This is a genomic window from Mesorhizobium helmanticense (assembly GCF_003034915.1).
In the GTDB taxonomy this organism is placed as follows: Bacteria; Pseudomonadota; Alphaproteobacteria; order Rhizobiales; family Rhizobiaceae; genus Mesorhizobium; species Mesorhizobium helmanticense.
Window position 1 is genome coordinate 1 of sequence record NZ_PZJX01000003.1, and the last position, 112571, is coordinate 112571.

117 protein-coding genes and 1 tRNA gene (1 of these 118 running past the window's edge) are annotated in these 112571 nt (G+C 61.9%); 65 read left to right on the plus strand and 53 right to left on the minus strand.

Translation table 11 applies throughout. The annotated features are described in order from the left end of the window. Positions 1 to 16: 16 nt before the first annotated feature. Entirely contained in the window at positions 17 to 1438 is a 1422-nt protein-coding gene (locus C9427_RS00660; protein WP_107647320.1) for an MFS transporter, read from the minus strand. 474 nt (positions 1439 to 1912) lie between these two features. Between C9427_RS00660 and C9427_RS33990 the strand changes: the two genes are divergently transcribed. Further along, positions 1913 to 2068, plus strand: coding sequence for a hypothetical protein (locus tag C9427_RS33990; RefSeq protein WP_167434201.1), 156 nt, complete (start codon positions 1913 to 1915; stop codon positions 2066 to 2068). 156 nt (positions 2069 to 2224) lie between these two features. On the opposite strand, the gene C9427_RS35195 is transcribed toward C9427_RS33990, so the two are convergent. Both C9427_RS35195 and C9427_RS00665 read right to left on the minus strand, forming a co-directional pair. Then, a complete protein-coding gene (locus tag C9427_RS35195; protein WP_280954146.1) occupies positions 2225 to 2356 on the minus strand; it encodes a hypothetical protein in 132 nt (43 codons plus the stop codon). A gap of 773 nt (positions 2357 to 3129) precedes the next feature. Continuing rightward, positions 3130 to 3396, minus strand: a complete 267-nt coding sequence (locus C9427_RS00665; protein ID WP_146172478.1) for a hypothetical protein — start codon at positions 3394 to 3396, stop codon at positions 3130 to 3132. On the opposite strand from C9427_RS00665, the gene guaB reads away from it, so the two are divergent. The 3 genes from guaB to C9427_RS00680 are packed head-to-tail and all read left to right on the plus strand — an operon-like array spanning position 3383 to position 5904. Further along, on the plus strand, positions 3383 to 4885 hold the full coding sequence (gene guaB, locus C9427_RS00670; RefSeq protein ID WP_097574171.1) for an IMP dehydrogenase: 1503 nt from the start codon (positions 3383 to 3385) through the stop codon (positions 4883 to 4885). The genes C9427_RS00665 and guaB overlap by 14 nt on opposite strands. 31 nt (positions 4886 to 4916) lie before the next feature. After that, a complete protein-coding gene (locus C9427_RS00675; RefSeq protein WP_167434202.1) occupies positions 4917 to 5456 on the plus strand; it encodes a hypothetical protein in 540 nt (179 codons plus the stop codon). Positions 5457 to 5484: 28 nt separating this feature from the next. After that, positions 5485 to 5904, plus strand: coding sequence for an MAPEG family protein (locus C9427_RS00680; protein ID WP_107647323.1), 420 nt, complete (start codon positions 5485 to 5487; stop codon positions 5902 to 5904). Between the two features lie 6 nt (positions 5905 to 5910). Here the strand turns inward: C9427_RS00680 and rnd are convergent, their stop codons facing one another. Continuing rightward, positions 5911 to 7062, minus strand: a complete 1152-nt coding sequence (rnd, locus tag C9427_RS00685) for a ribonuclease D (protein WP_107647324.1) — start codon at positions 7060 to 7062, stop codon at positions 5911 to 5913. A 73-nt stretch (positions 7063 to 7135) separates the two neighbouring features. Further along, positions 7136 to 8383, minus strand: a complete 1248-nt coding sequence (locus C9427_RS00690) for an MFS transporter (RefSeq protein WP_107647325.1) — start codon at positions 8381 to 8383, stop codon at positions 7136 to 7138. A 212-nt stretch (positions 8384 to 8595) separates the two neighbouring features. On the opposite strand from C9427_RS00690, the gene C9427_RS00695 reads away from it, so the two are divergent. From C9427_RS00695 to aspS, 4 genes are all read left to right on the plus strand, one after another. Then, a complete protein-coding gene (locus C9427_RS00695) occupies positions 8596 to 9864 on the plus strand; it encodes an ABC transporter substrate-binding protein (protein ID WP_107647547.1) in 1269 nt (422 codons plus the stop codon). Between the two features lie 88 nt (positions 9865 to 9952). Then, entirely contained in the window at positions 9953 to 10825 is an 873-nt protein-coding gene (locus C9427_RS00700) for a carbohydrate ABC transporter permease (RefSeq protein ID WP_245436953.1), read from the plus strand. A 16-nt stretch (positions 10826 to 10841) separates the two neighbouring features. Beyond that, positions 10842 to 11669, plus strand: a complete 828-nt coding sequence (locus C9427_RS00705; protein WP_208636326.1) for a carbohydrate ABC transporter permease — start codon at positions 10842 to 10844, stop codon at positions 11667 to 11669. Positions 11670 to 11895: 226 nt separating this feature from the next. Beyond that, positions 11896 to 13692, plus strand: a complete 1797-nt coding sequence (gene aspS / locus C9427_RS00710) for an aspartate--tRNA ligase (protein ID WP_107647328.1) — start codon at positions 11896 to 11898, stop codon at positions 13690 to 13692. Between the two features lie 82 nt (positions 13693 to 13774). Here aspS and C9427_RS00715 read toward each other — a convergent pair whose 3' ends face one another. Further along, positions 13775 to 14965: a hypothetical protein gene (locus C9427_RS00715; protein WP_107647329.1), complete on the minus strand. Its 1191-nt coding sequence runs from the start codon at positions 14963 to 14965 to the stop codon at positions 13775 to 13777. 293 nt (positions 14966 to 15258) lie between these two features. Here C9427_RS00715 and parC point away from each other — a divergent pair, with 293 nt between their 5' ends. Further along, positions 15259 to 17511 carry a DNA topoisomerase IV subunit A gene (parC, locus tag C9427_RS00720; RefSeq protein ID WP_107647330.1) on the plus strand — a complete coding sequence of 751 codons (2253 nt, stop codon included), beginning with the start codon at positions 15259 to 15261 and terminating at the stop codon, positions 17509 to 17511. Between the two features lie 236 nt (positions 17512 to 17747). Next, positions 17748 to 18959 carry an AI-2E family transporter gene (locus tag C9427_RS00725; RefSeq protein WP_107647331.1) on the plus strand — a complete coding sequence of 404 codons (1212 nt, stop codon included), beginning with the start codon at positions 17748 to 17750 and terminating at the stop codon, positions 18957 to 18959. Here C9427_RS00725 and C9427_RS00730 read toward each other — a convergent pair. The 3 genes from C9427_RS00730 to C9427_RS00740 form a co-directional block, all read right to left on the minus strand. After that, a complete protein-coding gene (locus C9427_RS00730) occupies positions 18947 to 19861 on the minus strand; it encodes a DMT family transporter (protein WP_107647548.1) in 915 nt (304 codons plus the stop codon). The two genes, C9427_RS00725 and C9427_RS00730, sit on opposite strands and share 13 nt — an antisense overlap. 233 nt (positions 19862 to 20094) lie before the next feature. Then, positions 20095 to 20859 (minus strand): arginyltransferase, encoded by a 765-nt coding sequence (locus C9427_RS00735; RefSeq protein ID WP_107647332.1) that lies wholly within the window; start codon positions 20857 to 20859, stop codon positions 20095 to 20097. 139 nt (positions 20860 to 20998) lie between these two features. Next, positions 20999 to 21469: an RDD family protein gene (locus C9427_RS00740; protein ID WP_107647333.1), complete on the minus strand. Its 471-nt coding sequence runs from the start codon at positions 21467 to 21469 to the stop codon at positions 20999 to 21001. A gap of 203 nt (positions 21470 to 21672) precedes the next feature. Between C9427_RS00740 and sthA the strand changes: the two genes are divergently transcribed. Beyond that, entirely contained in the window at positions 21673 to 23061 is a 1389-nt protein-coding gene (gene sthA, locus C9427_RS00745) for a Si-specific NAD(P)(+) transhydrogenase (protein ID WP_107647334.1), read from the plus strand. A gap of 13 nt (positions 23062 to 23074) precedes the next feature. Here the strand turns inward: sthA and C9427_RS00750 are convergent, their stop codons facing one another. Beyond that, positions 23075 to 23746 carry an alpha/beta hydrolase gene (locus tag C9427_RS00750; RefSeq protein ID WP_107647335.1) on the minus strand — a complete coding sequence of 224 codons (672 nt, stop codon included), beginning with the start codon at positions 23744 to 23746 and terminating at the stop codon, positions 23075 to 23077. A gap of 203 nt (positions 23747 to 23949) precedes the next feature. On the opposite strand from C9427_RS00750, the gene C9427_RS00755 reads away from it, so the two are divergent. Continuing rightward, positions 23950 to 25173, plus strand: coding sequence for an OpgC family protein (locus C9427_RS00755; RefSeq protein WP_107647336.1), 1224 nt, complete (start codon positions 23950 to 23952; stop codon positions 25171 to 25173). Positions 25174 to 25187: 14 nt separating this feature from the next. Here the strand turns inward: C9427_RS00755 and C9427_RS00760 are convergent, their stop codons facing one another. Beyond that, positions 25188 to 26270: a LacI family DNA-binding transcriptional regulator gene (locus C9427_RS00760; protein WP_107647337.1), complete on the minus strand. Its 1083-nt coding sequence runs from the start codon at positions 26268 to 26270 to the stop codon at positions 25188 to 25190. A gap of 110 nt (positions 26271 to 26380) precedes the next feature. Between C9427_RS00760 and C9427_RS00765 the strand changes: the two genes are divergently transcribed. Both C9427_RS00765 and C9427_RS33995 read left to right on the plus strand, forming a co-directional pair. Further along, positions 26381 to 26554, plus strand: a complete 174-nt coding sequence (locus C9427_RS00765) for a hypothetical protein (protein WP_167434200.1) — start codon at positions 26381 to 26383, stop codon at positions 26552 to 26554. 72 nt (positions 26555 to 26626) lie between these two features. Next, positions 26627 to 26776 (plus strand): hypothetical protein, encoded by a 150-nt coding sequence (locus C9427_RS33995; protein ID WP_167434203.1) that lies wholly within the window; start codon positions 26627 to 26629, stop codon positions 26774 to 26776. A 25-nt stretch (positions 26777 to 26801) separates the two neighbouring features. Here C9427_RS33995 and C9427_RS00770 read toward each other — a convergent pair whose 3' ends face one another. The 3 genes from C9427_RS00770 to C9427_RS00780 all read right to left on the minus strand — a co-directional run bounded on the left by C9427_RS00770 (position 26802) and on the right by C9427_RS00780 (position 28936). Next, positions 26802 to 27176: a DUF423 domain-containing protein gene (locus C9427_RS00770; protein WP_107647338.1), complete on the minus strand. Its 375-nt coding sequence runs from the start codon at positions 27174 to 27176 to the stop codon at positions 26802 to 26804. 66 nt (positions 27177 to 27242) lie between these two features. Continuing rightward, positions 27243 to 27620, minus strand: a complete 378-nt coding sequence (locus C9427_RS00775) for a YkvA family protein (RefSeq protein WP_107647339.1) — start codon at positions 27618 to 27620, stop codon at positions 27243 to 27245. 62 nt (positions 27621 to 27682) lie between these two features. Beyond that, entirely contained in the window at positions 27683 to 28936 is a 1254-nt protein-coding gene (locus tag C9427_RS00780) for a multidrug efflux MFS transporter (RefSeq protein WP_107647550.1), read from the minus strand. A 128-nt stretch (positions 28937 to 29064) separates the two neighbouring features. Here C9427_RS00780 and C9427_RS00785 point away from each other — a divergent pair, with 128 nt between their 5' ends. Together C9427_RS00785 and C9427_RS00790 are read left to right on the plus strand one after the other, a co-directional pair. Beyond that, entirely contained in the window at positions 29065 to 29730 is a 666-nt protein-coding gene (locus tag C9427_RS00785; RefSeq protein ID WP_107647340.1) for a GntR family transcriptional regulator, read from the plus strand. A 103-nt stretch (positions 29731 to 29833) separates the two neighbouring features. After that, positions 29834 to 30094, plus strand: coding sequence for a DUF982 domain-containing protein (locus C9427_RS00790; protein ID WP_107647341.1), 261 nt, complete (start codon positions 29834 to 29836; stop codon positions 30092 to 30094). Positions 30095 to 30145: 51 nt separating this feature from the next. Here the strand turns inward: C9427_RS00790 and C9427_RS00795 are convergent, their stop codons facing one another. Continuing rightward, complete coding sequence (locus C9427_RS00795) at positions 30146 to 30304, minus strand: hypothetical protein (protein WP_107647551.1); 159 nt, start codon at positions 30302 to 30304, stop codon at positions 30146 to 30148. Between the two features lie 433 nt (positions 30305 to 30737). Between C9427_RS00795 and C9427_RS00805 the strand changes: the two genes are divergently transcribed. The 3 genes from C9427_RS00805 (at position 30738) to C9427_RS00815 (ending at position 33160) form a co-directional block, all read left to right on the plus strand. After that, entirely contained in the window at positions 30738 to 31571 is an 834-nt protein-coding gene (locus C9427_RS00805) for a polysaccharide pyruvyl transferase family protein (RefSeq protein ID WP_107647342.1), read from the plus strand. Positions 31572 to 31608: 37 nt separating this feature from the next. Further along, positions 31609 to 32262, plus strand: a complete 654-nt coding sequence (locus C9427_RS00810) for a methyltransferase domain-containing protein (RefSeq protein WP_146172479.1) — start codon at positions 31609 to 31611, stop codon at positions 32260 to 32262. 238 nt (positions 32263 to 32500) lie between these two features. Further along, on the plus strand, positions 32501 to 33160 hold the full coding sequence (locus tag C9427_RS00815; RefSeq protein WP_167434204.1) for a TylF/MycF/NovP-related O-methyltransferase: 660 nt from the start codon (positions 32501 to 32503) through the stop codon (positions 33158 to 33160). A gap of 178 nt (positions 33161 to 33338) precedes the next feature. Here C9427_RS00815 and C9427_RS00820 read toward each other — a convergent pair whose 3' ends face one another. After that, complete coding sequence (locus C9427_RS00820; protein ID WP_107647345.1) at positions 33339 to 34331, minus strand: glycosyltransferase family 8 protein; 993 nt, start codon at positions 34329 to 34331, stop codon at positions 33339 to 33341. A 203-nt stretch (positions 34332 to 34534) separates the two neighbouring features. Here C9427_RS00820 and C9427_RS00825 point away from each other — a divergent pair, with 203 nt between their 5' ends. Next, the gene (locus C9427_RS00825; RefSeq protein WP_107647346.1) at positions 34535 to 35506 is read left to right on the plus strand and encodes a glycosyl transferase family 90; all 972 of its coding nucleotides are present in this window, start codon (positions 34535 to 34537) and stop codon (positions 35504 to 35506) included. Positions 35507 to 35549: 43 nt separating this feature from the next. Here the strand turns inward: C9427_RS00825 and C9427_RS00830 are convergent, their stop codons facing one another. Then, a complete protein-coding gene (locus C9427_RS00830; RefSeq protein WP_107647347.1) occupies positions 35550 to 36587 on the minus strand; it encodes an aldo/keto reductase in 1038 nt (345 codons plus the stop codon). 278 nt (positions 36588 to 36865) lie between these two features. On the opposite strand from C9427_RS00830, the gene ppk2 reads away from it, so the two are divergent. Next, positions 36866 to 37786 carry a polyphosphate kinase 2 gene (gene ppk2, locus C9427_RS00835; protein ID WP_107647348.1) on the plus strand — a complete coding sequence of 307 codons (921 nt, stop codon included), beginning with the start codon at positions 36866 to 36868 and terminating at the stop codon, positions 37784 to 37786. 109 nt (positions 37787 to 37895) lie between these two features. Here the strand turns inward: ppk2 and C9427_RS00840 are convergent, their stop codons facing one another. The 3 genes from C9427_RS00840 to C9427_RS00850 all read right to left on the minus strand — a co-directional run bounded on the left by C9427_RS00840 (position 37896) and on the right by C9427_RS00850 (position 40720). Then, positions 37896 to 38540: a dihydrofolate reductase family protein gene (locus C9427_RS00840; RefSeq protein WP_107647349.1), complete on the minus strand. Its 645-nt coding sequence runs from the start codon at positions 38538 to 38540 to the stop codon at positions 37896 to 37898. Between the two features lie 207 nt (positions 38541 to 38747). Continuing rightward, positions 38748 to 39779 carry a porphobilinogen synthase gene (gene hemB, locus C9427_RS00845; RefSeq protein WP_107647350.1) on the minus strand — a complete coding sequence of 344 codons (1032 nt, stop codon included), beginning with the start codon at positions 39777 to 39779 and terminating at the stop codon, positions 38748 to 38750. A 122-nt stretch (positions 39780 to 39901) separates the two neighbouring features. After that, a complete protein-coding gene (locus C9427_RS00850; protein WP_107647351.1) occupies positions 39902 to 40720 on the minus strand; it encodes a DUF2066 domain-containing protein in 819 nt (272 codons plus the stop codon). Positions 40721 to 41030: 310 nt separating this feature from the next. Between C9427_RS00850 and C9427_RS00855 the strand changes: the two genes are divergently transcribed. The 18 genes from C9427_RS00855 (at position 41031) to C9427_RS00945 (ending at position 57971) form a co-directional block, all read left to right on the plus strand. Continuing rightward, positions 41031 to 42074, plus strand: coding sequence for a 3-hydroxyisobutyryl-CoA hydrolase (locus tag C9427_RS00855; protein ID WP_107647352.1), 1044 nt, complete (start codon positions 41031 to 41033; stop codon positions 42072 to 42074). After that, positions 42071 to 42493 (plus strand): DUF6163 family protein, encoded by a 423-nt coding sequence (locus C9427_RS00860; protein ID WP_107647353.1) that lies wholly within the window; start codon positions 42071 to 42073, stop codon positions 42491 to 42493. Before C9427_RS00855 ends, C9427_RS00860 begins: the two co-directional genes overlap by 4 nt. 287 nt (positions 42494 to 42780) lie before the next feature. Continuing rightward, entirely contained in the window at positions 42781 to 43296 is a 516-nt protein-coding gene (gene ldtR, locus C9427_RS00865) for a transcriptional regulator LdtR (protein WP_008875359.1), read from the plus strand. Between the two features lie 354 nt (positions 43297 to 43650). Beyond that, the gene (locus C9427_RS00870) at positions 43651 to 44904 is read left to right on the plus strand and encodes a L,D-transpeptidase family protein (protein ID WP_107647354.1); all 1254 of its coding nucleotides are present in this window, start codon (positions 43651 to 43653) and stop codon (positions 44902 to 44904) included. 141 nt (positions 44905 to 45045) lie between these two features. After that, positions 45046 to 46686: a Na+/H+ antiporter gene (locus C9427_RS00875; RefSeq protein WP_107647355.1), complete on the plus strand. Its 1641-nt coding sequence runs from the start codon at positions 45046 to 45048 to the stop codon at positions 46684 to 46686. 172 nt (positions 46687 to 46858) lie between these two features. Beyond that, positions 46859 to 48172: a serine hydroxymethyltransferase gene (gene glyA, locus C9427_RS00880; protein WP_107647356.1), complete on the plus strand. Its 1314-nt coding sequence runs from the start codon at positions 46859 to 46861 to the stop codon at positions 48170 to 48172. Positions 48173 to 48245: 73 nt separating this feature from the next. Further along, on the plus strand, positions 48246 to 48833 hold the full coding sequence (locus C9427_RS00885; RefSeq protein WP_107647357.1) for an invasion associated locus B family protein: 588 nt from the start codon (positions 48246 to 48248) through the stop codon (positions 48831 to 48833). Between the two features lie 255 nt (positions 48834 to 49088). Next, entirely contained in the window at positions 49089 to 49568 is a 480-nt protein-coding gene (gene nrdR / locus C9427_RS00890) for a transcriptional regulator NrdR (RefSeq protein ID WP_008875365.1), read from the plus strand. 2 nt (positions 49569 to 49570) lie between these two features. Next, complete coding sequence (gene ribD / locus C9427_RS00895) at positions 49571 to 50701, plus strand: bifunctional diaminohydroxyphosphoribosylaminopyrimidine deaminase/5-amino-6-(5-phosphoribosylamino)uracil reductase RibD (protein WP_107647358.1); 1131 nt, start codon at positions 49571 to 49573, stop codon at positions 50699 to 50701. A gap of 13 nt (positions 50702 to 50714) precedes the next feature. Beyond that, on the plus strand, positions 50715 to 51332 hold the full coding sequence (locus tag C9427_RS00900) for a riboflavin synthase (protein ID WP_107647359.1): 618 nt from the start codon (positions 50715 to 50717) through the stop codon (positions 51330 to 51332). After that, positions 51332 to 51490 carry a hypothetical protein gene (locus C9427_RS00905; RefSeq protein ID WP_208636328.1) on the plus strand — a complete coding sequence of 53 codons (159 nt, stop codon included), beginning with the start codon at positions 51332 to 51334 and terminating at the stop codon, positions 51488 to 51490. The genes C9427_RS00900 and C9427_RS00905 overlap by 1 nt, the downstream gene beginning before the upstream one ends. Positions 51491 to 51569: 79 nt before the next feature. After that, on the plus strand, positions 51570 to 52064 hold the full coding sequence (ribH, locus tag C9427_RS00910; RefSeq protein WP_107647360.1) for a 6,7-dimethyl-8-ribityllumazine synthase: 495 nt from the start codon (positions 51570 to 51572) through the stop codon (positions 52062 to 52064). Further along, a complete protein-coding gene (gene nusB, locus C9427_RS00915; protein ID WP_107647361.1) occupies positions 52061 to 52561 on the plus strand; it encodes a transcription antitermination factor NusB in 501 nt (166 codons plus the stop codon). Before ribH ends, nusB begins: the two co-directional genes overlap by 4 nt. Then, the gene (locus C9427_RS00920) at positions 52558 to 53778 is read left to right on the plus strand and encodes an MFS transporter (protein ID WP_107647362.1); all 1221 of its coding nucleotides are present in this window, start codon (positions 52558 to 52560) and stop codon (positions 53776 to 53778) included. The genes nusB and C9427_RS00920 overlap by 4 nt, the downstream gene beginning before the upstream one ends. Before the next feature lie 157 nt (positions 53779 to 53935). Further along, a complete protein-coding gene (osmF, locus tag C9427_RS00925; protein ID WP_107647363.1) occupies positions 53936 to 54847 on the plus strand; it encodes a glycine betaine ABC transporter substrate-binding protein OsmF in 912 nt (303 codons plus the stop codon). Positions 54848 to 55108: 261 nt separating this feature from the next. After that, positions 55109 to 56275, plus strand: coding sequence for an ABC transporter permease (locus C9427_RS00935; RefSeq protein WP_107647364.1), 1167 nt, complete (start codon positions 55109 to 55111; stop codon positions 56273 to 56275). Next, entirely contained in the window at positions 56272 to 57210 is a 939-nt protein-coding gene (locus C9427_RS00940; protein ID WP_107647365.1) for an ABC transporter ATP-binding protein, read from the plus strand. Before C9427_RS00935 ends, C9427_RS00940 begins: the two co-directional genes overlap by 4 nt. Then, the gene (locus C9427_RS00945; RefSeq protein ID WP_107647366.1) at positions 57207 to 57971 is read left to right on the plus strand and encodes an ABC transporter permease; all 765 of its coding nucleotides are present in this window, start codon (positions 57207 to 57209) and stop codon (positions 57969 to 57971) included. The genes C9427_RS00940 and C9427_RS00945 overlap by 4 nt, the downstream gene beginning before the upstream one ends. A 10-nt stretch (positions 57972 to 57981) precedes the next feature. Here the strand turns inward: C9427_RS00945 and C9427_RS00950 are convergent, their stop codons facing one another. After that, positions 57982 to 58314 carry a hypothetical protein gene (locus tag C9427_RS00950; RefSeq protein ID WP_245436940.1) on the minus strand — a complete coding sequence of 111 codons (333 nt, stop codon included), beginning with the start codon at positions 58312 to 58314 and terminating at the stop codon, positions 57982 to 57984. Between C9427_RS00950 and C9427_RS00955 the strand changes: the two genes are divergently transcribed. Further along, positions 58286 to 58786: a DUF2165 family protein gene (locus C9427_RS00955; protein WP_107647368.1), complete on the plus strand. Its 501-nt coding sequence runs from the start codon at positions 58286 to 58288 to the stop codon at positions 58784 to 58786. The genes C9427_RS00950 and C9427_RS00955 overlap by 29 nt on opposite strands. A 233-nt stretch (positions 58787 to 59019) precedes the next feature. Continuing rightward, a complete protein-coding gene (locus C9427_RS00960; protein ID WP_107647369.1) occupies positions 59020 to 61161 on the plus strand; it encodes a sodium-translocating pyrophosphatase in 2142 nt (713 codons plus the stop codon). A gap of 91 nt (positions 61162 to 61252) precedes the next feature. Here C9427_RS00960 and C9427_RS00965 read toward each other — a convergent pair whose 3' ends face one another. Further along, positions 61253 to 61774 carry an outer membrane protein assembly factor BamE gene (locus tag C9427_RS00965; RefSeq protein WP_107647552.1) on the minus strand — a complete coding sequence of 174 codons (522 nt, stop codon included), beginning with the start codon at positions 61772 to 61774 and terminating at the stop codon, positions 61253 to 61255. Positions 61775 to 61889: 115 nt separating this feature from the next. Here C9427_RS00965 and C9427_RS00970 point away from each other — a divergent pair, with 115 nt between their 5' ends. The 5 genes from C9427_RS00970 to C9427_RS00990 all read left to right on the plus strand — a co-directional run bounded on the left by C9427_RS00970 (position 61890) and on the right by C9427_RS00990 (position 65602). Beyond that, positions 61890 to 62432, plus strand: coding sequence for a ubiquinol-cytochrome C chaperone family protein (locus tag C9427_RS00970; protein ID WP_107647370.1), 543 nt, complete (start codon positions 61890 to 61892; stop codon positions 62430 to 62432). An 11-nt stretch (positions 62433 to 62443) separates the two neighbouring features. Continuing rightward, entirely contained in the window at positions 62444 to 62992 is a 549-nt protein-coding gene (locus C9427_RS00975; protein ID WP_107647371.1) for a YceD family protein, read from the plus strand. 130 nt (positions 62993 to 63122) lie between these two features. Next, positions 63123 to 64193 carry a phosphate acyltransferase PlsX gene (gene plsX / locus C9427_RS00980; protein WP_107647372.1) on the plus strand — a complete coding sequence of 357 codons (1071 nt, stop codon included), beginning with the start codon at positions 63123 to 63125 and terminating at the stop codon, positions 64191 to 64193. Positions 64194 to 64202: 9 nt separating this feature from the next. Then, positions 64203 to 65174 (plus strand): beta-ketoacyl-ACP synthase III, encoded by a 972-nt coding sequence (locus C9427_RS00985; protein WP_107647373.1) that lies wholly within the window; start codon positions 64203 to 64205, stop codon positions 65172 to 65174. 104 nt (positions 65175 to 65278) lie between these two features. Next, positions 65279 to 65602 (plus strand): integration host factor subunit alpha, encoded by a 324-nt coding sequence (locus C9427_RS00990; protein ID WP_097574114.1) that lies wholly within the window; start codon positions 65279 to 65281, stop codon positions 65600 to 65602. 11 nt (positions 65603 to 65613) lie between these two features. Here the strand turns inward: C9427_RS00990 and C9427_RS35200 are convergent, their stop codons facing one another. Next, entirely contained in the window at positions 65614 to 65742 is a 129-nt protein-coding gene (locus C9427_RS35200) for a hypothetical protein (protein WP_280954147.1), read from the minus strand. Here C9427_RS35200 and C9427_RS00995 point away from each other — a divergent pair. Next, positions 65741 to 66283: a MerR family transcriptional regulator gene (locus C9427_RS00995; RefSeq protein WP_107647374.1), complete on the plus strand. Its 543-nt coding sequence runs from the start codon at positions 65741 to 65743 to the stop codon at positions 66281 to 66283. The genes C9427_RS35200 and C9427_RS00995 overlap by 2 nt on opposite strands. A gap of 80 nt (positions 66284 to 66363) precedes the next feature. Then, positions 66364 to 66666, plus strand: a complete 303-nt coding sequence (locus C9427_RS01000) for a hypothetical protein (protein ID WP_107647375.1) — start codon at positions 66364 to 66366, stop codon at positions 66664 to 66666. A 76-nt stretch (positions 66667 to 66742) separates the two neighbouring features. On the opposite strand, the gene C9427_RS01005 is transcribed toward C9427_RS01000, so the two are convergent. The 3 genes from C9427_RS01005 to C9427_RS01015 form a co-directional block, all read right to left on the minus strand. Next, positions 66743 to 67018, minus strand: a complete 276-nt coding sequence (locus C9427_RS01005) for a hypothetical protein (protein WP_107647376.1) — start codon at positions 67016 to 67018, stop codon at positions 66743 to 66745. A 309-nt stretch (positions 67019 to 67327) separates the two neighbouring features. Further along, entirely contained in the window at positions 67328 to 67519 is a 192-nt protein-coding gene (locus tag C9427_RS33695; protein ID WP_146172480.1) for a hypothetical protein, read from the minus strand. 171 nt (positions 67520 to 67690) lie between these two features. Continuing rightward, the gene (locus tag C9427_RS01015) at positions 67691 to 68305 is read right to left on the minus strand and encodes a hypothetical protein (protein ID WP_167434205.1); all 615 of its coding nucleotides are present in this window, start codon (positions 68303 to 68305) and stop codon (positions 67691 to 67693) included. Between the two features lie 307 nt (positions 68306 to 68612). Between C9427_RS01015 and C9427_RS01020 the strand changes: the two genes are divergently transcribed. Beyond that, positions 68613 to 68894: a helix-turn-helix domain-containing protein gene (locus tag C9427_RS01020; RefSeq protein WP_107647378.1), complete on the plus strand. Its 282-nt coding sequence runs from the start codon at positions 68613 to 68615 to the stop codon at positions 68892 to 68894. Between the two features lie 125 nt (positions 68895 to 69019). Here the strand turns inward: C9427_RS01020 and C9427_RS01025 are convergent, their stop codons facing one another. From C9427_RS01025 to C9427_RS01075, 12 genes are all read right to left on the minus strand, one after another. Continuing rightward, positions 69020 to 70786 carry a tetratricopeptide repeat protein gene (locus C9427_RS01025; protein ID WP_107647379.1) on the minus strand — a complete coding sequence of 589 codons (1767 nt, stop codon included), beginning with the start codon at positions 70784 to 70786 and terminating at the stop codon, positions 69020 to 69022. Between the two features lie 265 nt (positions 70787 to 71051). Next, entirely contained in the window at positions 71052 to 71894 is an 843-nt protein-coding gene (locus C9427_RS01030) for a hypothetical protein (protein ID WP_146172481.1), read from the minus strand. Between the two features lie 62 nt (positions 71895 to 71956). Next, entirely contained in the window at positions 71957 to 72139 is a 183-nt protein-coding gene (locus tag C9427_RS33700; RefSeq protein WP_133117297.1) for a hypothetical protein, read from the minus strand. A gap of 23 nt (positions 72140 to 72162) precedes the next feature. After that, a complete protein-coding gene (locus C9427_RS01035; protein ID WP_208636322.1) occupies positions 72163 to 73431 on the minus strand; it encodes a gluzincin family metallopeptidase in 1269 nt (422 codons plus the stop codon). Between the two features lie 169 nt (positions 73432 to 73600). Beyond that, on the minus strand, positions 73601 to 74935 hold the full coding sequence (locus C9427_RS01040) for a TfuA-like protein (protein ID WP_107647381.1): 1335 nt from the start codon (positions 74933 to 74935) through the stop codon (positions 73601 to 73603). Beyond that, a complete protein-coding gene (locus tag C9427_RS01045) occupies positions 74932 to 76155 on the minus strand; it encodes a YcaO-like family protein (protein WP_208636323.1) in 1224 nt (407 codons plus the stop codon). The genes C9427_RS01040 and C9427_RS01045 overlap by 4 nt, the downstream gene beginning before the upstream one ends. Before the next feature lie 265 nt (positions 76156 to 76420). Next, positions 76421 to 76497 (minus strand) — tRNA-Pro (locus C9427_RS01050). A 108-nt stretch (positions 76498 to 76605) separates the two neighbouring features. After that, complete coding sequence (locus tag C9427_RS01055; protein ID WP_107647383.1) at positions 76606 to 77286, minus strand: type 1 glutamine amidotransferase; 681 nt, start codon at positions 77284 to 77286, stop codon at positions 76606 to 76608. Positions 77287 to 77690: 404 nt separating this feature from the next. Then, entirely contained in the window at positions 77691 to 79016 is a 1326-nt protein-coding gene (locus C9427_RS01060; RefSeq protein WP_245436954.1) for an O-antigen ligase family protein, read from the minus strand. Then, positions 79012 to 80547, minus strand: a complete 1536-nt coding sequence (locus tag C9427_RS01065) for an undecaprenyl-phosphate glucose phosphotransferase (protein WP_107647384.1) — start codon at positions 80545 to 80547, stop codon at positions 79012 to 79014. The genes C9427_RS01060 and C9427_RS01065 overlap by 5 nt, the downstream gene beginning before the upstream one ends. A 103-nt stretch (positions 80548 to 80650) precedes the next feature. Beyond that, positions 80651 to 81781, minus strand: coding sequence for a glycosyltransferase family 4 protein (locus C9427_RS01070; protein WP_107647385.1), 1131 nt, complete (start codon positions 81779 to 81781; stop codon positions 80651 to 80653). A 10-nt stretch (positions 81782 to 81791) separates the two neighbouring features. Beyond that, positions 81792 to 82355 (minus strand): polysaccharide biosynthesis/export family protein, encoded by a 564-nt coding sequence (locus tag C9427_RS01075; RefSeq protein WP_006332663.1) that lies wholly within the window; start codon positions 82353 to 82355, stop codon positions 81792 to 81794. A gap of 300 nt (positions 82356 to 82655) precedes the next feature. Between C9427_RS01075 and C9427_RS01080 the strand changes: the two genes are divergently transcribed. Next, positions 82656 to 84908 (plus strand): GumC family protein, encoded by a 2253-nt coding sequence (locus tag C9427_RS01080; RefSeq protein WP_107647386.1) that lies wholly within the window; start codon positions 82656 to 82658, stop codon positions 84906 to 84908. Positions 84909 to 84977: 69 nt separating this feature from the next. Here C9427_RS01080 and C9427_RS01085 read toward each other — a convergent pair whose 3' ends face one another. Next, complete coding sequence (locus C9427_RS01085) at positions 84978 to 86207, minus strand: GNAT family N-acetyltransferase (protein ID WP_107647387.1); 1230 nt, start codon at positions 86205 to 86207, stop codon at positions 84978 to 84980. 90 nt (positions 86208 to 86297) lie between these two features. On the opposite strand from C9427_RS01085, the gene C9427_RS01090 reads away from it, so the two are divergent. Beyond that, a complete protein-coding gene (locus C9427_RS01090) occupies positions 86298 to 87356 on the plus strand; it encodes a polysaccharide deacetylase family protein (protein ID WP_107647388.1) in 1059 nt (352 codons plus the stop codon). A gap of 4 nt (positions 87357 to 87360) precedes the next feature. Here the strand turns inward: C9427_RS01090 and C9427_RS01095 are convergent, their stop codons facing one another. Then, on the minus strand, positions 87361 to 87576 hold the full coding sequence (locus C9427_RS01095) for a DUF2842 domain-containing protein (protein WP_107647389.1): 216 nt from the start codon (positions 87574 to 87576) through the stop codon (positions 87361 to 87363). Positions 87577 to 87730: 154 nt separating this feature from the next. On the opposite strand from C9427_RS01095, the gene C9427_RS01100 reads away from it, so the two are divergent. Continuing rightward, positions 87731 to 88822 (plus strand): COX15/CtaA family protein, encoded by a 1092-nt coding sequence (locus C9427_RS01100; protein ID WP_107647390.1) that lies wholly within the window; start codon positions 87731 to 87733, stop codon positions 88820 to 88822. Here C9427_RS01100 and C9427_RS01105 read toward each other — a convergent pair. Genes C9427_RS01105 through speB form a run of 3 tightly spaced genes read right to left on the minus strand, consistent with a single transcriptional unit; the run spans position 88812 to position 91646 of the window. Next, on the minus strand, positions 88812 to 89657 hold the full coding sequence (locus C9427_RS01105) for an aminoglycoside phosphotransferase family protein (RefSeq protein WP_107647391.1): 846 nt from the start codon (positions 89655 to 89657) through the stop codon (positions 88812 to 88814). The two genes, C9427_RS01100 and C9427_RS01105, sit on opposite strands and share 11 nt — an antisense overlap. A 24-nt stretch (positions 89658 to 89681) precedes the next feature. Continuing rightward, the gene (gene argC / locus C9427_RS01110) at positions 89682 to 90614 is read right to left on the minus strand and encodes an N-acetyl-gamma-glutamyl-phosphate reductase (protein ID WP_107647392.1); all 933 of its coding nucleotides are present in this window, start codon (positions 90612 to 90614) and stop codon (positions 89682 to 89684) included. Positions 90615 to 90644: 30 nt separating this feature from the next. Then, positions 90645 to 91646, minus strand: a complete 1002-nt coding sequence (speB, locus tag C9427_RS01115; RefSeq protein WP_107647393.1) for an agmatinase — start codon at positions 91644 to 91646, stop codon at positions 90645 to 90647. Positions 91647 to 91999: 353 nt separating this feature from the next. Here speB and C9427_RS01120 point away from each other — a divergent pair, with 353 nt between their 5' ends. Next, positions 92000 to 93058 (plus strand): glycerophosphodiester phosphodiesterase family protein, encoded by a 1059-nt coding sequence (locus C9427_RS01120; RefSeq protein ID WP_107647394.1) that lies wholly within the window; start codon positions 92000 to 92002, stop codon positions 93056 to 93058. Between the two features lie 86 nt (positions 93059 to 93144). Here C9427_RS01120 and C9427_RS01125 read toward each other — a convergent pair whose 3' ends face one another. Continuing rightward, on the minus strand, positions 93145 to 94017 hold the full coding sequence (locus C9427_RS01125; RefSeq protein ID WP_107647395.1) for an aldo/keto reductase family oxidoreductase: 873 nt from the start codon (positions 94015 to 94017) through the stop codon (positions 93145 to 93147). 95 nt (positions 94018 to 94112) lie between these two features. Here C9427_RS01125 and C9427_RS01130 point away from each other — a divergent pair, with 95 nt between their 5' ends. Further along, on the plus strand, positions 94113 to 95021 hold the full coding sequence (locus C9427_RS01130) for a LysR family transcriptional regulator (RefSeq protein ID WP_107647396.1): 909 nt from the start codon (positions 94113 to 94115) through the stop codon (positions 95019 to 95021). 66 nt (positions 95022 to 95087) lie between these two features. Here C9427_RS01130 and rpsI read toward each other — a convergent pair whose 3' ends face one another. The 5 genes from rpsI to C9427_RS01155 form a co-directional block, all read right to left on the minus strand. Next, positions 95088 to 95564, minus strand: a complete 477-nt coding sequence (rpsI, locus tag C9427_RS01135; RefSeq protein WP_107647397.1) for a 30S ribosomal protein S9 — start codon at positions 95562 to 95564, stop codon at positions 95088 to 95090. A gap of 1 nt (position 95565) precedes the next feature. Next, the gene (gene rplM, locus C9427_RS01140) at positions 95566 to 96030 is read right to left on the minus strand and encodes a 50S ribosomal protein L13 (RefSeq protein WP_008875407.1); all 465 of its coding nucleotides are present in this window, start codon (positions 96028 to 96030) and stop codon (positions 95566 to 95568) included. A gap of 273 nt (positions 96031 to 96303) precedes the next feature. Further along, positions 96304 to 96702, minus strand: a complete 399-nt coding sequence (locus tag C9427_RS01145; protein WP_107647398.1) for a type II toxin-antitoxin system HicB family antitoxin — start codon at positions 96700 to 96702, stop codon at positions 96304 to 96306. Positions 96703 to 96721: 19 nt separating this feature from the next. Continuing rightward, positions 96722 to 96916, minus strand: coding sequence for a type II toxin-antitoxin system HicA family toxin (locus C9427_RS01150; RefSeq protein ID WP_107647399.1), 195 nt, complete (start codon positions 96914 to 96916; stop codon positions 96722 to 96724). A gap of 48 nt (positions 96917 to 96964) precedes the next feature. Next, complete coding sequence (locus tag C9427_RS01155) at positions 96965 to 97420, minus strand: PaaI family thioesterase (protein ID WP_107647400.1); 456 nt, start codon at positions 97418 to 97420, stop codon at positions 96965 to 96967. A 169-nt stretch (positions 97421 to 97589) separates the two neighbouring features. On the opposite strand from C9427_RS01155, the gene C9427_RS01160 reads away from it, so the two are divergent. From C9427_RS01160 to C9427_RS01185, 6 genes are all read left to right on the plus strand, one after another. Next, positions 97590 to 98405: an enoyl-CoA hydratase gene (locus tag C9427_RS01160; protein ID WP_107647401.1), complete on the plus strand. Its 816-nt coding sequence runs from the start codon at positions 97590 to 97592 to the stop codon at positions 98403 to 98405. A 20-nt stretch (positions 98406 to 98425) separates the two neighbouring features. Continuing rightward, on the plus strand, positions 98426 to 98848 hold the full coding sequence (locus C9427_RS01165) for a VOC family protein (protein WP_107647402.1): 423 nt from the start codon (positions 98426 to 98428) through the stop codon (positions 98846 to 98848). 10 nt (positions 98849 to 98858) lie between these two features. Further along, positions 98859 to 99635 (plus strand): AAA family ATPase, encoded by a 777-nt coding sequence (locus C9427_RS01170; RefSeq protein ID WP_107647403.1) that lies wholly within the window; start codon positions 98859 to 98861, stop codon positions 99633 to 99635. Further along, on the plus strand, positions 99632 to 100153 hold the full coding sequence (locus tag C9427_RS01175) for a CoA-binding protein (RefSeq protein WP_107647404.1): 522 nt from the start codon (positions 99632 to 99634) through the stop codon (positions 100151 to 100153). The genes C9427_RS01170 and C9427_RS01175 overlap by 4 nt, the downstream gene beginning before the upstream one ends. 143 nt (positions 100154 to 100296) lie before the next feature. Next, complete coding sequence (locus tag C9427_RS01180; RefSeq protein WP_107647405.1) at positions 100297 to 101577, plus strand: O-acetylhomoserine aminocarboxypropyltransferase; 1281 nt, start codon at positions 100297 to 100299, stop codon at positions 101575 to 101577. 6 nt (positions 101578 to 101583) lie between these two features. Then, complete coding sequence (locus tag C9427_RS01185; protein ID WP_107647553.1) at positions 101584 to 101934, plus strand: cupin domain-containing protein; 351 nt, start codon at positions 101584 to 101586, stop codon at positions 101932 to 101934. A 75-nt stretch (positions 101935 to 102009) separates the two neighbouring features. On the opposite strand, the gene C9427_RS01190 is transcribed toward C9427_RS01185, so the two are convergent. From C9427_RS01190 to C9427_RS01205, 4 genes are all read right to left on the minus strand, one after another. Further along, positions 102010 to 102717 (minus strand): transporter substrate-binding domain-containing protein, encoded by a 708-nt coding sequence (locus C9427_RS01190; protein WP_245436941.1) that lies wholly within the window; start codon positions 102715 to 102717, stop codon positions 102010 to 102012. An 18-nt stretch (positions 102718 to 102735) separates the two neighbouring features. Next, a complete protein-coding gene (locus C9427_RS01195) occupies positions 102736 to 103992 on the minus strand; it encodes a cytochrome P450 (protein WP_107647407.1) in 1257 nt (418 codons plus the stop codon). 120 nt (positions 103993 to 104112) lie between these two features. Beyond that, positions 104113 to 105492, minus strand: a complete 1380-nt coding sequence (locus C9427_RS01200; protein ID WP_107647408.1) for a pyridoxal phosphate-dependent decarboxylase family protein — start codon at positions 105490 to 105492, stop codon at positions 104113 to 104115. A gap of 94 nt (positions 105493 to 105586) precedes the next feature. Then, complete coding sequence (locus C9427_RS01205) at positions 105587 to 106177, minus strand: hypothetical protein (protein WP_107647409.1); 591 nt, start codon at positions 106175 to 106177, stop codon at positions 105587 to 105589. Between the two features lie 386 nt (positions 106178 to 106563). Here C9427_RS01205 and C9427_RS01210 point away from each other — a divergent pair, with 386 nt between their 5' ends. The 5 genes from C9427_RS01210 to clpX all read left to right on the plus strand — a co-directional run. Further along, positions 106564 to 107946, plus strand: coding sequence for a TackOD1 domain-containing metal-binding protein (locus C9427_RS01210; protein WP_146172482.1), 1383 nt, complete (start codon positions 106564 to 106566; stop codon positions 107944 to 107946). Continuing rightward, complete coding sequence (locus tag C9427_RS01215) at positions 107943 to 109217, plus strand: glycosyltransferase family 2 protein (protein WP_107647411.1); 1275 nt, start codon at positions 107943 to 107945, stop codon at positions 109215 to 109217. Before C9427_RS01210 ends, C9427_RS01215 begins: the two co-directional genes overlap by 4 nt. A 41-nt stretch (positions 109218 to 109258) precedes the next feature. Further along, positions 109259 to 110242 (plus strand): HlyD family secretion protein, encoded by a 984-nt coding sequence (locus C9427_RS01220; protein ID WP_245436942.1) that lies wholly within the window; start codon positions 109259 to 109261, stop codon positions 110240 to 110242. Positions 110243 to 110442: 200 nt separating this feature from the next. Further along, positions 110443 to 111072: an ATP-dependent Clp endopeptidase proteolytic subunit ClpP gene (clpP, locus tag C9427_RS01225; protein WP_097575355.1), complete on the plus strand. Its 630-nt coding sequence runs from the start codon at positions 110443 to 110445 to the stop codon at positions 111070 to 111072. Between the two features lie 295 nt (positions 111073 to 111367). Continuing rightward, positions 111368 to 112571 carry the 5' portion of an ATP-dependent Clp protease ATP-binding subunit ClpX gene (gene clpX / locus C9427_RS01230; RefSeq protein ID WP_006332719.1) on the plus strand. The gene runs 71 nt beyond the window's last position, so only the first 1204 of its 1275 coding nucleotides appear in the window; its start codon is at positions 111368 to 111370; its stop codon lies off the right edge, out of view.

A 112571-nucleotide genomic window follows, 5' to 3' on the forward strand; every position in this document is an offset into this window, starting at 1 on the left:
GCCGGCGTCGAAAAAATCAACTCCCAGGCGGGCTCACCGGCTCCAGCGTCTTGGGCGTCGTCAGCCTGCCATGACCCGAAACGGCGTTGCCGGCGTCGGGCGCCAGCCGCATGAAAGTCAGCGATGCCGCCGCTGACACCGCCGCCACGATGAAGAAGGCGATGTGGAAGTCGGCCAGCCGCAGCGGTCCGCCATGGATCGACGTCGACACTTCCAGTATGCCGCCGGCCAGCGCCACGCCGAGCGCGATCGACAATTGCTGGAACACCGCCGTGATCGGCGTTGCCTTGCTGGTATCTTCGGCCGACACCTCGGCATAGGAGAGCGCGTTGACGCCGGTGAAGAACATCGAGCGGATGAAGCCGCCGACCAGCAATATGGCAAGCATCAGCGCATAGGGCGTTTCGGGGGTGAAGAGGCCGTAGATGGCGATCGACCCGGCGGCGATCAGCGAACCCCAGATCAGTACACGGCGGAATCCGGCGAGCCGGAAGATCAGCGCGGTGACAAGCTTCATGCCGATGGCGCCGATCGCCGAGACGAAGGTGATCATGCCCGACTGGAATGGCGTCAGCCCGAAGCCGATCTGGAACATCAGCGGGAGCAAGAACGGCACCGCGCCGATGCCGATGCGAAACAGCGAGCCGCCAAGCACGGACGAACGGAACACCTGGTTGCGGAACAACTCCAGCGCCAGCAGCGGGTTTGCGGCGCGCCGGGCATGCAGGAGGTAGAGCGCACCCGACACCAGGCCGACCGCCACGGTGATGAGGCCGGCCATCGGCGGCAAAGCGGGCAGGCTGACCACGGAAAGACCGAAGACGACCCCCGATGCCGCAAGCCCACTCAGCACGAAACCGGTGAAATCGAGCGGCGGGGTCTCCATGGCATCTGTTTCCGGCAGGAAGCGGGTGGCGAGCCAGATGCCCATCAGGCCGATCGGCACGTTGATCAGGAAGATCCAGTGCCAGGTGAAATAGGTGGTGATGAAGCCGCCGACCGGCGGCCCGACGAGTGGGCCGACCAGTGCCGGCACGGTCAGCCAGGACATTGCGGCGACGAGTTCGCTTTTCGGCGTGGCGCGCACCAGCACCAGGCGTCCCACAGGCGTCATCATGGCGCCGCCAATGCCTTGCAGGAAGCGCGACACCACGAAGGCCGGAAGCGAATTGGAGAAGGCGCAGGCGATCGAACCGACGATGAAGACGGCGATTGCGGCGCGAAACACATTCTTGGCGCCGAAGCGGTCGGCCATCCAGCCGCTGATCGGAATGAAGATCGCCAGCGACACCAGATAGGCCGTCAGCGCCAGCTTCAGCGCGATCGGGCTGGTGTGGATATCGACGGCAATCGCCGGCAGCGATGTCGCTATCACGGTCGAATCCATGTTCTCCATGAAAAGAGCGACCGCCAGGATAAGCGGGATGATGCGGTTCAAGGGAACGCCCTGATTTGTCTTCGCGATTCTAGGGGCCAGGCTTGGGGGCGAGCCGGCATGACGGGCGGTTATCACGGCTCGGTTCGGATGTCGCATTAAATTGCTGTTACTTTTGTGCGATCGCTACCCTTGGTGGTGTCATTTCGGCCAAACCCCATAGTTTGGGCCATCGCAGACTGTTCACACCAAACAGATGGCGTCCCACATTTGCGACGGTTTGCGTCTGCCAATCTCCCATAACGTTCGCCCCAAGGTGCGGGCCGATCCACGAAGGCGAGGCATTGGCGAAGGCGATTATCGAGACGGTCGAACGGTTTTCGGGATCAGTTAGTTCTTCAGCTCCAAAAATTCGTGTTTTAGCCGCGACCCTTGGCGCGCCATCGTGATATCTTCTTTTTATGAGGACGCGGGTTTTCATCGTCGCGGCAGCAATATGTCAAAACGTCCTCGGCAGAACGAACGAGGGGAATCAACATGGACACAAAGCTTCGCACTCTCATTCTGTGCGCCATCATCACGACGCTCGCAGCCTGTACGACCTACACGAACCCGACACCCGAGCAGTCGGCTGAGGCAGCAAAGATCGCCTCGGAGAATCAGTCGACGGCCGACGACGGGGGGATGCAATGAAGTACGTTGCGGCCCTTGAATAATTCAACCTCAATCGTCCAGCTAGGTGCGCAGGCCCTTGCAGCGCAACGGTCGTAGGACTCGCCCGAGGCGCGGTTCCCATTCGGGCACCCATTGAGCCCGTCAAGAGCCCTTCAGCGCCTGCGAAGATGTCGATCACTCGCCCGGGTCCAGTGGCTTGTGCCACCACCATTTCAAGAAGCGGGCAATCGCGATCAGACCGGCGACGACGCCGAACACGCTTGCGGTCAGGGTGAGCACCTGGCCAAGATCGAGGGTGATTATCATGGGAGCGTTCCTTTCAAGACAAATCTCGCCATTGAGAAAAGTTCTAAAAGGAACTGCAAAGATAGACGCAGGCATCAGGCGCCATGCCAACAGGGGTACCCCCCTTTGTTCCCGGAGAAGAATGCGGAACAAACGGCATGAACTGGAATGAAGTGGAACCAACGGGAACGAACGGAATGAACGGGCATGAATGCACCGATCACGTTTCCGTGAATGCGGGCGAGGGCGCAATCGGGGACACGTTTATCGCAAACAGATATTGCGGCGCATTTGCTAGGTCTCGCGCGCTGGCAGGGCACGGTTCATAATGTCGGGCCATAAGTTGCGGCGATTGCCGGGCGAGATGCATCGCCGCGCGGGTGTCATGTTGCGCTGATCGACGTCACCAGTCCGCTGGTAGGTCCAAGTGTGCGACGACTATTGCGGCCGCGTTAAAGTACTGAGGATCTACGTCCTCGTTCATCGTTTCGTTCCTATCGTTTGCCACAGGGGGCGTGTGGCGATGCGGCCTCAAATCGGGCCATTTTGATGCCGTTTTGGTGCTGTCAGGGCGTTGTCACGATCTCGTCACGGCGTTTCGTGGTTGGGCCGCTATCAAACATTGGGTGTCATGGGGGTTAAATATAATTCAAATTAAAGGGGGTGTATAAAATACGTCGAGTAGAACGTACCCCATGACGCCGTGACAACGTGACAAAACGCCGTGACAACGTGACAAAACGCCGTGACAACCCCTGTTTTCTACACGGGCAAGACGTGCGGCATGTAGCACCTCAAGACTCATGCTGCATCATTTCCCACTGATCTTGTTCAACCCAATCTACCTTGGTCCCACTGACGAATTGGTGGCGGCTATCAGGCCAAACCCCATAGTTTGGGCCATCTGCAATCATCGGCTTTTCATCGGCCACGGGACGTGTTACGAGCCAGCGCCAATCCTGAAAGGGAAGAAACGAGTCGGCGCTGTCCATTCCGGTCCAGCGCTTTTTTGTATTCCCCCGCACTTTTGTACACCAAGGGCTGGCCATGGCAAAAATCATCGAAACGTCCACGGGCGCACTGGCGCTGACATTTGACGACGTGCTGTTGCAGCCCGGTCATTCCGAGGTCATGCCCGGCGAGACCGACATCCGCACCCGCATTGCCGGCGACATCGACCTCAACGTACCGATCCTGTCGGCCGCCATGGATACGGTCACCGAGGCGCGACTTGCGATCGCCATGGCCCAGGCCGGCGGCATCGGCGTCATCCATCGCAACTTTACGCCGGCCGAACAGGCCGAGCAGGTGCGGCAGGTCAAGAAATTCGAATCCGGCATGGTGGTCAACCCCGTTACCATCGGCCCGGACGCCACGCTCGCCGACGCGCTGGCGCTGATGCGCACCTACTCGATTTCAGGCATCCCCGTGGTCGAGAATGGCGGCGCCGGCGGCCACACGGTCGGCCGGCTGGTCGGCATCCTGACCAACCGCGACGTGCGCTTCGCCTCCGATCCGGCGCAGAAGGTCTACGAATTGATGACCCGCGACAAGCTGATCACGGTCAAGGAGAATGTCGACCAGGACGAGGCCAAGCGCCTGCTCCACCAGCACCGCATCGAAAAGCTGGTTGTCGTCGACAAATCAGGCAATTGCGTCGGCCTGATCACCGTCAAGGACATCGAGAAGTCGCAGCTCAATCCGCACGCCACCAAGGATGCGCAGGGGCGGCTACGCGCCGCGGCCGCCACCAGCGTCGGCGATGACGGCTTCGAGCGCGCCGAGCGCCTCATCGATGCCGGCGTCGACCTTCTGGTGATCGACACCGCGCATGGCCACTCGCAGCGCGTGCTCGACGCGGTGACGCGCGCCAAGAAACTGTCCAATTCCGTCCGCATCCTGGCTGGCAACGTCGCCACATCAGAAGGCACGCTGGCGCTGATCGACGCCGGCGCCGACGCCGTCAAGGTTGGAATCGGGCCGGGCTCCATCTGCACCACCCGTATCGTTGCCGGTGTCGGCATGCCGCAGCTCTCGGCGATCATGTCGGCGGTCGAGACGGCGCATAAATCGGGTGTCTCGGTCATCGCCGATGGCGGCATCAAATATTCCGGCGATCTGGCCAAGGCGCTCGCCGCCGGCGCCAGCGCCGCCATGATCGGTTCGCTGCTGGCCGGCACCGACGAGAGCCCTGGCGAGGTCTATCTGCACCAGGGCCGCTCCTTCAAGGCCTATCGCGGCATGGGCTCGGTTGGCGCCATGGCCCGCGGTTCGGCCGATCGCTACTTCCAGGCCGAGGTGCGCGACACGCTGAAACTGGTTCCCGAGGGCATCGAAGGGCAGGTTCCCTACAAGGGACCCGTGTCCGGCGTGCTGCACCAGCTTGCAGGCGGCCTGAAAGCCGCTATGGGTTATGTCGGCGGCCGCGACCTTGCCGATTTCCGCGACCGCGCCACTTTTGTTCGCATATCCAACGCCGGACTTCGTGAAAGCCACGCCCATGACGTCACGATTACCCGCGAAAGCCCGAATTATCCCGGCGGAATTTGATCGGAATGCCGTCGGGCGGAGCCTGACGGCAATGATCCTGCGGCTGTCACGCCACGCCGCGGCGCTGTGTTTTGCATCCGCGGCGGTTTTCGTCGTCATGACGGTGCTGGAATTCTTCTATTTCCGCAGCCTCAGTGGCGGCCTGCCGTCGCTCGACATGCGCTTTGCCGGTTTCACACCGGACGAGGGCATGGCCTGGCTGACGGCGCTCGGCCGGCGCGGCGGTGAGATCATCCTGGTCTGGCACTATCTCACCTTCGACCTTCTGTTCCCGGCGCTGCTGTCGGTGACCATGGTCAGCCTGATCCTCGCCACCGGACGGCGGCTGAAGAATTTCCGGGCAATGCCGGCGCAGCTGCAGTGCTTGCTTGCGGTTGTCCTGGTGTTGCCATACACGCTTGCCGATTATGCGCAGAACATAGCAGTGGCGCGGCTGTTGTCCGATTTCCTGTCGGCCAATCCGGATTCGCTGTCTTTCGCCTCGGCGCTGACCGTCACCAAATTCGCGCTTTTGGCGATACCCGTGATCGTCATTGCGGCTTTCACGCTGGCGGGCCAGAAACGGCCTTGAGATGGGATAGCAAGGGCGGAGGGGCTTCTTGAACCAGACCGCGATCTTCTGGCCTGTCTTGGCGCAGGTGCTTCTGGTCTACATCGTCTATCTCGTGATAGGCCGCCGCAGATACGGCGCGGTGAGGTCAGGCGAGGCCAAGGCCGGCCAGTTCAAGACCCGTTCCACCGAACCGGCATCCAGCGTCACCGTTGCCAACAACCTCAGCAACCAGTTCGAACTGCCGGTGCTCTTCTACGTCCTGTGCCTGGCGCTGCACCAGACCAATGGCGTCAACTACCTGACGCTGGCCTTGATGTGGATTTTCGTCGCTTCGCGCTACGCCCACGCCTGGGTTCACCTGACCACCAACAATCTGCGCTTCCGCAGCCGTGTTTTCTCCTTCGGCGCGGTGGTTCTCTTGCTGGCATGGATATGGTTCGCGCTCCACCTGCTGGCGGTCGTCTGAACCGGGCTACAGGTCGAACACCGCGATCTTGCGCTTGTCGAACTTGATGCCGATCTCGCCGCGCACCAGCTTGAGCGCCACCTCGCCGAACACGGCCCGCCGCCAGCCTTGCAAGGCCGGCACGTCGGCGGCCTCGCCCTCGGCGGCGATACGGTCGATGTCGTCGCTGGAGGCCAGCACCTTCGAGGCGACGCCCTCCTTTTCGGCGACGATCCGCAAAAGCACTTTCAGCAATTCCGCTGCGGCATTGGAGCCTTCGGGCGGCTGAAAACTCTTCGGCAGCTTCGGCATATCTTCCCTGGGCAAGGCAAGCGCGCTGTTAACCGTGCCAAGCAGCGCCGTTGCCGTCGCCGACCGCTCCCAGCCCTTCGGCGTGGTGCGCAGCTTGCCGAGCGCCGCCGCATCGCGCGGCGCCTGCTGCGCGATCTCGTAGATGGCGTCGTCCTTGAGCACCCGGCCGCGCGGCACGTCGCGTTCGCGCGCTTCCCGCTCTCGCCAGGCCGCTACCGCCTGCACGATCGCAAGCTCCTGCGGCTTGCGCAGCCGCATCTTCAGCCGCTTCCAGGCATCCTCGGGATGCGGGTCATAGGTTTCGCGCGAGGTCAGCACCTCCATTTCCTCGTTCAGCCAATGGGCGCGGTTTTCCCGCTCAAGCTCGGCGCTGAGATGCTGGTAGACCTCGATCAGGTGGGTGACGTCGGCAAGCGCATAGTCGAGCTGCTTGTCGGAAAGCGGGCGGTGACGCCAATCGGTGAAACGCGAGGATTTGTCGAGCCGCGCCCCGGTGACCCGCTGCACAAGCTGGTCGTAGGAGACGCTGTCGCCGAAGCCGCAGACCATCGCCGCCACCTGGGTGTCGAACACGGGATGCGGAACCAGATCGCCGAGATGGACGATGATTTCGATGTCCTGGCGCGCCGCATGGAAGACTTTGACGACCGCCTCATTGGCCATCAGTCTGAAGAACGGCTTCAGGTCGATGTCCGGCGACAAAGGATCGATCAGCGCCGTCACGCCTGGCGCCGCCATCTGGATCAGGCAGAGGATCGGCCAGAAGGTGGTTTCGCGGATGAATTCGGTGTCGACAGTGACGAAGTCCGACTTTTCGAACGCGGCAAGAACGGTTTCGAGTTCTTTTTGGGTGGTGATGACGTGCATCAAATCGCTTTTAACAAGGGGCAAGGTGTCCTTCAATTTCAGCCGCGCGGGCTTTCGTCAAGCCGCAGCACCATCATCGGTGCTTCGTAGGTCCGTCGGAATCATCGTTGCGCTTGGCCAGCCGGGCGAAAATTGTCGATGTCCGCAAAAGTGCGATGAAACGGCTGCGATGGCCCACCGGCACGCCGGATCGCACCTGCATCCGATAGAGAATGACGACAATGAAGACCACGTAGACGACAGCGCAGAACACGAACAGGGCGCTTGGGCCGAAATATTGCATCGCCGTCGACGCGGCGAGCGGGCCGCCAATGGCGCCGAAGGAATAGAACAGCATCAGCGCCGCGTTGATCAGCACGAACTCGCCCTTGTCGGCGCGGTCGTTGGAATGCGCCGCCGACAGCGAGTAGAGCGGCATGGCGAAGCAGCCGAAGATGAAAACGATCAGGAAATTGAGGAACGGGTTGCTCCCCGCCAAGAACCCCAGCGCAAGTGCGGCAAACATTGCGCAGCACGTTGTCACCAACAGCACCGAGCGCCGGTCCCAGCGGTCGGAAAGATAGCCGAGCGGGTACTGGATGATGGCGCCGCCGAAGATGCCGACACTGACAAAGGTGACGACGTCGGCAACCGACATGCCGATCTGCTCGGCATAGACCGGCGACAAAGTGCGGAAGGCGCTGTTGGTGACCCCGACGGCGATGCAGCCGAAGCAGCCGAGCGGCGAAATCCGCCAGACCCGTGCCAGGTCGAGCTTGACGTTTTCGGGAGCGGCGGGATTGGAGCGGTCGCCGAGCGACACCGGCACCAGCGAGAGCGTGATCATGATCGACATGATGGCGAAGATGGCGAAGCCGCCGGCGCCGAAGATCGGGATCAGGAACTGCGCGCCGGTAACCGAACCGATGTCGACCATCCGGTAGATCGCCAGCACGCGTGCGCGATCCTTGTTGGCGACCCCGGAATTGAGCCAGGCTTCCATGATGGTGAACAGGCCGGCAAAGCAGAAGCCGCCGGCAAAGCGCACCGCGCACCACATGACCGGGTCGATGACCAGCACCAGGAGCAGCGTGCCGGCCGACGCAATCGCCGCCAGCGCTGAAAAGGCGCGCACATGGCCGACCGCCTTCATGATGCGGGTGACGGCGAGGCAGCCGAGCAGGAAGCCGGCGAAGTAGAATGTGCCCATCAGCCCGATGGTCGAGGCGGGAAACCCTTCCTGCGCGCCGCGCAGCGCGATCAGCGTGCTCTGCAGGCCATTGCCGCCCAGCAGGATGCCGGCGGCAATGAGGAGCGGGATCAGCGGGCGGATGGAGGACATGAAGGAAGGCAATCACTTTTCGTTGATCCTTTCTGGACCATCGCTCCCACCAATGCCAGCGGCAATTGCCACCGGCATTGGCCGGAAACTTTGGCTGGGAACCCAAGGCGTATCTTTGCAGTTCAAGGGAAGGGGGCGAATGCGCCGAGGAAGGTGCCGGGCTTGTCTGTGTTCTGTCGCTCGGCCTGAAATTCCAAGGGGAGCCCGCCGTCATGACGTTTCGCCACGCACTTCTTGCGCTTGTTGTCGGCGCTGTCCTGGCGGCAAACCCGGCGCGGGCCGTCGACCTCGCCATCGTGTCGGGCGATACCGGCAACGGCCAGAGGATCCTTCGCCAGATACTCGATCAATACGAGAAGAAGACCGGCAACAAGGTCACAGTCGTTCCGGTGCCGCCCTCGGGGACGGACCAGTTCGGCCAATTCAGGCTCTGGCTCGCCGCTGGAAGCAGCGACATCGACGTCTATCAGACGGACATCATCTGGGCCCCGCAGCTTGCAAAGCAGCTCGTTGATCTGACCGGAGCGACCAAGGATGTCGTTGGCGCCCATTTCCCATCGATCATCCAATCGCAGACCGTCGATGGCAAACTCGTCGCCTTGCCGATTTTCACCGACGCTCCGGCGCTCTACTACCGCAAGGACCTTCTCGACAAATATGGCGCCAAGGTCCCCACGACCTGGGCCGAACTCGCCGGCACCGCCAGGCTGATCATGGACAAGGAACGAGAGGCCGGCAACAAGGACATGTGGGGCTTCGTCTTCCAGGGCAACGCTTATGAAGGGCTGACCTGCGATGCGCTCGAATGGATCAAGTCGAATGGCGGCGGCCAGATTGTCGAGCCGGACGGCACCATCTCCATCAACAATCCGCAAGCAGCCGCTGCTCTCGAAATGGCCAGGAGCTGGGTGGGAACCATCTCGCCTCCCGGCGTTCTGGCCTACCAGGAAGAAGAGTCGCGCGGGGTCTGGCAAACCGGCAACGCCGTCTTCATGCGCAACTGGCCCTACGCCTATGCGCTTGGCAATAGCCAAGGCTCCCCCATCAAGGGCAAATTCGAGGTGACGACCCTGCCGCCCGGGTCTGGTGAGGGCGCGCGCCCTGCAGCAACGCTTGGTGGCTGGAACCTCGCGGTTTCCAGATATTCCAAGAACCCGGACGCAGCGATCGAGCTGGTCAAATGGATAGCCTCTCCTCAAATGCAGAAGTACCGCGCCTTGAAGGGGGCATATCTGCCGACCATCCAGGCGCTCTACGAAGATGCCGACATTGCCAGTGCGCAGCCGGTCATTCCGCGCTGGAAGGGCGTCGTTCTCAATGCGGTGCCACGTCCCTCGGCTCAGGCCAAGAGCAGGTATAATGAGGCATCGAGCAAGTTCTGGACCGCGGTCCACAACACCCTGTCCGGCGAGGGCACGGCTGCCGACAACCTTGCCGATTTAGAGTTCTCCTTGACCAGGCTCAAGGGCACAGCCTGGTGACCTCGGGCGCCACATGGTGACCTCACCGCGCCAAAGCTCGTTGCTGACGCGTCAGCGCGCGCGCTCGGCATGGCTGTTCCTTGCCCCGATGCTCATTGTGCTCGCCGCCGTCGCCGGCTGGCCACTTCTGCGTACGATCTATTTCAGCTTCACCGATGCCTCGCTCGCCGACCTCGAAGCCCGTCGCTGGGTTGGCTTCGCCAACTATTTCTCGGTCCTGCAAATGCCGAGCGGGCGGGTCATCCATGAGGGCCTGCTCGCCGACCCGGTCTGGTGGCGCGCCGTCTGGAACACGGTGCGCTTCGCAGTGATTTCGGTGACCTGCGAGACGGTCCTCGGCATGATAGTCGCGCTGGCGCTCAACGCCGAGTTCCGCGGCCGCGGCATCGTGCGCGCCGCGATCCTCATTCCCTGGGCGATCCCGACCATCGTCTCGGCGAAGATGTGGCAGTGGATGCTCAACGACCAGTTCGGCATCATCAACGACGCCCTTCTCAGGCTTGGCTTGATCAGCACGAAGGTCGCCTGGACGGCCAGCGCCGATACGGCGATGGTCGCCATCCTCATCGTCGATATCTGGAAGACGACGCCATTCATGGCGCTGCTCATCCTCGCTGCCTTGCAGATGCTGCCGCAGGAAATCTACGAGGTCGCCAGGCTCGATGGCGTCAGCCCGTGGAAGGTTTTCTGGAAGGTCACCTTGCCGCTCGTCCGGCCGGCGCTGATGGTGGCGGTCATCTTCCGCGGCCTCGACGCCCTGCGCATCTTCGACCTGATCTACGTGCTCACGCCCAACAACGTCCACACCAAGTCGATGTCGGTATTTGCCCGCGAGAACCTGTTCGAATTCGACAAGTTCGCCTACGGCTCCGCCGCCTCGACACTGCTCTTCGTCATCCTCGCGCTGTCGACCATGCTCGTTTTGCGGTTCGGCCGGGTGAGACTGGACAAGGAGTATTGATCATGTGGGACTATTGATCATGTGGATCGTCAAGCGCGCCGCCTTCTACCTGCTCGTCGCCGTCATCGTCCTCGTCGCGGTGTTCCCGTTCTACTACGCCATCATCACCAGCCTGAAATCAGGGACAGCGCTGTTTGAGGTCGACTATTGGCCGAAGATGATCAGCTTCAGCAACTACAGGAGCGTCTTCACCGAAGGGACGTTCCTGTGCAACCTGTTGAACTCGCTGTTCGTCTCCAGCGCCGTCGTCATCATTTCGCTATTCCTCGGCGTCACCGCCGCCTATGCCCTTGCGCGCATCCGCTTTCGGGGCCGCTCAGCCCTGCTTTTCATCATCCTGTCCGTCTCGATGTTCCCGCAAGTGGCGCTGCTTGCCGGCCTTTTCGAACTGATCAGGACGCTTGGCCTCTACAACTCGCTCGTCGCGCTGATCTTCTCCTATATGATCTTCACCCTGCCGTTCACCGTCTGGGTGCTAACCGCCTTCGTTCGCGACCTGCCGGCGGAGCTCGAGGAGGCGGCGATCCTCGACGGCGCGACACCCTGGATCATCATCACACGCGTTTTCCTGCCGCTGATGTGGCCGGCACTGGCGACCACCGGGCTTCTCGCCTTCATCGGCGCATGGAACGAGTTCCTGTTCGCTCTGACGTTCACCTCCAACAACGAGCAGCGAACCGTGCCTGTGGCGATCGCGCTGCTCTCCGGCAGCTCACAGTTCGAGATCCCCTGGGGCAACATCATGGCCGCATCGGTGATCGTCACCGTGCCGCTTGTCGTCCTCGTCCTCATCTTCCAGCGCAAGATCGTCGCCGGCCTCACCGCGGGCGGAGTCAAGGGATGAGGTGGGATACGCCTCATCGGGCGCACCGCATGGCTCGACTTTGGCCGTAGCATGAAGGCCGGCGTTGGAAAGGGCGACCATGGTCTTCCGGTCGAGGCCGAAGTTCAAACTGAGATGCCGCTTAAGCGCCGCCTGCCTTGACAAAGCCGGCCTCTCATGTGCTTTTCGCGCAAATTTCGGGCCGGGCCATCATGCCTCGGCCGCAACCCAGCATCCGGACTTAGCAATGACAATGCATCGTTACCGCAGCCATACCTGTGCCCAGTTGAGGAAGAGCGATGTCGGCTCTTCCGTCCGCCTGTCGGGCTGGGTGCATCGCGTGCGCGACCACGGCGGTCTGCTTTTCATCGACCTGCGCGACCATTATGGCTTGACCCAGATCGTCGCCGATCCGGATTCGCCGGCCTTCAAGGTCGCCGAAACCGTGCGTGGCGAATGGGTGATCCGCGTCGACGGCGAGGTCAAGGCGCGCCTGGCCGACACGGTGAACGCAAACCTGCCGACCGGCGAGATCGAGATTTTCGCCCGTGAGATCGAAGTGCTGTCGGCGGCCAGGGAATTGCCGCTGCCGGTGTTCGGCGAGCCTGATTATCCCGAGGACATCCGCCTCAAATACCGCTTCCTCGACCTGCGTCGTGAGACGCTGCACAAGAATATCGTGGCGCGGACAAAGATCATCGCCGAGATGCGCAAGCGCATGGGCGAGGTCGGCTTCACCGAATTCTCGACGCCGATCCTGACCGCGTCTTCGCCTGAGGGAGCGCGCGACTTCCTCGTGCCGTCGCGCATCCATCCCGGCACTTTCTACGCGTTGCCGCAGGCGCCGCAGCAGTACAAGCAGCTGATCATGGTGTCTGGCTTCGACCGCTATTTCCAGATCGCGCCGTGCTTCCGCGACGAGGATCCGCGCGCCGATCGTCTGCCCGGCGAGTTTTACCAGCTTGACCTCGAAATGAGCTTCGTCGAGCAGGACGACGTGCTGTCGACGATGGAACCGGTCATGCGCGGGGTCTTCGAGACTTTCGCCAACGGCAAGCCGGTGACGCAGGAATTCCAGCGCATTCCTTACGATGTGGCCATGCGCAAATACGGCACCGACAAGCCGGACCTGCGCAATCCGATCGAGATGCAGGCGGTCTCCGATCATTTCCGCGATTCCGGTTTCAAGGTGTTCGCCAACATCCTGGCCAACGACCCGAAGGCTGAAGTCTGGGCCATCCCCGCAAAAACCGGCGGCAGCCGCGCCTTCTGCGACCGCATGAACTCCTGGGCGCAAGGCGAGGGCCAGCCGGGGCTGGGCTACATCTTCTGGCGCAAGGAAGGCGAAAAGCTCGAAGGCGCCGGGCCGCTTGCCAAGAACATCGGCGAGGAGCGCACCGAGGCGATCCGCCTGCAGCTTGGCCTTGCCGATGGCGATGCTGCCTTCTTCGTCGCCGGCGATCCGAAGAAATTCGTCTCCTTCGCTGGGGCGGCACGCACCCGCGCCGGCGAGGAGTTGAACCTTGTCGACCGCGAGCGTTTCGAACTGTGCTGGATCGTCGACTTCCCGTTCTTCGAATGGAACGAGGAGGAGAAGAAGATCGATTTCGCCCACAATCCGTTCTCCATGCCGCAGGGCGGCATCGAGGCGCTCAAAGGCGAGGATCTGCTCGGCATCAAGGCATTCCAGTACGACATGGTCTGCAACGGTTTCGAGATCGCCTCTGGCGGCATCCGCAACCATCTGCCCGAGACCATGGTCAAGGCGTTCGAGACCGTCGGGCTGGATCGCGAAACGGTGGAGGAGCGTTTCGGCGGCCTCTACCGCGCGTTCCAGTATGGCGCGCCGCCGCATGGCGGCATGGCGGCCGGAATCGACCGCGTCGTCATGCTTCTGGTCGGCGCCAAAAACCTGCGCGAAGTGACCATGTTCCCGATGAACCAGCAGGCCTACGACCTCCTGATGAATGCTCCGTCGGAAGCTACCCCGCAGCAGCTTCGCGAGCTGTCGCTGCGTGTCGTGGCGAGCAAGAAAGAGGCTTAAAAACCTCCCGCAACCGATTCTATTGATTCATGAAAAAGCCCGGCAGCGATGCCGGGCTTTTCGTATCCCAATGTTGCTTCGATCAGTCCTCGTTCGCCTTGACCGTCACGCCAAGCGTCTTTGGCAGGTCGAGCGGGTTGGACATGGCGCCCGCCATGATCAGCGCGAACGGCACCGCTGCCGACGGCTCGGCCGCGATCTCGAGGCTCTGCGGGTCGTCGAGATATTTGCTGACCGCGGCCGTCACCTCGGCGGTCAATTCGGGATTGTTGAGCTGCGCCATGCCGAAAGGCACGATCGCCTTGGCCTGGTTGGCGATGTCCTTGCCCGACATGCCTTGTTGCTTGCCGACATAGTCCAGAACCTTGTTGGTCAGCGAATCGTCGTCGAAGCGTACGCTGGCGCTGTTGAAGGAGAGTTGCTGCAGCAGGCCGAGCATGGCCATGCCCTCAGCCGATTTGTCAGCGCCCTCGGGCTGAGCTGCCATCTTTTTCTGCATCTCCTGCAGCGACTTGATGACATCCAGCGTGTAGCCGCCGAGATCGAAGGTCATGCCAAGCGTGCCGGCATTGTCGACGGAGATGTCGTATTTCGACAGTTCCATCTTGCCGTCCGAAGGCTGCCAGATGCCGGCCATTTCGAGATTGCCGGTGATATTCTGGTAACCGAGGGCGTTGATCACTTCCTTGGATTTCGGATCCTCGACCAGCGTCAGGTCGGCATTGAACTTTTCGGTCGTGCCGGAAAACGCCATCGCCTTGCCGTCGGCCGGCGGCGTGATTTCGATTGCCAACCCGTCCATCGAGAAGGCGGTCTTGTCGGCGACCTTGACCGTCATGTTGTCGAGTTCGGCCGACTTGTACATCATCAGCGAACCCAGCGGTCCCGTCGCCCCGTCCGCCGGAACCGTCATGTCATGGATGACGAAAGGGCTGAGGTTGAGCGTGATCCCGTCCTGGCTGTGCTGGAAGGCCGAAGTCGATACGGTCGCGATAGCGTAACCGCCATTGGCCTCGGTTACGCCTTCGAGCTTGACGTCGCCGATCGCCAGAGGTTCCTTCTCGGCCGCCGGTTTGACGGACACGCCTTGCAGCACCATGCTGGAGGCATCGCCGCTCACCCCTGTCCAGGAGATGTCGATGCCCTGGGCGGCCATGGCCGCCTTCAGCCGGTCGGCGACCGCGGTGTCCTGCGCCAAGGCAGCGTTGAGCGGCAGCGTCAGCAGAAAGGTGGAGAGGGCGAACCTCTGGAGAGTGGAGCGTTTGATTGTCATCGCGAGTTCCCTAAGAATGTCCTGAAATTATTTGTCGAATTCTTTGCGCCGTCACCATTCAGTGACGAACTGGACGGGAAAAAGGCGCATCCCCGCACAATGGTCGAAAATCGCGGCGAAAGGCAAACCCGATCGCCTCACCTTACGCCCGGCATAGGCGCGACATGTAACCGGTTTATGTTGGAGGGTGTTGCGACGCTGCCAATTCCTGTTGCAGCAAATTCCTATCGGCAAAGACGGGTGCGCCATCCCGGCCCCTTGCCGCGAATCACCCGCTCGGCTAGTCCCAGCCCATGGGAAAAAGGCTTTTGCCGCCTGAAAATGGCGGCGGTGACCACGTCGAACCGATCGATCTGAAGAAGGCGCTGGAAGAGCGCTACCTCGCCTATGCGCTGTCGACCATCATGCACCGTGCGCTGCCGGACGTGCGCGACGGGCTGAAGCCGGTCCATCGCCGCATCATGCATGCCATGCGGCTGCTCAGGCTCAACCCCGACCAGGGCTTTGCCAAATGCGCCCGCATCGTCGGCGAGGTGATGGGCAAGTTCCATCCCCATGGCGACCAGTCGATCTACGATGCGCTGGTGCGCCTGGCGCAGGATTTTTCCATGCGCTACCCGCTGGTCGACGGGCAAGGCAATTTCGGCAATATCGATGGCGATAACGCCGCCGCCATGCGTTACACCGAAGCGCGCATGACTGATGTGGCGACCGAGCTGCTGTCCGGCATCACCGAGGACGCGGTCGACTACCGGCCAACCTACAATGAGGAGGACGAGGAGCCGGTCGTGCTACCCGGTGCCTTCCCGAACCTGCTTGCCAACGGCTCATCCGGCATTGCGGTCGGCATGGCGACCTCAATCCCACCGCACAATGCCGCCGAACTTTGCGATGCAGCCTTGCATCTGATCGAACATCCGGATGCGCCGGTGACGAAGCTGATGGACTTCGTCCAGGGGCCGGACTTTCCGACCGGCGGCATCATCGTCGACAGCCGAGCCTCGATCCTCGAAGCCTACGAAACCGGTCGCGGCGGCTTTCGCGTCAGGGCCAAATGGGGCCAGGAAGACCAGGGCAGGGGCACCTGGAGCATCGTCGTCACCGAAATCCCCTATGGCGTCCAGAAGGCCCGGCTGATCGAGAAGATCGCCGAGCTGTTGATGGCGCGCAAATTGCCGCTCCTGGAAGACATCCGCGACGAAAGTGCCGAGGACATCCGCGTCGTGCTGGTGCCGAAGAGCCGTTCGGTCGATCCCGGCATCCTGATGGAGTCGCTGTTCAAGCTGACCGAGCTGGAAAGCCGCTTCCCGCTCAACATGAACGTGCTGTCGCGCGGCAAGGTGCCCAACGTGCTGTCGCTGAAGGGCGTGCTCAAGGAATGGCTGGAGCACCGGCGCGAGGTGCTGATCCGCCGCTCGAAGCATCGCCTCGGCGAGATTGAGAGGCGGCTGGAGATTCTCGCCGGCTATCTGATCGCCTATCTCAACATCGACGAGGTGATCAGGATCATCCGCGAGGAGGACGAGCCCAAGCAAGTGATGATGGCGCGCTGGTCGCTCACCGACAACCAGGCCGAAGCCATCCTCAACATGCGGCTGCGCGCTCTTCGCAAGCTGGAAGAAATCGAGATCCGCAAGGAATTCGATGGGCTGACGACCGAGAAGAAGCAGATCGAGGCGCTGCTTGCGTCGGACGCCAAGCAGTGGGCGACGATCAAATGGGAAGTCACCAGCATCCGCGACAAGTTCGGACCGGAGACCGAGCTCGGCAAGCGCCGGACCCAGTTCGCCGATGCACCCGAACATGACCTGACCGACATTGCGCACGCCATGATCGAACGCGAGCCGGTCACCGTGGTTGTCTCGGAGAAGGGCTGGCTGCGGGCGATGAAGGGTCATCTGATCGATCATTCGACGCTGACCTTCAAGGAGGGCGACAGCCTCAAGCTCGCCTTCCATGCCCAGACCACCGACAAGGTGCTGGTCTTCACCACCGGCGGCAAGTTCTACACGATCGGCGCCGACCGACTGCCAGGCGGCCGCGGCCATGGCGAGCCGATCCGCATCATCGTCGACATGGACAACGACCAGGACATCGTCACCGCCTTCGTCCATGATCCCAAGCGCAAGCTATTGCTGGTGTCGCACGGCGCCAATGGCTTCATCGTGCCGGAGGAGGAGGTCGTGGCCAACACCCGCAAGGGCAAGCAGGTGATGAACGTCAAGGCGCCCGACGAGGCCAAGCGCTGCGTGACGGTCGCCGGCGACCATCTCGCCATCGTCGGCGAGAACCGCAAGATGCTGGTCTTCCCGCTTGCCGAAATCCCCGAGATGGGACGCGGCAAGGGTGTGCGCCTGCAAAAATACAAGGATGGCGGCGTTCTCGACCTGAAGACCTTCACGCTCGAAAGCGGCCTTTCCTGGCAGGATTCGGCCGACCGCACCTTCACCAAGTCGCGTGAGGAACTGGCGGAATGGATCGGCGCCCGTGCCTCGGCCGGACGCATGGTCCCGAAGGGTTTTCCAAGGACGGGCAAGTTCGGGTAACTCTAAATCTCCCTCCTCGAGGGAGATGTCGCCGAAGGCGAGGGGGTCGGTACGTCCTGACGCGACTCCCTTTTTTGTGGACAGAGGATGCCGGCGCTTCACGCGCGGCGACCCCTCTGGCCTGCCGGCCATCTTCCCCTCAAGGGGGGAGATACTCCCAACCATTTGGACTATCGTCACGATTGCTGCACTATATCAGTGCATAAGCAGGAAGGGTGTTTGGGAGAGTAGGGCATTTGAAGGAAGCTAAGATCCAGAAGCCGGAACGCCATCAGCGCCTGTTCGGCCTGTCGACGCCGCTCAGGGCCGCCGTCATTCCGCCGCTGTCTGCCGCGCGCTGGCTGTTGGTGCTGATCGTCGCCGCCGGCGTCTATTTCTTCCATGGCTTCCTGTTCCCGGTTCTGGCCGCGCTCGTCATCGCCTTCGCCAGCTGGCCGCTCTATCGGCGGCTGCTTGCCGGTGTCGGCGGCAACCGCACCATCGCCGCGACATTGGCGATCCTGTTCATCCTGACCTTCCTGGTGGTGCCGATCGCGCTCGCCGGCACCTATGCCATCAACGAGGTCCGCGAATGGGTGGGCTGGGCGATCGAGACCAACCGGCATGGCGCGCCGACGCCGCATTGGATTGCCACGCTGCCCGTGGTGGGCGAGTGGCTGAACGAGCAATGGACGCGGAATTTCGGCCATCCCGGCGGCATCGGCGAGCTGATCCAGCTGATCAGCGGCGCCAATATCGGCAGCATCTATCGCGGCGTGCTGGCCGCCGGCGGCAGCGCCTTCGGCCTTCTGCTGACGCTGCTGTTCATGATGATCGCGCTGTTCTTCGCCTATCGCGACGGCGAGCATTTCGCCGGGCAGGTCGACCGTCTCGGCGAACGCATCCTGCCGACAAGATGGGAGCGGATCTCACGCGTCGTGCCGGCGACGATCTCGTCCACGGTGACCGGCATGACCGTGATCGCCATCGGCGAGGGGCTGGTGCTGGGTGTCGCCTACTGGCTGGCCGGCGTACCGTCGCCGGTGACGCTCGGTGCGCTCACCGGCATCATGGCGCTGATCCCGGGCGGCGCACCGCTATCCTTCACGCTTGTCTCGATCTACCTCGCCGCCAGCGGCTCGCCGATGGCTGGGCTGGCGCTCTTCATCTGGGGCGCGGTCGAGCTCTTCATCGTCGACAAGACATTGCGCCCGAAACTGGTTGGCGGCCCGATAAAGCTGCCCTTCCTGCCGACCTTTTTCGGCCTGATCGGCGGCGTCAAGACAATGGGCTTTCTCGGCCTGTTCATCGGCCCGGTGCTGATGGCGTTGCTGGTCGCGATCTGGCGCGAATGGCTGCGCGAGGTGGAACTGGCCGACGAGTCCGTCTCGGAAGCGCCCGCTGGACCGGAAAGCGTCCCGCCGCAGATAGAGATCGTCGCCGACGCGAAAAAGATTCAGGCCGGGTGAGAGACGGCAAGCGTTGCGCGGCGCTTGCGACCCTCATGCAATTGCCACGCTGAATGCGCAACCAGCGCGACGATGAGGATCGCGCCGCCGATGAGGCTGTCGCGCGTCGGCGTTTCGGCAAAGATCATCCACACCCAGACCGGCGCCAGCACGGTTTCCAGCAGGTAGAACATCGCCACTTCCGGTCCGGAAATGTATTTCGGCCCGTTGGCGAGGCAGAAGAACGAGATCGGCATGATGACTGCGCCGTTGAAGATGATCCACCATGGCGCACTCACCTGGATGCCGCCTTCACCCGAAACCATGAACACCGCGACCGCCAGGGGCAGGACGACGCTGATCAGCGAGGTGAAGCCCATATCCTTGCCGCTGGCGCGCGAGATGGTGATGGCCAGTGCTATCAGGAAGGCCGAGCACAGCGCCATGAAATCGCCGAACAGGTGCCCGGTCCCGATGGAGCCGCCGACGATGATCAGCACGCCGAGGATCATGACCAGCATCGTCAGCACCGTGGCCAGGTGGGGCCGCTCCTTAAGGAACAACCACGACAGCAGGCCCGTGAACACGGTGCTGAAGGCCAGGATAAAGACCAGATTGGCGGTCGAGGTGTGATAAACGGCGGTGACGAAGGTCAGCGAGGTCAGCCCGTAGCATATGGCCACCGCAAGCCCGGACCAGCCAGGGATGAGTTGCGGCGCATTCCTGCTCAGCGAGCGCCAGATGGCCCAGATGATGAGTGCCGCGACAAGGGTGGAGCCGGTGCGCAGCAACAGGATCGTCCACGCCTCGCCATGAGCCAGCCGGATCAGTGGGATGTCCGCGGTCAGCGCCAGTCCGCCGATAGCCGTGATGAGAAGGCCTTTCTGGTGATCGGTGTGGCCCTTCCGGGTATTAGATGACATGTCGGTCTCGCAATGTATGGGGAAGGCAGGCCGCAAGATCGACCCGGCGCCTGTCTTCCAGCCACTCGGCTGCAAGACCAGCATCCCCCTCCTTGAAACAGTCTCGCGCGTGACCCCGAAAATCGACCTGATTTTCGGAAAGGATCATGCGCAAAATCAAAGTCTTACAGCGTCCTTTGCGCGTCCCAAAGGACGCGCGGCGCTGTAAGGATGAATGGCAGAAGAAAAAAAGGTCAGCGCGAAACCGCTTCGTGGTCGTAGCGTTCCCAGCCCTTCGGGCCGAGATGCTCCTGCGGCATGAAGCGCATCTTATAATTCATCTTGCGCGAGCCGTTGACCCAGTAGCCGAGATAGACATGGGGCAGGCCCATCGCCCTGGCGCGGGCGATGTGGTCGAGGATCATGAAGGTGCCGAGCGAGCGGTCTTCAAAATCGGGATTGAAGTAGGAATAGACCATCGACAGGCCGTCGGCCATCTTGTCGGTGAGCGCCACCGCGATCAGCTCGCCCTGGCCCTTGCCGGTGATGAAAGTGTCGGGACCACGGCGCCGATACTCGATGACCTTGGTGTCGACATGGGTGTCCTCGACCATCATGGCGTAGTCGAGCACCGTCATGTCGGACATGCCGCCGCGGCGGTGGCGGGCGTCGAGATAGCTTCGGAACAGCGAATATTGCTCGGTCGACGGCTGCGCGTCGTGCATGGCGCCGACAAGGTCTGAATTGTGTTGGATCACCCGCTTCATGTTGCGGCTGGCGGTAAATTCCTGGGCCAGGATGCGCACCGACACGCAGGCGCGACAGGTCTCGCAGGCCGGCCTGTAGGCGATGTTCTGCGAACGCCGGAACCCGCCTTGCGTCAACAGGTCGTTCATCTCCGGCGCCTTGTCGCCGACCAGATGCGTGAACACCTTGCGCTCGAACTGGCCCTCAAGGTAGGGGCACGGCGACGGCGCGGTCAGGAAGAACTGCGGCGACTGGGTTGGATGCTGCGTCATCGAGCCTTGGGGATACTCCTGCGAATCGCTCTACCTTTGGCGCGGACGGCGAAAAATTCAACAGGATTATGCAGGCGTGGTTGACCGGACGCCTTCACATTTGCGGATAAGGTGCTGCTTTGACTCTTCGGAAGCGGTTTCAACGGCCGCTGCGGCTGACTACCGTGCCGAGCATCAGGTCGTGCAGCGTGCGCTTGCGGTCGGAAAACAGCGTCACCAGGAGGATCAGCGGCGTCAGGATGACATTGCCGGCCCAAAACAGCACCGAATGGACGACAGCGGTCAGCCCGTCGATGCGGGTGCCGTCGAGGCGATCGAGCCTGATACCCATCATCTTCATGCCGGTGGTGGCCTGGTCGGCACTGCCCAGCGTGCTCCAGATGTAGAGGATGGCGACGACCGGCACGAGAACGGAAAACAGCATCCAGCCGAGGCCGAGTGTCAACAGCCCGAGGAAGAACACCAGGATCGCGAACGGAATGGTGAGCAACGCCACGATGCAATAGTCGACGATGAAGGCAAGGATGCGCCGCGTACGCACGCCCTCATAGGCCCTCACGTCGTCGAGCCTGGTGGTGATGATTTCGCCGTCAAGTACGCGCGCGTTCATGTCATATCCTCGTAATCGGACCCGCAATAGGGTGCGGACTCAATGCTGATGAAATGGTGAAGGCCCGCGGCGGAATCAAGGTCGAACCTTTCACCGGCCTGCCATGACGAAGTCGTGCCGAGCTTAGGCTGAATCGGTTGAATTCGCGGCGCGGATAGCGTTAGCTTGCTGCGGTGCAACAAGACGCCGGGGACAGGGGCAATATGGACTACGACATGCTGGTCATCGGCAGCGGCCCTTCCGGCCGCCGCGCCGCGGTGCAATCGGCCAAACTTGGCAAATCGGTGCTGGTGGTCGACAGAGGCCGGCGCCTCGGCGGTGTTTCCGTGCACACCGGCACCATCCCCTCGAAGACATTGCGCGAGACGGTGCTCAACCTCTCCGGCTGGCGCGAGCGCGGTTTCTACGGTCGCGGCTACCGGGTCAAGCAGGACATTTCGGTCGGCGATCTGATCCAGCGCCTGCACAAGACCCTCGATCACGAGGTCGAGGTTCTGCAGCACCAGTTCATGCGCAACACGGTCAAGAGCGCGCGCGCCACGGTCAAGTTTATCGGCCCCAACAAGGTCAGCCTGACGGCGGAAAATGGCGACTACAGCGAGGTCGGTTTTGCCAACGCGTTGATCGCGGTCGGCACCCGCCCGCACCGGCCGCGCGACGTGCCCTTCGACAAGACCCGTATCTTCGACAGCGATGAGATGCTGGAACTAGACCGCCTGCCGCGCACGCTGACGGTGATCGGCGCCGGCGTCATCGGTGTCGAGTATGCGACGATCTTTTCGGCGCTCGACGTGCCGGTGACGTTGATCGAACCGCGCAACACCATCCTCGATTTCGTCGACCGCGAAATCGTCGACGATTTTATCCATCAGATGCGCGACCGTGGCATGACGATCCGGCTGGGCAGCGCGGTCAAGGAGATCGCCTCGAAGGCAGACCACGCCGAGGTGACGCTTGCCGACGGGCGCACGATCCGTTCCGAGATGGTGCTTTATGCGGCGGGGCGCAGCGGCAATGTCGGCGCGCTTGGCCTGGACGTGGTCGGTATCGAGGCCGATTCCAGGGGCCGCATCAAGGTCGATCCGCAGACCTTCCAGACCAGCGCGCCCACCATCTATGCCGCCGGCGACGTCATCGGCTTTCCGAGCCTTGCCTCCACATCGATGGAGCAGGGCAGGGTGGCTGCCTGCCACGCCTTCGGCGTGCCGCTGCCGCCAGCGCCGGAAACCTTTCCCTACGGCATCTACGCGGTGCCCGAGATTTCCACGGTCGGCCAGTCGGAAGAGCAGGTGCGCGAGAACGGCGGCGCCTATGAGGTCGGGGTAGCGCGCTTCCGCGAGACCTCGCGCGGCCACATCATGGGCGTCGACACCGGTTTCCTGAAGCTTCTCTTCTCGGTCGAGACGCGCCGGTTACTCGGCGCCCACATCGTCGGCGAGGGCGCCACCGAACTCATCCATATCGGCCAGGCGGTGATCAATCTCGGCGGCACCGTCGACTTCTTCGTCAACAACACCTTCAACTATCCGACGCTGGCCGAAGCCTACAAGATAGCCGGGCTGGATGCCTGGAACAGGATGGGGCGGGGGTAGGACGACAGGATCATCAAGTCGCCTGTGCGACGATGACTGCCGGGCCGGCCAGCCATTGCCTGACGATGGCCGCGTCGCGATCGCCGAATTCATGGCCTGAGGGGACAATTCGCGCGTCGACCTCGGCGCCGTGCTGGCTGAGCAGGCTGACCAGCGCCGGCGCAAAGGGCGCGTAGGTCAGGTCGGCGGCGCCGGCGATGATCAGCACGCGCGCTCTGGACAACTCCGCGGGCGGCACGTCGTCGAGCACCGGCATCGGGCGCAGCAGTGCAGCCCGTTCGATGAGATGCGGATGCATGAGCATCACGCTCGAAACCAGATTGGCGCCATTCGAATAGCCGAGAAATGTCATTCGGGAAAAATCGAGGCGATGCCGCTTCACCGCCTTATTGATGAAATCCGCGAAGGCGTTGGCCTCCGCGCGGACGCTCTCCTGTTCGAAGCGTGTCGGCGTGATGCGTGTGAACCACCGGAAACCGTCCTCCTGGGCGACGCGGCCACGGACCGCCACCAACACGGCGCGCGGTGCGATCTGTCGCCCCAGCGCCACCAGCGTGGTCTCGTCGACACCCGATCCGTGCAGCAGGAAAAGGCATTCACCACTTGGCTTTACCGGCATGTAGAAGCGGTAGGAAAACGCCAAATCGCACCGCAAAAAGCCATCTTCCGGAGTTTTTTCCGCCATAGTTGCATCCTTTTGATTTCATGCGATTTTTCTTAATTTGCCGGCTTCAAAACGGAATATTTTCCGCCTCCTATAAAGTTGATCGAACCGGGCGCATTTCAATCCGTTTTTCGCTGATATTGATCCCGCCGGGAGGAATCGAAGCAGTGCGCCGGTATGGGCGCATTGCCGGCATGAACAAACAGCTTTGAGGCCTTTTATCGATGACCATGCCAGTTTCTCCGGATCGCGATATGCGTATCCCAGATCGCGGCGGCACGCGCACAACGGGGCGCGATACGCGCATAGATGTGCTGCGGGCTCTCGCTCTGCTGACCATATATGTCGACCATGTGCCGGGCACCGCTTACGAGTATCTGACCTACAAGAATTTTGGGTTCTCGGATGCGGCGGAGGCCTTCGTGCTGATCTCCGGCATGTCGGTCGCTCTTGCCTATGGTGCAAAATTCCAGCCCGGCAGCCGGCTGCTTGCGACGCTTAAACTATGGCGCCGTGCCGGTGTGCTTTATGCCGCCCACATCGTCACGACGACGGTGGTGATGGCCATCTTCTGCGCTGCGGCGGTGTATGCGAAGCGGCCGGACATTCTGGCGATGATCAACATCGAGCCGCTGATGAGGAACACGCCGGAGGTGTTGGTCGGCATTGTCACGCTCGGTCATCAGCTCGGCTACAACAACATCCTGCCGGTCTATGCCGTACTGCTTCTGATGACACCGGTCTTCCTGCTGGTCATCGGCAGCAGACCTTTGGTGGCGCTCGCTTTATCCGGAACGCTGTGGCTGGTTGCCGGAATTTATCAGATTGCTCCGCCGAACTATCCGGAGCCCGGCTTCTGGTTCCTCAATCCGCTGTCGTGGCAGTTTCTTTTCAACATTGGCTTGGCGGCCATGCTGCATGTCAGGCGCGGCGGCACCATTCCGGTCAATCGCTGGCTGGTCGGTGTGGCGGCGACCTATGTCGCCGGGGCGCTGGTCTGGGTGCACAGCCCGCTCTGGGGGCACGTATCGTGGCTGGATTTGCCGGTGGTGCTGACCGGCTTCGACAAGACGTTCCTGTCCTTGCCGAGGCTGCTGCACATCCTGGCCGTGAGCTACCTGGTGGTGGCCATTCCGTCTGTCTCGAACCTGTTCCGCACGAGCCGTGACCACCCGCTCGCCATATTGGGCAAGCGGTCGCTGCCGGTTTTCATCGCCGGCACGGTGATCGCCATGGCGGCGCAGGTGATGAAGCTGATCAATCCGGGTGGATTTGCCTATGACAGTCTGCTTATCGCAGCTGGCATCGCCATGCAGTTCGCGCTCGCCTACTATCTCGAATGGCTGTCGGGCATCGGTTGGAACAGCAAGAGCAAGCCGGTTCGCAGCGAAACATCGCCGGTGCGCACATCGTTTGGCGTGGGGTCAATGGTGACAAGCGCCAACTGACAAATGTGCTGGACTCAAACCCTTGTCGGCGGCGGCCCCGATGAGGCCCTGACGACAAGTTCGACGTCGAGCGTTTCGCGCCGCACCGTGCCGTCGAAATCGAGGATCCGTCGCGCCGCCCTGCGGCCGATCTCGGCAATCGGCTGGGCAACCGTGGTGAGCGCAGGCTCGCAAAGCGCGCCGTCGGGCACGCCGTCGAAGCCCACGATCGAGACGTCGCGGGGCACAGCGATGCCCCGTGCCGCCAGCCATTCGATCGCGATCATGGCAATCCGGTCCGACATCGCCAGAATGGCCGTTGGCGGCTCTGGCAAGGCGAAGATCGTTTCCAGGCCAGCCCACGTGCTGGGCTCGTCGTTTTCGGTCTCGTAGACAGGCACCCCAGCGGTGTCGACACCGAAGCGGGAGAGTTCCTCGAAATAGCCGGCAAGCCGGTCGCGCGTACCGGCATAGAGCGCCGCCCGGACCTGCTCGGCCGAAACAAGGCCGGTGCGGCCGTCCACGAAAGCCAGTGACAGCACGGCAAAGCGGCGATGCCCAAGCTCGCAGAGATGGCGCGCCGCGAGGCGGGCGCCGGCAACATTGTCGACGCCGATCGCCGAGACCGTGTCGTCCTGCGAGCCGAGTTCGAGCGCGACGAAGGGCAGCTTGCGTTCGCGCGTTAATTCGACCAGGCGCGGGCCTCCCTCGATGCAGAACAGGATGAAGCCGTCGACCAGGGCACTCTGGATGTTCCAGGCGAGTTTCTCCTCATTGCCGGCCGAAACGAGAGCGATGCCGGCACCCGTGGCATCGCACGCCTCGGAGATGCCGGACATCATGACGCGGGCAAAGGGATCGTCGAAGAAATAGGAGAGGGGCTCGGTCGTGGCGACGCCGATCGCGTTGACCTTGCCGGCGCGCAGCAGGCGGCCTTTGGGGTCCGGGCCGGCATAGCCCATCGCCTCGGCCGCCGCCTTGACCCGCTCGCGCACTTCCTCGCGCACGATCTCGGGACGGCTGAAGACATTGGAGGCTGTACCGTGCGAAACACCGGCCGCTTTGGCGATATCGGCCAGCCTGACGGGTCTTGTGTTGCCTGCGGTGAGTGACGCCATTTTGCTGCCTCCGAATTTTCATCTAGCACTTTTGTTGGATCGATTCAAATTTTTGCTTGACTTCGGTCAGTCGTGAGCTATTCTTGAATCGATCCAAGCGAGCATTTCCAATGCTGTCGCTGAACCGAGAGGAGGGTGCGATGCATCCCGTCAATTACCTGTTTGAGGATATCTACCGCAATGACTGGAACATCAGATCGGACGCGGTGACCCAGAAACGCCGCGGCAGATTCAGCCCGTGGGTTCGCGATCTGCGCTTCCTAGTGGAGCGAAAGCTGGGCTGATCGGCAGGGTATTTTCATGCCTGCGGATTGGATCGATTCAATCTCCAGAATAACCCGAGAGGAGACCACGCCATGCATCCCGTCAGCTATCTGTTCGAGGACATCTACCGCAACTATTGGGGCATCTCACCGGCCTCCCGCCGGCCGGAGCGGCTGCGCCTGACCAAGGTGGGCGCGCGCAACCGCGAACTGCCTGTCCGGCCGGAACGCAGAAAAGATTAGCTCCCCTTTTGGGGAAGCCTTCGCCTCAGGGGCGCGGGCGCATCAGTGCCGAGGCGGCGATCACCAGCCAGCCTCCGATGAGCAAGGTGCCGCCGATGGGCGCCGACATCGGAAAAAGCCGCGAGCCGACGAAATCGCGAGCCAGGAGATCGCCTGAAAACAAGACAAGCCCGACGAGAAGGACGAAGCTTCCGGTCCGCAGGATCCGGCTTGCGCCAAGCAGTCCGACGGCTAGAAAAACCGGCGCGTGCATGATGAGGAAGGATGCGGCCGTGCCGACGAAGGCGCCACCCAGATGCGCCGCAGCAGCCGACAACGCCACGCCAGCCGCCCCACTCAGGCCGCCAGCCAAAACAAGGATGCGGTCGCTGCCGTTCGCTGGTTGCTCGGCCGTGTTCATTTTGAAGTACCTCCCTGAATGCCAGACGACTGATCTGGTCTTGCGAAACGGGTATCAGCTTGACGTTCAGCCGATGAAGTAGCGATAGCCGAGCCACGCAACCAGTGCGACCGATGCGCCCCAGATACCGGCGATCACCACGGCGGCGGTTCTGCTCACCGGACGCTCTGCTGCAAGCGCGGCGGCTCGGTGCTCTGCCATGACCTCCGGCGGGATCAATTTCACCACAGCCACAATACCCAGTGGCACGATTATCGCGTCATCGAGATATCCCAGCACCGGTATGAAGTCGGGAATCAGGTCTATGGGCGACAGTGCGTAGCCGGCAACCAATAGCGCCAGCGCCTTAGCGTACCAAGGCGTGCGAGGATCGCTGGCTGCGAGGTAAACAGCATGCGCGTCTCGTTTGATCCTGCGTGCCCAGTCTTTCAGTCCATTTTTCATCGGACAGGTCTATCCGCAAAAGGATGGCTACCGACAGTTTAAACCGGAACTGCGGAATCGTGTCAGGATTTGCCGGCTTCCGCCAGCATGTCGCGCGCGCGGCGCGACTGGACCAGCCAGTTATACGCAGCTCCACCCGCCATCAGCACGGATGTGCCGAGAAACACGGCACGCATGCCGAAATGGCCGCCGACGAAGCCGCCGAGCAGCGGCCCCGCGACCTGCCCGACATATTGCGCCGAGATGGACAGACCCAGCACATTGCCCCCCACGCCGTCCGGAACATTGTGGCGGATGACGCTGGTGATGCAGGGCAGCAGGCCACCAAGCGCCAAGCCCATCAGGAAGCGCAGGCCGATGAGCTGCCAACCCTGGGTGACGAAGGCCTGCGGGATCAAGAGCAGCGCCGAGACGGCAAGGGCTGCGACAATGACATTCCAGTGGCCGATGCGGTCGGCGAGCTTGCCAAGCCGCGAAGCCGACAGGATGGCGCCGAGTGCCGCCGCCGACATGACGACGCCGGAGATCAGCGTGACCCGGCTTTGATCCTCGATGAGCTGCTGGACATAGACCGTGATGATCGGCTCGATCGACATGGTGGCGAAACTCAGGAGCATGCCGGTCGTTAGCATGGCGACAACAGGGCGCTTGTCGGGGATTTGCGCCCAGCCGCCTTTCGGCTTCTCGGCAGATGCTGCCTTGCCGGCTGCCGGGCGCGGATTCTCCTTGATGAGGAAGGTCGTCGCCAGGAAGGCCAGGAAGATAACGCCGCCGGCGAGCAGGAACGTGGCGCGGATGCCGATCACCGGCGGCAGCGCGCCGCCGAGCAGGGGGCCGACGAGCGCACCTGCGGTGATGCCGGCCGACAGCACGCCGAGCGCCCAGCCTGAACGGTCCTTCGGCGTCTGCATGGCGACGAGAATGATCGAGCCGGAGGAATAGCCGCCGGCGAAACCGATCAGCAGGCGCAGCAGCACCAGTTGCCACACACTCTGCACCATGCCGGTCAGCGACATGCAGATGGCCATGCCGAAACTCGCCCGCACCAGCATCAGCTTGCGGCCATAACGGTCGCCCAGCCGTCCCCAGAGCGGCGCTACCAGCGCGGCGGCAAAGAAGGTGGCGCCATAGGCGATGCCGGACCACTGCACGATGGCTGCGTGGCCTTCGGCGCCAAGCTGTTCGACGTAGAGCGGCAGGAAGGGCAACAGCAGGGTCATTGCGATGAGCGTGCTGAACGAACCGGCAAAGCACACGGCGAGATTGCGCCGCCAGTGGACGTTGTAGCTGCCGTGTTCGGTGTTGCCCTGCGCCATGTCTGCTTGCGCCATGTCTGTCCTGCCGGTATCGGGCTTGTTGCGGATACCAATTTGGGATACCAAGTTGGTATCCGTCATGGACTTCAACCCGGCCGCTGTCAATGCGGCCTACGAATGGGACCACGATGTCGCAGATGCACAATGTCGAGAGCCAGCTTCGCGAGATGATCCTCGGCCTCGAGATCGGTCCGGGCGAGCGTTTGACCGAGCGCTGGATCGAAAGCCGGTTCGGCGCCTCGCGCACGCCGGTCAGGGCAGCGCTGCTGCGGCTCGAGACCGAAGGCCTGATCTGCCGCGACGGGCGCGGCTGGACGGTCTCGCCCATCAACCTCGCCGAGCTCGAGCAGATCGCGGTCTATCGCGAGGCGGTCGAGGTGGCCGCGCTCAGGCTGACATGCGCGCAGGGCGACAAAAGCTCCGTCGAGGTCGTCGAAGCGATGCTCGATTCCTGCGGCTCCGGCACCCCGCGCGAGGAATGGCACCGCGTCGGCATGGATTTCCACATCGACCTGGCGCGCCTGTCCGGCAACGAGTTCCTGTTCAGGGCTGTCCGCGATGCGATGACACGGCTGTCGCGCGCCCGTTGGCTGGAGGTTCGCGACGAGGCGGCGCTCAGCCGTGCCTGGGCCGAGCACCATGCCATTCTGGCGGCGGTGCGGACTGGCAATGCCGATGAGGCGGCGCGCCAACTATCGGCGCACATCGTCGGCAGCCGCGACCGGCTGGTGACGTCGCTGCGCAATGACCGGCGCGGCCTGCGCGCCAGGGGATTTGCCGTCGTTGCCGCTTGAACTCACCAGGCATAGGGCAGGGGGCGTCGCGCAAAAGCCGGTGCGCGAACGTGAAGCGCACTTTCGCCCTCGCTTCGCGAGCGGCGATGGCGTAAGAGCGGCGATGGAAAACAACCGATTTGAAACACCCGTGACCGTCAAGTCGGCCGCGGACGGGACCAACCAGCTCTTGCGCACGGCTCGGGAGGCTTCCGATTACCTCCTGAACAGCTGGCCCGGCAAGCGCAGTCCCAAGCATCGCGAAGCGCTACAGGCCTGCCACGATGCACTGGCCGGCGACAAGCCGGCGATGAACGCAAGGCGCGCCTTCATCGCCGCGGCTCGCGAAGTCAACGTGTTCGTCAGCGACAAGGCCCCGGCCTGAAGCAGGCGAAACCCTGCGCGGAACCGGCCCGCCTCGCAGGCCGAATGATCTCTACTTTGCCGCTTCTGCTTCGGTTTCGGACCTTGTGTCGTCCTCCGGCTTCGAACGCTCCCTGGCTGCGACCTTGGCCGCCAGCTTCTCCGCCTTTTTGGCGGCCTTCTGCCGGTCGCGCTCCTTGCGTTCCTGATCGTAGTTCGGTGCTCGCGCCATATCGCTTCCTTTCACTGTGCTTGACCCTGCCTAGGAGCATTGGACTGCAAATACAACACCGCAAGCGGCGATCGGCTGCATGGCAGGCGGCAAGTCCGGTTCGGGCTTGCAAGATGTTTGGCACGATGACGTAGGAAGGCCGGGGTACAGACGCCGACAGCCGCCAAACCAGTTTGAACCAAGTGACCGATGGTCACGCTTCAAAGAAATGCACAGAAGCTGTTCTACCATGCGCGCGATGTCATGTGCGATATTGCCCCGCAGGCACTGTTTCGCCGCCGGCTTACCGGGACTGCTCGACCAGGCCAGACTTTCGGACCGCCCATGCTAAACTCCGAGCGTGGCAATTGATGTTGATCTCGGCATTCATCAGGCGTACGGGACTCATCAGGCGTACGGGGCCGCAGGATTCATTATGCCTCAAGAACAGAGAATGAATATTGCACTGCTGAATTACCCTAACACCAACAACATCGGAGACAATATACAGACGCTCGCTGTCGCGCAGCATATCGATCAGGAATACAGCCTGGTCGACCGTGACTTCTTGCATCGATATGATGGCGAGCCGTGCGTCGTCGTCATGAACGGCTGGTTCACGCATGAGCCGCAGAACTGGCCACCTGCGCCAGCGATCACGCCGATCTTCTTCGGCTTTCATCTGACCCTGAAGGCAGCGTCCGTGTTCGAAAAGCATAAGGCATACTTCAAGCGCTTTGCGCCGATCGGATGCCGTGATCAAGCGACGGCCGAAATTATCAAGTCATGGGGTGTCGATGCCTATGTGAGCGGCTGCGCGACGATGACATTCCCGGCCCGAACGAAGGAACCTGCCGAGCCGAAGGTGGTTCTGGTGGATCAGAAACGGGGTCACTTCGCACGGTCGGATCGCAAGCGGGCTAGCCAGATCGGGCACATTTTGCCGTTTCCGATGGCGAGCGAAGTCAAATTTGAGGCGGCAAGGAACCTGCTCGACTTCTACCGACTCAATGCGGGCATCGTCGTCACTAGCCGCATTCACAGCGCTATGCCTTGCGCAGCGATGGGCATCCCGGTCGTTTTCACCGGTCGTCGCGACGGCCGGACTGCGATCATCGACCTGATCGGTATCCCGTCAGTTCGAACAAAGTGGTTTCGGCGCACGCGCATCGAGAGCTTACCCGCACGCAAACCGGCATTCGATGATGTGAAAAAGCGCATCGCCAGTGACCTTCACGCACGTTTGGAAGCCCATGGTGTGAAGGTGAAATTTCCGACGTCGCTTTAGGGCCTATGTTCGCGCGATGCTGGCTAAGGGGCCAAAGATGCAAACAGATATTGACGAATGGCGCAGCGTAGCAGCCGGGGCACAGCCCGGTTGGGAATTCAGGGCAGGTATCATTGCAAAGCTAATCCGAGCGACAGACACAGTTCTCGACATAGGTGCGGGCGATCAGAAACTGAAGAAGTTCATTTCCCCCGCCTGTACGTACGTGCCGGTCGATTGCGTCGATGATCTTCCCGGAACCTTTGTCGTGGACTTCAACAAGGAGTTCAGGCTACCAAACGTGCCTTTCAATGTTGTCGTTTGCGCGGGATCGCTCGAATATATCAATGATCTAGCCGGATTTTTCCGTGCACTTGCCGCGCATGCGCCGGACCGCCAAGTGATCTTCACGTACTTTCTGAACCCGGAGAAGTGGCGACGCGCCGGCATGAAGGTACATAACAATTTCGCGACCGGCGACGCCCTCCTGTCACACATTAATTTTGCTCTCTCACACGTCGACATCGTGGCAACACGCGGGGATACGATTTTCGTCAGTGCCACGCTGTCGGCTGGTGGCGGTGTTCAATGGATCAATGACCGACCGATTACCGATTTCCTTTTTGCCGAGCGCGGAATCAAGAAATTTATAGCAAAGACCGCCCGATCCGTGCGCAAAAGGCGTAATGCCATTGGCAGGATGCTGAAATAGCGGCCGGTATTTGGTTTTGCCTGGACGCGGCGCGCGCAAATGAGGATCAGTGCGGACGCTGAGGCCGTGATCCAGCTCAGTGCACGGCCATGAGGAGCAGGATACTTCTCGGAGCTAAACAAGTATTCACTTAAGGCAGTCTTCATCGTACCTTGTAAATCTCCAGGCTGCTGTTTAGCCTCGCACGATGCTGTCAGGATTCACTCGACACTTATTGAAGAGTGCGAACGGGCTTAGAGTGCCGGCCGTCGCCCGTTCGGTGCAGCGCGCTCGGCTGACGTATCTTTCGGACGCGAAGTTTATCAGCCTCCGCGATGCGATCAGACAGGTAAAGCGTGAAAAGGTCCCCGGCGACTTCATCGAATATGGTATCGCGCTCGGTGGCTCGGCAATCTACATCGCGTCCGAGCTTGACGGCGACCGTCATTTCCATGGCTACGATGTGTTTGGCATGATTCCGAGCCCAACCGAACAGGACGACGAGAAATCCAAGGCCCGTTACGAGACCATCCGATCGGGACGATCCAAGGGCATTGGCGGTGACAAATATTACGGGTATCAAGGCGATCTGTTCGACAAGGTGTGTGCCAGCTTCATGGACTTTGGCGTCCCGGTCGATGGCGAAAGGATCGTCTTTCACAAGGGCCTGTTTGAAGACACGGTGCACTTTCATCCGAAAAGCAGGATAGCGTTGGCCCATCTCGATTGCGATTGGCACGATCCGGTCAAGTTCTGCCTTGAGCGGACGCTGGAGGTGTTGAGCCCAGGCGGGCTCATGATCCTCGACGATTACAACGACTACGGCGGATGCCGGATAGCGACCGATCAATTCCTTGCAGGCCGTTCTGACTGCCGTCTTATACGAACGCTCCCCCATGCGGTGGTCCAGCGGTCATAAGTCGCGCCGTCACGTCCGCGCTCGGCGTTGCACGACCCGCTGAAGCGCCCGTGTTCATTGACGGTGTTTGAAGGCTAATGCATGTCGCGCAAAAGTGCGCAGCGGTTTTGCGGTAACGACATGCATAAAAACAAGAATCTAAAGCGCGTCGCATGAGGCCGGTCGAACGCGACGCGCTTTAACGGGGAGAGGTTGTCGTTTTTTTACTTTCAATTCCCGAAACGCGCTCGGGATATCGTACGGCCATCATCAGCCGATCCGCATGCTCGGCAAAAACCGCGCTGACCTGTTCAGCGTCGAACAGGGATCTTCGGCGGCGTTTCTCGTCGTTGGTGAGGAAACCCGTTATGGCATCAAGCTTTCGAGTAAACCGTTTGAGAACGAACCGCGCCTGCCGGGCAAAATGACCAGCCCAAGGCGTGTCCTTTGCGAGATGGCGATAGATGGCCAACGCTTCCAACTCGACACCGATCGGGCGGTTCGACCAGGGCTTGCCACGCGTGAAATGCCGCGCAAATGCCTTGTCGAATCGTACCTGGCTGGTGAAATTCGTCATGACGTTCCAGTAGGGGTGCATCGTCTGCCATCTGTCTTCAAAAGCGACATTGAGTGCACCTTGGTCCATATTGTCGACGCGCTGCGAGGCGAGTTCTCGTGTCCTCTGCAATAGCCCCTCTCGCCGCACCATGGGCATGTTGAACACCAGCACGCCCGCATTGAATTTCGGCGCGCCGGGCTTCATCGGCAGGCGTCGGCGATACTTCGTGTCGAAATAGCATTGCTCATCATGAGCGGCCAATAATGGCGCAAGCAGTTGTGTGTTGGCGAGGTCGACTATCGATCGATTAAAAAGGACGTCGCTGTCGGCGTAGACAATATGATCATAAGGCTTGAATTCAGCCAACTCGTCCGCGAACAGTCTGATATAGGTCGCCAAGGTCAGATGGCCCGGATCAAAATTCCTCGCTTCCATGAACTTCGACACGTCAAGGATACTGACCGCGGACCCTAGTAATCGGTCACCGACCTCCAGGTCTTCCGTGCTGACACCCATCTGAAGGATAAAGCCCTTGATAGGGCCGGATACATCCAACACACGGCGTGCGGCTAAGCAGGCGTACGGGAAATAGTTTTGATCTGCAGCGAAAAAGAAACACGGATTTTGCGACATTGTGAACTTCCCAGCAGCAATCAGACCTCTATCCGGCCAGCATGTACAGATGCAATAGCCTTTGGGGCATAACACGTGCCGAATTCCCGATGGATGGGCCGGTGATGCGGGTTTCACGCGGTTCCGGGTTGCAAGATGGCTGGCACAATGTAGGAGAGAAACCGGGTATCAAATAGCAAGACGACTTTTCTTCCAAGTGACCGATGGCCACGCTTCAAAGAAACGCACAGAAGCTGTTCTACTATGCGCGCAATGCCATGCGCGACATCGCTCCGCAGGCATTGTTTCGTCGCCGGCTTGCCGGACTGCTCGACCAGGCCAGACTTTCGGACCGCTCGGTCCGCGAGCGCCTCAACTATTACAACAGGCTGCAGGAGGCTTTCGCGCCAAGCCCCGATGCCGTGCCGGTCAGCCGGCTGCCGACGGACCGGAGCATGTATTATTACGATCTGAAGGAGTTTACCCGCTACTTCGATCCCGGTCTGCTCATCGACCTCGAATTCGGCGACGTCATCGAAGTGCCGAAAATGCCCTCGATCGTGAAGGATCGGCCGATTGCCGGTGACAACAAGAACGGTGTTCTGTTCAAGCTCAACAAGTTCCGTCATTTCCATATGCCCGCCGACGATATTGCCTTCGCCGACAAGCTTCCTGCCGCGGTCTGGCGCGGCGACCTCAACAATCCGATACGCACCTTGCTTCTGGAGGTCGCCCGCGACCTGCCGTTCTGCGACGTCGGCACGCCCAAACGCACGGCGGCGGCCGAGTATCGCAAGCCCTATCTCAGCATCGATCAGCAGCGGCGCTATCGCTACATCATTTCGCTTGAAGGCAATGACGTCGCGACCAACCTCAAATGGATCATGAGCTCGAATTCGCTGTGCCTGATGCCGCCGCCGACATACGAGACATGGTTCGCCGAAAGCGAACTCGTGGCTGATCTCCACTACGTGCCGCTCGCTCCGGATTTTTCGGATCTCGCCGAACGGGTGGAATATCTCGAACGGCACCCGGCCGAGGCTGAGCGCATCGTTGTCGCGGCCAATGCCTATTGCCGAAAATTCGCCGATGAACCGACCGAGCAGGCGATCTGTCTGCTCGTCCTCTATAAATATTTCGTTCTCAGCAGTCAGATCGAGCCCGACGCCGAAGTCTGGCGCTACATTTCAGCATAGCACCAGCGGGACTGAACCCAGGGGGATTGGACCCTGCCGGGCACTATTCCCGGTCGAGAACCAGATCAGCCGGGCCAAACCGGTCCTTTGCCGTCTGTTGCTGGTGCCAGTAGGGGTAGAGCACGGGCGGACGGCTGACGGCATCGAGCCGTGCGCGGTCGTCGTCGGTAAGCACCAGGCTTGCCGCGGCGATATTGTCCTTGAACTGCGCTTCGGTCCGTCCGCCGATCACCAGCGAGCTGACGGCAGGCCGGCCAAGCAGCCAGGCAAGCGCCACCTGCGCCGCGGACACGCCATGGTTCTTGCCGATAAAGGCAAGCACGTCGACGATCCGCCATAGCCGGTCCTCGTCGCGGATCGGCGGTTCCGACCAGCCGCTGAGCTGGCGGGCTGTGGGGCTGTCGCGGTTGTATTTGCCGGACAGCAATCCGCCGGCGAGCGGGCTCCAGACCAGCACGCCAAGCCCCTGGTCCACCGAAATCGGCAGCAGCTCATATTCGGCTTCGCGCGCTTCCAGCGTGTAGTGGATCTGCTGGGTGATGAAGCGCGACTGGTTGTGGCGGTCGCTGATGCCAAGCGCCTTCATCACTTGCCAGCCGGAGTAGTTGGAGCAGCCGGCGTAGCGGACCTTGCCCTGGGTGACGAGCGTGTCCATCGCGGCGATGGTTTCCTCCAAGGGCGTCGTGCCGTCCCATTCATGCAGGAAATAAATATCGATGACATCGGTGCGAAGGCGCTTCAGGCTCCTCTCGCACTCGCGGATCAGATGGTAGCGTGACAGGCCTTCGTCGTTGGGGCCCTTGCCGATCCGCATGCGCGCCTTGGAGGCGATCAGCACGTCGTCCTTGCGCTTGCCGCCAAGCGCTTCGCCGATGATCTCCTCCGAAAGCCCGTTCGAATACACATTGGCTGTGTCGATGACGTTGATGCCGGCATCGATGCACAGATCGATCATCCGGCGCGCCTCCTTGAGGTCGGTCTTGCCGACCGCCGAAAATGCGCCGGCGCCGCCGAAGGTCATGGTGCCCATGGTCAATGTCGAAACCTTCAGCCCGGACCGGCCGAGAGTGCGGTATTCCATGTCAGGTCCTCGCAATGGCGTTGAAGAGGGCGTCTGCCAGGCCGCCCGGAATGAGACGGGCATTTTTAGGATAATTCGCGCGGCTTGTCGCCCCCTGGTCGCGCAATGACCGTTCAAGTCTCGCTGATCGGTGGTGGCGATCGGCACATTGGCTCTCTGCAATAAAACCGTCATTGCCGGTCTATATTGAAGTCGGCTCAAGGTGTCATCGGAGCCGGCAGGCCGGAATCGAGGGCGCCGGACAAAAGCCGGCAGGCTTGCACGCGGAGCAGCGCAAAATGACCGAGACAAGACAGAATTCTCCGGCCAGGGACTGGCTGGAAGCGGAACTCGCCGACACGCTCGATGAAGACTATGAGCTCGAGATGTCGGAGCCGGCGCTGTCGCTGGAAATCGCAAAAATCTACAAGAATTCGCATCCGCCATCGATCGATCGCATGCAATATTTTCGCGACCTGATCGCGCTGCAGTCCGAATTAATCAAATTGCAGTCCTGGGTGGCCTACCACAAGAAGAAGCTGGTGGTGGTCTTCGAGGGCCGTGACTCGGCCGGCAAGGGCGGCGTCATCAAGCGCATCACCCAGCGGCTCAACCCGCGCATCTGCCGCGTCGTCGCGCTGCCGGCGCCGACCGAGCGCGAGAAGTCGCAATGGTATTTCCAGCGCTATGTTCCGCATCTGCCGGCCGGCGGCGAGATCGTGCTGTTCGACCGCTCCTGGTACAACCGCTCCGGCGTCGAGCGGGTGATGGGCTTTGCCCAGCCCGATCAGGTCGAGGAGTTCTTCCGCGACGTGCCGGATTTCGAGCGCATGCTCGTGCGTTCCGGGGTGACGCTGGTCAAATACTGGTTCTCCATCACCGACGAGGAGCAGCAAATGCGCTTCCTGATGCGCATCCACGATCCGATGAAGCAGTGGAAGCTGTCGCCGATGGACCTGCAGTCGCGCGTGCGCTGGGAACAGTACACCAAGGCCAAGGAAGAGACCTTCGCCCGCACCAACATCCCGGAAGCCCCCTGGTTCATCGTCGAAGGCAACGACAAGAAGCGGGCGCGGCTGAACTGCATCGACCATCTCCTCAAGCAGATGCCCTATGAGGATGTCCCGCATGAGGAGATCACGCTGCCGGAGCGTGTCTTCAATCCCGAATACGAACGCCAGGTGCTGCCGCGCGAGCTCTACGTGCCGGAAAAATATTGATTGGCGAAAGCCGGCGCGTCATCGGATCTCCCCCCTCGTGGGGGAGATGTCCGGCAGGACAGAGGGGGGCGCGAAGGATCGCAGCGCAGAAGGCTGCGCCGCATCAGCACTACGCCCGTTCGATAATCACATGCATGGCGTTCGGCGTCGCGACCTGCTCTGTGCACCGGTAGCCGAGCCTTACCATGTCGATGCCGGCAAAAAGGTTCTCTCCGGAGCCGAGCAGCATCGGCGATATCGCCAGGTGCATGTTGTCGATGAGCTTTTCTCTGAGGTATTGCTGGATGGTGGCGACGCCGCCGCCGATCCGTACATCCTTCCCCTCGGCCGCCGCCTTCGCCTGTTCGAGCGCCGAATGGATTCCGTCGGTCACGAAGTGGAAGGTCGTGCCGCCCTCCATGACGATGGGGTCGCGCGCATGATGGGTCAGCACGAAGACCGGCACATGGTAGGGCGGGTTGTCACCCCACCAGCCTTTCCAGCTCTCGTCAGGCCATTCGCCGCGGATCGGCCCGAACATGTTGCGGCCCAGGATCCATGCGCCGACATTGTCGAAGCTGCGCGCCGCGAACGCCTCGTCAGTGTCCGTGGTCCCGCCATCCTTGCCGACCATCTTGTGGAAGGTGCGGGTGCCGACCATCCATGTGTGCAGGGCTTCCCCACCAACACCCAGCGGGTTCGTCAGGTCCTGGTCGGAACCGGCGCCGAAACCGTCGATCGACAGGGTGAAAGCGGCGACGCGAAGTTTGGACATGAAAACCTCCTCGATAACCGGTTTTATTTCGCAAGCAGTTGTCTTGTAGCGAACTGATTGCAAAACGCAATCGGTATTTTCGATCACGGCAAGGCGAGAGCAGAGGTCAAGCGACCTCCGCTCTGTTCACGGCGCAAGTCGGAAATTGTCCCGAGTGGCAAGGCGGATCGCCGGCGCTACTGGTCGCCGACGAACATCCGGATAGGATTATCCCTTCAGCATCGCCGCCACTTCTGGCGCGAAATAGGTGAGAATGCCGTCGCAACCGGCGCGCTTGAAGGCGAGCAGCGATTCCAGCATCGCCTTTTCGCCATCGATCCAGCCATTGGCGCCGGCGGCCTTGATCATCGAATACTCGCCCGACACCTGGTAGGCGAAGGTCGGCACCCGGAACTCGTCCTTCAGCCGCCGGATGATGTCGAGATAGGGCAGGCCGGGCTTGACCATCAGCATGTCGGCGCCCTCGGCTAGGTCCTGCTCGGCCTCGCGCACCGCCTCGTTGGAATTGGCGTGGTCGATGTAATAGGTCTTCTTGTCGCCTTTGAGCAGGCCGGCGGTACCGACCGCCTCGCGGTAGGGGCCGTAGAAAGCAGAGGCGAACTTCGTTGCATAAGACATGATCGCCACGTCGGAAAATCCATTGGCGTCGAGCGCGTCGCGGATGGCGCCGATGCGGCCGTCCATCATGTCGGAAGGCGCGATGATGTCGGCGCCCGCCGCAGCCTGGATGACGGCCGCCGCCGTTACCTGTTCCACCGTCTCGTCATTGACGATGATGCCGTCGCGCAAAATCCCGTCATGGCCATGCGAGGTGAAGGGGTCGAGCGCGGCATCGGTGATGATGCCGATCTCCGGCACCGCGTCCTTGATGGCGCGGGTGGCGCGGTTGATGATGTTTTCCGGGTCGAGGATGTGAGAGCCGGTCTGGTCGCGCAGGCCAAGTTCGACATTGGGGAAGGTGGCGATCGCCGGAATGCCGAGCTTTGCCGCGCGTTCGGCTTCCTTCACCGCGAGGTCGAGCGATAGCCGGAAGACGCCGGGCATGGCGGCGATCGGCTCGCGCACTTGTCTGCCGTCGACGACGAAGATCGGCCAGATCAGATCGTCGACCGTGAGCCGGTTCTCCTGGACGAGGCGGCGCGACCAGTCGGCCTTGCGCATGCGCCGCAGACGGCGGCTGCCGGTGATTTCGTCGACGCTGCGCGCGCCGGCTGCCTTTGCGGGGGTGAATTTGTTCATCGCTTAACTCCGGATCGGCCAGCTTTTACCACGTGCCTGTGCGACTGACCAATGCGACACGTTTGTGCCAGGCTCTGCGCAGTGCATGTCGAGTCAGGCCGGCCACCGAATGTCGGCATAAGCTAGTCCGGCAGGCCGTTGCCCGATAGTACCTGCGCCGCACCCCGCATGCCGACACGGAATGCCTCATCGAAGCTGACGCCGCGCACCTGCCAGCTATAGGTCTTGCCGCGGGTCTCCAGCCGCCAGTCGGCGATCCAGCCAAGCTCCCTGTCGCTCCAGACAATGCTGCCGGCCAGCGCCTTGTCGGCACCAGTCTTCCTGGCCAGGTGGTCCAGGACCACCATATCGGCATAGCGCAGCGTCTGGTCATCCAGTCCGGACGCCGACAGCAGTGATGTCTGTGGAAAGACGATCCACATGGCCAGTGGGCCGGCGGCATTGACGAAGGATTCGCGCATCGGTTCACCGCCCTGATCGTCGGCGGTCAGCGCGAAATGCTTTTTTCCTCGCTCCACCGACAGAAACGCTGCCAGACGTGGCCGCTCTCCAAGCCAGGGCTTGCTGCCGAGCGAAGCGAGCACCCTGTCGATCACCTCGGGCTTGTAGATGCAGGTGAGGTCGTGCGGCCGGTCGTGCGTTCCTTGTTCGTCGTGGACAGGAATACCTCCCAGCCGGTCGCGGTAACGGAATTCGGCAACAAAGCTGCCGGCCTTGTCGCGCAGCGCCGCCATCTCCGGTTTCTTCGGCAGGCGCTGGTCGCCCGACACCCGGAGCAGCACCGCGTCCAGGCAGGCCTTGAAGCCTGTCTGGCGGTTCACTTCGCCCTGGCCGGTGACGATGGTCTGCGACTGGTAGAGTTCCTGGGCAGTCGCCGCGACAGCGGGAGCCGCGGCCATGAGGCCGATCACAACAAGCACAAGTCGCGAAAATCCAGCCATGGCTTACCTTTCCCAGCTCATCAAGCCCCTGATAGACAGTGCGTCGGGCTGGGATGGCGGCCAAGTTCTAGCATCGGGTGCTATCAACCGCCTAGATGAAGCGATTAGGCTCCCGGCATTGACGCACCCATGTGCCAGCTATTAGAGCGACGTGCGTCCAGTTGGATGCACAAAGTACGCGTCTCAAGAGTTTTGAGTCTTCGCATCGTGCTTCCCGAACCGAAGGTCAGCGCAGCAAAAATCGATTCCGATTTTCGGGCCGATGCGATAGCACTTCAGTCCCGCAGGCGCGGGGAGGGATTCTCTGGCGATGGATTTTGACGGAGGCGACGAAATTCGCTTCGAACATTTGGGTCGGGCTGGCGTCGTCACGCTGACGCGGCCGCAGGCGCTCAATGCCGTCACGCATCGCATGGTCAAGGCACTCGACAGGGCACTGCGCGCCTGGGAGCGGGATGACGAGGTCGATGTCGTCGTCGTCAAGGCCGAGGGCAGGGCGTTTTCCGCCGGCGGCGATATCCTCCATATCTACGAGGCCGGCCGCGCGGGAAAGCCGCCGGTCGAGTTCTTCGCCGACGAATACCGGCTCAATGCCCGTATCGCCCGGTTCAAGAAACCCTATGTCGCGCTGATCGACGGCATCGTCATGGGCGGCGGCGTCGGCATCTCGTTCCACGGCTCGCAGCGGGTCATGACCGAGAACGCCCAGTTCGCCATGCCGGAAGTCGGCATCGGCTTTTTTCCCGATGTCGGCGCCAGCCACCTCCTGCCGGACCTCGGCGGATGTTTCGGCCTGTATCTTGCGCTCACGGGAAACCGCATCCGCCACGGCGACGCACTCTGGTCGGGCCTGGCGACGCACACGATCAAGGCGCAGGATCAGGCCTCATTTCTCGACCGGTTGGCGGCCACCGGCGACCCGGAATCGGTGCTGCGCGGCTTTTTTGTTCCGGCAAAGCGCGAGACGGACAGGCCGGTGCTGGAGGCGATCGCCCGCCATTTCGCGCAACCGTCGCTGGCCGACATCGTCGGCAGCCTGGAGCGGGCGGCCGCTGCCGACGATTTCGCGGCAAAGACGCTGGCGACGCTCCGCACCCGCTCGCCGACCAGCCTGCATGTCGCTTGGCGCCAGATCAGCGCCGGGCTGACCTTGTCCATGGACGAATGCATGAAGATGGAGTTCCGCATCCTCAACCGCATGCTGTCAGGCCATGATTTCTACGAGGGCATTCGCGCCGCCATCATCGACAAGGGCTCGACGCCGCTCTGGTTGCCGGCAAGCATCGATGCGGTCAACGCTGTCGATATCGATGCCTATTTCGCCCCGCTCGGCGAACGGGAGCTCGAACTGTGAGCGAGGTCACGTCGAGACGCGTCGTGCTGCAGCCGACCACGGTGGAGGTTATCTTCGCCTGGTTCCAGCGTGTCATCGCCGGCTATTGCCTCCTGTTCGGCATATTGTACTGGATCAGGCTGATCGGCTTCTACCAGGGTCCGCTGTGGCGCTTCGACCTGATGCCGGTGCACTGGCAGGTGGCGGCGGTGATGCTCGCCGTGTTCTTCCCGTTCGCCGCCGCGGGCCTCTGGATGCTGGCCTCCTGGGGGCCGGTGATATGGTTCATCTGCGCGGTGACCGAGACGGTCATGTATGTCGGCTTTCCCGAACTCTTCGGCCACCGGCCGTTGATCGTCGCCTCGCACGCGGCGGTGGCGCTGCTTTACATCGTCTTTCGCGTGGTGATCTGGCTGCAGAAGCGCCAGACCCGGCGCTAGAGTATTTTGCAGCCAAGTGGACTCACTTGGCTCCGCACAAATGCGGTTAAACAAGCTGATAGAACGGGATGCCTCGTCCGCTCTGATTTCGGCCCAGAATCGGTGGTGAAATCTTTAGGTTAATTATCCTTGCTCGGGTGACCGTTCGTTAAGCCTCTTTCGAAACCTCTTACCGGTAAGCTCTTGTTAGCCTTGGCGTTTAAGTCGAATTTTATGAGTATTCGATAGTGTCGCGATCAAGGTGAAAAACAAAAAATCACCAGGGCGACAAACGAGAGGCAAAGACAATGATCAATTCGCGTCCGGCGGCGAAGACCGCCAACGTATCCGACGATCGCCGCGAGGCAATCCGTTCGCTTTACATGGAATCGCTGCAGCTGGTGGAGCGTCTGCACCGCCGTCTGCTTGACGTCATCAAGGACGAATTCGACCGCAACGGCCGTTCCGACATCAACGCCATCCAGGCGCTGCTGCTGTTCAACATCGGCAACTCCGAGCTGACCGCCGGCGAACTGCGCTCGCGCGGCTACTATCTCGGCTCGAACGTCTCCTACAATCTGAAGAAGCTGGTCGACCTCGGCTTCATCAACCACCAGCGTTCGCGCATCGATCGCCGTTCGGTCCGCGTCTCGCTGACGCCGAAGGGCAACGAGGTGGCGGAAGTCGTCGCCGGTCTCTATGAGCGCCATGTCGGTTCGATCGAACAGGTCGGCGGCATCAACACCGACGAGTTCAAGCAGATGAACCGCGCCCTGCAGCGGCTGGATCGCTTCTGGAACGACACGATCGCCTACCGGATGTAATTCATCCGCCGCATCGAGCTGCGGAGCCGCGCCACGGAAGCGCGGCCCAGGGAGCAGCCAATCAAGGATCGGTGCCGAAAAGCACCGGTCCTTGCATTTCGTACGGGCCAGCCGATCCAAATCACTGATAAGGCCACGTTGCCGCCATATTCCCGGTGAAAGCGAGAATGCGGGTGAGGCGAGAGCCATGAATTCACCTCGACCTCGCGTCGCACCTTTGCCTGTTTCACATCGAAGTGATGGGGGCGCTGGTTGGCTAATTGTTAACAATGCCAATTTTAGTGTGCGGGCGAGATCGCCCGATGACCAACGCAGCAAGTGACAAGAATTGCTACAGGAATGTCTGGAACGTCAATGAGAACCAGCCGCCGTTTCTTCCTTTCCGGAGCCTCCGCGCTTGCCGCCGCGATTGTTGCCGGCAGCGCCAGCGCGCAGGACGTGATCGGGGATATCCTGAAATCCTCGGGCCGCGGCAATTGGGACGACCAGTTCGACGCCCGCCCCACCCAGGGCGGCAAGGTGGCCTCGACGCTGCCGATCTTCAGCCTGCAGACCGTTGCGTTTACCGAGCAGGCGGTGGCGCAGTATCAGAACATCGTCGCCCAGGGCGGCTGGGAGCCGGTTCCCGATACCAAGAAATTGCAGCTCGGCGTCGACGATCCCGACGTGGTGCCGCTGCGCAAGCGCCTGATGGTTTCGGGCGACCTGGCGCAGAGCGCCGGCATTTCGACGGCCTTCGATTCCTATGTCGACGCGGCGGTCAAGCGCTTCCAGGCGCGCCATGGCCTGCCGTCCGATGGGACTTTGGGTCAGTACACTTATGCGGCGATGAATGTTTCGGCGCCAATCCGGCTCGGCCAGTTGCAGACCAATTTGCAGCGTCTGCGCGAGCGCGCCGGCACTTTGGGCAACCGCTACGTTCTGGTCGACATCCCGGGCGCCCAGGTCGAGGCGGTCGAGAACGACCGCGTCGTGCTGCGCCACACGGCGATCGTCGGCAAGATCGACCGCCAGACGCCGATCGTCAATTCCAAGATCAACGAGATCATCGTCAATCCCTACTGGAATGCCCCGGTCTCGATCGTGCGCAAGGACATCATTCCGCTGATGCGCAAGGATCCGAACTATCTCAAGGACAGCCATATCCGCCTGTTCGCGCCGGATGGCAGCGAGGTCGACCCGCTGACCGTGGACTGGTCGACCGACGACGCCGCGAAATACCGCTTCCGCCAGGATCCCGGCGCCGGCAATGCGATGGCCTCGGTCAAGATCAATTTCCCGAGCCCGGACGGCGTGTATATGCACGATACGCCACAGCAGAGCCTGTTCGGCAAGATGATGCGTTTCGATTCCTCGGGCTGCGTGCGCGTCCAGAACGTGCGCGATCTCGTCACCTGGATCCTGCGCGACACGCCGGGCTGGAACCGCCAGCATTTCGAGGCGGCGATCAAGAGCGGAGAGAACGTCCCGGTGCAGGTCACCAATCCGGTGCCGGTCTATTTCCTCTACGTTTCTGCCTGGTCGACGGGGCCGGGCGTCGTGCAGTTCCGCGACGACATCTATGGCCTCGACGGGGCCAACGAGCTGCAGATCACTTCTGCTCTGTAACCAACTGATTCTTTTGCTGAAAAGGCCGCCATAGAGCGGCCTTTTTGCTTTCAGGTTTTCGCCAGCGCGTCCCTTATGTGTCGAACTGGACGTTCCACCCGGTTTTGCGCATGGTCCTGAAACCTCGTTCGGAATCGCACCATGCAAGTCGCCGTCTTCATTCTCGTCGTGCTCGTCTTCGTCGCCCTTTCCGGCGCGCTGGTCCGGCTTGTGCGCGTGCCGCTGCCGGTATTGCAGATCGCCATGGGTGCCGCGCTTGCCTGGCCGGTGCGCGGCATCCATGTCGAGATCGATCCCGAGCTGTTCCTGCTGGTGTTCATCCCACCGCTTCTGTTCGGCGACGCCGTTGCCGCGCCGAAGCGCGAACTGCTGGCGCTGCGCGGCCCGATCCTCGACCTTGCCGTCGGCCTCGTCTTCTTCACCATCGTCGGCTTCGGCTATGCCTTGCATTGGCTGGTGCCGAGCATCCCGCTGGTCGTCGCCTTCGCGCTTGCGGCGGTGCTGTCGCCGACCGACGCGGTCGCCGTCTCATCGATCGTCGACCGCAACGTAGTGCCGGCCCGGCTGATGCATATTCTGGAAGGCGAGTCGCTGCTCAACGACGCGTCGGGTCTCGTCATGTTCCGCTTCGCAGTGGCGGCCGTGCTGACCGGCAGCTTCTCCTTCGCTGCCGCTTCGCTGAGTTTCCTCTATGCCGTTGCCGCCGGCATCCTGGCCGGCGTGGCGGCCTTGATTATCGCCGCCAAGACGCTGCAACTTTTGAACCGCATCGGCAGTGTTCCGGCAGAGGCGCAAGTGCTGGTGATGATCCTGATGCCCTTCATCGCCTATCTCGGCGCCGAACATGTCGAAGCCTCGGGCATCCTGGCGGCGGTCACCGCCGGCCTGTTGACGGGCGGTTCCGGGATCTTCCGCTACCTCGGCCTTTCAGCACGCATGCAGACGATGTCGCTGTGGACGACACTTTCCTTTGTCTTCAACGGCGCCCTGTTCATCCTGCTCGGCCTGCAGCTTCCCGACATCATCCGCCACGTACCGTCCGAGCTGAGCAGCCGGCATTGGCTGATCGAGCCGGTTGCCACGGTGCTGATCCTCACTTTGTGCCTGATCGCACTGCGCTTCCTGTGGATCTGGGTTGGTGACATCGCGACATGGCTTGGCGCGCGGTTTGGCAAGCGCAAGGCTGAGACGTTCGGCCTGCGCGTGCGGCTTGCCGGCTCCGTGGCGGGCGTGCGCGGCGCCATCACGCTGGCCGGCATCCTGTCGCTGCCGCTAGCCATGCCCGACGGTTCGCCCTTTCCGGCGCGCGATGTGGTGATCTTCCTCGCCGCCGGCGTCATCATCTGTTCGCTTGTCATCGCCAGCCTTGCCTTGCCGAAGATCGCGCGCGGGCTGGTCGAGCCCGGCGAGCATCCCGGTGCCGCCGAGGAGCGGCGGGCGCGCGTCGGCGCGGCCAACGCGGCGATCGCCCGCATCGAGAGCGTCGCCAATGACGGCAGCGAAGGCGAGGAGGCAGGCGCCCGCCTGGCGGTGGCCGACAGCATCGTCGCCGGTTACCGGCGTCGCATCGCCGCCTCCGACGAGGCGGACGAAGCCCGCGCCGAGGCCCGTGAAGCCGGACGGCTGGAGCTCGAGCTCAGGCTCGCCGGCATCGAGGCCGAGCGGGCCGCCGTGCGCGCCATGTTTCGCAGCCGCGAGATCAACGACCATACGATGCAGGCGCTGTTTGCCGAAATCACCCTCACCGAAGCCCTGCTGAAGGGGCGGCAGGGAAGGAAATAGGGTCTGCGGACCCGCGCTGGCGCAATCCGGCCAGCAAATTTCGCGCTGCAAACGTGGCGGGGCGAAAACAACTGTGTTAATGGCGCGACATGCATGTCGCCCAAAAGTGCGGAGCGGTTTTGGGGCAACGATATGCATAAATAATCGCCCCCCGGATCAAGGATTTCAAGCCATGGCAACAGCAGCGGCAGTGTCGAACAAATTCGAATCCTTCTTCGAAACCACACTTGAGGATGCCGATCCGGAGATCTTCGGCGCCATCCGCAACGAACTCGGCCGCCAGCGCCACGAGATCGAGCTGATCGCGTCGGAAAACATCGTCTCCCGCGCCGTGCTGGAAGCGCAGGGGTCGATCATGACCAACAAATATGCCGAGGGCTATCCGGGCAAGCGCTACTATGGCGGCTGCCAGTTCGTCGACGTGGCCGAGGAACTGGCCATCGAGCGCGCCAAGAAACTGTTCGGCTGCAACTTCGCCAACGTCCAGCCGAATTCCGGCAGCCAGATGAACCAGGCGGTGTTCCTCGCGCTCTTGCAGCCCGGCGACACCTTCATGGGCCTCGACCTGAATTCGGGCGGCCACCTTACTCACGGTTCGCCGGTCAACATGAGCGGCAAATGGTTCAAGGTCGTCTCCTATGGCGTGCGCAAGGAAGATCATCTGCTCGACATGGATGCGATCGAGAAGACCGCGCACGAGACGAAGCCGAAGCTCATTCTTGCCGGCGGCACCGCCTATTCGCGCATCTGGGACTGGAAGCGGTTCCGCGAGATCGCCGACGCGGTCGGCGCCTATCTGATGGTCGACATGGCGCATATCGCCGGTCTGGTCGCGGGCGGTGTGCACCCGTCGCCGTTGCCCCATGCCCATGTGGTGACGACGACCACGCACAAGTCGCTGCGCGGCCCGCGCGGCGGCATGATCCTGTGCAACGACGAGGACATCGCCAAGAAGATGAATTCGGCGGTATTCCCAGGCCTGCAGGGCGGGCCGCTGATGCATGTCATCGCCGCCAAGGCGGTGGCTCTCGGCGAAGCGCTGAAGCCGAGCTTCAAACTCTACGCCGAGAGCGTCGCCGCCAACGCCAAGGCGCTGGCCTCCAGTCTGCAGGAGACCGGCCTCGACATCGTCTCCGGCGGCACCGACAACCATTTGATGCTGGTCGACCTCAGGCCCAAGAACGCCACCGGCAAACGCGCCGAGGCAGCACTTGGCCGCGCCAACATCACCTGCAACAAGAACGGCATCCCCTTCGACCCGGAAAAGCCCTTCGTCACCTCAGGCGTGCGGCTCGGCACGCCGGCCGGCACCACGCGCGGTTTCGGCCAGGCCGAGTTCCGCGAGATCGGCAAGCTGATCGCCGAGGTGCTGGATGGGCTGAAGGTCGCCAATTCCGACGACGGCAATGCGGCGGTGGAAGCCGCGGTGAAAGCTAAGGTGACCGCATTAACGGATCGTTTTCCGCTCTATCCCTATCTCGGGTGAACGCCATTCATCTCGGGTGAACGGTAGCCATTATCGAGAAGCGCCATTCCAGGCGGTTCGGGCAGGAGTCCTGATGATGCTGCAAAATCTTGCCGGTGCTGGCGCCCTTGGCGCCCTGGCCACATTGGCTGTCTTGCCATTGCCCAGCGTCGCCTGGGCACAGACCACAACGCCCGCGACACCGAAGATGGAAACCTTCGGCAAATGGTCCACCCTTGTGGACGAGATCGAGACAGGCGAGGACGTGCGCAAGACCTGCGCTGCCTCGACTGCCTTTCTCGACTCGAACGGCACCAGCGGCACGCTGACGCTCGCCATCTCGAACGGCGACGCGTTGCCGCCCGATGGCTATCCGACCGTTGTTATCGCCATCAGGAACAATGACTTGCCGAAAGGCGAGAACATTCCGGCGGTGTTCGGCGACGACAAGGGCAAGGTCAAGGCAAGCTTTCGTCTCAGCGCCGACGTCGGCGGACAGTGGATGATGAACAACAAGACCGAGACCACCCTGGCGCTGCTGCGCGCCATGCGTCGCGCCAGCACGCTCGATGTCAGCTTCGCCGACAAGCCGGTCGGGACCGTATCGATGGACGGCTTCACCAAGGCCTATCGCAGCCTCGGCACGTCATGCGGCTTCCCGACCGCCGACGTCGCGCCCTGACAAGCGGGCATTGACGGCCCTCGCAATTTTACTCGCGCCTCGCTATCTCTGAGGCGCGAGAGGCCGTTGCCGACACTTTGCCATCGTTGCAAAAAGCTCTAAGCCTTTCGCTCACCAGAGCCGGATGATTTTAGGTCGAATCGACCTGAAATCTGAATCCGGCTCTAAATCAAAAAGATAGAGCATGATGTCGTCCGAAAACCGCTTCACACTTTTCGGCATCATGCTCTAAGAATCGCGAACCGAAGGCTTTCCATGCGCTGTCCCTACTGCCAGTCCGAAGATACGCAGGTGAAGGATTCGCGCCCCGCCGAGGATGGCGCGGCGATCCGCAGGCGGCGCGTCTGCCCCGATTGCGGCGGCCGCTTCACCACCTTCGAGCGCGTGCAGTTGCGCGACCTCGTAGTGGTCAAGAAGTCCGGCCGCAAGGTGCCGTTCGACCGCGACAAGTTGCTGCGCTCGGTCGAGATCGCCGTGCGCAAGCGCAATGTCGATCCAGAGCGAATCGACCGCGCGGTGACCGGCATTGTGCGCCAGCTCGAAAGCTCGGGCGAGACCGAGGTCGCCTCGGGCGAGGTCGGCCGGCTGGTCATGGAGGCGCTGAAGTCGCTCGACGACGTCGCCTATGTGCGCTTCGCCTCGGTCTATCGCAATTTCCGCGAGGCCAAGGATTTCCACGACGTGCTGGGTGAACTGAAGGGCGACGAGCCTAGGGGTGATGAGGACGCCGGCTGAACATGGCAAGGCCCGAACCCAGCAAAGCCGAACAGGAGAGCCTCGACCGCCGTTTCATGGCGGCGGCGCTCAGGTTATCTCGAAAGAACGCCGGGCGGACTTCGACCAACCCCTCCGTTGGTACGCTCATCGTGCGCGACGACGGCGACGGACAGAAGATCGTCGGCACCGGCGTCACCGCCGTCGGCGGCCGCCCGCACGCCGAGACCGAGGCGCTGGCCGAGGCCGGCGAACTCGCGCGCGGCGCCACCGCTTACGTCACTCTCGAACCCTGCGCCCATCATGGTCGCACGCCGCCTTGCGCCAATGCGCTGGTCAGTGCCGGCGTCGCGCGGGTGGTCGGCGCTGCGAGCGACCCCGATCCGCGCGTGTCCGGCAAGGGCTATGCGATCCTGCGCGCCGCTGGTGTCGAGGTGGTCGAAAAGGTGCTCGCCACTGAAGCGGCCGAGCAGATGGCCGGCTATCTGATTCGATCCCTGAAAAAACGCCCGGAAGTGATTCTGAAGCTTGCGCTTTCCAGCGATCGCAAGATCGGCAGGGAAGGCGAGGGGCAGGTCGCGATCACCGGGGAGATCGCGCGGCGCGAAGTCTACCTGATGCGGGCCGAAGCAGATGCCATTCTGGTCGGTATCGGCACCGCGCTGGAAGACGATCCGGCGCTGACCGTGCGTTTGCCGGGGCTGGAGAACCGTTCGCCGGCACGTATCGTGCTCGACCGGCAGATCCGCCTGCCCGAAACCTCGAAGCTGGTTTCCGGCATCGACCGGGTTCCGCTCTATGTCGCTGCTTGCCTGGAGGCCGACCCCCACCGGCGGGCGGCACTCGAGCGCGCTGGCGTGCGCTTCATCGGCACGGAGACGCATGAAGGCGGCGTCGCCCTGCCGGAATTGCTGGAAGATTTGGCGGCGCTCGGCATGGCGAGCGTGCTGGTCGAGGGCGGCGCCAAGGTGGCGAGTACTTTCCTGTCAGAAGGGCTGGTCGACCGCATCGTGCTGTTCCAGGGTCCGGACGCGATCGGCGAGGGCGGCATTGCATCGCCCATAGACGCCAACCATATCCCGGCGGGATTTCGCAAATTGCGCGACATGCGTTTTGGCGAAGACAGCTACGCCGAGTGGGTAAGAGATATCTAGGATCAGGGCCGCGATGTTTACTGGGATTGTCACCGATGTCGGCACCGTTGCCGCTGTCAGGCCGCTGAGGGAAGGGGTCGGTTTGCGCATCGACACCGCCTACGATCCCGAGACCGTCGCCATCGGCGCTTCGATCTCGTGCGGCGGCGTCTGCCTTACCGTCACGGCGCTGCCCGAACACGGCTCGAACGCACGCTGGTTCGAGGTCGAGGCCTGGGAAGAGGCGCTCAGGTTGACCACGGCGGCGGACTGGAAATCCGGCACCAGGATCAATCTGGAGCGGGCGCTGAAGATCGGAGACGAGCTCGGCGGCCACATCGTATCAGGCCATGTCGACGGCACCGCAGAGATAGTGGCGCGCAAGGAGGAGGGCGATGCGATGCGCTTCACCCTTCAAGCGCCGCGCGAATTGGCGAAGTTCATCGCGCCCAAGGGCTCCATTGCGCTCGACGGCACCTCGCTCACCGTCAACAAGGTCGAAGGCACCCGCTTCGACGTGCTTTTGATCCATCATTCGCTGACCGTCACCACCTGGGGCGAGCGCGAGGTCGGCGACCGAGTCAACATCGAGATCGACACCATGGCTCGCTATGCTGCGCGGCTGGTAGAGGCGGCGAAAGAGGGCCTGTGATGGAAAGCAGGAATTCCAAAGAGGAAGAGCGGCTGACGCGCGAAGCCTTGGCCGATGTCGATGACGGCCGTGTGGTGGATCACGAAGCCGTTCTTGCCTGGGCTGAAAGCCTCGGTTCGGACCACCCACTCTCGGCACCTTACCCAAAGATCAGATAGGCTAGCAGGACTCCGGCAATCTTCCGCTTGCGATCAACCCTGCTTCGGCCTAAGTCACCGGCGATCCCCGGAGACATTTATGGCTGGCACATCCCAACACGGCAAAGCGTTTATCCGTCCGAAGCAGAAGGCGCACCTTCTCATCATCGAGGCGCGCTTCCATGACGACCTTGCCGATGCGCTGCTCGATGGCGCGACAAGCGCGCTGGACGAAGCGGGCGCGACCTATGATGTCGTCACGGTTCCGGGTTCGCTGGAAATCCCGGCGGTGATAACTTTCGCGCTTGACGGCGCCTCCGAGGGCGGGACCGCCTATGACGGTTTTGTTGCCCTCGGCACCATCATCCGTGGCGATACCTATCACTTCGACATCGTCGCCAATGAATCCAGCCGCGCGCTCATGGACCTGTCCGTGCAGGAAGCGGCCTGCATCGGCAACGGCATCCTGACCACCGAGAACGACGCCCAGGCCTGGACGCGGGCCAGGCGTTCGGAAGGCGACAAGGGCGGCTTTGCCGCGCGCGCCGCGCTGACCATGATCGCCCTCAAGCAGCAATTGGGAGCGCCGTCGTGAGCGAACCCGCTTCGCCCGGCCAGCCCGCGGTGCGCCACGCCAACAAGCGCGGCGCGGCGCGTCTGGCCGCCGTGCAGGCGCTCTACCAGATGGACGTGGCCGGCAGCGGCGTCTTCGAGACCACCGCCGAATACGAATTGTTCAGGCTTGGCAAGGAAGTCGACGGCGCGCTCTATCGTGAGGCCGACGCGCAATGGTTTCGCGCCATACTCACCGGTGTCGTCGAGAACCAGAAGACCATAGATCCGGTCATTCGCCAGGCACTGACCGACGACTGGCCGTTGTCCAGGCTCGATTCGACCCTGCGCGCCATTCTGCGCGCCGGCGTCTATGAGCTGATGAAGCGCGAGGATGTGCCGGTCGCGGTCATCGTTTCGGAATATGTCGACATCGCCAAGGCGTTCTATGAGGACGACGAGCCGAAGCTCACCAACGCCGTGCTCGATCGCGTGTCGCGCCGGGTACGTGGCGAGGGGCGCGGCAAGGACGCTTCATGACAGCCACGACTATTGCCGCCGGGGCCGGCAAGGAGGCGCGCCGAACGGCGTTTATTCTGGCCGCCTCGCAAGCGATTATCGGTTCGGCCGCACCCATCGCCATTTCGCTCGGCGCGCTGGCCGGGCACCATCTGCTCGATGCCGACAAGTCGCTGGCGACGGCGCCGGTCACCGGGTTCAACGTCGGCGTGGCGCTCGGTTCCTTGCCAGCCGCAGCCATCATCCGCTGGCTCGGCCAGCGCAACGGCTTCATGACCGGCACGATCGTCACCGCCCTTGGCGGGCTCATTGCCACGCTGGCGCTGTTTAATCCCAGCTTCTGGCTGTTCGCTTTCGGCCTGTTGGTGATCGGCGTCGGCGGCGCCTTCGTCCAGCAGTTCCGCTTCGCCGCCGCCGACAACGCGCCGCCGGAGTTCAAGGCGCGCGCGATTTCCTTCGTGCTGGCCGGCGGCATCGTCACCGCCATTCTTGGGCCGCAGATCGTCATCTTTACCCGCGAATCCTTTGCGCCGGTGATGTTCGCCGGCTCGTTCGCTTCGATCCTGATGCTGGCGGCCGTCGGCGCAGTCATTCTCTCGTTCCTGCGCATTCCGGCGAGAGCCGTCGGCAAGGTGGAAATCGCCGACGGCGATGCCCGGCCGCTCGCCGAGATCGTCACCAGGCCGCGTTTCGTCGCGGCACTTTTCTGCGCCGTCGGCAGCTATGCGCTGATGAGCTTCGTCATGACCGGCGCACCGCTGGCCATGGTCGGCTGCGGCCTGACGACGGACGACGCCACGCTCGGCATTTCCTGGCACGTCATGGCAATGTTCGCGCCGAGCTTCTTCACGGGATCGCTGATCCATCGCTTCGGCGCCGAACGCATCGTGGCAATCGGTCTTGTCTTGCTCATCGGTTGCGCCGTGGTGGCGTTGTCGGGACTGGCGCTGTGGCAGTTCTGGACGGCGCTGATCCTGCTCGGTCTTGGCTGGAATTTCGCTTTCATCGGCGCCACTGCCATGGTGGCCGACAGCTACAGGCCATCGGAAAAGGGCAAGGTGCAGGGCTTCCACGACTTCGTCCTGTTCGGCTCCGTCGCCTTTGCCTCGTTGATGTCGGGCGCGGTCTACAATGCCTGGGGCTGGGAGATGCTGAACTGGATCATTTTCCCGATCACGATGCTGTGCTTCGTGGCATTGGGTGCGCTGAAAATGACAGGCTCGCGGCGGGCCACCTGACATCACGCTGTCGGGACGAGGCGCGCCCCAATTTACCGCGCCGGAACAAAATTATTGCGTCTGTGCCCCTTGTTATGAAACCGTGTGCCCCGACGGGGCGTTGAGGCCATGCTCATATGCGGCAACCGCATTCCGGTTCACAGCAAGGGACTTCATCATGTTTTCAATCAAGCTTCTGGCCGGCGCGGCACTGGCGCTCGGCATCACAGCCGCCTCCGCCAGCGCCCAGGTGGTGGTGTCGTCGAAGATCGACACTGAAGGCGGCGTGCTCGGCAACATCATCCAGCTGGTGCTGAACGCCAACAACATCCAGACGACCGATCGCATCCAGCTCGGCGGCACCCCCGTGGTGCGCAAGGCGATCATCGCCGGCGAAATCGACATCTATCCGGAATACACCGGCAATGCCGCCTTCTTCTTCGAGAAGGCCGACGATCCCGTCTGGAAGGACGCAGCCAAGGCCTTTGAGACGGCGAAGAAACTCGACTACGACGCCAACAAGATCGTCTGGCTGTCACCATCGCCGGCCAACAACACCTGGGCGATCGCGCTGCGCAAGGAGGTCGCCGACGAGAACAAGCTGGCGACGCTTACCGATTTCGGCAAATACGTCGCCGGCGGTGGCAAGATTGTGCTGGCCGCCTCGGCCGAGTTCGTCAATTCGGCGGCAGCACTTCCGGCCTTCCAGACCACCTACGGCTTCACGCTGAAACCCGACCAATTGATCACGCTGTCCGGCGGCGACACCGCCGCGACCATTGCCGCGGCGGCGAACCAGACCAATGGCGCCAACGCCGCCATGGTCTACGGCACCGACGGCGGCATCGCACCCTCCGGCCTGATCGTGCTCGATGACGACAAGGGCGTGCAGCCCGTCTACCAGCCGGCGCCGATCATCCGCGAGGCGGTGCTGAAGGAGCACCCGGAAATCGAGACGCTCTTGAAGCCGGTCTTCGCCAAGCTCGACCTCGTCACGCTGCAGGAACTGAATGGCCGCGTGCAGGTCGGTGGTGAGCCGGTCAAAGGCGTCGCCGAGGACTTTTTGAAGAAGAACGGGTTTTTGAAGTAGTCAGCCCGTTTTGAAAATGACGCCGGTGCAAGGCGCCCCCCTCTGGCCTGCCGGCCATCTCCCCCTCAAGGGGGGAGATTGGATGTCATCTCGGCTTTCGCCAATCGCCGACGTCGAGAAAAATGCGCCGGCATCAAAGCTGCCGATCTCCCCCCTTGAGGGGGAGATGCCCGGCAGGGCAGAGGGGGGTGTCGTAGGGCACCGGGGCTGTGACATCCGGCTTCAAAAAGCGGCGGCTCTCTCTCGCCGCGCAGGTCCCCGATGACTATCCGCTTCGACAAGCTCGGCGTGGTCATCGCCGCGATCGTTGCCTATGCCGCTTTCGCAGCGCCCTTTGCGACCTTCCGGGCCAACCGCATCGTGCCTGGCGAGGCGCGGTCGATCCTGGAATCCCTGCCAACCGCCGTCGGCCCGTCGCTGCTGGAGATCGTGGTTATCGCGGCAATCATCGCGCTATTGAAGACGCCGCTCATTCTGCGCCTTGTGGCCAGCGTGGTCGCGCTTGCAGCCCTTGCCATCCTGATCGGTGTCGCCGGCGATTTCCTGACGCCTGAGGGTAATACGTTCGCGCGCATTTCGCCCGCCTCGGGCTTCTGGCTCCTCATCTTCGCCTTTACGCTTTTGCTCGCCGACGTGCTGACGCGATTGAACCTGTCGCCATGGGCACGCGTCGGCGTGCTGGTCGTCGCTGCGCTGGCAATCGGCCTGCTGCTTGTTTCGGGAAGCTGGAACAGCCTGTCGATCCTCAAGGAATATGCCAACCGCGCCGACAGTTTCTGGGCGGAGGGCTCCAAGCATGTGACATTGGCGCTGGGCTCGCTGGCGGCGGCGGCGGTGGTTGGACTGCCGCTCGGCATCCTCTGCCACCGCGTCGACAAATTGCGCGCCGGCGTGCTGAATGTGCTCAACATCATCCAGACCATTCCCTCCATCGCGCTATTTGGTCTGCTGATCGCGCCGCTCGGCTGGGTCGCCACGCATGTGCCCGGCGCGGCTTCCCTCGGCATCCGTGGCATAGGCACGGCGCCTGCCTTCGTGGCGCTGTTCCTCTATTCGCTGTTGCCGGTGGTGGCCAACACCGTGGTCGGTCTTGCCGGCGTGCCACGCGCCGCCAACGACGCCGCGCGCGGCATGGGCATGACCGACCGCCAGCGCCTGTTTGGCGTCGAGTTTCCATTGGCCTTTCCAGTCATCCTCACCGGCATCCGCATCGTGCTGGTGCAGAATATCGGCCTCGCCACCATTGCAGCGCTGATCGGCGGCGGCGGCTTCGGCGTGTTCGTCTTCCAGGGCGTTGGCCAGACGGCGATGGACCTGGTGCTGCTCGGCGCGGTGCCAACGGTGGCGCTGGCCTTTGCCGCCGCCATCATTCTCGACGCAGTCATCGAGATGACATCCACGAGGCGACGCGAGGTGCAAACGGCATGATCGAGATCGAAGGCATTACCAAGCGCTACGATGCGACGACTGTCGTCGATGATGTGTCGATGCTGATTGAACCGCGCACCATCGCCGTGATTGTCGGCACTTCCGGCTCCGGCAAGACGACGCTGCTGCGCATGATCAACCGGCTGGTCGAGCCGACCGCGGGCGTCATCAAGCTCGACGGCGCCGACAATCGTTCGCTGCCCGGCTACGAACTGCGTCGCAGCATCGGCTACGCCATCCAGGGCCACGGCCTGTTTCCGCACCGCACGGTGGCGCAGAACATCGCCACCGTGCCGGTGCTGCTGGGCTGGGACAAGGCCCGCATCAAGGCCCGTGTCGACGAGTTGATGACGCTCTATCAACTAGACCCCGAGGCATTCGGACCGCGCTATCCGCACGAGCTTTCCGGCGGCCAGCAGCAGCGCGTCGGTGTCGCCCGCGCGCTCGCCGCCGAACCGCACGTGCTTCTGATGGACGAGCCGTTCGGCGCGCTCGATCCGATCATCCGCAACAAGGCGCAGGAGGATTTGCTGGCGATCCAGAAGCGCTTCGGCACCACGATCATCCTCGTCACCCACGACATGGAGGAGGCCGTGCATATGGGCGACAAGATCGCGGTCATGGATGCCGGCAAGCTGGTGCAGTATGCCAGGCCGGCCGAGATCCTGGCAAAGCCGGCCAGCGCTTTCGTCGAGACCCTGGTCGGCGCCAGCGAAAAACCGTTCCGGCTGCTGTCGCTCGGCCGCGTGCGCGATGCGGTGGAGAAGGGGACCGCCGAAGGCGAGGCGATCCCCGGCGACGCCAGTCAGCGCGACGCCCTGGCCGAGCTGCTATGGTCGGGCCGACCGGCGCTGCCGGTGAAAGGCGATGACGGCAAGCCGCTCGGCCGCGTCACCGTGGACGGGCTGGTGAAGCGCGCGGCGAGGCCGGCATGAAGGAGGCCGGTGTAAAAACTTGGCTGCCCTCGCTGCTCAGGCTTGCGCTGGCGGTGTTGCTGGTCGCCTTCGTCACCAATCCCGGCTGGTTTGAACCCTTGTTGAAGCCGCTGACGGAAAACAATGCGCCGGTGATCTACAATCAGGGCAGCCTTTTGACGCTGACACTGCTGCATCTCAGGACCGTGCTGATCGCCACGGTCGCCGCGACCATTGTCGCCGTGGCGCTCGCCATCCTGGTCACCAGGCCGGCCGGCGTCGAATTCCTGCCGCTGTCGCGCAGCCTGGTCAATATCGGCCAGACCTTTCCGCCGGTGGCGGTGCTGGCGCTCGCCGTGCCGGCCGTAGGCTTCGGCGAGAAACCGACGCTGATCGCGCTGTTCCTCTACGGCTTGTTGCCGATCTTCGAGAACGCGCTGACCGGCCTGACAACGCTGCCGGCCAATGTGGTCGAGGCGGCGAGGGGCGCCGGCATGACCGGCTGGCAAAGGCTCACCAAGGTAGAACTGCCGCTCAGCGCGCCGATCATTCTGGGCGGTATCCGGCTGTCGGTGGTCATCAGCCTGGCTACCGCGACGATCGGCTCGACGGTGGCGGCCAAGACCTTGGGCGAGGTGATCATCGCCGGCTTGCTGTCGAACAACCTCGCCTTCGTCCTGCAGGGCGGCCTGATCGTCGCGGCCCTTGCCGTGCTCATCTATGACGGGCTCTCGGCGATCGAGCGCTATACAGCGCGCAGGATGGGACGCGAGGCACAGTAGTTCTGTATACTCAAGCGCGCGCGGGATGGTCGAGCGTCAGTTCGAGCGTACTGCCTGTCTCGCCGGCAATCCAGCGGCGTCGGATGACCGCGAAATCATGCCTGGTTCCAGCTTTCACGAGGGAAACAAGATCTCCGACGGCGCAATCGCTGCCGAGATCGAGTGTTTCGACAACCTCGGCGATACCTTGCTTGCTGGCATAATGTCTCGCGACGACTGTGAGTATGATGATCGCCGGCTCTCCAGTTGCGCGATCTTCGGGACTCGGCGATTGATGAGCGCGATACCCCGATCTTTCAGCAGGAGTTCTTGCCATGACCTTGCGTTTCTCCAAGATCGTCATGTGTCTGTGTCTGGCGGCTTTCGCCTTCCTCGTCGCGTTCGGCAACATCACCGATTACGGCTCAAACTTCGCCTTTGTCCAGCATGTGCTGAGCATGGACACAACCTTTCCCGGCAACGCGCTGATGTACCGCTCGATCACCAACCCGTCGCTGTGGACGGCGGGCTACTGGCTGATCATCCTCGGCGAGGCGCTGACCTGCCTGCTCTATCTGATCGCGGCCTGGAATTTGTGGCAGGCGCGCAATGCCAGCGGGCAGGTTTTCAACGAGGCCAAGAAATTCGCGGTCCTTGCCGCCACTTTGGGTTTTCTGATCTGGTACTTCGGTTTCATGGTGGTGGGCGGCGAGTGGTTCGCCATGTGGCAGTCCAGCATCTGGAACGGCCAGCAGAAGGCGTTCATGTTCTACATGACTATGCTGGCGGTGCTGATTTTCGTTATCCAGCCTGACAGCGACCTGCGCAAAAGCTGAGCAAGTTCCCGGACGATTCAATCGATATAATCAGGCGGCGTAGCCAATGGGCATGCCGTCGCCTACGGCATTTGGGCGAAAGCCGGGCAAAAACCGAACAATATCTTGACGTTCGCGGCCCTGTTTCGCATAAGCCGATGCGAAGGAAGCGGATTCCGCGCACGGAATCCGCTTCCCGTCTCAACGGCCCAGGGAGGGGTTCTTTTGGGCCATCAATCGAGGAAAATTAGGCAATGACCATTATTTCCGCCGTCATCGCCTGCGGCCTGCTTTCAGTCCTTTACGCCATCTGGGCGACACGTTCGGTCCTTGCGGCCGATCAAGGCAATGCACGCATGCAGGAAATCTCCGCGGCCATCCGCGAAGGCGCGCAGGCCTATCTGGCGCGCCAGTACACCACCATCGCCATCGTCGGCGTTGTCGTCCTGCTGCTCGCCTGGTGGCTGCTTTCCGCCACCGCCGCCATCGGCTTCCTGATCGGCGCGGTTCTGTCGGGTGCGGCCGGCTTCATCGGCATGCATGTTTCGGTGCGCGCCAATGTGCGCACCGCGCAAGCCGCTTCCAACAGCCTCGCCGCCGGCCTCGAGATCGCGTTCAAGTCGGGCGCCATCACCGGCATGCTGGTCGCCGGTCTGGCCCTGCTCGGTGTTTCGATCTATTACCTGATCCTGACCCACTTCATGGGCCTTCAGCCCAACGACCGTATCGTCATCGATTCGCTGGTTTCGCTCGGCTTCGGCGCCTCGCTGATTTCAATATTCGCTCGTCTTGGCGGCGGCATCTTCACCAAGGGCGCCGACGTTGGTGGCGATCTCGTCGGCAAGGTCGAAGCCGGCATTCCCGAAGACGATCCGCGCAACCCAGCCACCATCGCCGACAATGTCGGCGACAATGTCGGCGACTGCGCCGGCATGGCCGCTGACCTGTTCGAGACCTATGCCGTGACCGTGGTCGCCACCATGGTGCTCGCCGCCATCTTCTTCGGCGGCACCGCCGTTCTCGGCGCCACGATGCTCTATCCGCTGGCCATCTGCGGCGCCTGCATCCTGACCTCGATCGTCGGCACTTTCTTCGTCAAGCTCGGCTCCAACGGCTCGATCATGGGCGCGCTCTACAAGGGCCTGATCGTCACCGGCCTGCTGTCCATCGTCGGCCTTGGCGTCGCCACCTCGGTGTGCCTCGGCTGGGGCGAGATCGGCACCGTTGCCGGCATGGCCATCACTGGCAAGAACCTGTTCATCTGCGGTCTGGTCGGCTTGTTGGTGACCGGCCTCATCGTGGTGATCACCGAATACTACACCGGCACCAACAAGCGTCCGGTGAATTCCATCGCCCAGGCCTCGGTGACCGGTCACGGCACCAATGTCATCCAGGGCTTGGCGGTGTCGCTGGAATCGACAGCGCTTCCGGCGATCGTCATCGTCGGCGGCATCATCTCGACCTATCAGCTTGCCGGCCTTTACGGGACGGCGATCGCGGTCACCACGATGCTCGGCCTTGCCGGCATGATCGTCGCGCTCGATGCCTTCGGCCCGGTCACCGACAATGCCGGCGGCATCGCCGAGATGGCCGGCCTGCCCAAGGAAGTGCGCCACTCCACCGACGCGCTCGACGCCGTCGGCAACACCACCAAGGCGGTGACCAAGGGCTACGCCATCGGCTCGGCCGGCCTCGGCGCGCTGGTGCTGTTTGCCGCCTACTCGAACGACTTGAAGTTCTTTGCCGCCAATGGCGACAAATATCCCTACTTCCAGGGCATGGGCGAGATCTCCTTCGATCTTTCCAATCCTTACGTCGTCGCCGGCCTGATCTTCGGTGGCCTCATCCCGTACCTGTTCGGCGGCATCGCCATGACGGCCGTCGGCCGTGCCGCGGGCGCCATCGTCGAGGAAGTGCGCAAGCAGTTCCGCGAGGATCCCGGCATCATGGCCGGCACGTCGAAGCCGAATTACGCCCGCGCCGTCGACCTACTGACCAAGGCGGCGATCCGGGAGATGATTATCCCGTCGCTGCTGCCGGTGCTGGCGCCGCTCGTCGTCTATTTTGGCGTGCTGCTGATCTCGGGCTCGAAGGCCTCCGCCTTTGCCGCGCTCGGCGCCTCGTTGCTTGGCGTCATCGTCAACGGCCTGTTCGTCGCCATCTCGATGACCTCGGGCGGCGGCGCCTGGGACAACGCCAAGAAGTCGTTCGAGGACGGCTTCACCGACAAGAACGGCGTCAAGCACCTCAAGGGTTCCGAGGCGCACAAAGCCTCGGTGACCGGCGATACGGTCGGCGATCCCTACAAGGACACCGCCGGCCCGGCGGTCAACCCGGCGATCAAGATCACCAACATCGTCGCCCTTCTGCTGCTGGCCGTGCTCGCGCACGGCTGAGCTATCAATCAAATAAAAACCCGCCGGAGCGATCCGGCGGGTTTTTTGTTGCCTGATTTCTGAGGCCAAGCGGCGAACCGCCGGGCAGGGGTCACATGCCGGACGATCCGCCGCCGGGGATGCCGGGTGCCAGCTTGCTGGCGCCGTTGATGATCTGGCTGAGGAAGTTCTGGTCCTTGCCGCCAGTCGGCGTGGTGCGCGAGATGAAGTCGAACACCTTGCCGTCCTTCATGCCGTAATTGGCGATCTGGGTGACGCGCCCGTCATCGCCGAAATACACCGCCAGCACTTTCTGGTCGACCAGACGCGGCTTGTCGAAGGCGACGTAACGCTTGCGTGTCTGCGAAATGTAATAGAAGGCTTCATTGTCGAACGTAGCTGTCGTCGACGGCGTGCCGAGCGCCAGCAGAACCTGTTCGCGGCTGGAGCCGACCGGCACCGAGTCGATCGCCTGCTGGTCGATCACATAACCCTGCGTCAGCGTCTCGCTCGGATTGAGATCGCCGACCATCTTGGACGAATTGCAGGCGGAAAGCGCAGAAGCGACCACCAGCAATGAAATCATGCCAGCGGGCCTGGGCAGAAAAATCGACTTGAATTTCAGCGCGCGCAACAACAACTCCTTCAAACTGCCGCAACTTGCGCTGGGCCGCAAAACCGGTAAACCAGCTTGCTTGCCGATGCAACAAGGCCAATTCAACAAACGGTCCCCAGGAGACCACCCTCTAATGTTCCAGCGCCTTTTTGGTCGCGAACGTCACGCCAACCGCGCTATCACCGAGGCGCTTTACGCACAAATCGTGGCATCCGCGCGGCAAACCGTGTTTTATTCCGACTGGAATGTACCGGACACGCCGCTCGGCCGTTTCGAGATGCTGTCTCTGCACATGTTCCTGCTGCAGCACCGGCTGCGCGGCGAGAGCGGTGCTGCCGGAGAGGTTGCGCAGGTGCTGATCGACGAGTTCTTCCTGGATGTCGAGCATTCGCTGCGGGAACTGGGCATAGGCGACGTCGGCGTGCCCAAACGCATGAAGAAACTGGCAAAGATGTTCTACGGCCGCACCGCCGCCTATGACGACGCCCTGGAACGAAACGACCATGACGCGCTTGCCGCCGCCCTTGCCCGCAATATCAGGCCGGATGCCGGCGCCTGGCCGCAAGCCGCGCAACTGGCCAGCTATGTGGTCGAGGCCGACAGGCATCTCGCGCAACAGCCGGCCGAATCGATCGTATCCGGCACGGTGACTTTTCCTGTGGCCAAAGCAGGCTGAAGGAGAGGAAGATGAAACATGCCGACACCCATAGCCCCGTATCCTTTGTGGCGAACGTCGCCCGCCTGCCGCAAAAGGGCCTGCCGGTGGTGATCGATGCCGATGCCGGGCAGCGCGCGGCACTTGCTGGCGAACATGATCTGCTTTCGGTCGAGAACTACCGCGCCGACCTTCTGGTGACGCCGTGGAAGCGCAACGGCGTCAAGGTCAGCGGCCGCGTCGAGGCCGACATCACGCAAGCCTGCATCGTCACCCTCGAGCCGGTCGAGGCCCATATCGACGAGGCGGTCGAGGCGCTGTTTCTGCCGCAAGAGTCCAAGCTCGGGCGGCAGGGTTTCGAGGGGGGCGGCGAGATCCTGCTCGACGCCGAAGGGCCGGACAGTCCCGAAACTTTTTCCGGCGACACGATCGATGTCGGCGAGCTTGCCGAACAGTTCTTCGGACTGGCGATCGATCCTTACCCACGCAAGCCAGGAACCTCGCTTGCGGCCTCGGACGAGACCGAGCCAGAGGAAAGTGAATTCCAGCAGAAGTTGCGCTCGCTGCTTGGAAAATCCTGAAAGCGGACCTGATATTGGAAAAGTCGGTTGTGCGGCAGCCCAAAACAGCTATTTTCGCCGAACCTTCGCGAGCCCCGAACCGTCGCAAGCGCCAGGCGCTCGCTCAAGCAAAACGTGAGATGAATACCGCGTGATCAGGATTTCCATCGATGCCATGGGCGGCGATCACGGACCAAGCGTGGTCATCCCGGCGCTCATGACGGTCGCGACCCGGCGCCCGGACATTCGCTTCGTCATCTATGGTCGTGAGGAGGCGGTGCGCCCCGAGCTTGCCAAATTCCCCAAGCTGGCGCAGGTGAGCGAGTTCGTCCACTGCGAGATATCGGTCAGGATGGACGACAAGCCGAGCCAGGCGCTGCGCCATGGCCGCTGGAAGTCGTCGATGTGGAAAGCGGTCGAGGCGGTCAAGTCAGGCACGGCCGACGCCTGCATCTCCGCCGGCAACACCGGCGCCCTGATGGCGATGTCGAAATTCTGTCTGCGCACCATGGCGACGATAGACCGCCCGGCGATCGCGGCACTTTGGCCGACATTGCGCGGTGAGAGCGTGGTGCTGGACGTTGGCGCCACCATTGGCGCTGATGCCCATCAACTGATTGACTTTGCGATTCTGGGCACCGGCATGGCGCGCTCTGTTTTCGGCATCGAACGGCCGAGCGTCGGCCTTCTCAATGTCGGTGTCGAGGAGATCAAGGGCCAGGAAGAAGTCAAGGAGGCGGGCCGCATGTTGCGCGAGGCCAACATGACCTCGATGAACTACCACGGTTTCGTCGAAGGCGACGACATCGGCAAAGGCGCAGTCGACGTGGTCGTCACCGAAGGCTTCGCCGGCAACATCGCGCTGAAGACGGCGGAGGGCACGGTAAGACAGATCGCCGGCTACCTGCGCGCCGCGATGAACCGGACGCTGATGGCCAGGATCGGCTATATCTTTGCCAAGGGCGCCTTCGATCGCCTGCGCGAAAAGATGGATGTTGGCCGCTCCAATGGCGGCGTCTTTCTGGGGCTGAACGGCATTGTGGTGAAAAGTCATGGCGGGGCTGATTCGGATGGCTTCGCGGCGGCGATCGAGCTCGGCTACGACATGGTGCGCAACAATCTGCTCGACCGTATCGAGGCCGACCTCGACCTGTTCCATGCGCGCAATCCGCATGCCCAGACCAACAGGAAATCCGACGTCGTTGCCGACGCAAAGGAATAGGAAAAAGCATTGATCAGATCAGTCGTGCGCGGCATGGGCGCCGCGCTGCCCCGCCGCATCATGAAGAATGCCGATTTCGAAGGCATGGTCGAGACGTCGGACGAATGGATCGCCCAGCGCACGGGCATCCGTCAGCGCCATATCGCGGCCGATGACGAGACCACGGCTTCGCTGGGCGAGGCGGCGGCGCGCGCGGCCCTCGACGATGCAGGCCTGACGCCAGCTGACATCGACCTGATCGTGCTGGCGACCTCGACGCCCAACAACACCTTTCCGGCCACCGCCGTCGAGATCCAGAACCGGCTCGGCATGCACCATGGCTTCGCCTTCGACCTGCAGGCGGTGTGCTCGGGCTTCGTCTATGCGGTGACGACCGCCGATCTTTATATTCGCGGTGGCCTGGCCAAGCGGGTCCTGGTGATCGGCTCGGAAACCTTCTCGCGCATCCTCGACTGGAGCGACCGCTCGACCTGCGTCCTGTTCGGCGACGGTGCCGGCGCCATGGTTCTGGAAGCAGGAGAGGGCGCGGGCAGTATCGCCGATCGCGGCGTGCTGGCGGCGAGCTTGCGCTCCGACGGGACCCACAAGGACAAGCTCTACGTCGACGGCGGACCGTCGACCACCGGAACCGTTGGCCATCTAAGGATGGAAGGCCGCGAAGTTTTCAAGCATGCCGTTGGCATGATCACCGATGTCATCGAAGCGACGTTCTCGGCGACCGGGATCACCGCTGACGATCTCGATTGGTTCGTGCCGCATCAGGCCAATAAACGTATTATTGACGCTTCCGCCAAAAAGCTCGGGATAGAGGAGCAAAAGGTGGTGGTTACGGTCGATTTGCACGGTAACACCTCAGCGGCATCCGTGCCGCTGGCGCTCTCGGTGGCCGTTGCCGATGGCCGCATCAAGAAGGGTGATCTGGTGCTGCTCGAGGCGATGGGCGGGGGCTTCACCTGGGGAGCGGTTTTGCTCCGCTGGTAAGTTCCGAACAGACAGGTTTGGGTCCTTGACCTTGACGGATCAATTACTTAGGCTCTGCCTTTGCTTGTATCGATTTATGTTTTTGAGCTGATGGGACGGTTCGCATGGGGGGAAAGACACTTACGCGCGCCGACCTTGCCGAAGCCGTTTACCGCAAGGTCGGCTTGTCGCGTACCGAATCTGCGGAACTCGTCGAAGCGGTTCTGGACGAAATTTGCGACGCGATCGTTCGCGGCGAGACGGTGAAACTGTCGTCTTTCGCGACATTCCATGTCCGCTCCAAGAACGAGCGCATCGGGCGCAATCCCAAGACCGGCGAAGAAGTGCCGATCCTGCCGCGCCGTGTGATGACCTTCAAGTCGTCCAACGTGCTGAAGAGCCGCATCCTGCGCTCCCACCAGAACAGCAGGGCCAAGGGCGGCAAGTAGCGCTCTGTGCTTCAAGGCTTCAGTTGAAAACGGTCGCTCTCTTTGACGCCGGGCTTGAATGTTGTTTCATAAACCGCTGAAATAAGGCATGATTCGGTGAAACTGCCCGGATCGTCGTCCAGCGTGAGGATTTCGCCCATGGACAAGAGCCCCGATGCTTTCCGCACCATCAGCGAGGTCGCCGAAGATCTCGATCTGCCGCAGCATGTGCTGCGTTTCTGGGAAACTCGTTTCAACCAGATCAAGCCGATGAAGCGTGGTGGCGGCCGCCGCTATTACCGGCCGCAGGATGTCGAACTGATCAAGGGCATCCGCCATATGCTCTACGACCAGGGGTACACCATCAAGGGCGTGCAGAAATTGCTGCGCGAGAACGGCAACCATTTCCTGGTCGCCATCGGCAATGGCGACATGGCGGCCGTCGAGGCGATCTCGCAGCGCCGGCAGGCCGATGCGGTGCCGCTGACGCCAGGCGCCCAGCCGCGCGGCGCGGACGACGAGATGCTTGTCGGCCAACCCAAGGTGAAACCGAGCCGCCGCTTTTTCGGCCTGGGCAAGAGCGACGAGGAAGGCCCGGTCCAGCCCGACACGTCGAAGCTCTCGCGCGACAACCGCGCCTTGTTGCAGGAAGCACTGTTCGACCTTCTGGAATGCAAGCGCCTGCTCGATCAGGTGCGCTAAGGGCCGGCGACAGTCTCCCAACCGGAACGGTCTTGGAGGTCATGCGTTACGAGTCCTTCTGCAAATGAAGGAACCCTGCCATGGCTTCGCTTTCGAATATCTCCGACATCGACCTTGAAAAGCAGGTCACAGCGCTCTCCAGGGAACTGGCGGCGCTGAGGAAAGCGGTGTCCAGACGGGGCGGCGCTTATTACGAGGACGGGCGCGACGCCGCGTCGGACTACTATTCGCACCTTGCCGGCTATCTCGGCGACGCTCTGCCCGCGATCAGGAAGCAAGGCAGGGCGATCGAGAGGACAGCGCGCGATCATCCGGCAACGGCAGCCGCCGTCGGCTTGGTTGTGGTCGGGCTGGTTGCCAGCCTGCTGCTCAGCCGCCGCTAGCTCGATCGGGTCGAGCGCAAAAGAAAATGGCGACCGCCCATGCCGGACGGTCGCTATTTCCGTCGGTGACAGTCGATCAGCGAGCGAGCTTGATCCGGCTCTTCGGATCGACCTTCATGAGCTGGCTGCACTTGCCGTAGACGGTGCCGTTCTTGTCGGTGGCGTCGGTATAGGTGCCCTTGCAGTCCAACTGCAGCACCAGACAGGAGCCCGACCCCTTGCACACCGCGCCGCCGTCGCCGGTGGGGTGCGTGCCGGCGAAGGCCGAGTTCGGCACGGAAACCGAGCCGAAGACCGAGACGACGATGGCCGCGACGAACGAGAGGCGCTTGAAGTTCGAGATGTTGGTCATTTGAGCATTTCCTTCTCTGCATCGAGGATCGCCGTCTGGCGTCCTCTGGGTTGGGATCGCCTTCTTGGCGTCCATGCCGATTTAGTGCGGCCCAGAGAGGAAAGGTTCACGCGTCGGTTCAAAAAAAAGGCGCGGTCGATATCGAGGCGGTTTCTCGGTGTGGGATCAAGATTCCACCAGTCGGCGCGATAGGATGGCTACTCCCGACACAGGGTCCATCAGCCGTGTTTGATACGGCAAAACCCTTGGGGAAGACCGGCGTTTGTCGAAAACCCAAGGCCGGCCTTTCCCTTTGGGAAAGTCGGCTGCTTAAGCCTTCTTCTCCACCATCTTCTTGTGGTGATGGTGACGGTGGTGGCGAATATGATGGCGGTGATGATGATGATGGCGGTGATGCTTTGCATGCATCGGCGCCGCATCGGCGCTGCTGGCGCCGATGATCGGCATCGAGACGGCAAGTGCGACTGCGAGTCCGAGAGCGGACAGAAGGGACTTCTTCATGACAACGTTTCCTTTTTGCGCGGACCGCGTTTCAACGTCACTGATTGAAGTCGGTGACTGAGCGCCGCGGCCTGACTATCGCCCCGGAATTTTTCGGCAGTTTTTCCGGACTGTAGAATCTTGTTTCTGGATTGTGTCTGAAGGTCCCTTCACCTGTATGGAAATAACCGCTCACATCGGCGGGACGACACCGTTGTTTCCGACCACGACCCGGCTGGCGACCAGCGTGCCGTCGCTGCCGCGCTCGGCGGTGACGAAGACGGTCACGCCGGGCTTGAGATCCGCAGGTGTCGCCGTGGCGATGGTCACGATTGGCGTCGATTGCGGTATGGCGATTTCTTTCTTCTGGCCATTGTCATAGGTCAGGGTCACCGTCCGGCCATTGATTTCCGTCACGTTGGCGATGGTGCCGTTGGTCATCCGGCTATTGGGCTGAAGGTCCCATGGCCGATCGCCTTCGCCGGTCCCCTTGAGGGCTGCTGGGAAGATCACCACTTCGAGCGCTCCGCTGCCGCCATCCGCCTTCGCAACCGAAGCGATGCCGACGAAGTCGCCCTGCTTGATATCTTCGGCTGACGCCTTGGCGACACCGGATATCGTCCAGTTCGCGGGCAGCTTGATGGCGTCGGTGCTGCCTTCCCGTGTCTTCACGGTGAGCAGTGACGGTTCGAAACTGGCCACCGTGCCGCGCACCCGCACGCTATCCGCCGCCTGAGCGGCGGCGATGTTGCTCCCTGCAAAGCCGGAAATCGCGCCGAGCACCACAACAATTGTCTTGAAGTCCATGGATCCGATCCTTTCGAAAGGCTGGCCGGAAATGGCCAAATCGTTGGCAAGCCAGCGACAACTGCCTAACGAACGAGCGGCCCAAAACCGTTGAACAATTCGGCGCTCGACCCTTCAAAACAACTTGATCGCCATGGCATTCCACATCGGCGTCGTGAGATTGGCGCCGACCAGTTTTCGGGCTGGCATCACGATGCCGTGACGGTTTCTTTGGTGCTTGGCAAACTGTCGACAAGAGGGCATTCTCCCGCCCGTCTCAGGCAACAACATGATTTGACTAAAACTCTTTCAGCCCACGGAGTTGCCAATGTCCAATATAGCAAAACGCGATACCTTCTCCGAACTGGCGGCGACCGAGATTGCGCCCGATCACAGCGCCCTCAGAGCCATCCGGGAAACCAGGGGATACAGCCTGGAAGAGCTGTCCCTGACATGCGGCCTGTCCGTCAATGAGATCGCGGACATCGAGAGCGGCAGGGATGCCGATCCGTCGAAGCTTCGGCGCATCGCCACGGCGCTTCGGCTGCCGGAAGGTGCGCTGATCAATCCGCCCGTGCAGGCGCAACCTACGGAAAGTCGATCCGTCTGATAATGGCGACGCCGGGGTCGCTTAAAACCTACCTGCAGCGCTTTTGGTTTTGAAGTTCTTTACGGGACTTCAAATCCAGCGCTGGACCAAATCCAGCGCTGGACATTGGCGCGACAGACCCTGTGCTACCTTAACCCTGCTTTACGCAGGCCATCGATAAGTAACTCAGTATCCTCGGGGTGTTTGTGCGGGGGAACTTTGCGCCACTGCGCGGTAGTGAAGTTCGGGTGCACCTTCAATAGCTCATGGGCATGCTTCTCCGCGTCTCGAGCGTTCCCGAGATGGGCATGGCTCGCTGCCATAAGCCGATGGCCTTCGGAACCATCCTGCATCTTTTGCAACGTCTCTATCGTTTTTTCATATTCGCCGAGCTGGAAATAGGCATCACCGAGATACCAGAGATAGGAATCCGGGTAGTAAGGGTTGAGCCGCATCGCCCGCTCTAGCAGCTTTACGGACCGCTCCGCTTGACGAACATAGACAAGGCAGTCGCCCATCTCGGCCAGCAGGTCGGCGTCATTGGGATTGAGCTGCAGAGCACGTTCGTAGGCTGCGATCGCTGGATCGTGTTCTTTCTTATAGAGGTGGGCCAAGCCCATCTCCGAATAACCGCGTGCATCGAGATCGTCATGCTGGACGGCCAGACTCGCCAGGTTTAACGCCTCGTTCAGTGCGCCTTCCGGATCTTTGGTCCACGCGTAGCGCCATTCGACGTTGAACGTCCGCGACAGGGCTGCGTAGCTGCGCGCATAGCGAGGATCAAGATCCCGCGCCTGCTCATAAAGCCGCCTGGCATGCCAATTGCTCTCCGGGCGGAAGCGGAAGCTGAGATCTTGCCCACGCAAGATCATGCCATAGGCATGGATATTGGGATGATTTTGCGATATCAGCCGTCGCTTCTCAGCCATATCGATATGGACGGCAAGCCGCGACGCGGTCATCGCGGTAACGTCGTCCTGGAAAGCGAAGATGTCCTCGATGCTGCCGTCGTAACGTTCCGACCAGATCGTATGCTCGGTCTGCGCCTCAATCAGGTCCACGGCAATCCGGAGACGGGTGCCTGCACGGCGAAGGCTTCCTGACAGGAGGTAGCGAACGCCGAGTTGATTGGCGATCTCGCGCGGAGATCGCGTCTGTCCCATAACGGCTATTGCCGAGTGCCGCGCGATCACCATCAGGTTGCGGAACCGGCACAGATTGGAAATGAGGTCCGCCGCGACGCCTTGGCACAAATGAAAGTCCGCCGGATCGCCCGAAACGTTCTCGAGCGGCAGGACTGCCACCGAGCTCTCCGGCGCGGAACGCTCGGGCGCAGCAGCGAAGAGCAGCGGCGACGTTCTGGGCACTTCATGAGACAATTCGAAATCGACTGCGAAGACCTCAAGCTCGTCAGCAATGTTTTTCAGCTTTTGCTTGCCCAGCGACCGGAACGAACACTCCGGCTCACTGCGAACAAGTTGGCGAACGGATTCAGCGATGCATATGCCGCGTGGCGCCGCCAGCGATTGGATCCGAGCGGCCAAATTGATGCCGTGGCCGTAGATCGCACCGTCGCTGGCAATCGTCTCGCCAATGGCAATGCCGATCCGATAGGTAATGGGCTCTTGGGCGCCTGACCACACCACCTCGTTGGACAGTTCCCGCTGCATCTCGACCGCGAAATGCAACGCCTGGGCTGCGCTGGGGAACAGAGCCACCAGGCCGTCGCCAGCCGTATCGATAACTGAACCGCCATAATCGCTGACCAGGCCGCGTATGAGATTAAGCGATCGGGTCAGGCGGACAACCGTCCCTGCCTCATCCTGATCCATCAGGCGACTATAGCCGTGCACGTCCGCGTAGACGATCGCCGACAGCTTTCGATTAAGCATCTCGTGTAGCCTGATGGCCATAAGCCCTCTCGCCCGCGTTGGCGGCAAATCGCCAAGCAGTCCAGCGTATAGCACACGAGGACAGCCGACTGCAGCCGGGAAAGAAAGGCACATTACGATCGAAAGGGAATAATTGCCGAGATCGAAAAAATTATAGTTCGCTCATGGAGCAATGCGTGCGGTCGTTCTTTACAAGCGGCTCGGCACGGCATCGTCACAAAGCGACGCCAATCCTCGGCTTGGCGGGCAAACGTCAACCCGCCTCAGGGATGTACTCCTTTTGGGGTCAGTCGCTGTTGCCGCCGCCGCGCGCGCTCATGCCGCGTGCGCTCATTCCCCTTGCACTCATGCCGCGCGCGCTCATCCCCTTTGCACTCATCCCGCGCGCGCTCATGCCGGCAGCATCCATGCCGCCCGGTCCACCGCCGAATATCGCCGCAAGCAGCACATCCTCGAACATGCCTGTCTCCACATCCATGCGCACTGTGTAGTCGGCCTTGTCATAGGACCAGACGCGCAGACCATCGGCGAAGTCGAAGTCCGCTGCCGCGAGGCCTGTAAGTCCGGTCGGACTGGGCGAACGAGCAGGGCTGAACTTGCCGAGGTCCTCGGCGACAAGCTCCCCATCTCCATGCACAAGGAATATTACGGGCCTTGGAAGATCATAGTAGCTTCCTTCAAAGCTGAAGCCGTATATCCTTGCAAACCTGCCGTTTTCCAGCTGGTTTTCTAGCAATCTGTTCTGCCCTGTTCGGTTTCCAGCGCCTTGGCGGCGCCCGATGAATTCGAACCCGTTCTCAAGCTTCATAAAATATCCGACGAAGCTGTCCCCGCCGGTCACCTGTATTACTGCACCGGCAGCCGTATCACCTTTGGTCCACGGAACGCCCGCAGCATTTACGGTATACACCTCGATCTGTTCCAACACCCGTTGTTTCCAAACAACGATTCTATCTCCAGCCACCACAGGTACGCCGTTTACGTCCTTATTATCTATCAATGCTGGTATATTTTCTGCTGATGCTACCTGCGCCACAATAGGATTCAGAAGTGGGTTCACCACCTGCAGATCAATTACAAAATGGCCAAATAGGTTTATACCCGACACGCTAAGAAGGCTTTCTACCATCGACATAATCCTCTGGTTTCTGATGAGTGTAATTACGATATGTTACAATATATTTATCACCATTAATCACCTTTTTGGCCTTTTTTTGATGCCGTTGCAATTTCAAACCCATGAGTCACGACGTATACACGGTCACTGTCACGCCATATTACACTTATTACCTTGCCTTTGTTTTCAGATATTTTATCAACGTGCGCCTGCAGCAGCTCAACGCTGTCCATGATTTCTGTTACGACGTATTGCATCAGACATTCCTCCTCTATCTCTCTCAAAGAGCGCCGGCCCTGTTTCGCGCTCCCCTATGTCTCGCAATACGCCGATGCCTTGCACAACACGCGTCCTGACGTGCCGGCACGAATACCCTCGGCAAACCGAAGTGGCTTTTCGGCCCAAACGGCTTGATCTTGGGCCCTGCACTTACAAAGCCGATCGCCCGGCGTTTGAGGTTGACGTCGATGATTGTGCGCCAGCGTCCGCCTGTCATCAGTTTGTCAACGGCGCGCAGCGTGTTCCCGACCTCGGCGTAGCTCAGATCGTCCGGCGAAAGCCGGCGCCAGGTTTCGGCGAGAAGCATGCCGAGCTCGTCGCGCGAGGCGACCAGTGCCTCGCGAAACTCCCGCGGCGACGCGGCGTAAGCTTCGTCGAACATCGGTTGGATGACGCGAAAATAGTCAGGGCTGTCCTCCAACCTGTCCGACAGGTCTTCCTGGTCTTGGCCAATCAGCCCGCGCGCGACGAGCTCCTCGTGGAAGAGGTCGACGAAAATGTCGAACATCGCGCCGGTCAGCGGCTGGGCGAGAGCGTGCTCGTCGCGCCAGCCTTGCACGAAATCCAGCATCGACAGCGGGTTGGCGGCGAGCCTGATCTGGCTGTTGCCGGATAGCTCGGCGATGCGGTTGACGAGATTGCGCGTATAGAGATTGCCGTGGCTGGCCTCCAACAACTCGTCAATGACGGAATCGAAATGCAGGGCCGCGACAAGAGCTGTCAGGTCGGCTGCGGATTCGTGAAAGCCGTAATACTCCGCGCCGACCGTCCCGGGATCGGGTACGCCGATGATGGAATAGATTATGCAGTGGCCGACCTCGTGGGCGACAACGTCGAAGTTGAGGCTGAACGGCTCAACCTGGCCATCCGCCGTCTCGTGGATGCCGACCTCCAGAAAGCCGTAACCCATGAAGGCGTTTTCGTGCAGATTACGCTGTATCACCAGTTCAAGGCGGTCGAGGTCGCGCTGGAAATGCCAGGCGATGGGATGGCCGAAATATTTCTCCCAGACGTCCAGCGTGAAGCGCACCGAGCCGAACAGATGCGCGGCCTCGAACTCTGGATCTTCCGGCGCGATATGGTCGAAATGTCCATCGGCATCGGGAAACGCAGGCGGAAAGACGTCGCCGGGCCATGGCGGCAGCAGATAGAGCGCGTCGCCGCGCAAATTTTCCGCCAGGCCGTAGGCAAGCGCCTTGCCAATGGGATCAACGACATACATGCGCTCGTCACCCGGGCCAGGCCCGACCGACCCTGCCGGCGACGACACAATCACGATTTCCGGATGACGAAAAGACTCCAGGAACGGCGCTTGGGCGAACAGCCGGAAGCGCGTCCCATTCTCGAATACAGAGCCTACCCCTTCAAATGTCACGCTTGTCCTCATGGACAGAGACATGTACGTCATATTCACTGCAATATCGTCGGCGAATGCGCTTTCAAGTTAGCCCGTTTTCGTCAGTCAGGCCAGAGTCATCGGACGCATTGCGGCCGGCCGTGAACGTATATTCATGAGCCAGCAGGTCATAGAACTTGTCGACGCCGGGCAATCCGATGGAGATGGCATAGTCGGCAATGTCTCGAGGAACGGGTCGGCCGAGCTGTGTCTCGAAATACCAGGCTGCCAGCAGGGCACGGGGCATCGGCGCGGATGACGATGGCGAGGGACGCTGCCTGGCCAGGGCGTTCTTGCGATAGCCGGTGTAGAGATCGAGTTCGCGCAACCGGTCGAGCATGCCTTGATGCAGCTCGGCATCGCGGTCTCGCGCCAGCGTCTCGACGGCTGCATCATCCCCGATCTTGCGCTCCAGCCCCGCAAGATCCGTTCCGTTTTCGCGCACCCAGTCGATTACGTCCGTTTGCCGCATAAGCCCGCGCCGCGAGCGGAACTCGCCCATCGCCCTCCTGATCGCGTCGCGATCAGCCGCCGCGTCCGTATCGCCGCGGACGAGCAGGCGAAGCAACGCATCGCGGCGCACCTGCCGATACTCGCCGCGCAGCCGGAGCTCATCGAGAATGGCATCCTCTTCAGCAGTGACTTCGCCGCCGATCCACGCAGCTTCACGTCGCCAGGGCGCATTGTGCCAGCTTTCCGTCCACTCGAAATGGAAGTCGGGAGGTGCCGGCGTGGCGCCACCGCGGACAAAGGCATCCATCTCCTTGAGCAGTTCCAACCCGTCCTCGCGCTTCCTGTCGACCTTTCCGGTTCGCAGCCAGACAGCCAGCTTCTCCGCCGTTCGCGGATCGCCGACATCCGCCAGCACGTCAGGCCAGGTTCGATGCTGATAGAACCGCGCCTTGGACGAAGCTGCCAGGCGCGCAGCTGTCGGCATGTCGACGATTCCTTGTGCGACCGCCGTCTCGAGCGTCGCGCGGATGTTGACCATCGGCTCGCTCAGCCGGATGTATCCGGCCTCCGGCGGGCCATGGATAAGCGCGACCTCGTCATCGTCGGTGAGTTCGCCGTCGCGATATGCTTCGAAAATGCGCCCGACGCCGCGCATGCCGAACGAATGCAACTCCGCGGCGCGGAGTGCGCCCATGCTGGACGCACCAAATACGGCGATCCCGCGCGTCAAGGCCCAAAGTATCTCCTTGTGCAAGACCGCCGGCTGACCGTCGAAATAGCCGTCGATGACGCCGATCGCTCTGGGGCTGCCGCGCGTGGCGGCATAAAGGTCTCCCTGGCGCACGGGGGGGCGGAATTCGAATCCACTGTATGGCGCGACGTCTTTCGCGCTGAGACTCGGACCGCAAAAGACGACCGGGTTCATTCTCCCTCATCCGACATTCGGCGGGCTCGCTCGCCCGGCACATAGGCGTCATGATCGTCCGGGCCTTCGAGGCCAGGTATCACAATGCGAACGACAGGCAGACCGATGTCCTCCTTGGCCAGATCAACGGTGATGAGCTCGTTTACGCCTGCTGCCTGCAACCTTTCGATCAGCCAGGCCACATTCTGCGCAATCCCCACATTCGGTGCACCTTGTGCAGCCCTGCCTCCGGCGGAGGCAATTCGCCTCGTGGCGGAGCGCTCGGCCAGCAATCTCTCAGCGCGCCGGCGTCGGTTCTCTCGATAGGTTTCCGAATACTCCTCGGCGGCCAGATCGTCTCGTGCTGCCGATACATAGGTCGTTCGCACCTGCGCGGCCTCGATGAGTGCCTTCAGCAAGGCGGTCTCCGGCACCGGGTGCGCTGCCGCGCCTATGCCGTAGTGGCTGTTTCGGTCCCGGCGATCAGCGATCAGGCAGAAAAAGGCCGGCACGCCAACGTCGGAGGTCGTCTCCCAGGCCGCAACCTCGAAGTCCGCGTTTTCGAGCTTCTTCAACACATCGCGGCACGGGCCGTCCGGCGCGCTGTCGAGATCGACACTGGTGCGCCGGCGGCGAGCGGGCGGCATCTGGTTCCACAGGGCAGTCGCGTCGCGTTCGATGACCTCGCAAATCCCATGATGGATCGCTTCATCGAATGTGTTTCCAGAAGCGAGTCCGTTGCTGCTGCAGTCAAAGAAGCCGCTTCCAAGAGGCGGGGGGACGGTGAAGTTCGCCCGCACCGACTCGAACGGCAGCCAACGCGCCTCACCGGAGATCATGTCCCGGCCTTCAATCCATAGCGTCACGATGTCCTTCGTGAATGGCCTGCGGGAGATGCGAGGCAGCCTCCCAATCTCGGCGAAGCGGTGCGAATGAGAGAGTTCAGCCATATTGCCGAGCTTCAGAGGGCGCTCGATGTGTTCCGCGTGGTAAAGTTCCACCGATTCCATCAGCCCGGAAGCCGTGGCTGAATCCAGGTCGATGCCCTTGCCTTGCGACACCGCCAGGGAACGGGCGTTGGGGCGACACACCATCACCACCGGGATGCCTATGCGATCAAGCCCGGTCACATTGGCGACCCTGGTGATCCCCATTCGCGCCCAGTGCGGGCGCACCCGGGCAATCGCACTGCGAGCGCCTTCCGCGCGATAAGAAGTTCCCGGCAACGCGCCATTCGCCAACGACACCAACTCCTGGACCCCGAGAGATCGCGTGACCTTAACGATTTCCGCCGGCCCGCAACAGAGCGGGCCTCGCTGGAGGGGCGTAGCCGTGGAGCCGTTGCCTTCGCTGTTTTCCTCGGCATGCTCGTCCGGGTTCAGCTGCTGGGACAGTCTCGGTTGACTCTGCGTTGCGAAACGGACGGTTTGAACGCCTTTGGTTCCGAAACAGCGAAGCGCCGCCGCGAGGCGCGCTCAAAGTGTGTTGGGGATTTCAAGGATTTAATGGTCGGAGTGGCCGGATTCGAACCGACGACCCCTTGACCCCCAGTCAAGTGCGCTACCGGGCTGCGCTACACTCCGGACCGCGCAAAGCCATATATATTCGAGGGTTGCGGCGCAAGCGCTAAAACGACGCCTTCAAGGAGGTTCGGGTCTCGCCTTGTGGACGCGCCTTGGCGCGAAGCCGCCTCAACCGAAAAGCCTGGACACAAAGCCGCTGAACCAGGCGCTCTGTGCCTGATGGTGGGCCTCCATCAACAGGTCCTGCTCCGCTCTCCCCTGGACACCCAAATCACCGTAAGGGGCATCTTGCCTCGCCTGCCAGCGGCGAAAGCCCGCCGGACCCTGCTCGGCATGAAACTGCAGCGCAAAGGTCGTCTCGCCGACCCGAAACGCTTGGTTCGCAAACGCCTCGCTCGACGCCAGGTGCACGGCATCGGCTGGCAAGCCGAAGGTGTGCCAATGATTTTGCGGCAGGAACAGCGGTCGGTCGAGAAAGTCTCCGGCCTGTGCCGTCGGTGTGACCTCGTAGTAGCCGAATTCCTTCACGCCGCTTGCCACCGGCCCGACATGCGCGCCCAGATGCCAGGCGATTTGCTGGGCGCCCTGGCAAATGCCGAGCAGGGGCAGGCCTTCTTCGAGGCAATGCCCGATCAGCCTGGATTCGTCGTTGAGGAACGGATGGCTGTCGGTGTCGAACACACTGAACGGGCCGCCATAGATAACCGCGCCATCAATTCCGCCGAGATCGATCGGTTCGCCCTTGAAGGGCTTTACGGTGGAGATTTCGTGGCCGCTCGCAGACAGCGTAGTCTGGACGCCATCGTCCCCTGGATCCTCATTGTGCCTCACCAGCAATATGCGCTTCACAGAGGTATCTTTCACTGCACGGCCACAAACTCAGGGCCGAGTCTATGAGCGCCGATCGTGAGGGTCAACACATCGGCCGGCATCGGGCTGGCGCATTTTCCGCGGCGGCCACTTAGGGGGGATGGCTCAGTATATTAGGAGAGACTGATACAAATTCTTAATTCCCTATCGCTAAGCGTGGTCCATTGTCGGATAGATGGGCGAGCTTTGGGCGACGAATTTGAATTTGGCAGAGATCGGAAGCGGTCGAGAAAAGTCAAACGTCATCCGCTCAACTTCCTCTTCGACCCGCTCTATCCGGTCATCATTGTCACGGCCTGTCTTGCAGCGGGTTTTTGGTATTTCGATAATCCAATCCTCCGACTGATCTTAAGTGATGTAAGGCATTTAGTCGGAAAATGGGTTCACTGAGAGCCAGGCTTGAGGTGGCGACTTACCGTCACATCTCGAATTGCAAGACTCTGATTTCCCTCCAAAAGTCCATCACGCCCTGGCCCCGGCACCAGCCGCACCCGCCGCTGATGGGCGTATTCCAGCGCAATCGCTCCCCAGATCAGTCCGAGCAGCAGATAGACATGGCGCCAGTGGTCGATGTCGATGAAGGTGCCGAGCCCGATATTGCCGATGAAGGCGACATAGGCGCACAGGAGATAGGGTTGCCACGGCCTGTCGCGCAGCAGGATGCGGAAGCCGGCAGCGATGGTCCCCAAGGTCAGCGCCAGGAACGACACGAAGCCGAGCCAGCCATAGTCCATCAGCATCTTCAGCCATATGTCGTGCGTGTCCTCGCCGAAGATCGTGCCGAAGACGAGCGGTCCGATGCCGAGCGGGTGTTCCAGCGCCATCTGGAAACCGATCGCGTAGCGGGCAAAGCGGCCGAGGCGGGCGGTGTCGTAGCTCTGTTCCAATTGGGCGCGGCTGGAAAACATTTCCGAAACGCCCGGAAGCTGCAGGATGACAAGCATCGCGATGACCAGCAGCGCAATGGCTGCGATGGTCATGACGACGATGCGCAACCGGAACTTGCCGCTGGCGCTCTGCAGGAACAGGGAGCCGGTGAGCAGGATCGCCGAAACGCCGAACATGCCCCAGGCGCCGCGCGAAAACGAGAAAAAGATGCCGGCCGTGATGACCAGCAGCGGCACCGCCAGCAATGGCATGCGTGAGACCGGTCCGGTCAGCAGGAGATAGAGCAGGTAAATGCCGGGTAGCACCAGGAACGGCCCGAACACGTTCGGGTCCTGGAAAGCGCCGGCAGCGCGGTCGTATTTGGTGAAGATCTCCGCGCCCGGGAAGGCATGGAAATAGCCGGCAATGCCAAGCAACGCGGTCAGCACCGCCGAGACCACATAGGCGAGGAAGATCAGCCGATAGAGGCTGGGCTGGACCGCTGTCACCGAGGCGAAGAACACCGCGGTGAAGGCCAGGAACAGCGATACGGCGAGATAGAGCGGCGTGTTGGCGAGGTCCGACATCTGCGTCATCGAGATCATGCCGCCGATGTTCATGATCACCAGCAACACCGTGAGCGGCGCCGCCGCGCGCGATATGCGCAGGCCGAACAAGCCCCACACCACCATCAGTCCGACCATATAGAGGTCGTAGGGCGCCGGCTCGGCAATGACGAAGCCGGACAGGAAGACACCGAGGAAAACCGCACCTGACGAAATCAGCGCGATCAGCTTGGCGTTGATCGCGGCCGGCGGCAATTCATGGGGGATAGCGCTAATAGGCGTTTTCCGTGTTGAGCAGCCGCACCGGTGTCAGGAACAGGATCCTGAGGTCGAACAGCATCGACCAGTTCTCGATGTAATAGAGGTCGTATTCCGTGCGCATGCGGATCTTCTCATTGGTGTCCATCTCGCCGCGCCAGCCATTGATCTGCGCCCAGCCGGTCACGCCGGGCTTGACTTTGTGGCGGGCGAAATAGCCATCGACCACCTCATTGTAGAGAAGGTTGTGCGACTGGGCGGCAATGGCGTGCGGGCGCGGGCCGACCAGCGACAGCGAACCAAAAAGCGAATTGAAAAACTGCGGCAACTCGTCGATCGAGGTCTTGCGGATGAATCGGCCGACGCGGGTCACGCGCGGATCGTTCTTGGTCACCGTCTGCTTGGCCGTCGGGTCCGCCCTGTCCGTGTACATCGAGCGGAACTTGTAGACTTCGATGATCTCGTTGTTGAAGCCATGCCGCTTCTGGCGAAACAGCACCGGCCCCTTGCTGTCGAGCTTGATGGCGATCGCTGTCGCCAGCATCACCGGCGAGAACACGACGATACCGATAATCGAGAAGACGATGTCGAAGGCGCGCTTGGCGACCGAATCCCAGTCGTTGATAGGCTTGTCGAAAATGTCGAGCATCGGCACGGAGCCGATGTAGGAGTAGGCGCGCGGGCGAAACTGCAGTGCGTTCGAATGCGCGGAGAGCCGGATATCGACCGGCAGCACCCAAAGCTTCTTCAGCAATTGCAGGACACGCGATTCGGCGGTCAGCGGCAGCGACACGATCAGCATGTCGATGCGAGCGATGCGGGCGAACTCGATGAGTTCGGAAATGGTGCCGAGCTTGGGGTAGCCGGCGACGATGGGCGGCGAGCGCTTGTCGCCGCGGTCATCGAAGATCCCGCAGATGCGGATGTCGTTGTAGGGCTGCCGTTCGACGGAGCGGATCAGGGCTTCCGCCGTCTTGCCGCCGCCGACGATAACGGCGCGGCGCTCCATGCGCCCATCGCGCGCCCAGCGTCGGATCAGCTTCGACATCACCAGCCTGAGACCGAAGATCAGCACGAACCCGATGACGAACCAGGTGCCGAAAAACAGGCGTGAATAGTCTTCCGACATTTTCATGACGAATGCGGTCAGCGCCATCAGGGCGAAGGTGCCGGCCCAGACCAGCAGCAGACGGCCGAAATTGGCGATCGGCCGCATCAGCGAGACAATCTGGTAGCAGTCGGTGACATCGAACAGCACCACGGCGAGCAGCGAGGCGGCGGCGATGGTCAGCGGATACTGCCATGCAAGATAGGTGAAGAAGCCGACATAGTGGAAATAGACGCATAGGCCCGACAGGAACAGGAGCGCGAATTCGACCATGCGCAGGACGCCGCTGACCATGATCGGCGACATCGTATCGCGCCTGTATTGCGAAGCGACCTGGCGGGCAACGTCGTTCATCCCGCCAGTCGTATCGCGACCGGCCGGGCCGTCGAATTTGCGCACCGCGTCTATCGAAAAGCGGCGCGCTGGATCGATCTCGTTCATGGGATATCCGCTAGCTTCGCCTCAGGTGAATAGCAAAAGAGAGCTAAGAAACCCTTGAAACAACAGGTGGCTTTGGAGCGGTCTGCGAGGCCGGGATTCGATGCTACCGCCCGAGCGCGGCGAAATAGGCCGTCTCGATCTCGGCGGCCATGACATCGGCGCCGAAGCGCGCCTTGAGGTCGGTTCTATCGGGCATCAGATGCCGGTAGACCTTGGGGTCGGCCAGCGCCTCGCTCACCCTGTCGCCAAGTTCGCGCGCATCGGGCTGGATCAGGGCAGGGGAACCGGCGCCGAAGATTTCCGGTATGCCGCCGACGGCGGTGGCGATCATCGATTTGCCGGCCGCCAGCGTCTCCAGCACGATATAGGGCATGGCTTCCGCCCGCGAGGGGACGACAACCAGCTTGGCCAGCGCGAAGGCGGACCTGGCCGGCATCGGCGGCAGGAAGCGCACATGGCCGTCGAGGCCGAGCCGCGTCACCTGCGCGTGATAACGTGGCAGGTCGTCGCCATCGCCGACCATCACCGCCTTCAACGGCCGGCCAAGCCGTGCTCCGGCAAGAACCAGGGCGTCGATGAAGATGTCCGGCCCCTTGAGGTCGCGCATCATGCCGATATAGAGGAGGTCGGCCGCATTCCGCCCGGTCCGCACCGGCTCGAACTCGGCGGCGCGCAGGCCATTATAGATCAGCCTGTTCGGAATGGGCGGCTCGCCGACCTTCCTGCGGTAGGTCCGCCTTTCATAGTCCGAGACAAATAGAAGGCAGTCGGTAAAGCGCGCCATGAACCGTTCCAGCGCGAAGAACAGTTTTCCCGTGCCGGTGGTTTCGTCATAGTGGAGAGAGCCACCATGCGGCGAATAAAAGCGGGCTACGCGAGACCTTGATACCCGCAACAATGAGCCGAACAGACGGGTATAGGCGCCACCCTTGGCGCCGTGCCCGTGCAGCACGTCCGGCCGCAATTCCTTGATGATCCTGAAGGTGCGCCACGCCGACGCGAGGTCGCCCGGTCCGACATGCCGCTGCATCGGCGTGCGATGGATGCCCAGCGCCAGGCTGTCCTTCATGTTTTCGAACAAATGTTCCTCGAAATCGCCGCCTGTCGTCGAATCGCAGACGATGCCGACGGAATGACCGGCAGCGACCTGCGCCTCGGTCAGGTCGCGCACATGCCGGAAAATCCCTCCGACGGGTGAGCGAAAGCAGTGGACGATCCTGAGTGTGTCCGCCACGTCGTTGGTTCTAGAACAGGCGTTCGCGAACGTAGACTGTATCGCCGGGCAGAAGCGGATCGGAGGTTACCACGCGTCCGGTTATCACCTTGCCGTTGATGTCGCGGGTGATATCGACGCTTTCCTGGTTGGCGCGCGGTGTGAAGCCGCCGGCGATGGCAACCGCCTTCTGCACCGTCAGGCCTGGAACGTAGGAATACTGGCCTGCTGCGCCCACTTCACCCATGACGAAGATCGGCCGGTAACGGTCGATCTCAACCGAAACATCCGGATCGCGCAGATAGCCCTGGCGCAGCTTGTCGGCGATCGCGCCTTCAAGCTGCTGGGCGGTGTGGCCGCGTGCCGGCACGGCGCCGACGAGCGGCAATGAAACGTAGCCGGACTGGTCGACATTGTAGGTGTTGGTCAATCCATCCTGCTCGAACACCGTGACGCGGACGCGGTCGCCGGCGCCAAGGCGATAGGGCTGGTCGAGCATCTTGTGGAAAGCCGCTGGCGTCGGCCGGTAGCTGGAGCAACCGGCCAGCATCGACACGGCAAGCAGCGCACGGAAGAGGGAAGCAGTGCTTTTCATGACCGGACCCGTACCTTCAATGGCCCGCGACTATGGGGCAAACCTTAACGATCGAGGTCCGTTATCATCCTGTTAGGGTTAATGGGCGGTAAAGGCGCGCGGCCGATAGGGCGGCAAATCGACAAAGCGGCATCGGGTTCGCGGCTTTGTTTGCCGCCCGCCGGCAAAGCCTAACAGGTGCTTACCCCGATCTTAACGGCTGAGTTACCATAGTTGTTTACGGTGCGTGCTGACTAATGCTGTCGCGCAAAAGTGAATCGGCTCAGACGCGGCACGCTCTAAGTATCGGAGTAGGGATGCATGTCCGTTCAGTCCGCGGCCGCAGATGTCGACGTCGATCTCAGGCAGCTCTTCGCAAGCCTTGCGAGGAACTGGCTGCGTATTCTTGTCGTTGCGCTTCTGGTAACCGGCCTGGCTTACGCGCTCGCCTGGCTCGCCACGCCGCACTACAAGGCCGAGACGCAGATCAAGATCGAGACAGGCGAATCCGTTTATACTCGGCCAAATAATACCAACGACAACGACAAGCCGATTCTCGATGAGGAAGGGATCGCCACGGAGGTCCAGGTCGTTTCCTCAAGCGACATCCTCAACCAGGTGGCCTTGAAGCTCAACCTGGCGCGGCTGCCTGAATTCGACGACGCGGCCAACATGTCGGCGCTGAGCAAATTTCTCGTCATTGCCGGTCTAAAGAGCGATCCGGAAGAGATCCCGGTGGAAGAGCGCGTGCTGAAAAAGATGCGCGAGAAGCTCAATGTCTACAGCGTTGAAAAAACGCGCATAATCGCCATCGAGTTTTCCTCGGAAGATGCCAAGCTTGCCGCGGCCATCCCGAATGCGATCGCCGAAGCCTACATCGCCAGCCAGGGCAGTGCGAAGATCAAATCGAACTCTGCCGCCACCGCCTTTCTTGGTCCGGAAATCGCCGATCTGCAGCAGAAGGTGAAGGATGCCGAGGCCAAGGTTGCCGCCTACCGGGCACAATCCGATCTTCTGATGGGCGGCAACAATTCGGTTCTGGCCACACAGCAGCTTTCCGAACTGTCGAGCGAACTGTCGCGGGTACGCGCCAACCGGGGCGCGGCGGAGGCGACAGCTGAAAGCGTGCGCAACGCGTTGCGGGGCGGCGGTTCGCTGGATGCGGTGCCCGAGGTCTTGTCCTCGGAGTTGATACAGCGTCTGCGCGAGCGGCAGGTCGAGCTCAAGGCCAATATCGCCGATCTCTCCACCACCTTGCTCGACAATCATCCGCGCATCCGGGCGCTCAAGTCGCAGCTTGCCGATCTCGATCGCCAGATCCGCAACGAAGCGGAAAAGATCATGAAAGGGCTGATGACGCAGGCGCAGACCGCGCAGGCACGCGAAAAACAGCTCGTCGCTGATGTCAATACATTGAAAGCCGCATCGGCACGCGCCGGCGAAGAGCAGGTCGAACTGGATGCCTTGCAGCGTGACGCGACCGCCCGACGCCAGCAGCTCGAATCATACCAGGCCAACTACCTGGCGGCGGCGTCGCGCAACGATCGCAACTACCTGCCTGTCGATGCGCGTGTGGTTTCCCTTGCTCAGGTACCGTCGGAGCCTTATTTCCCGAAGATCCTGCCGATTGTCGGCGCGGCCTTCGTCGGCTCGTTGTTGCTCATGGCGATCGTGACGCTTCTCAAGGAGTTGTTTTCGGGCCGCGCCATGCGGCCGGCCGCCGGTGCCCGTTTCGAACGGATCGAGCAGGTCGCCATGCCGGTTGTCCAGCAGGAGCCAACGGCTGTCCGCCAGGAGCCCCTGGTTGTGCGACGGGAGCCCATGGCTGCCGAAATCCCCATGGCTGGCGAAATAGAGGAGGCGTGGGATTATGCCACTGAGGCCGAAGCCGAGCCGGATACGGTTTCGGCGGCGGAAGCTGCTGCTGGGTACGAGCCTGCTGAATACGAGCCTGCCGAATCGCCGCGCGCCACGCTCGGCGAGGTCGACATCGACAGGGCGGCGGAGAAACTGATCTCAACCGGTGCCGCGCGTGCCATATTCGTCTCGCCGGAAGGTGACGAAGCCGCCGCCTCGGCGGTGCTGGTCGCACGCGAAGTCTCTGACGCCGGCCTGCGTGTGCTCCTGCTCGATCTCACCGCTTCGGGCGCCGCCTCGCGGCCGATGCTGGAGAGCGGGCTGTTCCCGGGCATCACCAATCTGCTCGCTTCCGAAGCCCAATTCAGTGACGTGATCCATCCCGATCTTTATTCGGACTGCCACGTCATTCCCGTCGGCACCGCCGATCCGATCCGCGCCATGCGCGCTGCCGACCGTCTGCCTATCATCATGCAGTCGCTGACCACCGCCTACGATCTCGTCGTGGTCGAATGCGGCCCTGCCGACGCGCAAGGCATCAGCCGGCTGGTGGGCGAGGGCACCGAAGTCTTCCTGTCCATGCTGGAGCCGGACGACGAGGTGACGCAGGCCGCGGTCAGCTTGATCGAGAGCGGCTATCCCGACCTGACGCTGGTGACGCCGGTCGGTCACGTGACGCCGGGCACGCCAGTGCCGGGACGGCGCTCCGCCGCCTGAGACCTTCGATAATCCTATTCGGGTGATCTGAGTTGGGCGAACTCTGAGAGATCTCAGGTTCCAGCGATGTTAGTTGTCGTCTTCGTTGGTGACAGGCGCGGCCTGTCCGACAGTCTTGCGACGCAACCTCTTGGTCAGCTTCCACACCGTCGGGCTGTTCTTGATGAAGCTTTTCAGCCGCGCACCTTGCCGCAGCTCAAGCGCCAGCGCGCGGCCCTTCAGCGTCAAGGGAAACAGCACCTCGAAATGCTGCGTCTCGATATCGCACCACAGCCGCTTGTAAGGTTCGTCGCCGACCGAAAAATCATAGATTTCGAAGCCTGTTTCACAGGCCTCCTCGATATTGTCGAAGAACAGGAAGTCGCCGGGGCTGGTATGGGCAAGGTCGTCCTCGGCGATCGCCCCGAACTCGCAGATCAGGCGCTTGCCCGAGCGGCTCGACCCGGTGACGGCACGAAGCTTGCCGGCGACTTCGAGCCCATGCAGAACGAAAGACGGTTTCTCCTCGGCAAGCGCTCCGATGAACAGCGCGCGGAAGAAAGCGCGAACCTCAGGCTCGCCGAAGACATTGGCGACACCGATCTTGCGGAAGCGGAATTCCTTCATCTCGAAGAAGGCGTCGAGCAGCCTGTTCACCTCCTCCGGTGTTTTGGCCTCGATGCGGCGGTGGCTGCCGACGGCTTCGAATTTGCGCATCTGCGAGCGGTGCTTCTTGCGCCTGCGCTTGCCGCTCGCGCGCGACAGCAGTGCATCGAAACCTCCCGCCAGATCGGCGGCGAGTGACAGATTGGGGCTCGGAAAATGCGGGAAGGATGCGAGTGGATTGGCAATGCCGTCCAGGTCCGGCAGCAGGCGTTCCAGCGCGACGAGGTCGATGTCCGGCCGCGCCTTGGCAATCGCCCTCAGCACCGATCGAATGGCCTCACCATCGGCATTGGCCAGCCAATGCGGATCGGCGGCGGCAAAATTGCCGTTGGCATGGCGTCCGCCCACGAACCGGGCGACGCGGAACGGTCCGCGGCGGGTGACTTCCAGCGCCAGCGCAAAAACCGGTCGGTCTCCAGTGCTCAGCGTTGCCACGAGAACGTCCGCCCCGGTCTCGGCAGCCCAATTCAGGATCCAGGCCGCGCTCTGCGCCGGTGCAAACAGGGCCGAACGGCAGAACTTGGCATAGGCCGCAAGTGCCGCGCCATCGGCGGCCGAAACGGACAGGTTGATTGCGTCGATTGGCAGCGCACGCGGCGACGCCTCGCTGGCCGCAAGCCGATTGCCGTCAAATGACGCGGTGGCGTCAACCATACCTCAATCCTTGGGGCGTATTCATCGCGTTTTGGGGTACGCGCAGGCGCATTCCGTGCTTGGATGAGCCTAGACGCAAAAGGTGAATGAATGATCGACGGGGGCGAGGCAATTCGGAAACTGGCGCTCAACGTCGCGCGCTATAGTGGCCTTGCCCCGCTGGCGAAGCCCTTTGTCGGCGGCATCGGCGCCATTTTGATGCTGCACCGGGTTACCGCCACGCCGGAAAAGCCGCATGGCGTCAACCGGCATCTCAACATAGCGCCCGAGTTTCTGGACGCCGTCGTTGCCGATATGAAGGCGAATGGCTACACCTTCGTCGCCATGGACGAGGCGATCGAGCGCATCAAGTCTGGCGGCAAGGGCGGCCAGTTCGCGGCGATCACCGCCGACGACGCCTATCGCGACAACATGACCGAGGCGCTCCCGGTGCTGGAAAAGCACGGCGCGCCGATCGCCATCTATGTCGCGCCGGGTTTGATCGACGGTGCCGCCGACCTATGGTGGGAAGTGATCGAGGACATCATCAACGCGCGCGATCGCTTGATCCTGGCGACGCCGGACGGTCCGGTGACGATCGATTGCTCTTCACCGGACAAGAAACTGCAGGCCAATGTGCGTCTGCACACCCATTTGACGCTGGAAGTTCGCGAGGAGGACCAGCGCACGGTGCTGCGCGAACTGGCCCGGTCGAACGGCATCGCGTTGGAAGCATTGCGCTCAAGCACGCTGATGAACTGGAACGAGATCCGCGCTATCGCCGCGCATCCGCTGGTGACGATCGGCGCACACACCATCCACCATCGCAATCTGAAGCGGCTTTCCGAAGCCGATGCGCGCCACGAGGTCGACGACGTCAGGCGCATATTGCAAGCGGAACTCGGCGAGGAGCCGCGCCATCTCGCCTATCCCTATGGCTATGCCAGCGCCGTCGGCGGCCGTGAAGTCGGTTTTGCCCGCGACGCCGGCTATGCCTCGGCGGTGACGACCCGCCACGGCGTGCTGCGCGCCGAACATTCACGCTTCCTACACGCCTTGCCGCGCATTTCGGTCAACGGCCGCTACCAGAGCGTCGCCCATATCCGCACCATGCTGTCGGGCGTGACGACGCCGCTCGCCAATGCCGGCAAGATGGTTGTCACCATCTAGCGCCTCAGCCCTTCGGCCGCGGCTCCAGGATCAGCCATTTGATGATGCCCATTGCCGGCAGCACCCAAAGCAGTCCGCTGAACAAGAAAAACAGGAAATGGACCAGCGGGCCCGATTCCGACAATTGGGCCACCGCAAAGATCGACGCGACCAAGGCATAGATGATGACCAGCGCCACCAGCAGGAAGGTTCCAATCAGCTTTTTCAGGCGAATGGGCATGGCTCAGCCTCTTTTCAAGCGCCTCGAATAAGCCTTGAGACAGGGACTCGCAACCCGAGACAAGCGGCGCGACGGCGTGCCGCGCTGTCTGGTCTTGCCAGCCGGGTTGCGATAGTTCACCAATCCGCCACTTCAACCTGCCTGGACGAGCCCCATGGCTGCCATATCAACTGATGCGCCCTACATGGCCCGCGACCGCGACCTGCACAACCGGGCGCTGCTGCGTGGCTGGCTCTATGTCGTGCTTCTGGTGCTGTTTGCGCTGGTGCTGGTCGGCGGCGCCACAAGGCTCACCGAGTCCGGTCTGTCGATCACCGAATGGCAGCCGATCCATGGCGTCATCCCGCCGCTCAACGACGCCGAATGGCAGGACGAGTTCCAGCGCTACCAGCAGATCCCGCAATATGCCGAGCTCAACAAGGGCATGAGCCTCGAAGCGTTCAAATCGATCTTCTGGTGGGAATGGGTGCACCGCATTCTCGCACGCAGCGTCGGCGTGGTCTTTGCCTTGCCGCTTCTGTTCTTCTGGATGACGCGCCGCATCGAGCGCGGCCTTGGCCCAAAGCTCGTCGGCATCTTGCTTCTCGGTGGCCTGCAGGGAGGGATCGGCTGGTGGATGGTGGCATCCGGGCTGGTCGACCGGGTCTCCGTCAGCCAGTACCGGCTGGCGACCCACTTGACGCTTGCGGCGCTGATCTTCACCGCGACCATGGTCGTCGCGCGTGGATTGGCTCCGCACTCCGAACCCGCGGCCGACCGCTCGACACAGCGTCTGGCCGGTTTCCTGGTGCTTCTGGCGTTGGTGCAAATCTATCTCGGCGGGCTCGTCGCCGGGCTCGATGCCGGTCTTTCCTACAACACCTGGCCGCTGATGGACGGGAAAATAATCCCCGGCGATCTGCTGCTCCTCGAGCCGGCATGGCGCAATTTTTTCGAGAACCCCAAGACGGTGCAGTTCGTTCACCGTCTCGGCGCCTATACGGTTTTCGTCGTGGCGCTCTGGCACATGATCGCGACGCATCGCCGCCAACCCAAGACAACGCATGCCCGCCGTGCCACGCTTCTCTTCCTGCTGGTGCTGGTTCAGGCTACGATCGGCATCGGCACGCTGCTGATGCATGTGCCGCTGCACATGGCGCTGACGCATCAGGGTTTCGCGCTTGTCCTGCTCGGCTTTGCCGCCGCTCATTGGCGAGGCACCAAAGGCGCCTATCCACTGCCCAACGAGATCGCGGTCAGAGGCTGATCCGAACGCCTCGGATTGCCGTGGCAATGGCCAATTCACGGTTCTCCTCGGTCTCGTTGCCATCTTCATGGTGCCATGAGGCCGACAGGCAGCCGTAGGCGATGGCGTGGTCGAGAATGGCGCGGGGCGTCTGGCCGAGCGTCGTGGCGAAGATCTCGGCCATGTGCGAAATCCGCTGCTGATCAAGACAAAGATCGTCGCGGCCGAGCGGATTGTAGAACGTGTTCGCCGCGTCGAAGCCAGGATCGCCGAGAACGCCCTTCGGGTCGATCGCCAGCCAGCCGCGTGGCCCGTGCATGATGTTATCATGGTGCAGGTCGCCATGCAGCGGCCTGACATCATGCGGATTGGCCAGCAGCCGCTGGGCAGTTGCCGCCGCTTCGACATAGAGGCTGTTCCGGCCGTCGTCGCGATCGATCCTGGCCTTCTTGAACAGGCTGGCGAAGCGTTCCCTGAGTGGCTGAAGGTCTGGCGGGGCAGGGTGCCTTGACAGCGTGAACAGCCTTGCCATCACCTCGGCGGCGATCGCTGTGGCGGCGTTGTCGCCCTGCTCGTCCAGCACCCGCGACAAAAGGGTTTCGCCGGCATATTCGAGCAGCATGTTGTGGCCATCGCGAGCAAGCAGCCGCACCGCGCCTTGGCCGCGCCGCCAGGCGAGAAAATGCTCGCCGCGCAACTCGTCGGCGACGTCGTCGAAAGGTTTCAGTGCCTTGACGATCGCCGGCGAGCCGTCGGCGCGAACAACCTTCCAGATGCGGCTGGAAAAGGTCTCGGCGATCAGCTCCGCGCCGCCGGCGAGCTTCCAGCGGCGCGGGAAGTTCGGCGTCGGACTCAAAGCCCCGAACTCAATGCCCCGAGCTCAATGCTTGAGGCCGAGCATCAAATCCATGTTCTGCACCGCGGCGCCCGAAGCGCCCTTGCCGAGATTGTCATAGACCGCCAGAAGCAGCGCCTGCGCGCGTTTGTCATTGGCGAAGACATAGACCTTCATCCGGTTGGTGCCGTTATAGGCTTCCGGATCGATCTCCGGCACGCGCTCCAGATGGGCGTAGGGCGCCACTTCGACCACACCGCCCTCGATGCCCGAGAAGTGATCGGCGATTGCCGCGTATAGCTCGGCGCCGGTCGGCACATGGTCGAGGCCGCCGAGCTGCAACGGCACCACGGTGATCATGCCTTGCGCGAAATTGCCGACCGCCGGCTGCATGATCGGATCGTGCGAGAGCTTCGCGTAAGTCCGGAGCTCCGGCACATGTTTGTGCTGCAGGGTCAGCCCATAGGGCAGGAATTCAGATGCATCCTCGCCCTTGGCGACATAATCCTCGATCATCGGGCGGCCACCGCCGGAATAGCCCGAAATGCCGTTGACGGTGACCGGGAAATCCGGTGGCAACAGCCCGGCCGTCACCAGCGGCCGCAGCGTCGCGATCGGTCCTTGTGGCCAACAGCCCGGATTGGCGACGCGCTTCGCGCTGGCAATCTTTTTCGCCTGGTCCCTGTCCATTTCGGCGAAACCATACTCCCACCCCTCGGCGACGCGATGCGCTGTCGAGGCGTCGATCACCTTGGTGGTGTCGTTGGCGATCAGCGAAACGCTCTCTTTCGCCGCATCGTCCGGCAGGCACAGGATCGCGACATCGGCGGCGTTGAGGAATTCAGCCCGGGCTGCCGTTTCCTTGCGGCGCTCGGTCGGGATCGAGATGATCTCCAGGTCGCCACGCTCGGCAAGCAGCGCCCGGATCTGAAGACCGGTTGTGCCATGCTCGCCGTCGATGAAGATTTTCGGTTTCATTGCCTGATCAAAATCCCTGATATTTCAAAGCTATATGCCTTGTCCGTGATTCACTGCAACAGGATTGCCATTGCTCATCTCTTCAAGCCGGGCCTTTCGTTCCGCCAGCAGCCCGAGATACTGCATGGCCACCGTCGAGCCAGCGATTGCCGTTATATCGGCGTGATCATAGGCCGGCGCAACCTCCACGACATCGGCGCCGACGATGTCGATCTGGGTGAGCTGGCGCAGCACCGACAGGATCTTGGCCGAGGACGGACCGCCGGCGACCGGCGTGCCGGTGCCGGGCGCGAAGGCTGGATCGAGGCAATCGATATCGAAAGTGAGGTAGGTCTTCTTGCCGCCGGTGCGATCGACTATGGCATAGGCGATGTCGGATGCGCGCATCTCCTCGACTTCATGGCCGTAGAGGATCTTGATGCCGAACGTTTCGGGCGCGTGGGTGCGGATGCCGATCTGGATCGAGCGGTCGGGGTCGATGATGCCTTCCTTCACCGCGCGGCCGACGAAGGAGCCGTGATCGATACGCTTGCCGTCGTCCGGCCAGGTGTCCTGGTGGGCGTCGAATTGCACCAGCGCCAGCGGCCCGTGGATGGCGGCGTGCGCCTTGAGCAGCGGCCAGGTGACGAAGTGGTCGCCACCCAGCGACAGCAGAAAGGCGCCGGATTTCAGGATTTTTGCCGCCTCGCGCTCGATCGTGCCGGGCGTCTTCTGATGATTGCCGCTGTCGAGCAGGCAATCGCCATAGTCGACCACGGCCAGATGTTCGAACAGGTCGCGCGAAAACGGATATTGCGGATCATTGTCGAGGATGGTCGAGGCGCGGCGGATCGCCTGCGGCCCGAAACGCGCGCCAGGCCGATTGGTGACGGCGGCGTCGAAGGGGATGCCCCACACCACCGCGTCCGCGCCCTTCACGTCCTTCGTATATTTGCGTCGCATGAACGACAGCGCGCCGGCGTAGGTCGGCTCGAAGGATGCGCCCGTCTTGGAACGAGCGGTGAAGGCGTGGTCGATGTTTTGGTTCGCCATTACGGATCCTCGGTTTGTCGGGCTGCCACAACTACAGAACCGGCACGCAACACGCTAGTCACAGCTTGGCGATGCGGAAACGGCGGTTCGCGTGCCTCGCCAAACGGGATTGTGTCGTCATGAAGCAGACCGCTTTTCTCCTCTCGGCATGTCGCTCAGTGAACTGCTGACGTGGTTTCAGCATGATTCGATTGCAGTGGCGCGACAGCCCCCATGCTGCGCGGCCGTGCCATGCCGACACGGGATGCGTGCGCTATTTCGTGCAGCCGCGCAAAGCCCGTAGCCGGCTTCGTTCACCTGCCTGTCACGCACATCGCCTAACCGGGTTGCGATCCGGAACGGAGCGATTCTCGATGCGGGCTATTTGGCAAGGCCTCCTGTTTTCCGCCGCGCTGGCCGCCTCCCTTGGCCATGCCTCGGCCGGTGAAACCCATGCCAGGCAGATCCTCGATCGCTTCGAGCACGCCAACCAGTGGCGCGACCATGTGATGGTGGCCGCGCATCGCGCCGGCAGCATGCAGGCCGGCAAGACGCTTTACCCGGAAAACTCGCTCGCGGCCGTCGAGGGCTCGATCGCCATGGGCGCTGAAATCGTCGAAGTCGACATCAGGCGCTCGAAGGACGGCGAATTCGTCGTCATGCATGACAGCTGGCTCGACCGCACGACGACCTGCAAGGGCGAGGTGGTAGACTATACGCGGGCGGAACTCAGGAAATGCCGGCTGGTTGTCGAAGGCACCGGCGCCGTGTCCGGCGAAACGGTCTCGACGCTGCGCGAGATGCTGACAGCGACCAGGGACCGGATCCTCATCAACCTCGATAACAAGCTCGATGTCCAGGCTCTGCCAGGCATGATCGCGATCGCCCGCGAGCTCGGCATGGCCGAGCAGGTGATCGTCAAGGAGAACCTGTGGAATGCCGATCGGATTGCCACGGTCAAGGCCACCATGGAGGCCATCGGCGGCGGTTTCCAGTTCATGCCGATCATCGCCGACGATGCCGTGCATGACGCCCGCTTCGCCGAAACGGTCAGTCGGGCCTTCTCGGTGCGCGCGATCGAGCTGATCAACTGGCGGGCGGGAGCCGAGACGCTGACCGAGACCGGCGGGCCGTTGTTCAGCACCCGCATGCGGGCCGTCTCGGTGCGAGGCGGCTGGCACATCTGGGCCGACACCTATGCCATCGTCAACAAACCGGGCGGGTTCCTCTCGGGTGGCCGCGGCGACGAACTGGCGGTGCTGGCCAGCCTGCCTGCCGAGACCTGGGGTTTCTGGGCCGAGCGCGGCGCCACCATCATCCAGAGCGACGAGCCGAAGGCGGCGATCGACTGGCTGGCCGCCAACGGCTACCGCATACCCTATACCGACGAGGCGCGGCCGGTCGAGCCGGCGAACACGGCAAGCATCAACTAGGGGCAGCGCGGCAAGCTACCGATCTTCCCCACGTGGGGGACCGGCTTTCGCCAATCTTCAGCACTCGCTGGCCGTCGCGTCCGCCCTCATGCCGCCTTCGCAACGCCATCCAGATCCCTGAGTGTGTCCTCCGACAGTTCGAACTCCGCCGCCGCCAGGTTCTCCCTGAGATGCGCGACAGACGAGGTGCCGGGGATCAAAAGGATGTTGGGCGCACGCTGCAGCAGCCAGGCCAGCGCGACCTGCATGGGTGTGGCGCCGAGGCGCGCCGCTACACTGGACAAGGTCGACGATTGTAGCGGGCTGAAGCCGCCGAGCGGAAAGAACGGCACATAGGCGATGCCGTCGCGGGCTAGCTCGTCGATCAGTCGGTCGTCATCCCTATGCGCCAGATTGTACTGGTTCTGCACGCAGACAATTTCGACCATTCGCCGTGCTTCTTTTATCTGCGCGGCGGTGGCATTGCTCAGCCCGATGTGACGCACCAGACCTTTTTGCTGCAGCCCAGCCAGCGCCGCGACCTGTTCTTCGATCGACCCTTCTGCGGGTTCATGCACATCGAATATGATCCTGAGGTTGACCACGTCCAGCACGTCGAGCCCGAGATTGCGCAGATTGTCGTGCACGGCCTGGGTCAGCTCTTCGGGAGAGAAGGCCGGGAGCCACGCAGCATCGGCACCGCGGCGGGCGCCGACCTTGGTGACGATGGTGAGGTCGTCGGAATAGGGCGCGAGCGCTTCGCGGATGATCTGGTTGGTGACGTGCGGGCCGTAGAAGTCGCTGGTGTCGATGTGGTTCACGCCGCTTGCGACCGCCTCGCGCAACACAGCCAAGGCTGAGTCATGATCTTTGGGCGGGCCGAAAACGCCCGGCCCCGCGAGTTGCATGGCGCCATAGCCTAGCCGTTTTACGGAGCGGTCGCCGAGAGTGAATGTGCCTGACTTGTCGATGCTGGACATGGTCTGTCTCCTTCGAATGATGAGGCAGAAATAGCCGCTGTGCGCTGTCCTGATAATCCGCTATTATCTGCACGGGTTGTGCGGAATAGCGAACAGTGAATGTCGAACTAGGTGATCTGAATGCCTTCCTGGCGGTGGCGCGCGCTGGCGGTTTTCGCGAAGGCGCGCGTGCAAGCGGCGGCAGCGCATCGGGTCTGAGCGAGGCGGTGCGCCGGCTGGAGACTCAGCTCGGGGTCAGGCTGCTCAATCGCACGACACGCAGCGTCGCCTTGACCGATGCGGGTGCCGGGTTGCTGGCGCGGCTCGGGCCCGCTTTGAACGAGGTCGAGGCGGCACTTGACGTGGTGAACGGCTTTCGCGACCGGCCGGCAGGCACGCTGCGCCTCAATGTGCCGGTCAGCGCGGTGCGGCTGGTGCTGCCGGACATCGTTCCGCGGTTTCTCGCCACCCATCCCGGTATCCGGCTTGAGATCATCGCCGAGGAGAGTTTTGTCGACGTGCTGGCGGCCGGCTGCGACGCCGGCATCCGTTACGACGAGCGGCTGGAGCAGGATATGATCGCGGTGCCGATCGGACCGCGCGTACAGCGCTTCGCCACCGCCGCCAGCCCTGCCTATCTCGATCGCCATGGGCGGCCGCAGCATCCGAGCGATCTGCTTGGCCATGCCTGCCTGCGCGGCCGCTTCGCCAGCAGTGCGATGCCGCCATGGGAGTTCGAACGCGACGGCGAGGTGGTGCGCGTCGATCCGACAGGACCGCTTGTCGTGACCCTGGGCGGAGGGGCTGATCTCAAAGTCGATGCAGCCGTCGCCGGCACCGGCATCGTCAGTATTTTCGAGGACTGGCTTCGCCCTTACTTCGACAGCGGCGCGCTCGAGCCCGTCCTCGAACCCTGGTGGCAGAGCTTCTCGGGCCCGTTCCTCTATTATCCCGGCCGGCGCCTCGTGCCGGCGCCGTTGCGTGCATTCATCGACTTCATCAAGGCGCGAGCCAATCATGCTTGAAAAGGTGGGACCAAAGAAAAAGGCCGCCCGGAGGCGGCCTTTTCGAACGTTTGAGCTGCGTAGCGCTTAGCGCTTCGAGAACTGGAAGCTGCGGCGGGCCTTCGCCTTGCCGTACTTCTTGCGCTCGACGACGCGGCTGTCGCGGGTCAGGAAGCCGCCCTTCTTGAGCACGGCGCGCAGCGCCGGCTCGTAGTAGGTCAGCGCCTTGGAGATGCCGTGGCGCACCGCGCCGGCCTGGCCGGAGAGGCCGCCGCCGATGACGGTGGCGACGATGTCGTACTGGCCCGAGCGGTTGGCGGCGATGATCGGCTGGTTGAGGATCATCTGCAGGACCGGACGCGCGAAATAGGACGCGAATTCCTTGTCGTTGACGACGATCTTGCCGGAGCCGGGCTTCACCCAGACGCGCGCGATGGCGTTCTTGCGCTTGCCGGTGGCATAGGCGCGGCCCGACTTGTCGAGCTTCTGGACGTGGACGGGTGCGGCCGGCTGGATGTTACCGGTTGCAGTTCCGAGTTCTGCGAGCGAGGAAAGCTCAGCCATCTTACGAAGCCTTCTTGTTCTTGGCGTTCAGCTTGGCCACGTCGAGGGTGACGGGCTGCTGGGCGACATGCGGATGTTCCGTGCCTGCATAGACGCGGAGGTTCTTCATCTGGCGACGGCCGAGCGGGCCGCGTGGGATCATGCGTTCGACGGCCTTCTCGACGACACGCTCGGGGAAACGACCCTCGAGCAGCTGGCGCGCGGTGCGCTCCTTGACGCCGCCGGGGTGGCCGGTGTGCCAGTAATAGACCTTGTCGGTGAACTTCTTGCCGGTGAACACCACCTTGTCGGCATTGATGACGATGACGTTGTCGCCGTCGTCGACATGCGGAGTGAAGGTGGGCTTGTGCTTGCCGCGAAGATGGTTGGCGATGACAGTGGCGAGGCGGCCGACGACGAGACCCTCGGCGTCGATCAGCACCCACTTCTTCACCACATCCGCAGGCTTCTGCGAAAAGGTTGTCATGGTTCCTGCTTTCGGTTCGGACCTTCCCATTCGCGAACGACAAGGGAAGGCGTTTCTTGTTGCTTGGATTGGCGAAAAGCGCTTGCCCGTCGCCAATAACAAAACGGCGGCCTTTGTGGGCCGCTGCTTCGTGAGGGCTTATAGGGGAGGGTAGTGATTGCGTCAAGGCGCACGAGAATCGAGGTGGCAGAAAAAATGTAGCAAAAACAAAACATTAGGTAGAAGGTATTATTTTACCACATGGAGTTGGCGCCACCTCGAGGCCCGTAAGGTTTAATGCTTGGCCTCGATTTCCTTGCGGGCCGCACTGGAGAGGAATGCAGATCGGGTTATGCCGCGTTCGCGCGCCGCCGCATCGATTGCTCGCAAAACACCGCGCTCGAAGGTCACGTTGGCCCTGACGACGGCGCTGTCATTGTCGATCAGTGGCACCGAGACCAGATAGCCGCCTTCTGCAAGCGCTCTGCGGATATCCGGAAGCGCAAGGATCGCTTCATGGCTCGACGGTTCGGGAACGGGCATGTCTTCCGCCCACAATTGCAGTGCTTCAACCGCATTCGGTACGATATCTTCTGCATCGTCCGCAGCCGAAAAGCAGCCGGGAATATCCGGGAAGCGGATGCCGAAGGCACTGTCGAGGTCTTTGTCGACCAAGGCGAAATAATTCTTCATTGCGTGTCTCTCGAACGTTTCAGATCGTCCTTATCCAGCCGGCCTGCTTGGCGATTGCGCGAGCGGTACCGGTTGGCAGATCCTTCTCGGGATGGGGGACAATCAACACGATCGCGCCTTTGCGAAATTTGTGATGCGAGCCACGTACGGAAATCAGCTCGAACCCTTCATCCCTAAGGCGCTTCACGATCTTGCGGCTGTCACGTTCTAGCAACGGTCACCTATGCGCATATATATACACATTAAACGAAGAATTCAATTGTCAGGACGCCGCCCGCTTCGGCGGGATTGAATAGGTGCCCGTGGCATGCGCCACCGTATGTCCATCCGGCCCGGCGACGATATCGATGTCGAACACCATAAGGGTCTTGCCCAGCTTCAGGATGCGGCAATGGCCGTCGACCGGGCCGGCTTCGGCCTTTCGGACGAAATTGATGTTGAGGTTGGTGGTGACCGAAAGCGCATCCGGCCCGGCATGCGAAAGCACGCAGACATAGCCGCCAATGTCGGCCAGCGTGAACAGCGATGGGCCGGACACAGTGCCGCCGGGGCGCAGATGCCGCGCGTCGGCGTTGAGCCTCACCGTGCAGCCGCCCGGGAACACATCCAACGCCTCGTAGAAGGTGAACTGGTCGTTGAGCTGGGGATAGACGGTTGTCATCAGCGCATTGACTTCAGCCGCCGTCAGCACCGGTTTGAGATTGTCTTGGGTGGGCATAAGCGGTTTCCTATATGGAGCAGGTCAGGGCCCTGAGCGGCACACCTGGGCCAATTGTCGGGTTGGAGAAAACACGGCTCGTGGCTGTTCTTCAATCGGCAGCGTGCTAGTTCTTTTGTTCCATGGCCCGCGAATCCGATGCCGCAGGCCGACAAAGAGGTTGGAAAACATGGCCGAAATCGTCGCCATCAAGCCGCCCGAAGGCCCGGTTGCCGCCAGGCTGGACAGGGGGGTGCTCCGCTTGACGCTCGCCAGTCCGCCGGCCAATGCCTTGTCGCTGGCGGTGATGGCGACGCTGACGGCGGAACTCGACCGCGCGAAGGCCGACAAGTCGGTTCGCGTCATCATCCTCGCGGCGGCCGGAAAAGTGTTCTGCGCCGGGCACGACCTCAAGGAAATCACCTTGCACCGGGCCGACGCCGACAAAGGCAAGGCATTCTTCGAACAGACATTTTCGGCTTGCGCGGCATTGATGCAGGCGATCGTGCGCCATCCCAAGCCGGTTATCGCCGAGGTCGATGGTTTGGCCACCGCGGCCGGGCTGCAACTGGTCGCGAGCTGCGACCTGGCGATCGCTTCGCACGAGGCGACATTCTGCACGCCAGGCGTCAACATCGGCCTGTTCTGCTCGACGCCGATGGTGGCGCTCTCCCGCAACGTCTCGCGCAAGCACGCGATGGAGATGCTCTTGACCGGTGAGACGATCGACGCGGCGACAGCCAAGGAATTTGGCCTCGTCAACCGCATCGTGCCGCGCGAATACCTGAATCAGATCGTCACCAAATACGCGCAAACCATTGCTTCCAAATCATCTTTGGTGGTCAAGACCGGCAAGGAGGCCTTTTACGCGCAGGCCGAGATGGGCCTCGCCGACGCCTACGCCTACACCGGCCGGGTCATGGTCGAGAACATGCTGGCGCGCGACGCCGAGGAGGGCATCGGCGCCTTCATCGGCAAGCGCCAGCCGCAGTGGACGGACGAGTAGGCTGGGTCGGACGAATAGTCATGGAACCGCGCATCTCCATCATCACCATCGCCACCGACGATCTCGACCGCGCCGTACGTTTCTATGAGGGAATGGGGCTGAAACGCCATGCCGGGATCACCGACGGCGTCGCCTTCTTCCAGATGGGTGGCGTCATCCTCGGCCTGTTTCCGCGCGCAAGCGCCGAGGAGGATTCCAGCGTCAGCTTCTCCGGAGTGCCGTCAGCGGTCTATCTCGCCTATAACACCCGCTCCGACGCCGAGGTCGACGAGGTGCTTGCGGCGGCCAAGAAGGCCGGCGGCCGCATCGTCAAGCCGGCCGGCCGCGCCTTCTGGGGCGGCTGGTACGGCTATTTCGCCGATGCCGACGGGCATGTCTGGGAAGTCGCGCACAATCCGGCCTTTCCGATCGCGGAAGACGGAACGATCTCGCTGCCGGACTGATCGCCGCCGCATGGCTCCTCGCAAGCAACTGACGCGGCTGAAGGCGCCTTATCTCAAGCGCATCCTGCTTGAGCCGTCGCGGGTTGCCGACTGGGAAAAATATCCCTGGAGCCTGCCGATTTTTCGTGGCCGAGAATTCGAACTCGAATTCACCACGCCGATCACCATCATCGTCGGCGAGAATGGCACCGGCAAGTCGACGTTGCTCGAGGCGATCGGCGCGCTGGCCGGCTACGATGAGGCCGGCGGCGGCAAGGGCTACATGCCGGTCGACCATTCCACCGCCATCGACAAGAGCGGCGCGGCCCTTGCCGGAACGCTGCGCGGCCACTGGCTGCCGAAGGTCACCGCCGGCTGGTTCTTCCGCGCCGAATCCTTTTACTCGGTGGCCCGTTATCTCGACCAGGCGGCGCTCGACGCGGGCGAAGCGCCACCGGATTTCCTGTCCTGGTCGCATGGCGAGGGGTTCATCCGCTTCTTCGAGGAGCGCTGCCGCAGGCAAGGCATCTATATCCTCGACGAGCCCGAAAGTGCGCTCTCGCCGACGCGCCAGATCGAACTGCTCAAGTTGCTGCGGCGGATGGACCAGTCGGGCACCGCGCAAGTGATCATGGCGACACACTCGCCGTTGCTGATGGCTTGTCCCGGCGCTCGACTGTTCCGTATCAGCCGCTTCGGCCTCGATCCGACCGATTTCGGTGATACCGATCATTTCCGCATGATGCGCAATTTCTGCAACGATCCGGATGGTTTTCTCGCCGAAGCGCTGTATGAGGACGAGGCATGAACCACGACACATACGACAATGCCTACATCGCCGGCATCCTCAATTCGGTGAAGACCATCGCCATGGTCGGCGCTTCGGCCAATGATGTACGGCCGAGCTATTTCGTATTGAAATACCTGCTGGCCAAGGGCTTTTCGGTGTTCCCGATCAATCCGGGACAGGCCGGCAAGGAAATCCTCGGCCGAACCGTCTATGCCAGGCTTGCCGATCTCCCCGAGCCCGTCGACATGGTCGACGTCTTTCGCGGCTCGGCGGCTGTGCCTGGCGTCGTCGACGAGGTTTTGCGGCTCGATCCCTTGCCGAAAGTCGTCTGGATGCAGCTCGGCGTGCGCCATGACGAGGCGGCCGCGCGCGCCGAGGCCGCCGGCATCAAGGTGGTGATGAACCGCTGCCCCAAGATCGAATACGGCAAGCTGTCCGGCGAGATCGGCTGGACCGGCGTCAATTCCGGCGTCTTGTCGTCGAAGAAGCCGATCATGCGGTCGGGGTTCCAGAGTTTCGGCGTTCGCCAGAAGTAGAAAGAAAATTCCGTAGGCCGGTGAATTTTCTCTCACTTCGGCCGCAGATCGCGCGCCGAAGGGTATTTTCTTCTTTGCATTCACAGCCGGGCTTCGCCAAGAATGCCCGGCGATTTCTGAGAGTTTCAAAAGGGAGGTTTTCGATGACCCGCACGCCCGGTTTTAATACGCTCGCAGTCCATGCTGGTGCCAAGCCCGATCCGGCGACGGGGGCGCGGGCGACGCCGATCTACCAGACGACCTCCTTTGTTTTCGACGATGCCGACCATGCCGCCTCGCTGTTTGGGCTGAAAGCCTTCGGTAACATCTACACCCGCATCATGAACCCGACGCAGGCGGTGCTGGAAGAGCGCATCGCCGCACTCGAAGGCGGTACGGCGGCGCTGGCTGTCGCCTCGGGCCATGCCGCTCAGGTGCTCGTCTTCCACAATCTGATGCAGCCGGGCGACAATTTCGTTGCCGCGACCAGACTTTACGGCGGCTCGATCAACCAGTTCGGCCACGCCTTCAAGAATTTCGGCTGGCAGGTGCGCTGGGCCGACACCAACGACACCTCGACCTTCGAGAGCCAGATCGACGACAAGACCAAGGCCATCTTCATCGAGAGCCTGGCCAATCCGGGCGGCATCTTCGTCGACATCGAGAAGGTCGGCGACATCGCCCGCAAGCATGGCCTGCCGCTGATCGTCGACAACACGCTGGCCTCGCCCTATCTGGTGCGGCCGATCGAGCATGGCGCCGACATCGTCGTCCATTCGCTGACCAAGTTCATCGGCGGCCACGGCAATTCGATCGGCGGCGCCATCGTCGATGGCGGCACATTCGACTGGTCGAAGTCGGGCAAATACCCGATGCTGTCGGAACCGCGCCCCGAATATGGCGGCCTCATCCTGCACGAAACCTTCGGCAATTTCGCTTTCGCCATCGCCGCGCGCGTGCTCGGCCTGCGCGATATCGGCCCGGCGATCTCGCCGTTCAACGCTTTCCTCATCCTGACCGGGCTGGAAACCTTGCCGCTGCGCATGCAGCGTCACTGCGACAATGCCGTGAAGGTCGCCGGCTGGCTGTCCGAGCATCCCAAGGTTGCCTGGGTGAACTATCCTGGCCTGCCCAGCGACAAGAACAATGCGCTGCAGAAGAAGTACTCACCGCTCGGCGCGGGCGCGGTGTTCACCTTCGGCCTGAAGGGTGGCTATGAGGCCGGCGTCAAGTTCGTCGAGGCGCTCGAACTGTTCTCGCACCTCGCCAATGTCGGCGACACCAAGTCGCTGGTCATCCACCCGGCCTCGACCACGCACCGCCAGCTGTCCGACGAGCAGAAGGTCAAGGCGGGCGCCGGGCCGGACACGGTGCGGCTGTCGGTCGGCATCGAGAATGTCGAGGACATCATCGCCGATCTGGAACAGGCCCTGGCCAAGGTCTGAATGGCCATGACCGCGCAGAAATTTCTGTCCGTCGATATCGAGAGCGTCGAACCGGAACTTGGCGCACCGGCGCCGGATCGCCTGATTTCGGGCGATCCGAAGTTCCGTACCTGGAATATCGAGGAACAGGGCGACGCCCTTTACGCCGGCATCTGGGAGGCAACGCCGGGCAAATGGCGCATCGAGTATGACGAATGGGAGTTCTGCCACATTCTGTCGGGCGCCTCGATAATAGCGGAGGAAGGCGGCGAGGCGCGCACCGTCAAGGCAGGTGATAGTTTCGTGCTCAGGCCGGGCTTCAAAGGCAGCTGGGAAGTGCTTGAAACGACCCGCAAGGAGTATGTGATCAAGCTTTGACTAATGCATGTCGCGCAAAAGTGTGCAGCGGTTTTGCGGTAACGACATGCATAAAAACAGGTCGCCGTGCCGAATTCACAAAAGCCGATCGACATCGGCGCCGGAAAATCCGTAGCCGCGCATCATCTCCCTGTGCCAGGCGCTGCCAAGCAGATCGCCCAGACAGGAATCGATGCGCTGGCGCAGAATCGCATTGTCCTTGGCGAGAGCAAATGCGCCGGCCGCCGGCTGTTTTTCATCGGCCGGAACGTCGACGACTTCAAGCGGCGCATCGGGCCGATTGGCCAGATAGCCTCGATGCGCCATGGCGACACTTGCGTAGGCATGCACTGCACCGGCCGCGACCGCATCCGCCGCGCCCGCTTGCGTGGCGAATATCCTTATCCGCTCCGGCGCAATGCCATTTTGCAAGGCCGTCTGATGTTGGACCTGGCCTGTTATGACGCCGATCAGGGCTGTAGCATCCCTGGCGACGGATCGATAACCCCAGAATTCACGTGGGTTACCTTTCGCGACCAGCAGCCCGTCCTGCAACACCCAGATCGGTCGCGTGAAGTCGACCGCTCTCTTGCGCTCGTCCGAAATGAACAGGCCGGTGGTCATGTCCCAGTCACCGCTGGCCAATCCCGGAAGCAATCTGGCGAACTCGGTTTCGACCGGCGAAAAGGCCTTTAACCCCAAGACCTGGCAAATCTTCCGCGCGAGCTCCGTGTCGCAGCCAGCGACTTCCCCGGAAGCGTCGGTGAAGCAGAAAGGCGGTTCCTGCAGAAAAGCGAATGTCATCTTCTCGGTCATACGGCCTCAGCGTGGATCGGGCTCTCCAAAGCTCACGGCGAGCGCTTCCAGCCCATGGAAATGATAGCTGTCGCGGAAGCGAGGCTGTTCGGCAACGTGCACCCCCGGCAGCCGGTCGAACAGCGTCTTCAGCGACACCTGTAATTCGAGCCGCGCCAGCGGCGCGCCGATGCAGAAATGGATGCCGGCGCCGAACGAGACGTTCTTCTGGTCGGCGCGTTCGGGATCGAAGGCGAGGGGATCGGCAAAGGCCAGGGGGTCATGGTTGGCCATGCCGAGCAACAGGCCGATCGTCTCGCCCGGCCGCACGAGGATGCCTGGAGCGACCTCGACCTCCTGATAGGCATAGCGGGTGAACATGTGCAGCGGCGCATCGAAGCGCAGGCATTCCTCGACGGCGGCGGCCGTCGCCTCGGCTGACATGAAGAAGCGGCGCGGATCGCCGCCTTGCGCAAGGATCGTGCGCACGGCATTGCCGGTCTGGTGGACGGTTGCCTCATGGCCGGCATTGAGCAGCAGGATCGCCGAGGACACCAGCTCGTCCTCCGAAAGCTTCTGGCCATCCTCCTGTGCCGCGATCAGCAGCGACAGCAGGTCGTCGCCAGGTTTCTTGCGCCGCTCCGTGACATAGCCGCGCAGAAAGTCGGAAAAATCCCGTGCGGCGCGGTTGGCTATCTCTTCCGTCTCGCGCGTGCGGCCATGCACGTACATGGCTACCATCCGGTGCGACCAGTCGAGCAGTTGCGGTCCCATGGCGACGGGAACGCCGAGCATTTCGGCAATGATGGTGATCGGCAAGGGTGAGGCAAAGGCAGGCAGCAGGTCGACTCCGCCTGGTTCGAAACGGTCGATCAGTTCGTTGGCCAGCGCCTCGACGCGCGGCCTGAGACGCTCGACCTGGCGCGAGACGAAGGCGCGGTTGACCAGTGTCCTCAGCCGCGTGTGCACGGGCGGCTCCAGCTCGAGCATCGAATTGGCCTCGATGCCGTCGAAGGCGGTGAGATGCGAGCGGTCCTGGCCGATGCCGCGGCTGTCGGGGATGCCGGCCGGGTTCTGGCGCCCGAAGCGGCGGTCGCGCAGCAGCCGATTGACGTCGTCGAAGCCGCCAAAGCACCAGAAGCCATAGTTCTCCCAGAAGAAGGCGCTCGCTGCGCCTTGCAGGAAGGCATAGGCTTCGTAAGGATTTTGGACGAAGGCCGGCTCATGCGGGTCGAGGCGCAGACGCCGCGTGGCAGGATCGAAAACGAGATAGTTTGGGATCATCCTTGACCCTTAGCGCGCCTTGCCAGCCTGGTGCCAGACCGTATGTTGGCCGCCAATATCCTCATCATTGAGCCAGCCAAAATGCACACGGAAAGATTGACTTGATGAATGTGATTGTCGTCAGCGATTGAGCTCGTCAGCGGCGGCGATGACTTCGGATACAATCGCCCGCACATCGTCTGTTGTCGTCCGGTGGTTGACGAAACACGCCCGCAGCGCGAACTGGCCGTTGATCGTTGCATTCGACAGATACACCCGGCCGCGCGCAATCACGCGTCGCAAAATCGCTTGATTGTCTTTTGAGCGGTGGCGGAAGCAGACCGCGCTTAGCGGAACGGGCGCAAGCAGTTCCATCTCGGCATGTGACGAAATCATCTCCGCCAGCATCTGCGCGTGGTGGAGATCGCGCGCGATCGCATCGCGAAAGGCACGGCGTCCGTGATATTGCAGCGACATCCAGAGCTTCAGGGCGCGGAACCGTCGCGACAGTTCGATCGATTCCTCGAAGAAAGCAAAGGCTTCCTCCGGGTCCTGGCTGAATATCTTCACATAGTCGCCGCTGTGCGAAAAAGCTGCGTGTGCGATGCTTTGATCGCGATAGAGCAGGCAGCCGCAATCGAGCGGCTGATACAGCCATTTGTGCGCGTCGAGCGACAGCGAGTCCGCCAAAGCCAATCCCTGGAATTTTTCCGGCACCGCCAGGGCCGCCAGTCCGCCATAGGCGCCGTCGACATGCAGCCACAGCGCTTCCCTGCGGGCGATCTCCTCAATGTCCATGAGGGGGTCGATCGCTCCGGTGGCGACTGCGCCAACAGTGGCCACGATGGCGATGGGCGTATTTCCTGACTTTCGGTCCTCGGCAATGGCGGCCTCGAGCGCATCTGTCCGCATCCGGAGCTGTTCGTCGACCGGGATCAGGCGAAGGTTCTTTCTGCCGATGCCCAGCAGCGCGACAGCCTTCGGAATGGACATGTGCACTTGTTCCGAGGCGTAGATCACGCCAGGCCGTGCACCCGTTTCGTTGGCCGGAAGCTTGGCTTCGCGCGCCATCGCCAGCGCCATGAGATTGGCCGTCGAGCCGCCGCCGCACAGGCTGCCGGTGAATCTGGCACAGCCGACCGCTTGCGCCAGCCATCCGATGACGGCCCGCTCGATCGAGGTCGCCGCCGGAGCGGACCGCCACGACGTCACATTCTGATTGAGCACCGCGGCGAGCAGCTCGCCCAGCGCCCCCACCGGTTCGCCTGACCCGACGACATAGCCGAAGAATCTCCCGGTGGAAGGCCGCACATGCTCGGTGATCAGATTGAAGTCCTGGAAGACATCACGCCCCCGCCCATCCTCCGGCCAGGGCCGTGAGAACAGCTCCGTCGTCTGTTTGGCGCTGGTCGAGGGATACGTCGGACGATCCTCAAGCGACGTCCAATAGCTTCTGGCGAGACTGAGCGCGTCGTCCGCCAGGTCCGACAGATCCTGATTGGAGATTTCCAGTTCGCGCATGTCTTCAACCCCAAGGAAGCTCCGCTGGCCAAGCAGGCTATCCTCCCTGTCGAAGTCCAGCAATCCGCATTGTTGGATGCTATCGGTGCGCGCTCTAATGCCTGCAATGCCGTGGGATATGTACCCGCCGCCAACTGGTCGAGCCTTCCTGCACCATCACCCGGCGCGCCACCCTCTGGTATGACGGCGCGATCTCGGTGATGCGCCGCCGCTCCGGTCGCACCAGCACTTCACGGGCAACGCTCTCATATTCGGCCGGGAGGACAACCCGCCGGGTGCGTTCGGGTTCAACGACGACTGTTTCGGCGACACGCGCGTAGCGGGCCTTGCGCCAGACCTTGCACAGCACCTTGCGGCCGTGGATGACGCGCCATTCCCAGGCATAGCCGCCATCGTCGACCTTGACCGTGTGGTAGACGGTGCGGGTGATGGCCGGCACGATCTCATAGGTGACGCGGGGCGGTGCGATCTGCTCGACGCGCGCAACCGTGCCATAAATCGGCGGGTCGTAGTCGACCACCTGTCCGCCGGGGCTGACCAGCACGTTTTCATAGACGGTGTCGTAGACGGCCGGCCTGTTGACCGGCTCGTAGCATTCGACAGGACGGCCGCCGGCCACCGTTTGCGACATCGTGCCGAGCATGGTGAGGCTGGCAATGGCGAAAGAAGAAGCTTTCCTGGTCATGGCACTCCCCCTGTCTGAACTGCATGAAGCGGGTTCAACGTTGAATTGTAGGGGAAGCCGTGTCGTCGAAAAGGCGATTTATCAAACTTCGTTAATCCGACTACCTGAGTCGGAGACACAAATTCTTGCTGCCAATTAAGCATCCGCTAACAATCAACGAATAACATTTGACCTATTCGAGTTGATTGACTTGGTCGCTGGTCGGGAACGTCGTGGGGGGACGTAGCTGGCCATCCGCTGCCGCATACGTTCCCGCGTTTTCCGCATATCTCGTCTTGCAACAATCCTTTCAGTAAATCTGACATTGCCCTTGGTTTCTCCACCCAGGCTGCAAGTCGTAGCTGTGGCGGCGTTCCTTTGCGAGCGCCGGGCAAATGGAGGCCGACATGCCCGCAGAATTTGTTCCGAAATCGGTCGCGCAGCTGCCAGCACCGGCTGCTTCCACCGAAAGCCATGAACTCACCGATCTTTGCCTGGCGCTCTGGGCCAAAATGGGATTGTCCTGGAAACCTGCCGTCGAATGGTTCCCACGCGTGATCGTTCTGCATTCGGCGATCTACCGCACGATGTTCGACTCCTCGCCCGTGGGAGACATCGATGCCGTCCTCCTGGCCGATGAGCGGCGCAATTCGCCCCTGGACAATCTGCGTGACCACATTCCGCTGGCGATGGTACCTGTCATCGATCTGGGCGGCCGTGCCGGCCGGTTCGCGGACGTGCATTTCGATCTGATGCAACAAACGACGTGGGCGGAGACGGCAAAATGTATACTCGATTTTCGCCGCCGCCGCGAACAGCTTGCCGCGCATATCCGTTCGACAAATACGCCCGAAACGCGCTTTCTTGCGCATGCCTTCGTCGCCGGCAAAAACATCGAAGCCAAGCGCTACCCGATGACGTCGGCCTCGATAAGCTACCCCGGCTTTCCGTCGGCGGCCAAGACAATCCCGATTGCCGAAGATCTCTCCCATCGCGGACTTCTGACTAAGACGTTCTTTGACCGTGTGCATGAGTGCGGCGCCTGCGGGTCGCGGCGGCTTACCGTTCGCGAGGAATGCCCCTCATGCCGTTCAGCCGATATATTCGAAACCGAGCTTATTCATCATTATCGTTGCGCGGCTCTTCGTCCGGAAGGCGAGTTTCGGCAGGGAAGCGCCTTGGTCTGCCCCAAATGCAGCCAGCAATTGCGTCACTATGGAAAAGACTATGATAAGCCCGGCCATTCGCAAATCTGCAGGAAATGCAAGGATTCCACATCGGAGCCGGCTGTTGGATTCATCTGCCAGGATTGTGACGCCCAAGCCGATGGCGACAGCGTCAGGCGCATAGACCTTTTTTCCTATGCACTCACGGATCAGGCGCTGTCATTGCTCACCGGATCCGAGAAAAAGGTGCCACCGTCATTGGCGGGATTACCGCCGTCCCTGGTTCAGGAACTCGACCGCGCACGCATGGCCGGAGCGGAGGGCCCGCCTTTGGCGGTCACCGAATTGCGTTACGGAGCACGAGATTCGCTCATCAAATCAAAGGGCCAAGAGGTCTTTGAGAAACTGCGCCGTCTCTTCATCGAAAACCTGAGCAATTACCTGGCGGAGACCGGATCGGTGCACAGGGGCGACGCCGCCGACTATTTCATCATGAAGGGGGAGGGCGCCACAACATTGTCGGAGCAGATGCCGGCAATGCTTTCAATCTGCGAGGCATCGCTGAGTGAAAAGCTTGACCCTCGCCCGCGGGTGGCGACCAAAACGGGGCAAGCCTCGCGTTGAATGATCTCGAACTCGGATTTGCGTTCCTGCTAGCTCAATCGACAGCGAGCCTGGCCTCGGTTTTCTGGTACACGCTGGTCTTTGAGATCCCCCGCTACATCATTCCGTTCGTCGCGGCCGCTGTGACCATGCGTTCGCGCGACGCCGCGGGTGCGATTGAACCTGAGCGGCCATTGCGGCCCAATGTAAGCATCATTCTGGTCGGCCATAATGAGGCTGAGTCCATCGAAGCCTGTGTCCGCTCACTGCGGGAACAGTCCTTCAATGACTTCGAAGTCGTCATCGTCAGTGACGGTTCGACCGATCGGATGACCAGGATTTCGCAAGCTCTGGTCAAGAAGGGCTATGCCACCCGCATCATTTCGACGGATCTGCGCGGCGGCAAGGCGAGCGGAATCAATCTGGCGTGCCGCGAAGCCAAAGGCGATATATTGATCAATGTCGATTGCGACTGTTCGTTTGATCGGTACGCAATCGAGAACCTTCTCGTGCCCTTTTGGGATCCAGCAGTCGGAGCGGCATGCGGCGATATTGCACCGCGCAACAGCCACACCGGTATTGTCGCCCAGTTTCAAGAGATCGAATATTTGCAGTCGATCTCGGTCGGAAAGCGTATTGCCGGGGCTCTCGATCAGGTCGTTTGTGTTTCGGGAGCGTTCGGCGCCTTCAGGCGCGAAGCCCTGTTGGGGGTTGGGGGATTCGACGTAGGTGGCGGTGAGGATCTGGATGTCACCCTGAGATTGCGGCGTGCGGGCTGGCGCGTGGCCTATGTACCGGACGCGATCTGCTACACGGACGTCCCGACAACCGCATTCCAATATATTCGCCAGCGATTGCGCTGGGAGCGCGATGCCGTTTGGCTGCGCTTTCGCAAGCACTACCGCCTGTTTCGTGTCTCGGACGCCGATTTCCGGCTTTCGGAGGCCCTGCACCAGTGGGATTTCCTCCTTTTCAATGTCGCTGGAGCCGCGATATTCCCGCTCTATCTGGTCTGGCTCGCGCTTCAGTACGGTTCCTTCACTCCCGCGATCCTCATCGGCATGCAGTGCGGCCTCCTGGTTCTCGACATGTTTGTGCTGGCGCTGGCCAGTTGGACCACGCAGCGGCCGGGGTTCTGGCGAAACATATGGTTCCTGCCCGGCTATTCCCTGTTCATGACCTATGTGATGAGACCCGTTCGATTGATCGCCTATATCGATGAATGGGTGTTCTCAGGTTCACATCGCGACAATTACACGCCGATCAAAGTTCGCCTAGAGCGACCCTGGTAACGAACGAGTTTCAGATGAAATACATTCGAAAACATGTCCGAGTGGACAATCTGGGAAAACAGCAGCGCGCGAGTTTTGGGGGGTGGGGTCGCATGGTGTACCTCGCTCTCCTTGGTTTGTTTTCCCTTTCGATCGTCTACTACCTCATTGGTGACGCGGTCGTCTTGTCAGCCGACGGCATTGTCCTGAAGGACCGGTATGCCGTCGATGCCGCCTATCCGGCCAAGGTAACGCATGTGTTTGTCAAGGCGGGAGACAAGGTCGAAACCGGCACATTGCTCGTCGAGCTTGAATCGTTCGACATGGTCAAGGAGATCGCCGAACTGCTGTTGCGAGAGGGTGAACTCGCCGTTCGGGAGAGCCAACTCCAGAGTCGATATGAAGCGATCCAGTCGGTGATGCCGCTGGCCGAACGGACAGCGCGCGAAACCAGAACAACACTTGCCAGGATCGACACCATCGTCACGGCAGGCATCGTCTCGACTTCGACGAAGGATGAGGCCGTTCGCGGCAGCTTCCAGGCTGCCGAACATCTGGCTGACCTGAAGGGTCAACTGGAAGCGACCAAATCCGAACTCGCCCTGGTTGCACAATTCCGTGCGCGATCGGGCGAGGCTATGGATGAGGTAAAGGCCATATATGACGGCGGAAACATCCGGTCCGTCACGGAGGGAGTCGTTGGCGCCAAGGTGCCAAGCCCTGGCCAGGTACTGCGCTTCGGCGATCAGCTTCTACAGATCAACGGCGGCAAGTCCTACGTCCTGGCCTATCTCCCGGACCACTATCTGTTTTCGCTGCGCGAAGGAATGGCGGTCGACGTCGGCAACGGGACCGAGCGTGCAAGAGGAACAGTCGAAAAGATTCTGTCCGTCGCCGATGCATTGCCGGACGAGTTTCAGAACATGTTCCGGCCCCGCGACAGGTCAAGGCTGGTCCGTATAGCACTCGAAGAGTCGAATTCCTTCGCGGTCTCGCAAAAAATATCCGTGAGCGGTTGCGCATTTGGCTTCTGCTGGGCCAGATAACCCCGCTTAATCGCCATCGCCGTGCGAAACCGTGGGTTCAACATGCCGCAACCTTGATTCCACTTAACCAGGTGGCTAGGAGGGGCGGCCTTGCGCTAGGGTGAGCCGGCATCCTATTTACATCCTAACGCTCCAGAACCGATTCTGCCCGACTTGCTTGTCTCCGGCGCCGGAATCCCACCTTCAATAAGGGATAGTCCATGAAGAACCCCGTCGAAACCTACATGAACCTCGTTCCGATGGTGGTCGAACAGACCAATCGTGGCGAGCGGGCCTACGACATTTTCTCGCGGCTCCTCAAGGAACGCATCATCTTCATCACCGGCCCGGTCGAGGACGGCATGGCGACGCTGGTTTGCGCGCAGCTGCTGTTCCTCGAGGCGGAGAATCCGAAGAAGGAGATCAATCTCTACATCAACTCGCCCGGCGGCGTCGTCACCTCGGGCATGGCGATCTATGACACCATGCAGTTCATCAAGCCGGCGGTCTCGACGCTCTGCATCGGCCAGGCAGCCTCGATGGGCTCGCTCCTTCTCACGGCGGGCGAGAAGGGCATGCGCTTTGCCACGCCGAACGCCCGCATCATGGTTCACCAGCCTTCCGGCGGCTTCCAGGGCCAGGCTTCCGACATCGAGCGCCACGCCCAGGACATCATCAAGCTGAAGCGCCGTCTCAACGAGGTCTATGTCAAGCACACCGGCAAAAGCTACGAAGAGATTGAAAAGACACTCGACCGCGACCATTTCATGACCGCCGACGAAGCCAGGGATTTCGGCCTCATCGACAAGGTTATTTCGTCGCGCGAGCCGATCGAAGGCGTTGCCGCATAGGCCTTTAGTGGCAGGTGAATGGCGGCATAACGCGCTTTTGCCGCGCTTTGCAGCATTTCGGCCACAATTGGCTGTTCCCTCGACGGCTAGGATTGCCTACGTTAAGGCTATGTTGATTTTCGACGGCTTAGCTTTGGGTGGGGTTGTTGCGAATCATTGCCACGTTTTCTGATTTGTGTTTCGTACGGAATACGTTGTGAGAGCTAGGGCACTGGCGGCGGCGGATTCCCGCGATAGATTGAATATGCGCCCTTTCAGCCAGACCATCGGCGGGCGGCCATGAAAGGACAAGAAAATGAGCAAGGTCGGCAACAACAGCGGTGATTCCAAGAACACGCTTTATTGCTCGTTTTGCGGCAAAAGCCAGCACGAAGTGCGCAAGCTGATTGCCGGCCCGACGGTCTTCATCTGCGACGAATGCGTCGAGCTCTGCATGGACATCATCCGCGAGGAGAACAAGACCTCGATGGTGAAGTCGCGCGAGGGCGTGCCGACACCACAGGAGATCCTCAAGGTCCTCGACGACTACGTCATCGGCCAGCCCTACGCCAAGCGCGTGCTGTCGGTGGCCGTCCACAACCACTACAAGCGCCTGGCGCACGCCGGCAAGAACAACGACGTCGAGCTGGCGAAGTCCAACATCCTGCTGATCGGGCCAACCGGTTGCGGCAAGACGCTGCTGGCGCAGACGCTCGCCCGCATCATCGACGTGCCCTTCACCATGGCCGATGCGACGACGCTGACCGAGGCCGGCTATGTCGGCGAGGATGTCGAGAACATCATCCTGAAGCTCTTGCAGTCGGCCGACTACAATGTCGAGCGCGCCCAGCGCGGCATCGTCTACATCGACGAGATCGACAAGATCTCGCGCAAGTCGGACAATCCCTCGATCACCCGCGACGTGTCGGGCGAGGGCGTGCAGCAGGCGCTCTTGAAGATCATGGAAGGCACGGTCGCTTCCGTGCCGCCCCAGGGCGGCAGGAAGCACCCGCAGCAGGAATTCCTGCAGGTCGACACCGCCAATATCCTGTTCATCTGCGGCGGCGCCTTTGCCGGGCTGGACAAGATCATCTCGGATCGCGGCCGCAAGACCTCGATCGGCTTCGGCGCCATCGTCGCTTCGCCCGAGGATCGCCGCACCGGCGATGTGTTCCGCCTGGTTGAGCCTGAGGATCTGCTGAAATTCGGCCTGATCCCAGAATTCGTCGGCCGTCTGCCGGTCCTGGCGACGCTGGAGGACCTCGATGAGCCGGCGCTGATCCAGATCCTGACCGAGCCGAAGAACGCCTTGGTCAAGCAGTATCAGCGGCTGTTCGAGATGGAGAATGTCGACCTGACCTTCCACGAGAATGCGCTCTCGGCGATCGCCAAGCGCGCCATCGAGCGCAAGACCGGCGCGCGCGGCCTGCGTTCGATCATGGAAGCCATCCTGCTCGACACCATGTTCGAGCTGCCGGCGCTGGAAGGCGTGCGGGAAGTGGTTATTTCGGAGGAGGTGG

Coding starts and splice junctions, on each gene's coding strand:
- C9427_RS00695 (WP_107647547.1), top strand. CDS start 8,596: ATGACGTTTCGCCACGCACTTCTTGCGCTTGTTGTCGGCGCTGTCCTG.
- C9427_RS00795 (WP_107647551.1), bottom strand. CDS start 30,304: ATGGCGCGAGCACCGAACTACGATCAGGAACGCAAGGAGCGCGACCGG.
- C9427_RS33700 (WP_133117297.1), bottom strand. CDS start 72,139: ATGCAATACGTCGTAACAGAAATCATGGACAGCGTTGAGCTGCTGCAG.
- C9427_RS00870 (WP_107647354.1), top strand. CDS start 43,651: ATGAGAACCAGCCGCCGTTTCTTCCTTTCCGGAGCCTCCGCGCTTGCC.
- C9427_RS01190 (WP_245436941.1), bottom strand. CDS start 102,717: ATGACATTCGCTTTTCTGCAGGAACCGCCTTTCTGCTTCACCGACGCT.
- C9427_RS01090 (WP_107647388.1), top strand. CDS start 86,298: ATGATCGACGGGGGCGAGGCAATTCGGAAACTGGCGCTCAACGTCGCG.
- C9427_RS00770 (WP_107647338.1), bottom strand. CDS start 27,176: ATGAACACGGCCGAGCAACCAGCGAACGGCAGCGACCGCATCCTTGTT.
- C9427_RS01065 (WP_107647384.1), bottom strand. CDS start 80,547: ATGAACGAGATCGATCCAGCGCGCCGCTTTTCGATAGACGCGGTGCGC.
- C9427_RS00785 (WP_107647340.1), top strand. CDS start 29,065: ATGTCGCAGATGCACAATGTCGAGAGCCAGCTTCGCGAGATGATCCTC.
- C9427_RS00765 (WP_167434200.1), top strand. CDS start 26,381: ATGCTGTCGCTGAACCGAGAGGAGGGTGCGATGCATCCCGTCAATTAC.
- C9427_RS00665 (WP_146172478.1), bottom strand. CDS start 3,396: ATGATTTTTGCCATGGCCAGCCCTTGGTGTACAAAAGTGCGGGGGAAT.
- C9427_RS01180 (WP_107647405.1), top strand. CDS start 100,297: ATGACCCGCACGCCCGGTTTTAATACGCTCGCAGTCCATGCTGGTGCC.
- C9427_RS00975 (WP_107647371.1), top strand. CDS start 62,444: ATGAAACATGCCGACACCCATAGCCCCGTATCCTTTGTGGCGAACGTC.
- C9427_RS00750 (WP_107647335.1), bottom strand. CDS start 23,746: ATGGCGGAAAAAACTCCGGAAGATGGCTTTTTGCGGTGCGATTTGGCG.
- C9427_RS00690 (WP_107647325.1), bottom strand. CDS start 8,383: ATGTCCTCCATCCGCCCGCTGATCCCGCTCCTCATTGCCGCCGGCATC.
- ribD (WP_107647358.1), top strand. CDS start 49,571: ATGGCAAGGCCCGAACCCAGCAAAGCCGAACAGGAGAGCCTCGACCGC.
- C9427_RS00760 (WP_107647337.1), bottom strand. CDS start 26,270: ATGGCGTCACTCACCGCAGGCAACACAAGACCCGTCAGGCTGGCCGAT.
- C9427_RS01155 (WP_107647400.1), bottom strand. CDS start 97,420: ATGCCCACCCAAGACAATCTCAAACCGGTGCTGACGGCGGCTGAAGTC.
- C9427_RS00740 (WP_107647333.1), bottom strand. CDS start 21,469: ATGAACGCGCGCGTACTTGACGGCGAAATCATCACCACCAGGCTCGAC.
- C9427_RS01030 (WP_146172481.1), bottom strand. CDS start 71,894: ATGGTAGAAAGCCTTCTTAGCGTGTCGGGTATAAACCTATTTGGCCAT.
- ldtR (WP_008875359.1), top strand. CDS start 42,781: ATGATCAATTCGCGTCCGGCGGCGAAGACCGCCAACGTATCCGACGAT.
- C9427_RS01075 (WP_006332663.1), bottom strand. CDS start 82,355: ATGAAAAGCACTGCTTCCCTCTTCCGTGCGCTGCTTGCCGTGTCGATG.
- C9427_RS01015 (WP_167434205.1), bottom strand. CDS start 68,305: ATGGACTTCAAGACAATTGTTGTGGTGCTCGGCGCGATTTCCGGCTTT.
- C9427_RS00950 (WP_245436940.1), bottom strand. CDS start 58,314: ATGACGATCTTGGAGAAACGCAAGGTCATGGCAAGAACTCCTGCTGAA.
- C9427_RS00840 (WP_107647349.1), bottom strand. CDS start 38,540: ATGTCCAAACTTCGCGTCGCCGCTTTCACCCTGTCGATCGACGGTTTC.
- rpsI (WP_107647397.1), bottom strand. CDS start 95,564: ATGGCTGAGCTTTCCTCGCTCGCAGAACTCGGAACTGCAACCGGTAAC.
- C9427_RS00900 (WP_107647359.1), top strand. CDS start 50,715: ATGTTTACTGGGATTGTCACCGATGTCGGCACCGTTGCCGCTGTCAGG.
- sthA (WP_107647334.1), top strand. CDS start 21,673: ATGGACTACGACATGCTGGTCATCGGCAGCGGCCCTTCCGGCCGCCGC.
- C9427_RS01145 (WP_107647398.1), bottom strand. CDS start 96,702: ATGAAGAATTATTTCGCCTTGGTCGACAAAGACCTCGACAGTGCCTTC.
- rnd (WP_107647324.1), bottom strand. CDS start 7,062: ATGCACGTCATCACCACCCAAAAAGAACTCGAAACCGTTCTTGCCGCG.
- C9427_RS01085 (WP_107647387.1), bottom strand. CDS start 86,207: ATGGTTGACGCCACCGCGTCATTTGACGGCAATCGGCTTGCGGCCAGC.
- parC (WP_107647330.1), top strand. CDS start 15,259: ATGGGAAAAAGGCTTTTGCCGCCTGAAAATGGCGGCGGTGACCACGTC.
- C9427_RS01160 (WP_107647401.1), top strand. CDS start 97,590: ATGGCCGAAATCGTCGCCATCAAGCCGCCCGAAGGCCCGGTTGCCGCC.
- C9427_RS00730 (WP_107647548.1), bottom strand. CDS start 19,861: ATGTCATCTAATACCCGGAAGGGCCACACCGATCACCAGAAAGGCCTT.
- aspS (WP_107647328.1), top strand. CDS start 11,896: ATGACAATGCATCGTTACCGCAGCCATACCTGTGCCCAGTTGAGGAAG.
- C9427_RS01200 (WP_107647408.1), bottom strand. CDS start 105,492: ATGCGCGAACTGGAAATCTCCAATCAGGATCTGTCGGACCTGGCGGAC.
- C9427_RS01120 (WP_107647394.1), top strand. CDS start 92,000: ATGCGGGCTATTTGGCAAGGCCTCCTGTTTTCCGCCGCGCTGGCCGCC.
- osmF (WP_107647363.1), top strand. CDS start 53,936: ATGTTTTCAATCAAGCTTCTGGCCGGCGCGGCACTGGCGCTCGGCATC.
- C9427_RS01195 (WP_107647407.1), bottom strand. CDS start 103,992: ATGATCCCAAACTATCTCGTTTTCGATCCTGCCACGCGGCGTCTGCGC.
- C9427_RS00790 (WP_107647341.1), top strand. CDS start 29,834: ATGGAAAACAACCGATTTGAAACACCCGTGACCGTCAAGTCGGCCGCG.
- C9427_RS00855 (WP_107647352.1), top strand. CDS start 41,031: ATGGATTTTGACGGAGGCGACGAAATTCGCTTCGAACATTTGGGTCGG.
- C9427_RS00885 (WP_107647357.1), top strand. CDS start 48,246: ATGATGCTGCAAAATCTTGCCGGTGCTGGCGCCCTTGGCGCCCTGGCC.
- C9427_RS00735 (WP_107647332.1), bottom strand. CDS start 20,859: ATGACGCAGCATCCAACCCAGTCGCCGCAGTTCTTCCTGACCGCGCCG.
- C9427_RS00700 (WP_245436953.1), top strand. CDS start 9,953: ATGCTCATTGTGCTCGCCGCCGTCGCCGGCTGGCCACTTCTGCGTACG.
- C9427_RS00715 (WP_107647329.1), bottom strand. CDS start 14,965: ATGACAATCAAACGCTCCACTCTCCAGAGGTTCGCCCTCTCCACCTTT.
- C9427_RS00935 (WP_107647364.1), top strand. CDS start 55,109: ATGACTATCCGCTTCGACAAGCTCGGCGTGGTCATCGCCGCGATCGTT.
- C9427_RS01165 (WP_107647402.1), top strand. CDS start 98,426: ATGGAACCGCGCATCTCCATCATCACCATCGCCACCGACGATCTCGAC.
- C9427_RS01100 (WP_107647390.1), top strand. CDS start 87,731: ATGGCTGCCATATCAACTGATGCGCCCTACATGGCCCGCGACCGCGAC.
- ppk2 (WP_107647348.1), top strand. CDS start 36,866: ATGACCGAGACAAGACAGAATTCTCCGGCCAGGGACTGGCTGGAAGCG.
- C9427_RS00675 (WP_167434202.1), top strand. CDS start 4,917: ATGATCCTGCGGCTGTCACGCCACGCCGCGGCGCTGTGTTTTGCATCC.
- C9427_RS00955 (WP_107647368.1), top strand. CDS start 58,286: ATGACCTTGCGTTTCTCCAAGATCGTCATGTGTCTGTGTCTGGCGGCT.
- C9427_RS01095 (WP_107647389.1), bottom strand. CDS start 87,576: ATGCCCATTCGCCTGAAAAAGCTGATTGGAACCTTCCTGCTGGTGGCG.
- C9427_RS00820 (WP_107647345.1), bottom strand. CDS start 34,331: ATGTCGCAAAATCCGTGTTTCTTTTTCGCTGCAGATCAAAACTATTTC.
- C9427_RS01005 (WP_107647376.1), bottom strand. CDS start 67,018: ATGACCAACATCTCGAACTTCAAGCGCCTCTCGTTCGTCGCGGCCATC.
- C9427_RS01210 (WP_146172482.1), top strand. CDS start 106,564: ATGCCCGCAGAATTTGTTCCGAAATCGGTCGCGCAGCTGCCAGCACCG.
- ribH (WP_107647360.1), top strand. CDS start 51,570: ATGGCTGGCACATCCCAACACGGCAAAGCGTTTATCCGTCCGAAGCAG.
- C9427_RS35200 (WP_280954147.1), bottom strand. CDS start 65,742: ATGGGCGAAATCCTCACGCTGGACGACGATCCGGGCAGTTTCACCGAA.
- C9427_RS01000 (WP_107647375.1), top strand. CDS start 66,364: ATGGCTTCGCTTTCGAATATCTCCGACATCGACCTTGAAAAGCAGGTC.
- glyA (WP_107647356.1), top strand. CDS start 46,859: ATGGCAACAGCAGCGGCAGTGTCGAACAAATTCGAATCCTTCTTCGAA.
- C9427_RS00850 (WP_107647351.1), bottom strand. CDS start 40,720: ATGGCTGGATTTTCGCGACTTGTGCTTGTTGTGATCGGCCTCATGGCC.
- C9427_RS00960 (WP_107647369.1), top strand. CDS start 59,020: ATGACCATTATTTCCGCCGTCATCGCCTGCGGCCTGCTTTCAGTCCTT.
- C9427_RS01020 (WP_107647378.1), top strand. CDS start 68,613: ATGTCCAATATAGCAAAACGCGATACCTTCTCCGAACTGGCGGCGACC.
- C9427_RS00810 (WP_146172479.1), top strand. CDS start 31,609: ATGCAAACAGATATTGACGAATGGCGCAGCGTAGCAGCCGGGGCACAG.
- C9427_RS00905 (WP_208636328.1), top strand. CDS start 51,332: ATGGAAAGCAGGAATTCCAAAGAGGAAGAGCGGCTGACGCGCGAAGCC.
- C9427_RS01125 (WP_107647395.1), bottom strand. CDS start 94,017: ATGTCCAGCATCGACAAGTCAGGCACATTCACTCTCGGCGACCGCTCC.
- C9427_RS00940 (WP_107647365.1), top strand. CDS start 56,272: ATGATCGAGATCGAAGGCATTACCAAGCGCTACGATGCGACGACTGTC.
- argC (WP_107647392.1), bottom strand. CDS start 90,614: ATGAAACCGAAAATCTTCATCGACGGCGAGCATGGCACAACCGGTCTT.
- nrdR (WP_008875365.1), top strand. CDS start 49,089: ATGCGCTGTCCCTACTGCCAGTCCGAAGATACGCAGGTGAAGGATTCG.
- C9427_RS01040 (WP_107647381.1), bottom strand. CDS start 74,935: ATGAACCCGGTCGTCTTTTGCGGTCCGAGTCTCAGCGCGAAAGACGTC.
- clpP (WP_097575355.1), top strand. CDS start 110,443: ATGAAGAACCCCGTCGAAACCTACATGAACCTCGTTCCGATGGTGGTC.
- C9427_RS00945 (WP_107647366.1), top strand. CDS start 57,207: ATGAAGGAGGCCGGTGTAAAAACTTGGCTGCCCTCGCTGCTCAGGCTT.
- C9427_RS01205 (WP_107647409.1), bottom strand. CDS start 106,177: ATGACCAGGAAAGCTTCTTCTTTCGCCATTGCCAGCCTCACCATGCTC.
- C9427_RS33995 (WP_167434203.1), top strand. CDS start 26,627: ATGCATCCCGTCAGCTATCTGTTCGAGGACATCTACCGCAACTATTGG.
- C9427_RS00805 (WP_107647342.1), top strand. CDS start 30,738: ATGAATATTGCACTGCTGAATTACCCTAACACCAACAACATCGGAGAC.
- C9427_RS01080 (WP_107647386.1), top strand. CDS start 82,656: ATGTCCGTTCAGTCCGCGGCCGCAGATGTCGACGTCGATCTCAGGCAG.
- C9427_RS01025 (WP_107647379.1), bottom strand. CDS start 70,786: ATGGCCATCAGGCTACACGAGATGCTTAATCGAAAGCTGTCGGCGATC.
- guaB (WP_097574171.1), top strand. CDS start 3,383: ATGGCAAAAATCATCGAAACGTCCACGGGCGCACTGGCGCTGACATTT.
- C9427_RS01170 (WP_107647403.1), top strand. CDS start 98,859: ATGGCTCCTCGCAAGCAACTGACGCGGCTGAAGGCGCCTTATCTCAAG.
- C9427_RS33695 (WP_146172480.1), bottom strand. CDS start 67,519: ATGAAGAAGTCCCTTCTGTCCGCTCTCGGACTCGCAGTCGCACTTGCC.
- C9427_RS00775 (WP_107647339.1), bottom strand. CDS start 27,620: ATGAAAAATGGACTGAAAGACTGGGCACGCAGGATCAAACGAGACGCG.
- C9427_RS00830 (WP_107647347.1), bottom strand. CDS start 36,587: ATGGAATACCGCACTCTCGGCCGGTCCGGGCTGAAGGTTTCGACATTG.
- hemB (WP_107647350.1), bottom strand. CDS start 39,779: ATGAACAAATTCACCCCCGCAAAGGCAGCCGGCGCGCGCAGCGTCGAC.
- C9427_RS00780 (WP_107647550.1), bottom strand. CDS start 28,936: ATGGCGCAGGGCAACACCGAACACGGCAGCTACAACGTCCACTGGCGG.
- C9427_RS00990 (WP_097574114.1), top strand. CDS start 65,279: ATGGGGGGAAAGACACTTACGCGCGCCGACCTTGCCGAAGCCGTTTAC.
- C9427_RS33990 (WP_167434201.1), top strand. CDS start 1,913: ATGGACACAAAGCTTCGCACTCTCATTCTGTGCGCCATCATCACGACG.
- speB (WP_107647393.1), bottom strand. CDS start 91,646: ATGGCGAACCAAAACATCGACCACGCCTTCACCGCTCGTTCCAAGACG.
- rplM (WP_008875407.1), bottom strand. CDS start 96,030: ATGACAACCTTTTCGCAGAAGCCTGCGGATGTGGTGAAGAAGTGGGTG.
- C9427_RS01175 (WP_107647404.1), top strand. CDS start 99,632: ATGAACCACGACACATACGACAATGCCTACATCGCCGGCATCCTCAAT.
- C9427_RS00755 (WP_107647336.1), top strand. CDS start 23,950: ATGACCATGCCAGTTTCTCCGGATCGCGATATGCGTATCCCAGATCGC.
- C9427_RS00970 (WP_107647370.1), top strand. CDS start 61,890: ATGTTCCAGCGCCTTTTTGGTCGCGAACGTCACGCCAACCGCGCTATC.
- C9427_RS35195 (WP_280954146.1), bottom strand. CDS start 2,356: ATGATAATCACCCTCGATCTTGGCCAGGTGCTCACCCTGACCGCAAGC.
- C9427_RS00825 (WP_107647346.1), top strand. CDS start 34,535: ATGGCCACGCTTCAAAGAAACGCACAGAAGCTGTTCTACTATGCGCGC.
- C9427_RS00875 (WP_107647355.1), top strand. CDS start 45,046: ATGCAAGTCGCCGTCTTCATTCTCGTCGTGCTCGTCTTCGTCGCCCTT.
- C9427_RS00995 (WP_107647374.1), top strand. CDS start 65,741: ATGGACAAGAGCCCCGATGCTTTCCGCACCATCAGCGAGGTCGCCGAA.
- C9427_RS01185 (WP_107647553.1), top strand. CDS start 101,584: ATGACCGCGCAGAAATTTCTGTCCGTCGATATCGAGAGCGTCGAACCG.
- C9427_RS00920 (WP_107647362.1), top strand. CDS start 52,558: ATGACAGCCACGACTATTGCCGCCGGGGCCGGCAAGGAGGCGCGCCGA.